This is a genomic window from Paeniglutamicibacter sulfureus, assembly GCF_030512175.1.
In the GTDB taxonomy this organism is placed as follows: Bacteria; Actinomycetota; Actinomycetes; order Actinomycetales; family Micrococcaceae; genus Paeniglutamicibacter; species Paeniglutamicibacter sulfureus.
Map to the genome: position 1 here is coordinate 1,777,938 of NZ_JAULBL010000002.1, position 113,143 is coordinate 1,891,080.

The following is a 113,143-nucleotide window of genomic DNA, read 5'->3' on the forward strand; positions in this document are numbered from 1 at the left end:
ACACGGTGCCTGAAACCGCCGAACCGGGTGCCCTGGGCGCCTAGGCGTCCGCCCCACGTTTTCTTGTTCCACCCAATTTCCTTCAACGCAGAAAGACATCCACCATGCTTCGTTCACTGTATTCAGGAATTTCCGGTCTTCGCGCCCACCAGACCATGCTTGACACCACCGGCAACAACATTGCCAACGTCAACACGTCGGGCTTCAAGTCTTCCTCCGTCCAGTTCCAGGACACCCTGTCCCAAATGACCCAGGGCGCCACCACCCCGGGCGAGAACGCCGGCGGACGCAACCCCGCCCAGGTCGGTCTCGGCGTGCAGGTCGCGGGCATCTCGACCAACTTCGGCCAGGGATCCGCCCAGAGCACCGGACGTTCCTCGGACATGATGATCGCCGGTGAAGGATTCTTCGCCACGCGCTCGGGGAATGCCACCTCGCTCACCCGCTCCGGTGCCTTCGAATTTGACGCCAACGGCAGGCTGACCAGCGCCGACGGCGGCATCGTGCAGGGCTGGATGGCCCAGGGCGGGCAGCTGGCCACTGGCGGCGCCCTGACCGACGTCGCCCTGCCGCGGGACCTGCTCGCACCGGGTGTCGGCACCAGCACCGCCGGACTCTCCGGCAACCTGCCCAAGGAAACCGCCACCGGCGAATCCATCGTGCAGGACAAGGAGATCTTCGCTGCGGACGGCACGAGCCGCACCATGACCATGACGTTCACGCGCACCGCGAACGGCTGGAATGTCGCGGGCAACGACGGCGCCGGGGCCACCGGCACCGCAACGCTGGCCCTCGCCAACGACGGAACCCTCAACGGCGGCACCATGAACCTCGGCGGCATCGCCGTGGACCTGTCCGCGGTTACCGGCTATGCAGGGCTCAAGACCGTGTCGATCGCCGAGCAGAACGGCCGCTCCGCCGGAACCCTCGAGTCCTACACGCTGGGCTCGGACGGCACGCTGACGGGAACCTTCTCCAACGGCGCGCAGCAGGCCATCGCGCAGATCGCCCTTGGCTCCGTGGCCAACCCCGGCGGCCTGCAGAAGACCGGAGGATCGGGCTACACCGTCACCGCCAACTCGGGCGCCATCGAATACGGCGTACCGGGGGACCCGGGCATGGGCACCATCTCCGGCGGCATGCTGGAAATGTCCAACGTTGACCTCTCCCAGGAATTCACCAACCTGATCGTTGCCCAGCGCGGCTTCCAGGCCAACGCCCGCATCATCACCACCAGCGACGAGGTTCTCCAGGAACTGGCCAACCTCAAGCGCTAACCCGCGTATGGGTGGTCCCGTTAGCTAAGGGGGCCACCCACGCAATCCACCATCGGCTTCTCCGTCTGACGCCGGGGCGGGTCAGAGTTGATCGGCGCATCAGTCCACGGTTGGTTCCATGGCAACTGCGGCCCCTTAGAGTCACCTTCATCTACGACAAAGTAGGATTACGCCATGAAAAAGACCACTGCAGGACTGGCCGCACTCGCCCTCACCGCCGCCGGAATCATCGGCACCACAACCGCTCTGGCCGCTGACGGCACCTGCCAGGTCTATTCGGGTGGCGGATGGCTCGTTGGGGCTTGCCCCGAACCGGCGGTGGTTCCCGTTGAGCGAATCGGCGGGGCGAACAAGTACGAGACCGCCGTGCTCATCTCGCAGATCAACGCCGAGCCGGGCGTCCCCGCCGTATACCTGGCCAACGCCGCCAGCATGGTTGACGCCCTGTCCATCTCGCCGTACACGGATGGGCCCATCCTGCTGGTGCCGGCCACCGGCGCCCTTCCAACCACGGTGGCAGATGAGCTCGCCCGCTTGAACCCGGGAAAGCTGGTGGTGCTCGGCGGGACGACCGCTGTCAGCAACGACATGCTCGGCCAGGCACAGCTCGCCGCAGCGAACTAATCAGATCCCGGCCTGCCGTAAACGGTAAGCCGGAGGGTAGGCGGGCGGCGTCGTTGGCTAACGGCGCCGCCCTTTCTGCCGAGAGTGCTCCTCTGAAAGGACGGGGTGCTTCAATGATCGTTGTAACCAGGCTCAACGCCACACGCTTTGCGATCAACGCCGACCTCATCGAGCGGATCCAGGAAAACCCCGACACCGTTGTGTTCATGGTCAACGGCGCGAAGTACGTGGTCACGGAGACCATGGAAGAAGTCATCGCCCTGGTGGCGGGACATCGTGCCCGGGTGGTTTCACTGGCGCGGAACTACGAGCCGCCGCAACCATCCGTTCCGCCCCTGACGCATCGATAAAGAGGACGCCCCCAAGTGGATCCAGCAACAATCATTGGCCTCCTGCTGGCCTTCGGCGCCATGTTCACCATGCTTTTCATGGAGGGCGCCAACGTCTCGTCGATTCTGCTGCCGGCCCCCATGATCATCGTGTTCCTCGGAACCATCGCCGTGGGCATCGCCAGCGGCACCATCAGTGACACGATCATTGCCTTCAAGTCCCTCCCCTCGGCTTTCCGGGGCAAGATCGCCCCGGTGGGGGAGCTGATCACCCGCCTGGTCGAATTGGCGGACCTTGCACGCAAGGAGGGTCTGCTGGCGCTGGAGTCCGAGGCCAGGGAAACCAAGGACCCGTTCCTGGGCCGGGCCCTGCAGTCCATGGCCGACGGCATGGACGGGGACGAGCTGCGCGACCAGCTCGAGGATGAGATCTCCACCCGCGAGCGCACCGATGCGATTGCGCACAAGTATTTTTCCACCCTGGGCGGTTATGCCCCCACCGTGGGCATCATCGGCACCGTGGTCTCGCTGACCCACGTGCTGGAAAACCTCTCCAAGCCCGACGAGCTCGGGCACATGATTGCCGCTGCCTTCGTGGCCACGCTGTGGGGACTGGTCTCGGCCAACTTCATCTGGCTTCCCATCGGCGCGCGGCTGCGCCGGCTTTCGGAACTCGAAATCGACAGCATGACCCTGGCCATGGAGGGCGTGCTGGCGATCCAAGGCGGCAGCCAGTCGATCCTGCTGGAAGAGAAGCTGAGGGCCATGGTCCCGTCGTACGCATTGGGCACGAAGAACGACAAGAAGAATGGCAAGAAGTCCAACTTCGGGGCCGCATCCGTGCTCGATGACTTCAAGGAAGCCGCGTGAGTGGCGGCCGCAGCAGTAGCCGGCGCGGGGGCCGGAAGGGCCGCAAGCCGGCAGAGTCCGGGCACGACGGTCCGGACGAGCGCTGGATGGCCTCCTACATGGACATGGTCACGGTGCTGATGTGCCTGTTTATCGTTCTTTTTGCGATGTCCACTGTCGACCAGGACAAGTACACGAAACTGAAGAATTCCCTTGCCACCGGCTTCGGCACCGAACAAAGCATCACCGCGGACACCGCTGAGGGCGTCGTGGTCCCGCCCGAGCTGGTGGGCACCGAGGGATTGCTGGCCAGCAGCCAGATTGACGGCCAGACCAAGGAAGCCCTGCTGGCCCTGGCCCAGGACGAACAGTCCGAACTGATTGAGCTCAAGGAACGCATCCAGAAGCGGCTGAAGGATTCCGGGCACGCCGGCGCGGCCGATTTCTCCATCGACAACCGGGGCCTCACCGTGCGCTTGGTCAGCGCGGAGACCTTCTTTGTGCCCAACAGTGCCGAGCTCACCGACAATGCCCGCGAGATCATCGACGCCATCGCCCCGGTGTTGGCCCCCACCAAGCGCTACTTCGAGGTGGAGGGATTCGCGGACGAGCGCCGCCCGGTCAAGCCGTACCCCACCAACTGGGAGCTCTCGGCTTCCCGAGCCACCGGAGTGCTGCGCTCGCTGGTCGAGGACGGTGGCGTGAAGGCCTCGCGGATTTCCTCGGTCGGCTACGGGGACGCCCGTCCGGTCCCAGGCAACAAGGACCTGTCGCTGAACCGCCGTGTCGACATCGTGGTGCTGTCCAACCAGCCCGAGTCGGTCAGAAGCCTGCTGAAGCAGAACCCGTAGTCACCTAGCGTGCCTGCGACAATGCCGGGTCGGAAGCCTTCCAAAGCGGTACGACCTTGGAAGAACCCTGCGCCGGCACGTTTCTCTCTTCTACTTCCCCTCATGGTGTCGTAGGGTGATGCCAAGGGAGCGGAATCGCGTCGCTTGGGGAATTCGCGCGGGGCTGCTCTGAGATCACTTTTGGGGAAGTGGCTGGTGGCCAATGCTGAGACACCGTGGAAACAAAGTGCATTCAGGTCAAATGGAAGAGCGTGTCCTGGCGCCATCCAGAAGGCCTCGGCGAACGACTCTGGCAGCCATGTTCATCGACGTCTTCCATCTGGACGATGAACCGCAGACCGTGCGAAGAACCGGGAATCAGGCCACCGGCATGGTGATGCTCGGCGGTGAATATGCCCGGACGCCAGGTCGCGCAGTGGTCTGCACCTGTATCCGGGCTGGCGACGTTCGCGTAATTTCCGTCCCAGATCCGGAGTGCAGGGGTCACGCCTAACTGCCGGGATATTTCATGCTGGCCAGCCCTACAGGAGCGCATTATTGGATAACGACGACCAGTTGCGTTGCGATTGGAAGGCACTCTCCCCGCAGCCCGTGCAGATGGTGCTGACGATCAGTCCGTATTACACATTGATGGTCCGCATTTACGAAGAGAAAACGTATGCGCCCAATCCGATTACGACGGCAATGAGTGCCGCAAGGCCGATGTTCTGCCATAACACCGGAATGCGTGGCCCCTGATCGTAATAACGACGATTTCCCAAAGTTAGCTCCCAAGCTGGTGATTGAAACTCCAACAGTATGTGAGCTGCGGTACACCGGATTGCCATTCACGTGGCTTTCACCTCGCGGTTCACCCTGTGCAGGCCACGTAGCGACATATGGTCCATCAGAACCCTTGGCGTGAGCCGCGCCCAGGCAACAATCTGCCGGGATTGTTCACTCGCGGCGCGGTCCAGCGGGGTCGCATGTCCGCAAGACCGGCGACACATTGCCTGCTACCCGGGAGGACTTCGTCCTGCCCGATAGGAGGGTTTCACTGCACTATCCGTCGCGATTGTTCAGTTCTCGTGCCCGCCAAAAGCCGTTGTGAAAACTCTGCTCTTGCTCTTGCCGTCACCGAACGATCAGGTAGGCAGCAATCCCAATAACCGCTAAAACCAAAATACCCAAACCAATGTTCTGCCACAGAAGCGGAATGCGTGGACCTTGGCTGTAATAACGACGCTTGCTCATGATCAGCCTCCAAGTCTTTGAAATGTGATTCCCGTACAGGACCCACAGTCCAAGCTACCTGCCGTTCCTGATAGCTCGCTCAGTTCGTCGCAACCCACGGCGGGCTTTGCCAAGCTCGCGAATCCGACTATCTGCCGTTTAGGTGAGGGTGTGCTGGTTGTTTGAGCGGAGAATCCGCCGCCAATCGGCGCCCGTCACTGTTCTGCGGGCACGCTCACTGCTCGTGACACGGGAAGCCGCGTGTACGCAATCCGTAAGCGGTGAGTCATATGGGCAGGGCCAATCGGTGCGGTCTTCCGCACGCTGTTAGGCCGTGATGACCTTGCCTGCGTTCGTGTTGACAGCCTGCTCGATACGTCCCAAGGCCCGAATCATCTCGAGGTGGTGATCCTTGAGTTCATTGACGGCCTCCGCCAGATCGACCTCAGGAAGATTCTTGAGATCCGCCACGCGTGAGTTCCAAGACTCCACGAGGGCGAACGCCTGCGGGGTCGTTTCTTGGACGATAAATCCCTCGTAAATGTTGGTCATTATGGACCTCTCCTCTTCGATGCGCTGGAATCCGCTACGTGAACACTGTTGAGCTTAGACTCTCGGCCGACTACGGCTCCACTTCATCCCTGGCCAACAACCCTACGTCGCCCGAAAGGCAGCCATGCCCGAATCCAAGGCGGTGACGCGGTGTTCGATGATATCCCCCGCGGCCAGTAGACCGGATCCAGCGCACTCAACAGAGCTCCCGGGTCAGCTGTTTCAACACCCGACTTCATCGAAATGGTTGGGCCGAGAATCTGCAAACGTGGGCGTGACAGGGGCGGTGACAAACCAGCCTGAGTCGATCGGTTATCGGCGAGCAGCGATCAGTTCGCGCAAAATCCCTAGTCAATCTGCTACTGACGATTCCAAGGAATCGCGGGACGAATATTTGCCCCAACCGACTAACCAACCAGCCACTGTCTGCCGATAGTGGTGCCAGTGACGATCTTGCCTGCGGGACGCCCCGATGCGGGTGGGCCCAATCCAACACCCCCTGACCCGGTCGCCGCCGTTGTCTATGACTTCCGCCGCCCCACCACCCTGGCCCGGGAACACGCGCGCGTGCTCGAACTTGCCTTCGAGACCTTTGCCCGTCAATGGGGCACCCAGCTGACGGCCAAGATCCGTGTCATGTCCCAGGTAACCCTCGAATCGGTCCAGATGCAGTCCTACGACGACTACGTCGCGGGCCTGCCGCCGGCCACCACCATGGTCCTTTGTGAGGCCGAGGGGCACGGCGCGCGCGCCGTCATCCAGTTCCCGGCCGCGGACGCGCTGAACTGGGTCTCGCACATGCTCGGCAGTCCCATCGCCACCGAGGTTCCCGAACGCAAGTACACGCGCATCGAGCAAACACTGGTGCGCGGCCTGATGGACGAGGCGCTCGAGGACCTGCACTACTCACTCGGTGCCCTGCTGCAGCAACAGCTCGCGGTGGTCGGAATCCACCACAATTCGCAGTTCGCGCAGGCCGCCACGAAGTCGGAGATCGTCATCGCCGCCTGGCTGCGGGTGCGCGTGGGGGAGCGCAGCACGCTGGCCTCGGTCGCGGTGCCGGCCGACATGCTGCTGCCGCAACTGGGGGAAACCAATCCGCGCACGCCGGTGGAGAACGCCGCCGAGCTGCTCACCGAGGCCATCGCCGGGGTCCCGGTGGACGTGGCCCTGGCACTCGGTCCCAGTTTCGTCACCCCCGGCACCATCCTGAATCTTGCCGTGGGAGATGTGCTGCCCCTGCCGCACCCCGTCCACCGGCCCTTCGAGCTGTCTGTTGACGGGCGCCGCCTGGGCACCGCCGCAGCCGGCACCCGCAGCGGCCGGATCGCCGCAGTCGTCGTTTCTACCGAGGAGAGCCTCTCTTGAGCCCCGAACCAACTTCCATCCCGGTCCTGCACTCGACAGCGCTGTATTCGGCGGCCGCCGAGGCACTGGCCGGCATGCTTCCCACAACCTCGCCGGTCACCGCCGTGCTGCACTCCGGCACCCGCGATGCCGCCATGCTGAAGGGATCCGGCGAGCTGGTGGCCGCCGGCTTCGTCGGCCAGCACTCCGCCGACGTGCTGCTCTCGGTGGCTGCCCCGATGCTGGGAGGAGCCCCGGGCGGACCCGGCTCGCTGGTGTCCGCAGCAGACATCCTGCGACCTGCGCTCGAAGCCGCCACCGGCGTGCTGGGAGCCGGCGTGCTCTCCACCGATTCGGCGGTGCACGCCGATGCGATGCTCGGGGACGCCGAGACCGTGTGCTTTGAACTGCACAGCGCCGGGAAGGAAATCGGCTTCTTTGCCATCCGCATCCGCAACAACGAACCCACGCAGCTGCCCGCAGGATCCGCCCTCGAGGGACGCGAAGACGTGGCAAGCCGACTGGGCCGCATCAACAACGTGGAAATGGCGTTGACCGTGGAAATCGGGCGCACACGCATGTCGGTGCGCGATGTGCTGGGCCTGGAACCCGGTGCCGTGGTGGAACTCGACCGCTCCGCCGGGGCTCCGGCGGACATCCTGCTCAACGGCAGGCTCATCGCACTGGGCGAAGTCGTGGTCATGGACCAGGACTACGGCGTGCGCATCACCCAGATCCTTGATGTGAACGAGGGCCTGGCGTAGTTTTGGAAAGTTTCTTCTTGGTGTTGCGGGTGATCGTCTCGCTCGCGGCGGTCTTCGGATTGTTGTTTTACCTGCGCAAGCGCGTGCTGACGCGCTTTGGTTCCCCGCGTGCCTCGCAGCTTTCCGTGGTTGAGCGCCAAGGCCTGGGCCCGAAGTCCTCCGTGGTGCTGCTTGACGTCCAGGGACGGCGCTACCTGCTGGGCGTGGCCGAGTCCTCGATCAGCGTGCTGGATTCCTTCGAGGCACCCGAGCCAGTGGAAACAGATGCCCTGGAACAGGTCAACGTTCAGCCCACCATGGCCGAGCGCTCGCGCGCCTTCGCAGCGAGCCTGAGCACCGTGCGGCAGGGCAGCGTGCCCGCCAACGAACCCGGCGCGGACGGGCCGGCTGTGAATGACCAAGGTACGCCGGCGGTGCTTTCATCCACGCCTTCGGGAGCGCTTGCCGGATCGATCCTGTCGCCTGACACCTGGCGCCGGGCCGTGGCCGCCGTCCGGACTGGCCGCGGCGCATGAGAGCGCTTCGCCCTTCCTTGCCCTCCCGCGCCCGGATGGCACTGCTGGCCGGGTTGCTGCTGGCGCTGCTGGTTGCCCTTTCCTGGTTCAATGCCTCCGCCGCCCTTGCCGCGCCCGTTGAGCCTGGTGCCCCGGGGGACAACGGCGGGCTGTCCGTGGAAATCAACGGACCCAACGGCACCCCCAGCTCCGCCATCGTCACCCTCATTGCCATCACCATGCTTTCGGTGGCCCCGGCCCTGCTGCTGATGATGAGCTCGTTCACCAAGATCTTCGTGGTCCTGGCCTTCACCCGCAACGCCCTGGCGCTGCCCACCATCCCGCCCAACCAGGTGCTCGCCGGCCTGGCGCTCTTCCTCTCCCTGTTCATCATGGCGCCTGTGCTCACCGCCATGAACGAGACAGGCGTCCAGCCCTACCTGGACGGGTCCATCGACCTCACCCAGGCCCTCGAGGTCGGGGTGGTGCCGCTGCGCGAATTCATGCTCGCCCACACCCGCGAGGCCGACATCGCGCTGATGACCCGCGCCGCGGAAATGCCCAACCCGGCCACGCCCGCCGACGTCCCGCTGACCACCCTGATCCCCGCCTTCATGATCTCCGAGCTGCGCGCAGCCTTCATCATCGGTTTTGTGATCTTCGTGCCCTTCCTGGTCATCGACCTGGTGGTCTCCTCCGCACTGATGTCCATGGGCATGATGATGCTCCCGCCGGTGATGATTTCCCTTCCCTTCAAGATCCTGCTCTTCGTCCTAGTGGACGGCTGGGGCCTGGTCATCACCGCGCTCATCGGGTCCTACAGGATCGGTGGTGGCTAATGGATCCCAACGCCGTCTTGGACATCGGGTTCTCCGGGCTGCTGGTGGCAGCAAAACTTTCCGCCCCGGTGCTCATCACCTCGCTGGTGGTGGGCTTCGCCATCTCCCTGTTCCAGTCAATGACGCAAATCCAGGAAATCACCCTCTCCTTCGTCCCCAAGGCCGCCGCCGTCGCCATCGCGCTGCTGGTCTGCGGGCACTGGATGATCTCCGAAATGGTGCTCTTCACCCACGAGCTCTTCGAGAAGATCCCGGCCCTGCTGGGAGGCGGCTAGGCATGCTGGCCACCGTGCCGCTGGCCTGGCTGGAGGTCATGATGCTCGCCGCGGTGCGCGTCACCGCGTTCCTGGTCATCGCCCCGCCGTTCTCGCACAACGCCATTCCGCTGCGGATCAAGGGCATGCTCGGCATCGGGCTGGCCCTGGCCGTCACCCCGCGACTGGGCGCGGGCTACGAATCCCTGGACACCGGCCCGTTCCTGGGCGCCATCGTCGCCGAACTGGTGGCCGGGGCGGCCATGGGCTTCATGGTCATGGTCGTGTTTTCCGCCATCCAGTCCGCGGGCAGCCTTATCGACCTCTTCGGCGGCTTCGCCATGGCCCAGGGCTTCGACCCCCAGTCCATGATCAACGGCGCCCAGTTCACCCGCTTCTTCCACTTCGCCGCCCTGGCCCTGCTGGTGGCCTCCGACGGCTATCAGCTGGTGCTCGCCGGACTCTTCCGTTCCTTTGCCGTCATCCCGCTGGGCGGCGGGATCGGGCTGCCGTACGTGGCCGAATCCCTGGTCGGCGCGGTGGGGGAGATGTTCGTGGCGGCCGTCCAGATCGCCGGCCCGCTGCTGGTGGTGCTGGTGCTTGCAGACATTGGCCTGGGCCTGCTGACGCGCGCCGCCCCGGCACTGAACGCCTTTGCCATGGGCTTCCCGCTGAAGATCATGCTGACCCTCGCACTGGTCGGCACCGTGTTCGTGGTGCTGCCCGCTCTGGTTTCCTCGCTGGTGCGGGCAGCCCTGTCCCTGCTTTCGGGGGTGTCGGGCCCATGAGCCAGGATTCGGGGGAACGCAGCGAGAAGGCCACCGCCCAGCGCATGAAGGAGGTGCACGAGAAGGGCAAGATGACCCGCTCGCAGGACCTTGCCGCGTGGCTGGGCATCGGGGCCGCTGCCCTGATGCTGCCCGGCGTGCTCGTGGCCGCCGAGACGGCCGGACGTGCCCAGCTGGAGGCGGTGCGCGGCATCATTGCGGCCCCCGATCCCGAGGCCGCCGTCGACGCGCTGGGCACCGGACTGGGTTCGCTGTCCGGCACGCTGCTGCCTCTCTTCGTGGTGGTGCTGGTGGTTGTTGTGGTCATCGCCGCGCTGCAGGGCGGGATCAACTTCAAGAAGTTCAAGCTGGATCCCGCCAACCTGAACCTGGTCACCGGCGTCCAGCGGGTCTTCGGGCTCCAGGCGCTCTGGCAGGGACTTAAGGCCCTGCTGAAGGTCGCCGTCATCGGCCTGGTGCTCTGGTTCGTCGTCGCCTCGCTCATGCCGCTGCTCCTGCAATCGGGCTCCCTGTCGCTGTCCTCGCTGCTGGCCGCCGGATCGGACGGCGCCTCCTCGCTGATCCGCGCCTCGGTCATCGCCGGGCTGGTGTTGGCTGCCATCGACGTGCTGGTGGTCATGCGCCGGAACCGCAAGCACACCCGGATGACGCGCAAGGAAGTCACCGACGAGAACAAGCGCACCGACGGGGACCCGCTGATCAAGTCCCAGCGAAGATCCCGGCAGATGGCCATGAGCCGCAACCGCATGATCGCGGCCATCGCCGACGCGGACGTGGTGGTTGTGAACCCGACCCACGTCGCCGTTGCGTTGCGCTACGAACCGGGCAAGTCAGCACCTCGCCTCGTGGCCAAGGGCGCGGGCAACATCGCCACACGCATCCGCGAGGAAGCTGCCGAGAAGTCAGTGCCCATGGTGCGCGACATTCCGTTGGCGCGTTCCCTGCACGAGGTGTGCGAGATCGGGGACGAGATCCCCGCCGATTCCTACAATGACGTGGCGCGTGTGCTGGCCTTCGTCATGGCGCTCAAGGCCCGCGGCAACGCCGCCGGCGTCCACACCGTGCCGGTGGCGGCGACAGCGAGCGCCAACCCCGGCCCCGGACGAAGGGCCGGCACCTGATGACGCCCGGCCCCTTCCGCCTTTCCAAGAATTCATCCCCGGCCACCACCAATCGCAGGCCAACCGCCCAGTCCCAAGGAGCAAGACCTCAATGAAATTTGCTTCACTCTCCAAGATCGCCGTGCCGCTGGGCGTGGTGGGCATCATCATGCTGCTGGTGGTCCCGGTCCCGGCCGCATTGCTGGACGTGCTGATCGCCGTGTCCATCCTGCTGGCCCTGGTGATCCTGCTGACCACCATGTTCGTCAAGCGTCCGCTGGACTTCTCGGTCTTCCCCTCGTTGCTGCTGGTCGCCACGCTGTTGCGCCTGGGCCTGAACGTCGCCTCCACCCGTCTGGTGTTGGGCAACGGGTACGCCGGGGAAGTCATTGCCGCCTTCGGCTCCATCGCGGTGGGCGGTTCGCTGATCATCGGCTGCGTGATCTTCCTGATCCTGATCGTCATCCAGTTCGTCGTGGTCACCAAGGGTGCCGAGCGCGTTGCCGAGGTCGGGGCCCGCTTCACCCTTGACGCCATGCCCGGCAAGCAAATGGCCATTGACGCGGATTTGAACGCCGGGCTGATCACCGACTCCCAGGCGCGCGAGCGCCGCGCCGAGGTCGCCGCGGAAGCCGACTTCTACGGCGCCATGGATGGTGCCTCCAAGTTCGTCAAGGGCGATGCGATCGCCGGGCTGATCATCATCATCATCAACCTCGTCGGCGGCATCGCCATCGGCATGCTGCAGCGCGGCATGGGCATTTCCGAGGCACTGAACACCTACGCACTGCTGACCATCGGTGACGGCCTGGCCACGCAGATCCCGGCCCTGCTCATGGCCGTGTCCACCGGCATGATCGTCACCCGCTCCAACGCCTCCTCGGACATGGGTTCCACCGCCTCTAAGCAGCTGGCCCAGTCGCGCACCGCGCTGCTAATTTCCGGCTCCGCGGCCATCGCCCTGGCCCTGGTGCCGGGGATGCCGAAGCTTCCCTTCATCCTCATCGGCGCCCTGCTGATCCTCACCGCCCAGCGCATCAAGTCCAACCTGGCCAAGTCCGAATCCCTGGCGGAAGTGGCGCGGCAAAACGAGGCCGCCGTGGTCCCCACCGAAACCACCGAGGACCTGATCGAGAAGATGCGGGTGCACGCCCTGGAGATCCAGCTGGCCCCGGACCTGGTGGACGTGGTCAACGGGGGAGGGGACGACCTGCTGGCCCGCGTCCGCGCCCTGCGCCGCCGCGTGGCGATGGAGATGGGCATTGTGCTGCCGCCGGTGCGCACCCGCGACTCGGTGGACCTGCCCCCTGCCACCTACACCATCAGGATCGCCGGGGTGGAGGCCGGGCGCGGCACCGCTCCGCGCGGGAAGGTGCTGGCCCTGGGCGAGCACCTGGATTCGCTGCCCGGTGCCTCGGTCGTGGAGCCGGTCTTCGGGTTGGCCGGCAAGTGGGTGCCGGCCGAGCTGCGGCACAATGCCGAGATGGCAGGGGCCACCACCATCGACCGGGTCTCGGTGATCGTCACCCACCTTTCCTCGATCGTCCAGGCGCAGGCAGCCCGGCTGCTGACCCGCGAGGACGTGCGGGTGCTCACCGACGCGGTGCGCGAAACCAACCCCTCGGCCGTGGAGGAATTGGTGCCTTCCCCGCTGTCCCTGGCCGAGGTCCAGCGCGTGCTGCAGGGCCTGCTGATCGAGTCCGTGCCCATCAACGACCTGGGACGCATTTACGAGGCCCTGGCCCTGCGCGCCAAGGCCAGCACCGATCCCGAAGGCCTCATCGAGGCGGCCCGCACGGCACTGGGCCCGGCCATCGCCGCCGGCTACCTGGAGGGCAACACGCTGCGCGTGGTCATGATCGATCCCGTCCTGGAACAGGGCATGCTCGAGGGGTTGCGCCCCTCCGAGGCAGGAAGCCAGATCATGCTGGATGCGGCCCGGTTGGAAGCGGTGCTGGCCTCGGTCAAGCAGATCGCCGGCGAGCTGGAAACCCGCGGGCTCTCCGCGGTGCTGGTCTGCGCCCCGGCGCTGCGCCCGGCGGTGCGCCGCCTGCTGGGCGCAGCCCCCGGTTCCATTCCGGTGCTCTCCTACCAGGAGGCCACCGCCGGCGGGGCAGAGATCGAGACCGTGGGGGTGGTGCGCGGTGCCGATGCGATTTCGGCTTGAGGGTGCCAGCCTGCCCGAGATCCACGAGCAGGCCATGGCCGAATACGGGCCCCATGCCCGCATCGTCTCCGCCGAACGCGTCACCATCGGCGGCATCGGCGGGTTCCTGGCCAAGTCGCACCTCGAGGCCATCATTGAGGTGCCTGACGAACACGCACCCGACGGTCACGTGCTGGAACCCGGGGACGAACCGGCGCCGCAGCGCGACCTCGAGCCCGCTCCCAAACCCCGGTCCCCGAAGCCCGGGTTGTCGAAACCAGGGTCATCGAAAGCATCCATTTCATCTCCACCCATTGCGGAACAGGTAGCCGGTAAGCCCACGTCCCCGGCACCACGTTCTCTCACTGCCCCCGCCTTGACGCCCGATTCCCCGGCCGTGGCCGGCGGCATCGACGGGTTGCTGGCGCGGGCGGACGAGGCCGAGCTGCGCCTGGCGCCGCAGGTGCCGGTGTTCGTGGACCGGGACAGGCTGACGCCGCTGCCCGGCCGCCCCGACTTCGACCGCCTGCTGGACAGCGAGGCCTTCGCCCTGGAACCGGCCACCGGCACCCGCGCCGCCGGCGGACCAACGCACCCGTCCGGTGCGCCGAAGACTCCGGCCGGGCAGGCTGCGGGGCCGGGGCCTGACATCGTTCCCTCTCCGCTGGCCGGACCCGGGGACCTGGTCGTGGTCATCGGACTCTGGGGAGATGCCGGGATGGCAGCCGGGGAACTCGACGAGGGCACTGCGCTGCGGCGCAACGCGGGGGAGCTGGCCCAGAAGTTCGACACCCATGCCTTGGCCCGCAGACCAATCCTTGACCGGCGCGGCATCCTGCGGGCGCGCGCCAACGCCGTGGCCGACGGCGTCCCGCTGCTGGTTTCCGTTGCCATCAATCCGCTGCTGGCCTTGCCAAAGCAATTGCAGCTGCTGGAGGTGCTGGCGCCGGACCAGCTCTGGGTGGCGGTGGATGCCGGGCGGAAGGCGGAGGACAGCGCCGCCTGGGTCAAGGCCGTCGCCAAGGCCTGCGGGATCTACGCGGTGGTCTCCCTGCATGCCGAGGAGACCCTGTCCCCGGAATCTGTCTGGGAGCTGGGGTTCCCGGTGCTCGAGGCCAGGGGCGCCGGCACGTAGGCACTGTCTGCACTCTCGGTCCGGCAGTCGAATCGTCCAGGATCCCCGACCCTGGACGTGGCGGGTCCCCGGGAAACAAGAATCCCGGGGACCCGCCGACGTTCCATCCTTGATTTTATTGGCCAGTCATTCTATTGACCTGCCGTCTTAGTCATCCCCGGATGCGGCGTTGTGCGGCTTGGGGGAGTCCGAGGCGAGGTCGTCGCGCTCCGTGGCCTCCTGTACTTGAGCCGGATCGGTCTCGTCGGTGAAGGGCTCGGTCTGGCGGAACTCCTCCCGGTGGCTGGGCTTGACGCCCTTGAGGCCGCCCTCGGCTTCCTGTTTCATCTGCTCGTCGAGCTCCGCACTGTGCTTATCGCTTCCACGTTCAGCCATGTGGATTCTCCTTTTCACTCGTGTCGTTCAGTCCGCGTTGGGCGCGTTCGGCTTCCTCCGAGGAGCCGGCCGGGACCGGGTCGGCGGCCGGTGGCACATCTGCCGGGTTGTAGTCCTCCAGTCCGGCTGCCACCCGCTCTTGCTGCTCGGCTGCCGCGAAGTCATCGTCATCCAAGCCCTCCGGGACCTTGGCATGGCCGCGTCGGGACGATGGCGGCAAGGCAGAGCTTTCCGGATCAATGACGTCATCAAGGCCGGAAGTTCCGTCCTCGGCGTTTTCGGGGTTCACGTTTGTCATGCGTTCTCCTCCAGTTGGGGGCGTCGGACCGGACATCACACGCCCCGGCCCACCGCCTTCGTCCGGCCAGTCTAAAACCGCGGCCCCAGGGGTGCATAGGCTTTTGCGGGTCGGCGGGCCACCGGTGTCCCATGCCGGTCGGCACGGCCGATCAACCGTGCCGACGGGAACGCGGGATTCGGCACGAATCCCTATTGCCCCGGGATCGCCGTGACCGCTAACCACGTATTTCACTTGTAGTTTCACAGAACGGCTGGTAATTATTTAGGGGGTAGCCCGTGGGGAGGTGTCTTTCGTATTCAGCATTCACCAAGGGCGGAGGAAGCGGACCATGAATCAAGGGACCGTCGTGGTCATTGAGGATGATGCCGACTTACGCAACCTCGTGGTGGCGGTGCTGCAACAAGCCGGGTTCGAGGTGAGGGCGGCGACGACGGGGCTCGAAGGCGTTGCACTGGTCCGGGAACAAAACCCCGTCGTCGTGACCGTGGATATTGGCCTGCCGGACATCGACGGCCATGAAGTGCTCCGCCGCATCCGCCAGGCCAGCGACTGCTATGTCATCATGTTGACGGGCAGGGATGATGAGGCGGACACACTGACCGCGTTGCAGGCCGGCGCCGATGATTACATGACGAAGCCGTTTCGCCCCCGGGAATTACGTGCCCGCGTGGCGGCGATGCTGCGACGTCCGCGTGCCGGCACCCAGGAGCCCGAGACACAAAGCCCGGCGGCGCATACCCCGGTGAGGAAGCGTTCAACACTTCACCACGGTGCGCTGGTCCTGGACAGCGAAGCGCGGACGGCACGCCTGTCCGACGCAGAGCTGTCACTGACCAGAAGCGAGTTCGACCTGCTGCAGGACCTCATGAGAAACATCGGCACGGTTCGGACGAAATCCGATTTGGTCCAGGTGGTTCGCGGTGAGACGCCACGCGGGGGCGGACGCGGATACGTCAGCGATGTCGATGAACGCGCCATCGAGGTGCATATCGGGAACCTGCGCCGAAAACTCGGCGGGAACGCCCGCCACCAGCCATGGCTCTTGACGGTGCGCGGAGTGGGATACCGGCTGGCGGCACCCCATCCGGACCAGGAATGATTCGCCCCTAGACCTGTTCCTTTTTCGGCTTGGGGTAATGCTCCTGCAATTCGAGCAGGGTCTGCCGACCGCAAACCTCGAGGCCAGGCAATAAGCCGACGGCTTCCGCTTCATCGCCGCGTTTGACCGCTTCCCCCAGTTCCCGCGCATCCCCAGCGAGGCGCACGGCTCCCGCCATGGCAGCGGCAGTCCTGATGCTGATCAAAGCGTCCAGCGCAGTATCCGGATCAAGCGGCTCCAGTGCCTGGGCCAACCGTTCATAACGCGATTTCCACAGATCCACGAAGTCGTGGACGAAGTCCACGACGATCGACGGGTCGTCGACTTGCTGCTCGAGCTCCCGGAGCACCGCAAAATCCACCAGGGGCTGGCCGTTGGGTGATGGCAAGGTGGACATTGGCGAGTCTTCTCTGGCGACCCCTGCCATGGTGTCGGTTAGGCCCATGAGCGGGGCGGTGGGCGGAGTGTGCATTGCCTTAGGATATCCGCTGGGACTGGGCAAGATAAGGGCAAATCCGGAGAACCGGGACAATCTGCGTGAATCCTGCGTTTGGCAACTGGCCAGGACGTCGTAAACGCCGTTAAAGACCGCCTGATCAGTGCTTGGAGCCAATGGCAGTTGGCCCGCGGGAGCGTTAGCGCGGCCTACTCTGGGTGACGATGTCATGAGGTTCCTTCCGTGGGGTCATTGACCGCTGAACGTTGCGATGGCATTGATCACCGCCGGTCCAAGGATGGCGATGAAGAGAACGGGAAAGATGAAGAACAGGAGCGGGAACAGGATCTTGACCGGCAACTTCATGGCCTTCTCCTCGGCACGTTGCCTCCGCTTCACGCGCATGACCTTGGCTTGTACCCGCAGGACCTGGCTGATGGCTATGCCGTAGGCATCGGCCTGGACGACGGCCTGGACAAAGCTGCGCAATTCGGGGACGTTGGTTCGCTGGGCCAGGGCTGAGTACGCCTCCCGGCGGGAACGGCCGACCTGCATGTCCTGCAGCGTACGGATCAATTCCTGCGCCAGGGGTCCCCGGCCGTTTTCACCGGCCCGCGACACGGCACCCTCGAATCCGAGGCCCGCCTCAACACTGATCAGCATCTGGTCGAGCGTATTGGGCAGTTCAAGCTGCAATTCCTGTTGCCGTTTCTGGCCGTTGCTGATCAACAGCAGGTCGGGGATGAAGTAGGCAGCGACGAAGACCCCAAGGCCCATGATCTTCATGATCGGGTGCGGATCCAGGCCGAAAAGGAACCCCAGGACCGCCCCGGCCAACCCGAGTGCGGGTTTAACCGCCAGGAGGCGGTCCAGTGGCATGGAGGTCGGGCGCCCGGCCAGGGAGAGGAGCTTGTCGAGTCGGCGAACATACGCCTCGGGGGTCAGGCGCCTGCCGATCCGCACCAGCAGGCCGGTATCGGGCCGGGCAGCGGTTTCCTCCGGGTCGTGGCCGCGGCGCAGGTTCTCCCTGCTGGCGGCCTGGCCCTTGCGGTCGACCGAGAAGAACGCGAGACCGAGGTAGAGCACGGCGAAGCCGACCAGCAACGCGCCGGCGGTGACGATAAGTGGCATTTTCCGGTCCTCAGAACTTCAAGTCGATGATCTTGCGCATCCACAGCCCGCCGACGGTCATGAGGACGACGGAGGCTCCCATCATGACCCAGCCCAGGGGCTGGGTGAACAGCGGGGTCATGTAGCCGGGGCTGATGACCATGAGCATGGCAATGATGCCCACGGGCATGGCCATTAGGATGTAGGCCGAGAACTTGCCCTCGGCGGCAAGGGACGCGATCTGTCCCTTGATTTCACTGCGTTCGCGGATGGTTTCATTGACCTGGTCCAGCACCGCGGCCAGGTTTCCGCCGACCTCGCGGTTGATTTGTACGGCCTGGGCGATCCAGCGGAAGTCCTCGCTCTGCATCCGGGTGGCGGTGTCGTTCAGCGAGGCCAGCAGGTCCCTGCCCAGGCTGGTTTCCGAGACGATGCGCCGCATCTCCTCGGACGTCGGGGCCGGGGACTCCAGGGCTGCCGCATCCATGGCGCGCAGGATGCTGTGCCCCGCACGCAGGCTGCCGGAGAGCAGTTGCAGGGTATCCACCAATTGCTCGCCGAATCCGTGGCGGCACTTGGCGGTGCGACGCTGCAGGTACAGGTGCCCTACCGCCGGGACCAGCAGGAAAAAGAGCACGCCTAGGCCGGGCCCGGCCAGCAGCATGCCCAGCACCATGGCGACGAGCGCGGCGGAGGCCATGAGCACCAGGAACTCGCTCTGGCGCAAACGCAGCCCGGCGCTTTCCAGCGCCTCGCTGCTGAAGAACCGCAGCTTACGCCGGGCGAGCAGGGTTTCGAGGAATCCGGTGGTTCCGCCGGCAAGCCGGGAAAGCCCGGTGGTGGGCGAGACGTCCACGGGGGCGCGGCGATCCACGGCAACCCGTGCCGGCCGAAAGACGATACCCAGTGCCAGGCCCAGGGCCAGCAGCACGAAGGCCAATCCAATCATGAGTTCCATCTCGCCCTCCTAGGCGTTGGCGACGGCGTGTTGCCGGCCGGCAAAGACGGCGGGCGAAACCTGGATGCCCATGTCCTGGAACCTGTCCATGAACGTGGGCCGGATGCCGGTGGGGATCGGCGTGCCGCGGAAGCGCCCGTCATCGTCAACGCCGGCGGCGAAGTCGAACACGAAGGCATCCTGCAGGGTGACGATCTCTCCCTCCATGCCCTGGACCTCGGTCACGTGCGTGATGCGCCGCGTGCCGTCGCGCAGCCGGGAGATCTGGATGATCAGGTGCACGGCGGAGGCGATCTGTTCGCGGATGGCGCGCAGCGGAAGGTCCATGCCTGCCATCAGGACCAGGGTTTCCAGTCGGGCGATGGCGTCGCGGGGCGAGTTCGAGTGCACCGTGGAGAGCGAGCCGTCGTGGCCGGTGTTCATGGCCTGGAGCATGTCCAGGGATTCGCCGCCGCGGACCTCGCCCACCACGATCCGGTCCGGGCGCATGCGCAGGGAGTTGCGCAGCAGTTCGCGGATGGTCACTTCGCCTTTTCCTTCCGTGTTGGGCGGGCGGCTTTCCAGGCGCACCACGTGGTCCTGCTGGATCTGGAGTTCGACGGCATCCTCGATGGTGACAATGCGATCGGTGTCTGGCAGGAAGGAGGACAGCACGTTGAGCAGCGTGGTCTTGCCCGTGCCGGTGCCTCCGGAGACGATGATGTTCAGTTTCGCCTTGACGCAGGCATTGAGCAGTTCCGCCATCGCCGGGGTCAGCGTCCCGAAGCGGATCAGGTCCTGCACCGTCAGCGGGATCTTGCTGAACTTTCGGATGGTCAGGGAGGAACCGCCCACCGCCAGCGGCGGAATGATCGCGTTGACGCGCGACCCGTCCTCCAGGCGGGCATCGACCAGCGGGGAGGACTCGTCGATGCGGCGGCCCACCTTGGCCACGATGCGCTCGATCACCTTGCGCAGGTGCTCCTCTGAGCTGAAGCGCGAGTCGCTGAGGACCAGCTTGCCCTTGCGCTCCACGTAGATCCTGTCCATGCGGTTGACCATGATCTCGGTGACGTCCTCGTCCTCCAGGTACTGCTGCAGCGGACCGTAGCCCAGCACGTCGTTGGCCACGTCGTTGATCAGGCGTGAGCGTTCGGCGGGGGAGAGCGGGACCTTCTCGGCGTCGATGACCTGGACCAGTTCCTCGCGGGCGCTGGCGCGCAGGTCCTCCTCGGTCAGGGTGGAATCGTTGAAGCGGCTTCCCATGCGTTCGAACAGTGCCTTGGCGGCACGCTGCTTCAGTCCTGCATAGGCATCCACCGGGTGGGAGATCGAGGCCTTCGCGCTCGCCGAACCCGCGGCCGGTGCCTGCACGGCCGGCTTGTAGATGTCAGCGGGCGCGGCCGGGTGCAGGACCGTCTTGGCTGCGGGCATGGGGACGGAAGCCGCCTTGGACACGGCGGTGTCCAGGCGTTGGGTTGCCGTCTGGCGGGCGCCGGCGGCACGGTTCAAGGGCGCAGCGTTCTCCGCGGCGCTGAGTCGCTCGGAGAGTTTCATCGCACGACCACCCGTCGGTGGAGCTTGCGGGCGGGTTGGGCCCGCCATTGCGGATCGAAGCGCCGGGCCAGGTGGGCGAATCCCTTGACCGCGCGGTCGGGCTTGGAATCCTGGAGCACCGGGATGCCGCGGTTCGTGGAGAATGCCACGGTCCGCGAGCGGGGGATGCTCACATCCACCGGGGCGCCGATCCAGGTCTCGATGTCGCCGATGGTCAGCCCCGTCTTGGGGTCGGCCATGTTCAGCACCACGTGGCGGGTTTCCGGGAGGATATCGAGCTTCTTGAGCACATCCAGCCCGGTGCGCAGTCCGCGCACGCTGGGCACGTCCATGCCGCTGACCCACACGGCGTCGGTGCAGCGTTCCATGGCGGTGAGGGCGAGCTCGGTGAGGCCGGGGGCGCTGTCCACGATGACGTACTGGAATTCCCCTGCCAGCTGGTCGAGCAGGCGCTCGATGTGCTCACTGGTGACGTGGTCGGCGTCGGCGGGGTTCTTCGAAGCGCACAGCGCGTAGAGCCCGGCGGGGTGGACGGTCAGGAAGGCCTTGAGGACCAGGGTGTCCTGGCTCGCCGAGAAGGAAACGGCGTCCATCACGGTGTGCTCGGGATCCAGCGACAGCGCGGAGGCGACGTCCCCGAATTGCAGGTCCAGGTCGACAATGACAACGCCCATGGGCGCGATCTTGCCCAGGCCCACGGCAAGGTTGGTGGCCACGGTGGTCTTGCCCACGCCCCCCTTGGGGGAGAACACGCCAATCACCTGGCCCTTTTTCTCCTGCGGTTCGGCGCTCGCCGGCTGGTGGTGGCGGCTGCGTGCCGAGTGCGCCTGGCAGGCGCGGTCCAGCACGGATGCGACCTGGGCGATGTCCGCCGAGGGCCCCAGGACGTCGCGGATGCCGGCGCGCATGGCCTGGACCACGAGTTCGGGGTCGTACTCGGCGGCGAGGACGACGCTGATTTCCGGGCACTGGACATCGAAGACGGTGGCCAGGCGGAGGGCCTCCTCGACGGGGATGCCGGGACCCAGGATCAGCACCTCGGGGGCCTGCTCCAGGGAGTCCAGCAATTGCCGGGGGTCGGTGGGCACGCTGGTGGTCAGGAAGGAGCGCACCTCACCGTGCAGGCCGCCTTCGACGGCGGCGCGGACGAGCTGGTCAAACTGGGCATCCGGGGAGATCAGGACGAAACGGCTCACGGGTACACCTCCGATAGGCGAACTGGCTGGGGACGGGATTCCTGTTTGGCATCCTTGGGTTCGTTGGTCAGCCAGATCCGGCCGAATTCGGCGGAGTGGATGAGCTTCGAGGCGTCGCGGTCATTGACCGCGACGGTGACGAGCATGGTGCCCGCGGGCATGGCCTGGGCGCCTTCGGCCGGTTCCACGGCGGCATCGGCGCGTTGGAGCCGGGTGACGAGCATCTTGTGGAAGACCCGGCCGGTGGCCGGGGAACCTGCATCGTCCTTGATCGCTCCCTTGTCGAAGGAGGCGAAGACCCCGACGGTGCTTCCGGCGGTGATGTTGCCGCCGACCATCCGCTGCGGCTCCAGGGCGAAGCTGACTTCCTGCAGGCCCTTGGGCACCGCGACGGTGCCGGGGACCTGTAGCGAGGCCGGATCGACGAGCCGGCTGGAGAGCAGCACCTCGCCGGGTGCCAGATCCGCGACCGTCACCTGGCCGGCGACTTCGTCCAGGGCGGCCATCGCCCCGGCGGGCACGGTGCCCGCGGGCCTGGCTTCGAGGGCCACGGATTCGCCAAGGTCGGCGACGGACGTTCCCTCGGGAACTGCCTGGCGAAGGACCAAGACGTTGGTGGGCATCAGTGCCGCCATGGCGCGCGCGTCGGCGTTTGCCGCGTAGGAGTAGACAAGGACGGCGCCGAGCAGCGCGAGGACGGCGGCGGCAACACCGCCCAAGAGTCGGGATTTCAAGAAAAGCTCCTAGTGGGTCATTCGGACGACGGTGGCACCATATTTGTTGACAGGTCCCAGGATGTGCCCCTCGTCGAGGGACACGTAGCGGACGAACTTGCCGATGATGCCGCGGCAGTCCCCTGTGCATGCCTGGGAACCGGCGTAGGCGGTGGTGTTGCGGAATACGGAGGGCAGCGAGGACCCACCGGTGAACTTCCAGCCGGCGACCTCGAAGGCAGCGAAGGTGGAAATCTTGTAGATGGCCCCGGAGCCGGTTCCGATGGCGAGGTTGAAGACCGGAAGCAGAACCGTGGGACGGCCGCCGGCAGTGATCTCGGCGGCCCAGCGGTTCAGGACAGCGTTGCAGTTGGGCGGTTCGCTGTTGCCAGGGGCGCTGCCGCCTTCCTGGACCAGCAGGTCGATGTAGCCGCCGCACTGTCCGGGGATCTGCGACAGCCAGCCGAAGCCGCCGGGGACCGGTGCCCCCGCGGGTCCGTAGTTGCAGCCCGGGTTGGCGTAGGACCCGCCGTGCAGCCCCAGGCGCTGGAGTCCGCCGTCGACGTGGCCTTCGACCTGGCAGACGGAGAATGCCGCAGGGAAAACGGTGGGACCGGCCACCGGGCTGCCCCATTGGGCTCCGGCACTGGCGCCGACTTCTGCCGAGTCAAAGCCCAGGATGCGGGCGAAGGACAGCGAGACCTTGTTGGCCTCGCCGCCTGCCTGTTGGGCTCCTGTGGTCACGGTGACAGTGCCCGCGCTCTTGTTCAGCTGGACGGACTGGATGTTGCTGAGCCCGTCGTTGGCGTTGGATTTCGCGTAGTTTGCAGCCAGCGGAGAGGCGGTGGCGCAGTTGGCGCTGGCCAGGCTACGGGCGCATTCCTGTGCAACGGCAAGCGCCGCGGCATCCGCGCCGTTTTGCAGCTGGGCCTTTTCCGCATAGAGCATTCCGACGTCCACCACGAGGGCGGTGAAGCCGAGCAGAACGACCAGCAGCAGGGCGGTCATGACGCTCACCGTTCCGCGTTCGGAATCCGGGGATTTCCTTAGCCTCCGCATCGCATGACCCCCTTGCCGGTGAGCGTGATGGGGGAGACGATGCCGGTGATCGTCGACAGGGGGTAGGTGATGGTGACGCTGGCCTGGGTGCCGGGCGTGCAGGCTGCGGGGGAGATGGCCACGTTTCCATCGGTGATCGAGGAAAACAGGGAGGTGGCGGCCATCTTGGTGGCCGAGCGCGCCTTGGCCGGATCATTGGAGATGGCCATGACCCGGACGCCCTCGCGGGCGGCCTGGGTCAGAGTGAGTTGGGCGTTGTAGGCATGCCCGAACTCGATGATGCCCATGACCAGCATGACCAGGACGGGAAGGACAATGGCGAATTCAACGGCAGCGGAACCGCGTTCGTTCTGCTGTGTCATGGCCTGGGCCTTCCGGGTTTGGGTGGATGAAACATGCTGTGGTGGCGGGGCGAAGACGCCCCGCCACCACGGAGCTTTTGTCGGGGTGAATCTAGACCTACGGGGTGACCTTGCCGAGCTCGGTGTTGACTTTCACGAATACGGAATTCAATTCCGGTCCCAAGAGCATGAGGGTAGCGATGATGGCGACGGCGATGACGCCGACCATGATGCCGTACTCAACGGCGGTGGCGCCGGTTTCGTCGCGCTGGAGGCGGTTCTTGATGCGGAAGCCGAGGGTCTGGAGGGTGGCGTAAACGTGCAGCATGGGGGAGCTCCTGAAATGAAGTGGTGTGTGGTTTGCGGGGTGCTCGGGACTTGCCTGGTGCACCGCGCTGAAAAAAACATAGCAAGGCATTTGGGGGTTAGGACGGGTCCTGTGGCTTTCCTCGGGGAAGCTTGTACCAACCCTTGGGAAGCTGCGTTTTTCCTGCGTCTAACCTGAACCAAACCGGCGTTTAGGCCAAAACATGGGGATGCGCGAGGGGGAAGTTTTGGGCCGACGGGGAACTGCGCCGAAACCCACGACCTTTATGGTTCAACCAGCGACAATGTTGGGTGCCGTGAGTCGGTTTTTCCATATGACTACTTGGCTCCGGGAGGATCCGACACCCACGGGTGGTGGCGCATCCACCAGCGCCGGCGGAGGATTCCCAACGAGGCTTGGCGGCTGGCAAAGTTTGGAGCGGGCATGATGCCGAGGCCACCGGCCAGCCCCTCACAGCAAAGGCACAGGCAGGTGCTATGTGGGAGGCTAGAACTCCCGCCCTAGACTGTGCCCATGAGCGTCGAAGACGCAGACTTGGGGTCGATCACATGCGACGTGCAGAATCCGTTCCACAGCGTTTCCACAACCATCCTCATCACCGCACCCGGCTGTGGTCCGTTGCGTTGTGCGTGGCACTGGCCGGCGGCGTTGCCGCATGTTCGAGCGAGCCTCGGCCGCCTGTGACGGTGGAGGCCCCGCCTGACCCTTCTTTCGTGCAGGAAGTGGTGGAACCCAGTGCGCTGATCCGGCACCTGGAGGCGTTCCAGGATGCGGCGGACGCGAATGGCGGCAACCGGGCCGACGCCACCGGGGGCTACGAGGCCTCGGCGGCGTACGTCGAGGAGCAGTTGCGTGCGGCGGGGTACGAGCCGCGGCGCCAGGAGTTCAGCTACGGCCTGCGACACCATCGACAACGTCGACATGGCCGTGCTGGAGCAGATGACCGAAACGCTCATGGGCGCGACGGTTTCGCTCGGCGGCATCGAGGACGGCCTGGCCAAGGGTGCGGCAACGCAGGAGGGCGCCGGCTGAGTCGCCGCGAAGCCTCATCCGAGGGAAGGTGTTCCACTTCCAAGGTAATGAGACATCGCAGAGTTAGGCGGCTGCTTCTTCGCCCTGCGAAAAAGTAGTCGACATGCTGACTCCCTCTATGGAGCGGATGATGAGTGCCACGCCCCTTCACCGTCGCGCCCTCGCTTGGTTCTGTCTGTCATACCGATACCGGACATGCCGATGGCCGGGAACGAATGGGCACCGCGCACCGGCCGTAAACGCAAGGTAGGGCAGGTTGCCAATCATCCCTGGCAACCTGCCCTACCTTGCGTTTACGGTGAAAACAAGGAACGTCAGTCGACCATGATGTCCATGCCCGGTCCGGTGCCAGTGCCGGTGACGAAGAATAGTGTTAATACCAATACCCACAGGACCCAGAAGACCGCGGTGAACGGCAGCATGCGGGCAATGATGGAACCGATGCCGGCCTCTGGTTCGTACTTGCGCAGGAAACCGAGGATGACAACCAAGTACGGGTTCAACGGGGTCAGTGCCTGTGTGGCCGAATCCCCCACGCGGAAGGCCGCTTGGACAAACCCGGCCTCGTAGCCAATGAGGGCAAACATCGGGATGAACACCGCGGCAATCAGCGTCCACAGGGACGACCCCGAGGAAATCAAGAGATTGAGGATCGAGACGGCCGCAATGAACGCAATGATCGCCCCGTAGCTGGTGAAGTTCACGTCCTTGAGCGTTTGTGCGCCGTTGACAGCCACCCAGGACGCCAGGCCGGACCAGGTGAACAGGGCCAGGAATTGGGCCAGGATAAAGGCGACCACAATGAAAGACACCGCGTCTTTTACTGCCTGTCCCATCATCTCCACGACCGACTGGATATTGGTTACCAGACGCAGGCGGGCGCCATAGACAATGGCCGGAGCCAGCAAGACGCAAAAAACGATGAAGATGACTGAGCTCAGCAACGGGGACTTGGGCAGGAACCCGCCGGCTTCATTGCGCAACGGGGCGCCGGCCGGAAGTGCCAGCGCCAGGAACAGGCCGACAACCACCAGCAGGGCAAGCCCTGCCCAGCGCAGGGCTGACTTTTCCGCGGCGGTGACATCCGGGCTGGCTTCTTCCGCAGCCGCGGCATTGACACCGACACCGGTACGGTTCAGTCGCGGCTCAAGCACCTTGTCGATGACCAGGCCGCCGGCCACCGTGAGCACGCCAGCCAACACGATGTTCAGGAACAAGTTTGAAACGGCCGTCACGGGCAGCACCAGGCCGGACACCGGGGCGGCAGCGGCATTGGAAATGCCGGCCAGCAAGGCATCGGTGGAAGTGATGAACGGGGTGCAGCTAAATGCGGCAATGCCAACTGCGTAGGAGCCGAGCAGGCCCGCAACCGGGTTGCGGCCCGCGGCACGGAACACCAGCGCGGCGATCGGCGGGATCACCAGGATCGAGGCGTCGGACATGATGTGCGCGCACAACGCCACCAAAGCTATGACGTAGGGCAGCGCCCACCCCGGGGCGCGGCCCAGGGTTGACTTCACCAACACCAGCAGCAGGCCAGTGCGTTCGGCAACGCCAACTGCCAGTAACAGGGTGACCACCACGCCAAGGGGCGGGAACCCGATGAAGTTCTCAACCGCGGTGGTCATCAGCCAGGTGATGCCTTCGCCGGTGAACAGCCCCTTGATGAGCGTCGGTGCCTCGGCGCCGGGCAGCGTGGTGCTCACGTTGAACCAGGACACCACCGTGGAAATGAGTCCGACGGCCAGGAAGAGGTACAGGAAGAGCGCGAAAGGCTCTGGCAGCTTGTTGCCTGCCCGCTCTATGCGGTCCAGGGTGGCGGCACCGAACTTCTTATTCTCCGTGACGGGCGCGGGTGCCTGTTTCTTGCGCATCAATGTGCTCATGCGCCTACTCCTGCGGGGACTGAGGCCCGGATGTCCTTGACCATCCGTCCTTTGGCAAAGACGATATCAATATTTTTGGGGTCGGCCAGCGCATGGATGGAATTCAACGGATCGACGTTTGTCAGCACCAAGTCGGCGTCCTTGCCCAGCTCGATGGAGCCGACTCGGTCCTCCAGCTGCAGCAGCTTTGCCGCATTCAGGGTTCCGGCCACGAGTGCATCCATCGGGGACATTCCGAAGTCGACTAGGTGTCCGAGCTCGGCGAGGTTGGTGCCGTGTTCGCAGACCCCGGCGTCGGTCCCCAATGCGACCTTGACACCGGCCGAGATGGCCTTCGAAACGCAGCCGTGGAGTTTTTCCTGCAGGCGAAGCTTCTTCTCCACCGCGTAGGAAGCGGCCCTGGCCGGATCCGGGGGGATGGTTCCGGTGCTCAGTGTGGGAACCAGGAAGCTGTCCTTTGCAAGCATCAGCTCGATGGCCTGGTCGTCGATTTCGTAGCCGTGCTCGATGCTCCGGACCCCCGCAACGAGTGCGTTGGAGATGGAGCGCGCCGACTGGGCGTGGGCTGCCACGGGCACGCCATGGCTCCCTGCTTCCTCGACGATGGCGCGCATCTCGGCAATGTTGAGGCCGTCGTGCCAAGGGGTGTCACGCGGGGACCACACGCCGCCGCTGGCCATGACCTTGATGACCTTGCCGCCCAGACGCATGACCTCACGCGTGTTGCGCAGGGCCTCGTCGACCCCGTCGGTCAGGAAACCGATGTCGCCGTTGGGGGAGATTGCCTCGCCCTGGTTGAAGCCGCAGCAGGTGCGGAAGTCCCCGTGGCCGCCGGTGGGTCCCAGCGCGCGGTAGGCAAAGATGATTTCGGGGCCTTCAATGAGCCCGCGTTCAATGGCAACTTCGGTTGCCATGTCAATGCCGCCCAGGTCGCGCACGGTGGTGACACCGGCATCGAGGGTGGCGCGCAGCAACGGGATGGCGGCATAGTAGCCATATCGCGGGGGCAGGTGCAACATGGCGGTTCCGCTGAGCTGGCCGGCAGGCATTGCCAGGTGGACGTGCGAGTCGATGAACCCAGGGAGCAGGAACTGACCGCGCCCGTCAATACGGCCCGCCTCGGTGTCCGTGAGCGGCGCCTCGGCGTCCGGTCCAACCCACTGGATCTTGCGCCCACGCAAGATGACGGTGTGCATCTGTGCCGGAGCGGCGCCCGTGCCATCAATCAGGGTGACGTGTTCAATCACCATTTGTCGCTGCTGCGGCAAGTTTCCTCCATGTGTGCTGTGTCATAAGTCGAACTAAACGCTAAGAGAAAGACCTGACTTTCTTCGAAGATGCAGGAAAATAGTTCAGTGACCAATAATTTGCAGGAAATCGACGGCCTGACCGAAAATGACCTTGAGCTCGTCAATGCGCTCCAGCTGGCGCCGCGCGCCAGCTGGAGCGATCTTTCTGTAATCCTCGGCGTGCATGCCACTACGTTGGCGAGGCGCTGGGAACACATCACCAATGCGGGCCTGGCGCGCATCTCGATAGCGCCTGGACCGGGCATGGCGGCACAGATGGAAATGGCTTTTATCGAGCTGACGTGCCGCAACAGCCAAGTCATCCAAGTTGCCGATGAATTATTCAAGGATCACCGGACCATGACGATCCAGTTCATTGCCGGATCCGCGCATCTTTTGGTTACGGTGGCTGCCCCCGGGCAGTCCCTGGCCGATTTCCTGCTCACCACCATTGGCTCCCTGGACGGGGTATTGCACTATTCGGTGCGAACCGTGACAGGCCAGCTAATGGATGCCAGCAATTGGCATTTTCGTGCGTTGCCGCCGGCCGCGATGCGCAAGCTGTGCCTGCTTGCGAGCAAACCGGATCCCCGCGAGGGTGGAGTTCGGGTCGCCATGGATGAGATCGACCAGGAAATCCTGCGTTCGCTGAGCATCAGCGGGCGCATGGGTTTCAAGGAAATCGCCCACCGTGCCGGGATCACCCCGCCCGCGGCGGCGCGTCGGGTCAACCGGCTCATCGAGGGAAACTACATCAACGTGCGCTGCGACATTGTGCGCCACTCACTTGGCCGCAATGTCAGCGCCGTGTTCTGGGGCTCGATGTCCCCCGACGACATCTTGCTCATCGATCGCAACATCGCGGCCGAGCTACCGGAAATCCGCATCATGGTGGCGGTGACCGGCGCCAACAACATCCACATGGTGGTGTGGCTGAACAACCCCTCGGAATCACTCGCCGTCGAACGCAAGATCCTGCGCGCGATTCCCGGGCTGACGATCGATGACCGGCGCATCGTCTTGCGGACCTTCAAATATAATGGTGCGCGCATCACCGAATCCGGACTTTTTGGCGAGGTGCTTCCCGTGGGGTTCTGAGGACCTTGCCCTGCCACGGCACACCGCGGGCCAAGAATAATCCGCAACCATCAGGTCGCACAAGAACCGAACGACGACCCCGCAAACGACTAGATGGATAAGTCCTGGTCGGTGCCGAGGACAGAACAGACCCCAGCCCATGTTTTGGGCTGGGGTCTGTTAATTGGTACGCCCAGCATGGGCATTTGCTTGGAAGCGTTTTCATGAAGTACGGACTTCGCCGGCAGAGTTCGAGCGCTTCGTCACCGAGGACCTCGGAGCGCACCTGATCAGGCCGGACCGCAGGGACGAAAGACCCAGGTTCGGACGATTCGGTGGTATCCGCCAATGGATCGAATCGGTCTTCGACACCCTCAAGGGCCAACTTGGCCTCGAGCAACACGGTGCAAGGACCCTCGGGGGGCTCTACGCCCGCGTGGCCTCAAAGCTCCTCGCCCTCTCGGCGGGCATCTGGCCCAACTGGAAAACCGGCGACCCCTTAGGACGAGCATCTGGAAAGCGTCCCTGGTTGCAGCACTGTCATGACTGAGCTTGCTTCGGGCCGAAGTGGGCGGGACGAAGGGGATCGCTACGTGAACCGGTGAGTGGGAGGGCCGGTGACGGGCACGGTGCGGCCGAGTCAACGGGGCAGTGCCGGCACTACTACCTCGCCGGTCGCCGTCGTATCGGGATTCAGCATTACGCCGACGCGCTTGGGGAACTTCACCGTGAGCGAGCTTTCGATGATCCGTGCGCGAGGGACGGCGGCGAGGAATTGGTCCTCGATGCCCAGGACCTCCGCCGCAGAGCGCATCCACATGACGAAGGTGAAATTGCTGGTGCCGGTGGTCGAGGCGCAGAGCCGCAGGCTGCGGAAGCCGCGCAGGACCGCGACGGCGCTGTCCCGCTCCTCCGGCGGGAGGCTGGCGAACCACTGGCAGCTGACCGGGTAGCCGGAGTAGTTCTGGGCGACGTCGCAGCGGAACAGGAGCGTGCCGCCGCCCAGCACGCGGTTCAGTTGCCGGCGGGCGGTGACCGGGTGCAGCCCGGTGGCCTCCGCAATTTCCATCGCCGTCGCCCTTCCGTTGCGGCTGAGGACCTGGACGATCGGCCAGTACGAAGACGGCGGGGGCCCGGCGTAGCTGCTAGCGCTGGGAGAGACGAGGGTGCGCAGACGGGCGCGCTGCGGCGCACTGAGCGCCTCCAGGTTCCAGCGGTCCGCGGTGGCGTGCATGGCCGTGCACATGGCGCTCCGGTACTTGACGATGCCGGGGATGCGGGCGATCTGGGGGAGGACACGGCCGGTCAGGTCCGCCCAGCTGGGCGTGGTGACGGTGAGGACGAGATCACGGTTGCTCGCCGATTCCTCCACGGAGAGCACCTCCGGAATGGCGCACAGGGCCGCCTCCACTTCGTCCCGGCGGCGCAGCTCGCAGTCGATCTCGACGAAGCTCAGGGTCATGTGGGCAGGATCGCCGAGCAGATGCGCGGTCACCCACGCCAAGCCCGCGGTCCGGAGCCGTTCCCAATGCGCCGCCAGCGTGGTTGGGTGCCTGCCCAGGACGTAGCCGGCATCCTGCCAGCTGATCCGCGGGGCCAACTGCAACACATTGATCAGGGCGCGGTCGTCTTCAGATAGGTCCATTAGCGTCTTTTCTGATCGATTTTTCGCCCTATTGGCGGAAAAGAGATTTATTTCTGCATTCTAGTCGATTATGAGTCACCTCACGCGACAATTATCAGAGCCGCTAAACACGAGGAGTTACCACCCATGTCAGTTATTGCCGACGCCCACGAGCTCAAGGACGACATCGTCCGTTTGCGCCACCGGCTGCACCAGGAACCTGAGATCGGGCTGGAGCTGCCCCGCACGCAGGAAAAGGTCCTCGAGGCGCTGGAGGGGCTGCCGTACGAGATCACACTTGGTCGTGAGACCACTTCGATCACCGCCGTGCTCCGCGGCACCGCCCCGGATTCCGGAGACCGCCCCGAAGCGGGCGGCGCGGGACGGCCGGTGGTGCTGCTGCGCGGCGACATGGACGGGCTACCGGTTCAGGAAGCCACCGGTGTGGACTACACCTCCCGCATCGAGGGCGCGATGCACGCCTGCGGCCACGACCTCCACACCGCGATGCTTGCCGGAGCCGCCACGCTTCTGGCCGAGCGCCGGCACCAACTCGCCGGCGACGTTGTCCTGATGTTTCAGCCGGGCGAGGAGGGGTTCGACGGTGCCGGAGTGATGCTGCGCGAGGGCGTGTTGGATGCCGCCGGACGCCGCCCGGACGCCGCTTACGGGCTGCATGTGATGTCCGCGATGGAACCGAACGGAATGCTCTTCACCAAGCCGGGCATCCTGATGTCGGCTTCGGATGGGCTCGTAGTCACGGTGCATGGGGCCGGCGGGCACGGCTCCGCGCCGCAAGCAGCCAAGGATCCGGTGACGGCCGTCTCCGAGATGGTCACCGCGTTGCAGGTGATGATCACCCGCCAGTTCAACATGTTCGATCCGGTGGTGCTCAGCGTGGGCCTGCTGCAGGCAGGGACCAAACGCAATGTGATCCCGGATTCGGCCCGTTTCGAGGCCACCATACGAACCTTCTCCGATTCGAGCCGCGAGAAGATGATGACGGCGGCGCCCCGGCTGCTCGAAGGCATCGCCGCCGCCCACGGGTTGGAAGTCGTGGTGGACTACCGGCCCGAATATCCAATGACCGTCACCGACGGCGCGGAGACGGAGATCACCGAACGGGTCATCAGCGAACTCTTCGACGGGTCGCGCTACGCCCGGCTCGCCCAGCCGATGAGTGGATCCGAGGACTTCTCACGGATCCTCGCTGAGGTGCCCGGCAGCTTCGTCTGCCTCTCCGCCGCGGACCCGGAGACCGATCACCGGACCGCCGCGTTCAACCACTCGCCGTTGGCCACCTTCGACGACAACGTACTCGCAGACGGAACCGCCCTCTATACCGAACTGGCGCTGAACCGTATCGCCCAACTTGCCGGCGCCCGCTGACCCAAGCGTCTTCTTCCTTCCCTCTTTCTTCAGTTCTTTCATCTCAGGAGCCCTTCCATGGACATACCCACGCAGACCGCCTTCGACGGCGGCACCCCGGCCCAGCCCTCGCCACCGGCTCGCCCGGTCAGCAGGCGCCGGACCGTCATCGGCACCGGCATCGGCAATGCCGTCGAATGGTACGACTGGATGATCTACGCGACCTTCGCCCCGTTCTTCGCCAGCCAACTCTTCAACAACCAAGACCCCGCTTCCGCCGTATTGTCCACGTTGGCGATCTTCGCCGTCGGCTTCCTCGCCCGGCCGCTAGGCGGCTTCGTCTTCGGCTGGCTGGGCGACCGGGTGGGACGGAAGTACTCCATGACGCTTGCGGTCGGCATGTCCTCACTGGGCTCCCTGCTGGTCGGCATTACCCCGACCTACGCCGCAGTCGGCGCATTCGCCTCGGTGATGCTGCTGGTCGCCCGGCTGATCCAGGGCCTGGCCCACGGCGGCGAGCTGCCCTCGTCCCAGACGTACCTCTCGGAAATGGCGCCACGCGAGCACCGCGGTTTCTGGTCCACCCTGATCTACGTCTCGGGAACCCTGGGCAACCTGGTCGGAACGATGTTGGGTGTGGTCCTGGTCATGGTGCTCAGCAAAGAGGACATGCTCGCCTGGGGCTGGCGCGTCCCCTTCCTGATCGGCGCGGCGCTGGGGCTGTACGCCCTGGTCATGCGGTCGCGAATGAAGGAGACGGACGTCTTTGAGCACGAGTCGGCGGCCGAAAAGCGCGAGCCGATGTGGCCGCAGATTGTCCGCCACCGCAAGCAGGCGATGCAGGTAATCGGCATGACCATCGGCGGAACCGTTGTCTATTACACCTGGGGTGTGCTGGCTCCCACCTACGCCTCGACCAGCCTGGGCATGGACCGCGGGGCAGCCCTGTGGGCCGGAGCCGCGGCCAACATCGTCTTCCTAGCAGCGCTCCTGCTGTGGGGGAAGGTCTCGGACAAGATCGGGCGCAAACCCGTGCTGTGGATCAGCATGGGCGGAGCGGCCCTGATGCACTTCCCCATGACCTGGCTGCTGCGGGATTCCCCGTGGCAACTGTTCGTGTCCATGTCCGTGATGCTGGTGTTTATCGCAGCCTCAGCGGCGATCCTTCCCGCGGTCTACTCCGAGATGTTCCCCACCAACATCCGCACCGTCGGCGTAGGCGTGCCGTACTCCATCGCCGTGGCGATCTTCGGCGGCACCGCCCCGTACCTGAACTCATGGCTCACCGGCAGCTTCGGTCCCATCGCCTTCGGCCTCTACGCCTTGGTGCTGCTGCTGATCAGTATCGCCGTGATCTTCACCATTCCCGAGACCAAGGGCAAAGACCTGCGCTGACCGATCTCCAACCCGACTGAAGAACTTGCCTCCCCTTGACCGCTCAAGGGGACGCCGGGGAACCGTGAATTTCATGTCCCCTGATTCGTCAGGTCAGTCGGTAGCACCTCATCCTTGAGCGGTCTCACTTACTTGATCAGGTGGCTTTATCACCTGTCGCGATTCTCGCAAGAAGACGATGCTGTGCGTTATGTAACTGCTGCTGGTCGTTGTAGGCAGCATGTGCCTGCTGGCTGACCGTGTAGTTTTAGGCATGAGAGCAGCCCTCCTGCCAGGTAGGACGTGGAAGACCCTGACCCTGATTTGGATTCCGGGTCAGGGTGTTCCACTTCCAAGGAACCGGGACTGCTACTTTGATGGCTTTAAGCACGGAAACCCGGATGTCCGTCTGCAATACAGACGGCCATCCGGGTTTTCAGGCAAATGTTTCCGAGGAGTGACGCTCGGGACTTTTAGAGTTCCGCGCAGTCGCGGCAGATCTTGACTCCATCGACTTCCTTGGCGGCCTGGCTGCGGTGCCTGACAACGAAGCATTCCCCGCAGACGAACTCATCCGCAGCCTGGGGGACAACTTCCACCACGAGCTCATCGAGCACGATCGCGCCCGGAAGCTCGGTGCCGTCGGAAAGGTCCGTTTCCTCCAATTCGGAATGGACACTTTTCGCCGTGGGCGCATCCATTTCCTGAACGGCCTTCAGGGTGCGTTCGGAAGCTTCTGCTACATCCGGGCGCGCTTCGTCGTAATCCTGTGCCATGGTTATTCCTCCCGATTGTTCAACACGTTTCCGAAATTGTAGATGCCGTGGGTAGCAGGGGCAAACCGAATTCCGTGCGACGTGAATACTGACGCTTTTGTGAAGCAAAAGCATTCAACCATCCATGGTGTTGGCCGCGTGCCCGAAGGATGAAACCGGGAGCCTTCCAGGAGAATTTTCCCGGACTGGTCCTGGTTAGTCTGTCGGTTCGCCCGCTTGCGCCTGGTCCAGATCGGCCTGGGCTTCCTCCGGGTCCGGTTCCTCGGGGAAGGTCTCCGAGTGCTCCTTGTCCTTCGCCGGCTCCGCTTGGTCTTCCCGACCTGCTTCGGGAATTTCAGGCTGCGTTACATCGTCCGGGTTCGAATCGGGGTTGGTGTTCTCTGTTTCAGCCATCAGGGGTTCTCCTTCGTGTGAAACCTGCAACGTTCGGCGCATGCGGGGCCTTCCCTCGATTCGGGAAGTCCATTGTTGCCGGCGTTCATGCTACCGGATCGCCTACGCCGTAGGTCGACTCTAACGATGCTGATCGAGGGGCGGAAGGAATTTGGTCGTTGCCGCGAACGTTCGGAAGCATGTCCGGTTCCAGGGTGACGGATCTGTTGCGGAGCCTCCGGCGCAATGTGGAGGCCGAATGCGCCGACACCTTGAGCTTCGTGCCTGCGTAGGGCATGCCTCCGGCAGCCCTGTGTCCCGCGGCGACCCAGATGCTCACTGCCCGTTCAAGAACCCAGACCGGAGCCCATAAGGCGGCACCGCCTCCAAACACCTGGGCCCCGCCGTCACGTCGCCGTCCGATCTCGGCGATCGCCCAGGCCGCGAATGGCCAGGCGAAAGCCAGGCCGGGTCGGCCCCGCACGGCACGGTAGATGCCGGCCAGTACGAGCGGGGCATAGCAAAGCTCCACGGCCAGGCGCAGGGGCTGGGCAAAGTCGTCATAGGCCTGGCGAACACGCTGTCCCGAAAAATGTTTGAAGGTGGGCGGCAGGCGGCGGACAAAGACATCGTTGGCACGGAATTCCCGGCCGCCGGCGGCATCGATGGTGCGCAGCAGTTCAAGGTTCTCGAAGAGGACGTGGGCGTCATATCCCCCTGCTGCCATCAGTACCGAACGGCGCAAGGCAAAGGTTCCCGGATAGTCGGCTCCAAAGGCCCGGTTGACCAGCGAACGGGCGGTGTCCAGCCGTGCGTGCCACGGCAGTGGCGCCAGGTAGTTCTGCGGTCGCACGATGTCCGCGCGCTGGAGCAGGTCCAAGACCTGCTCCAGCTGGATCCGTTCGTAGCGCACGTCATCGTCGGCAATGACCAGGAGTTCGTCGCGCGCGGCCTGCACTCCCGTGAGCACACCGGCGACCTTGCCGTTGGCCCCCGGCATGGGAACCGGTCGCAGGTGCACCACTGCCGAAGGAAAGCGTGCTGCGTGGTTTTCAAAAAGGTCGGGTTCGGATCCGTCCACCACAATCACCCGAACCCACTCGACGACTTGGCCAAGGTAATCGGCAAGGTCATCCAGGCCGGAGTCGGAGTGCCATTTCAGCGGCAGGATGTACGTTGCCTCCGGCAATGTCCCATATGCACTCTCGGTTCCCATGATTCTGTTGTCACCTATGTGATTGCTTGGGTTGGTTGCTTGGAATGCGCGCCCATGGATGCCTAGGCGCCGCAGGCCGTGAACGTCCTTGGGGTGCCACACCCCAAGGACGTTCACGGCCACGCATCTTGTCTGGAGTTGATACCGGGACCACCGTGCCGGGGCACGGAAACCCGCTCAGTCCTTCAGAAGTCCAAGCTTGACGTTTTTCGGCCGCTGCATCTCGCCGTGCTTGGCGCCCAGCACGATGACCGCGGCTGCGAAGCCGGGAATCGCCCACTGCAACTGGCGAAGCTGCTTTTGTGCCTTTGCCAATTCGGGAGAAGTTTCGGGACCGGGCTCGGTTGCACCGCGGGCCCCTTCATCTGCCAACTCGTCGACCTTCTTGCCCAGGACGGCAGCATAGAGGGTGACGGCTGCACCGGCCACGGTCACGCCGGTCTTGATCCATGTTGCCGACATGACGCCGTCCTGGGCTGCGTACCGACCCTTGTTTTCCCAGAGGATCGGACCCAGCGAGGCCAGATGGGCTGCAAATGCCGCGGTTTGGACCGGGGCCCATTTCTTCCAGCCCAAGCTGGAGAGCCGGGTCCTCTCCGTGGAGTCTTTCGATTGGGAAGTGGCACCGTTCAGACCCACAGCACCCATGAGGGAACCGCCGAACCAAGCGGCTGCGGACAAGTCATGGATTGAGCGGGCAAGCAAGTTTCCGGACATGGGGCATTCTGCCTTTCGTAGTAGCGGTTTGGATGCATTCCACGTTGCTTCACCCACACCGGCATGTAAAGGGATTTGCAAGGCGTCGACCGGTCTGGGTTCGGAAGGGGGGCAGCGCCTCCCCATTTGCTCGATCCTTGGTGGCGAACAATCGCGCTGCGGTGCGGGTCCAGAGCGAGGACCCGCGGCAAGAACCTGCCCCGTAGGGTGTCCGGGCAGTCAAAACCGGTGATGGGCGCCGGGTTATGATGGCAAGGTGCTGGTACTTACGCGGAAGGTCGGAGAACAGGTCCTGATTGGCGAGGACATCGTGGTGACTGTCCTGGATGTCAAAGGCGATTCGATCAAGATCGGCTTCGACGCGCCCCGCGGCATCAAGATCCAACGGGCCGAGATGATCGCCGCCGTGACCGAGGCCAACCAGCAGGCCGCCGCTGCCGCCACCGAGGACGCCGAAGCCCGGCTGAAGGCACTTTTCCCTGCTTCGCCCAAGCCCGCCGCACCCGATGCGCCGAGGGCGTAGGCACCAGCACGAATCACGGACCGGGGTAATCGGCACTTGCCCGTGTTTGATGCAGTGATACCGGCATTTCAGCGAGCCAGAGCGAGCCGCCGAATTATGGCGGGAGCGTCTCAAGAAGAACCCGTACGGCAGCGACGGCTTCCTCTTCCTACGGTCACGACCTGATCTCCGCGGATCTTGTAGGACGAGTTCTCCGGCATTTGGCATGCCCTGCTTGAACTGCTCGAAGAATTCTTTCAGAAGGGATCAGCCGAAAGGCTTTTTCCGGACCAGCCAGTAAGGGCGGCGAAGACCCTCCCCAATCGGGTGACGGGATCCGGGATCCAGGGTCCAGGGTTCGGCACCCCTTGGTCCCAAGATGGCCGAGGTATTGGGGAAATCCATTTTCCCGAATTGCCGCAATGTTAGGGTTGTGGTTCATCTCACTAGCACTATTCATTGGGGAAACTATGTCTCGCCGCTTTTTCGCGCCGCTTTTGGCGCTTGGCCTATCTGCAGGACTCGTCTTTGCTGGAACGCTGCCCTCCATCGCCGCACCGGTGGAACCGGTTGCGGCGGTGCAGGCTGCCAAGCCGGCACCGAACAAGGTCACGATCAGCAAGATCAAGACCGCCAAGGTGAACAAGAAAACGAAGAAGGCCACGGTCAAACCTGTCGTGAAGTCGACAGGCCAGGTCAAGGTCACCTCGTCGAAGATTACCGTGAAGCAGGGAAAAAAGACCCTCGCGAAGAACGTCTCCTCAGCCCAGCTGAAGGCAGGCAAATACACGGTCACCACCACCGCCAAGTACAAGACCTGGGCGAACAAGACGACCACGAAGGACGTCAAGAAGAGGACCCTCGTCTCGAACGGCAGCAAGCGCGTCAAGATGAACTGCAAGGTCGCTGGTATTGAACCTCAGTACTTTGAGGGGTTCCTCATTGATTTGTTGTTCCTGGAATGCACTGGCGCCTTCGACGGCGTATACAAGGCACGCGCCGGACACGTGTGGGACATTGATGACAACTGGCCGATTGCGGGCGACATGATCTGGGGAGAGTCCTTCCCGGAAGAACCGAACATCGGATCCGTGCTCGGGTTGCGTTTCACGACCAATGTGTACCCGCTGGAACGAGACCTCTACAAGACGACTGTGACCAAGCAGAAGACAACGACCAAGGTGTGGTCGAAGGAGCAGGCCAAGACCTTGAACCAGAGCCTGATCGTCAGCAAGTAGTAACGCTTCTTGATTGGGGGGCCGCCCGGTTGAACTGCCTGGGCGGCACCCTTTTCTTTTGGCCGTCAAAGGGTCAAAAGGCACGATCCCGCCCATGGAGCGACTGCCAGGGCTTTCTTAATCGGCAGCAACCGATGGTGCTGCACTCGAGGCCGCACTACCGCACCCACAATTCGGGACGGGAAATCATGAGGGGACCCCACAAGCCGACCATTCACTCCAACGGATAGTCTTCCGCGGCCCAGTTGTTGCGGTATCGGATTGGCTTACGGGTGTTGACCGTCGCGTTGTTTGACGATCTTCGCGTCACCGGGTTTGACGACGAGCCGCCCATGGAAATGCCCTGCCGAGGGGTTTCGGCAGGGCATTCGTTGTCTTGCTGACGGCGTGGTCGTCGTCGGTGCCGGGCTCCTATTCGCTGTTTTCGGTGATCGCGGATTGCGCCGCGGCCTGGTCGACGATGGTCTTGTTGCCGGCGTAGGTGGCGATCAACGCGGAGACGGCGAGGTTGTTCACCGCTCGCGGGTAACCCCGGGAGGCCTGGTGGATGGCGGTAACGGCATCCTCGGAGAACAGCGTGTCCGATCTGCCCGCAAAACCGAGATGCGCTTTGATATAGCTGGCTGTGTCGGCAAGGTTCATGCCGGTGAGGGTGAAACGGGTGCCGATGCGCTGGTCCAGCGCGGCCAGGACGGCCATCTTCAGGCGCCTGCGCAGCGTGGGTTGCCCAATGAGCAGCAATGCGAAGTGGGACCCGGTATCAAGGGCCGTGTTGGTGAGCATGCGCAGGGATTCCAGCTCGGTGTTGCTCAAAAGGTGCGCCTCGTCGATGACCACGACCGGCAGGCGGGAACGCTCGTCCAGCTCCCCGGCCAGCAGTGCCGCGGTTTGGGTGGCCAGTACCCCGGAATAGAAGGATGGCTGGCCGCCCAGGGCCGAAACGATGGTGGCATGGATGCCGCGCATGGTGATGGTCGGGTCCGGAAGATAGATGACCTGGTGGCGGGAGGCCTCGAGCCCGGCCAGTGCCGCGCGCACCGCGACGGTTTTCCCGGCACCGACCTCCCCGGTGATCACACCCATTTGGCGTTGGCCGATGCACCAGTGGATCCGGGCGATCGCCTCGCGGTGCCCGGGGTGCGGATGCAGCGCCTGGGGCGGGATGTCCGCGCTGAAGGGCATGCGGGAAAAACCGTAATGGCTTTGCAGTGACGTGATGCTCACGGCGTGTTCTCCTGGCGGTGGTGCGCTTTGGCGGTGTCGGTGTTTCTGGACGGGGTGGCGAGTTTCTCGAAGCTGATCGGAGCCCCGCTCATGGTGTGTTTGTGTTGGTCCTCGAGCAGGCGCAGGTAATCGATACCGGTGGAAACGTTTTGGGCTCCGGCGTCCCGGTCGGCGGCCGCATTCTTGGCCTTCGGGTGCACGTGCCGACGAATCTGAAGCAGGGTCGCGGTTCCGGCCGGGACTCCCAGGTGGGAGTGCACGGCGATGGGGGCGGCCAGGTCGAAGGGATCATAGATGAGTTCGACCCGGGTTCCTGCCAGCACCGGGTCCACCTGGTAGGTGTTGCCCAGCAGGGAGATCGTGGCAGTCTTGGTGACCTTACGTTTCTCGGACCAGAGGAATGCCTCACTGACCTGGTCCGGGGATTTGCGTACCGGGGTGCGTTTGACCCAGCTGGCATCCCAGCGCTCAAGCGGTGTTTGCCCGGTGGTGGAGTGGATGGTGCGGTGATAGAGAACCTGCACCCAGGAGGTGAAGAGCGCGTTCAGTTCTTGCAGGGTGGAGATCTCCGATCCCTGCCCGGTGCCCGGAAGCGAGGGCTGGTTGGTGACGGTGATTTCACCCAGGAATTGCTGGGTCACGGTATTGAAGAACCGCTCAATTTTGCCCCTTCCCTGCGGGCGGTAGGGGGCCGAATGAACCAACCTGATCCCCAGCTTCGCCGTGACCCGCTGAAGTGCCTTGTCAGCAAAGGCACTGCCGTTGTCGACATAGACCTGACGTGGTATTCCGTGGGTTTGCAGGGCCGGACGCAGCACCGCGGCCAGGCGGACGGTGTCCTCGGCGAAGGCCCACCGGGAGGCGACCACCATCCGGGAATGGTCATCGAGGAACGCGAACAAATAGGTTTTGCGTCCCTCGATCCGCGGCCCATGCAGGGCATCTCCCACCCAGATTTCGTTGGATTCCTCGGTTTCGAAGCGGCCGGTGGCGGCCCCGGGAACGCCGGTGGAAATGTCCAGGGACCGGAAGTGGCGCAGCAGCGTCGTTTCCGAGGGTGCATCGCCCAGCGTGGTGGCGATGATCCTTTTGATTTGGGCGGCAGTGCGGTGAGGCTTCTCCCGCTTCAAGGTCTCGGCCAGCAGCAGCACCCGGGGCTCGGTGATCGGGCCTTGGGCGCGTTGGGTTGGCTTCAACCCGTCAAAGCCGTCCTTCTTCCAGGCCTTGATCCAGCGATCGATACTTTCCCGGGAGAACCGCTTGGTGCCCCCGAAAGGCCAGGGATGGTATTGGATGGCCAGTGCGCGCACCATGACACCTCGGGCCTTGGCACCGAGCTGGTCATCGGCTGCTTCCCGGATGAGCTGGTAGCGGAACAGGGCGATCTGCTCGGCGCGTTCGCTGCGTTTCACCGGTCCTTTCACCGGAGCCGAGGACGGTGCCGGTGTTGCCGGTGGAGGGTCGGCTGCAACGAAGGTTTCCGGACGCTGTTCCGGGATCAGGGCAAGTGGCATCAAGGCGGTGTCCTTTCAGGGAAACGGTATTTATCGGCACCACCTGCACCGGGGCGCAGGTCATGCTTGTTGCCCACTTTCGCCCATCAACACCCCGCCCTATCAGGGCCAATTGGTGTTGCAAGCCTTTTCACCCACCAGGTGCCGCTGAACACCCACGGCCCGGCGCTGGCCAACGCGGCAGCATGCCAAGGAACCGCACTGGCTTCCGGGACCGCAAAACGCTCGCCCACCACCCGGGCATAGGCCAACAGAACCCCCAAGGCCTGGGCAAGAATTCCACGGGCGGACTGCGGCCAGAGCGACGCGGCATCCGACGCGTCCCGGAGCAGCAGAGACCGAAACCAAGAACACAGGGACGCGGCGGAAGAGCCGAAAGACCGCAGCCAACCACGCACCGTGCTCACCGGCCGGCCCACCCGATCCGCGATGGAGCGGTGGCCGAGCCCCTCGAGGGCCTTGGCTTCGATGGCTGCGGCGATCACCAAAGCCTCATCAGCCTTCCGTGCCGCCAGAACAACCGGCAACAGCACATGAGTCATCCGGCATCCGGTGCACCGGGCCCGCAACGGGCAAAACACCGACACGGACGGCCCCGCGGTTCCCATGCGGATCCGTCGTTCCCGTGCATGGCCCCACGGACGCAATGCCCCGGCGCATTCGGGGCATGAAAGGAGGCCGCCACGCAGATCAGATTCGACAGCGGCGGGCGCATAACTTACCGTGATCATTAGCGCGACTCTTTCGCGTTAGAACGACCCGGCGCAGCCTTCGAAATCTGGCGCTGGGTCGTTTGCCTTAAGTTTGGTTATCGTCAGCTTGCCGCCGCCAATAACCGAAGATCAAGACCTACAAGTCGAAACCTTGCATCGGCACCGAACTCGACGGCTCATCCCCAAACAACGCGACGCTCAACAACGGGCGTCCGATGGGGCATGTCCTTGCTTCACATTGAGGTTGGATGCCTGCCAGGGCCCAGGCTCTAGGCGCCGCGGCATCCTGGTGGGATGGGTTCGAACGGTACAAGGGCCCACTCGTGAACGAGCGGGCCCTTGTCTTCGGTGTGCCGATGGAGCAGGTCGGCCCCTACAGGAGAACCCAGGAGGTCTCCTGCAGGGGCCTGTTCTTCTTACGGCTCAGGCCGTAAGCACGGGCGGGCTGGTTTTGGCGGGCATTGCGGGGGTCGGGAGTGCGGCTTCGCTGGCCCGGGCTACGTCGGCCGGGACAGCTCCGTGGTCCAGGGCGGTGCGGACGATGGCTTTCAGGGCTTGGCTGCGTTCGCTCAGCACCACTCGGGCGGCGGCCACGTCTTCGGCCGCAGCCCGGATCAGATTCAGTTCGTGCACGTATTTTCCTGTCGTTGGTTGGACGGTTTGACTTCTGGGGGCGGCGGGGCGGCAGGTTTGTCCCGGGGGGCATGCTGGCCTGCCTGGGTCCCGCTCAGGTGGCTGGAATATTGTCCGGTGCCCCATTGACCCGGGGGTCGGGGGGCGATGGAGGTGTCCAGGAAGAATAGCCTCGTGAGATGGACTGAGGCGCCGGCAGCGTGTCGCATTCCTTGGCGGTGCTGCGGCGCTTGGGGGATCCGGTGAAGCGCACGTAGCGCATGGGCCGCCGTTGCGGATCACTTCGTCCCAGGAAGCGCTGCCTCCACAGCTCGGGGACCAGCGGGGCGTATTCGGTTTTCTCGTCCATCAGGGTTCGCAGGGCGAGGCAGAACGGCATGATGGCCAGGCGGCTGCGCCGTACGTCGTTAAGGACATGTAAGAGGAGTTCCTCGATGAGCTCTTCGGACCGGTAACGGCGCTTGAGCTGGGTGTAGTGCACCCACATTTCGTTCTCGCGCATGCCGTATTGCACGAATCCCGCCAAGTCACCGGACTCGTAGAGTTCGTAGCGGCATTGTTCCCGGTTGTTCTCGATCACGCGCATGGTGTCGGCCTCCTGTGGGGGGCCGAGGGTGCATGGGCCGGGTGGCATTGGGGGTCGAGCGCAGTGGCTCGTCGTCGGGACAGTTGCGTGGAAGGTGGTTTCCGGTATGGGCGATTCATGGCGTGCTCCTCAAAGGGAAATACCGTGGCTCGCTGCTGAACCGTTGTATCGGTGTATCTGGTGAAAAATCTGGGTTGTCTGCGATGTCTACGCTGTAGATATCTACTGTAGACCTTTGTTGTAGACGCTACATGTAGAGTATTAGGTATGGCAACCCGGTCAACCCCTGCAGAACCCCTGGCAGGGCCGCACACTACCCATGGAGTCCGATCACCGCATGCCCGAGAATCCGACCCGAGACGACGCCGTCCCGGACCACGAGCAGGGTCCGAACCAGATGCCTTCCGGGGCGCCGGCCCCCAAGCGGCGAGAGCGGCTGACGCGTGAGATAGTGCTTGCTGCGGCCCTGCGCCTGGTGGACGCCGAGGGCCTGGAAGCCCTGACCATGCGCCGACTGGGAAAGGTCCTTGATCGCGATGCGATGGCCCTCTACCGGTACGCACCCAACCGCGCCGCGTTGCTGGACGGCATCTCGGAAATGGTGCTCCAGGAACTGGTCATCGAACCCGTCGACGTCGACTGGCAGTCGCAGTTGCGCAAGGTCGCCCACGGGTTTCGGCACCTGGCGCTGGCCCACCCCCATGTGGTCCCGCTGTTGGTCACCCGGCCCCTATCCACCCCGCTGGGTCTGCGCCCACTGGGAACGCTGCGCCCGCTGGAGCAGATCCTGGCGCTGCTCATCCATGCCGGGTTCACGCCTGAAAGCGCCCTGCACATCTACCGGGCCTATTACGGATATATCTACGGCCACATCCTGAACGAACTCCAGGAACACATCGTCGACCCGGAGGAAAACGAGGCCATCCTGCGGCTGGGCCTGCACCGGCTTCCGCCCAAGGAGTTCCCCCAGCTGCGCAACCTTGCCTCCGTCCTGGCCGACTACGACGGTGCCGAGGAACTCGATCAAGGCATCACCATCCTCTTGGCCGGACTCGAGGAGCGACTCCGCCCCGGCACCGCTCCCTAACCAGGACGGCCCGCCGGAGGCCTTCCGCCACTGGGGGAGCTCCGAATCCCCTGACGGTTTCCCACGCGCGGGACCGCAAGCCTTCGCCTTGGCAGGCAACCTGCCTAGCATCGATGCATCGGTGCAGGGCCAACTGCGACTCCTTTTACTACGGCAACATCGCCCCGCAAATGGATGACTTCAACCAGAGCAGCCAGGAAGGGATCTGGGGTCGGCTGGAAAACGCGCTCTACGAGGACGTCGATGTCCAGGACCTACGCCAGCGTCTTTGCCGGCCCCGTCTCACGTCGCGATGACCGTGTGTACCGGGGCGTGCCACTGCCCTCGAAATACTGGAAGCTGCTGGTGTTCCGGGAACAAGGGGTAGTGAAGGCCCGGGCCTTCCTGCTGACCCAGGACCTCGACTCTCTGCGGGCCGTGCTGGCCCTGGACCAGTTCCGGGTCTACCAGGTATCCATGGGCGAACTTCAAGCGCGGACGCAGCTTCAATTCCCCGAGGTGGTGCAAGAAGCCGGGACTCTACCGGTTTTTCGGACGGCCGCCCGCCGGAAGCCGCTCGCGTACGCAGAGGACGGTACCTGGTAGCCCTTGCGCAAGGTATCAACCTGCGCCCGCTCAATATCCCCGTGCTCTATTCGCGACAGCCTGCTCTGAGTGATTTGGAGCCGGCCTGCCAGCTGGACCTGAGTCAAGTCGGAAGCTTCGCGCAATTCGCGTAGTCGGAACACAAAGACCTCCTTGAGGATGCGTGTCTTATGGACCGCTAACGCCCTGTCGGCGTGGCTCCTGGCCGACGCGGGCTCCGCTTGGTCTGGTACGCCCAAATCGCGATCTCGACTCGGTTGCGGGCACCGAGCTTCGTCATCAGGCTGGCGACGTGAGTTTTCACGGTGCTCAGGGTGATGTACAGCTCGCTCGCGATCTCGTTGTTGCCCAGCCCGCGGGCAACGGCCGCCAGCACCTGCTCCTCCCGTTCGGTGAGCGGTTCGACCGGTTGGGCAGGGGCAGCCGCCGGCGCCGCATCCGCGAACGCCTCGAGCAATCGCACCGTCACATTGGGGGCGATCAGCGCATCTCCGCTGGCGGCGGCACGCACCGCCTGCCCGAGCAAATCCGCACCGGCATCCTTCAGCAAGAAGCCCTTTGCCCCGGCCCGCAGGGCCGCATAGACGTACTCGTCGAGGTCGAATGTCGTGATGATGACAACTGCCATGGGATTCTCCACGCCCGGTCCGGCGATGGCACGCGTGGCCTCGATGCCGTCCTGTCGGGGCATCCGAATGTCGAACAGGCAGACATCCGGTTGAAGACGGCGAGCGAGCGCCACCGCCTCGATGCCATCGGACGCCTGCCCCACGACTTCAATGTCGGGCTGCGCATCGAGGATCATGCCGAGGCCGGTGCGCACCAACTCCTGGTCGTCGGCGATGAGCACGCGAATCGTCATGTGGTCCATCCAACACGAGGGAGCACTGCAGTCACAACCCAACCGCCGCCGGGCGCTCGGCCGGAGTGGCAGGTGCCCCCGAGCAATGAGGTGCGTTCCATCATTCCGGTGATGCCGTAGCCCGGCGTCGCGGCCGGCGCCGCCTCACCGTCGTTGGTCACCGTCAGCCGCACTCCACCCTCATCCACCTCGAGGACCACGTCGATGATGGAGACACCCCGGGCATGGCGGCGCGCGTTCGTCACCGACTCCTGCGCCAGCCGGAAGATGGCGGCGGCCACGGTCGGTGGGATGCTCTGAGTGTCACCGGTTATGCGAACATCGACGCGCGGACCGGCAGCCCCGGAGCCAGCAGGTGGCTCAGTGGTGGCGAGCTGCTCAACGTCGGCGATGGTCCGGCCAGGAGCCAGTTCAGGCTCCAATTCAGGCGCGTCGCCCTGACGCAGAACGCGCACCATCGAGCGCATCTCGGCAAGGGTCTTGGACGCTTCCGCCTCGATCACGCGGAGCGCATCCGTTGCCGCTTCCGGCTTTAGGGCCGCAGTCGCCAGCCCGGCCTGGGCGCGGATGGCGATCGCGGAGACGTGGTGGGCGACCGTGTCGTGCAAATCCCGGGCGAGCATTTCTCGTTCCAGCAACTTGGCGCGGTCGATCTCCCGCATCCTCGCCCGTGCCCTGTAGCGCAGTGCAATTCCGAGGGTGACCACGATGACGGTCAACCCGACCTCTCCGAGGATGTCGGCGAAAGGCGCACCGCCCAGGCCGGAAACCACGAGGTTGACGAGAAGGATGCCGGACCCCAGCAGCAGGTCTCGGCCTTTGCCCCATCGGAACAGTGCGTACGCCGGCACGATGACGTACACGCTCGTGTAGAGGATCGAGTTGTCCATCAGCAAGGTCGCTACTGCCACGGCGCCGTGCGCGATCGCGAGCATGGGCAGTGGCAGGGTCCGCCGCCACAACAGCGTGGGGGCCGATCCGATCACGATGATCGCCGCTAGCAGGGGTTGGGAGAGGTCGGTGCGGAGCGTAGCCTCCAGCAGTGCGACAAGCACGACCACCGATACCAGCGCCCAGTCCCGCCATACCCGCCGCGGGGGAGGGGGAACTGCGCCTGGCGCATTCCACACGGAGCGCAAGAGACCGGTCACTCCTTCATGATACTGGCGCATCAGCGGGGGCCTGGGAATGCGCGGGCCATCCGAGCACGCCGGCGAATCACGAACTCGGCGACTCCGGCGTTGAGAACCCAGGCTGCGCCCATGAGTAGCGCGTCGGTCAGGCTGCTGACCGGCCCAACGCCGAGGATCCAGAACGCGAACACGACGGCCTGGGTTCCAGCCGCGATGCCAAGCGCATAGGCGCGGGTCATCCAGGCGCCGTGAGCGCTGAAGTCCCGGCGCTTGAGCGCGATGATTCCAAGGAATATGCAAGCCGCCATGGCCGCACCAAAGGACAACCGAATGACCATAAGCAGTGCGCTGCCGCCATCCGGCGCTGCGTAGAAAGCTGTCATCCACAAACCGGACAGGGCAGCGAGCAGGCCGGCGGGAATCAGGATGCCGCCGGCGATGCGATGCCAGCCGCGCCGGCGGCGAAGCGACGGCACGAACTGGAACGCACCGAGCAGGCAATATACCGTGGCGCTGGCGATGTGGGTGATCACCGGAATCGGCGAGGCGAAGAATCGGGCATTGTCTGGGGTGATGACGCCGCCGCTGGTCAGCTCGGTGACCCGGAACATGCCGGCGATCACCGGTATGAGGCTGAGGAGAATCAGCCCGGCGGGTGCCAGCCACGGGGCTCTGTGGCGTTTGGGCGGCCAACCGTTTTGAGCGCGGCTGTTGGTGGTTTCAGTTGTCATGACTCGATACTCGCCCGTGAATCGGGGGAAGACATCGGCAGGACGGCCGAGGACCAAGCCATACTTTCGGTCGGTGCGATTCGGGCCTTTCCGCCGATGCGCGCTCTCACGTCGGCAGGGAAAGTTGAGTCAAGACAGCAACAACATCACCCCAAGGTTTTGCCACCGCACCGCACCGTCGAAACCGCACCATTCGAAAGGTACAAGACAATGCCATCCTCCGCCTCGTCAACGCTTCCGGTTTCCCAGCCCCAAGTTTCGCAGCCCCAAGCGGCAGCACCGCTCCCGGATCGGACCACCGGGCCCGGGCAACTGCCCACCTTCCGCCTGAACATGATGCGCGGCGGCTATCTCTTCATGGCAGTGGGCCTGATGATCGTTAAATTGCCGCTGCTGCTCCAAGCATCGTCGATGCCCGTCTTCGAAGGGGTGGTTCTCTGCATTCTGACTGCCATGTCCCTGCTGGCGTTCCTTGGCCTCCGCTATCCCCTCGGGATGCTGCCGATCCTGCTGTTCGAAACGATGTGGAAGGTTCTGTGGCTCGCAATCGTGGCCCTGCCCCACCTGATCGCAAACGACATGGATGCGGCAACGGCGACGATGCTCTTCAACGTTCTCTTCGTTGTGCCGATCCTTGCCGTGACCCCCTGGGGCTACGCCTGGAAGCGCTACTTAATGACACGCGGCGAACGATGGGTTCGAGGGGCGTAGGAAACGGAACAGCGGTGGGAAGTGAACGGCACTTTACGACAAGTGAGGCAGGGTTCCTCCAGGATGAAGGCGTCCTGCTCGTGGGGATGGCGCCATTGATCATGTCGGGGAGGCCAGAGTGGATTCCCCTCGACGCTGCCGGTTCCTTGGGACAACCGGCTGGAGGTTCGAGGGGAGCCCCGCTCTTCTCCGACTGCCCAGTAATTGCCCACGATTCCGATGTCCAGATCAAGGTTCGGCAAAGTGTCGACGTCGCAGCGCCACTTCGGGGACATCGGCGCAATCACGTCAGATGCGCCGAGGGCGTAAATGACCCCGTAATTAGCACTCGCCTTGACCGAGTGCTAATGGTTGCCTAGAGTCATTGGTGGCGCCTGTCGATCCCGGCAAGTGCTGAAAGCCTGAGGTAATTCACCAGCTGGCACCGCGACGACGGTTGGTACCACCCGAACGGCCCGTAAACCATTGGTAACTCACGCAAAGGAGAGACGATGTCCGTCTCCATTAAGCCTCTCGAGGACCGCATTGTCGTCCAGCCGCTCGAAGCAGAAACCACCACTGCTTCCGGTCTGGTCATCCCTGATTCCGCCAAGGAAAAGCCGCAGGAAGGCAAGGTCGTGGCAATCGGCCCCGGCCGTGTCGATGACAACGGCAACCGCGTCCCCGTTGACGTAGCCGAAGGCGACGTCGTGATCTACTCCAAGTACGGCGGAACCGAAGTCAAGGTCGGCGGCGACGAGTACCTGGTGCTCTCGGCCCGCGACGTCCTGGCCATCGTCGTAAAGTAGTTTTTCCTCGTAAAGCCCCGGCCCCTGGCCGGGGCTTTACGTAGCTTATAAGGAGCAAGACATGGCAAAGCAGCTAGCTTTTAACGAAGAGGCGCGACGCGCCCTCGAAGCGGGCATTGATAAGCTCGCAAACACCGTCAAGGTGACCCTCGGCCCGCGCGGCCGCAACGTGGTGCTGGCAAAGGCCTGGGGCGCACCGACGATCACCAACGATGGCGTGACCATCGCCCGTGAGATCGAGCTGGAAGACGCCTACGAGAACCTTGGCGCGCAGCTGGCCAAGGAAGTGGCCACCAAGACCAACGACGTTGCAGGCGACGGCACCACCACCGCCACCGTGCTCGCACAGGCCTTCGTCAAGGAGGGCCTGCGCAACGTTGCCGCGGGCGCCGCCCCGGGCGAAATCAAGCGCGGCATCGAAGTTGCCGTTGAGGCAGTTGCGCAGCGCCTGAAGGACAACGCCGTTCCGGTCGAGGGCAAGCAGGTCGCCAACGTCGCGGCAATCTCCGCACAGAACGAGGAAATCGGCGAGCTCTTGGCCAAGGCCTTCGAGACCGTTGGCACCGATGGCGTCATCACCATCGAGGAATCCTCCACGACCGCCACCGAGCTGGTTGTCACCGAGGGCATGCAGTTCGACAAGGGCTACCTGTCCCCGCAGTTCGTCACCGACCCGGAGCGCCAGGAGGCCGTCCTGGAGGACGCGCTGATCCTGGTCAACTCCGGCAAGATCTCCACGGTTGCAGAGTTCCTGCCGCTGCTGGAAAAGGTGCTGGCTGCAGGCAAGCCGCTGTTCATCATCGCCGAGGACATCGAGGGCGAAGCCCTCTCCACCCTCGTCGTGAACAAGATCCGCGGCACCCTGAACGCCGTGGCCGTCAAGGCCCCCGGCTTCGGCGACCGCCGCAAGGCCATGCTGCAGGACATTGCCATCCTCACCGGCGCACAGGTTGTCTCCCCGGACTTGGGGCTGCAGCTGGACCAGGTCGGCCTCGAGGTGCTGGGTACGGCTCGCCGCATCACCATCACCAAGGACTCGACCACCATCGTTGACGGTGCAGGCACGGTCGAGGACGTCAATGACCGCGTCTCGCAGCTGAAGGCCGAACTGACCCGCACCGATTCCGAGTGGGACCGCGAGAAGCTCAACGAGCGCCTCGCCAAGCTCTCGGGCGGCATCGGCGTGATCAAGGTCGGCGCAGCCACCGAGGTCGAGCTGAAGGAACGCAAGGCACGCATCGAAGATGCCGTCTCCTCCACCCGCGCCGCCCTCGAAGAGGGAATCGTTGCCGGCGGCGGCACCGCATTGGTTGACGCCCTTGCCGTGCTGGACACCGACCCCGCCGTGCTCGCCCTCACCGGCGACGCCGTTGCAGGTGTCGGCATTGCCCGCCGCGCCCTGGTCCAGCCGCTGCGCTGGATTGCCCAGAACGCCGGCTTCGACGGCTACGTCGTCACCGCCAAGGTTTCCGAATCACCGGCCAACGAGGGCTTCAACGCCCTGACCGGCGTGTACGAGAACCTGATCAACGCCGGCGTCATCGACCCGGTCAAGGTCACCCGTTCGGCGCTGCGCAACGCTGCATCGATCGCCGCCCTGGTGCTCACCACCGAAACCCTGGTCGCCGAAAAGCCGGCCGCGGATCCGGACTCGCACGCAGGACACAACCACTAACACGCAGCAAGCGTGGCAGTGCACCAGGCGCCGCCGGCAGCCAGGTTCCCGTTTCCCCCTTGGGGGCACGGAAGCCCGGAGGCCGTCGGCGCTTGGCGTTGTGCGCTGGACCGGTCGACACCGACGGGCCCGGTTAGTTCGAGGCGGAAAGGCGCACCGGTGCCGCCGCGTGCGGCTCGGCGATGAGGTACTCCTTCACGGCCTGGGCGGGAACCCGGTAGGACCGGCCGAAACGCACCGCCGGCAGTTCCCCTCCGTGCACCAGACGGTACACAGTCATTTTTGAGACGCGCATGGCCAAAGCGACCTCCGCGACAGTCAGGTAGTGGGCTTCCTCGAAACTTTCTAAGTCAACCATGTCATCCCCCATCAAAGTGTTGCTCATCCCCGGACGAACTGCTGATACGTCGCATACCTTCAACCAATGGTGCAACGTTGACCTCATCGTAGACTCAAGTTCCCTGGGGCACCAGAGAGACGGAAGGTCCGGAGGTTGCCATTCGGCAACGTTTTGGTCTTCCCGGAGGTATCGACGTGGCAACAGGGCGGGACCTCGATCCAGAAGGGCGGGCGGATACTGGGCCCGTCACGGTGTTTCCAATTCCCATGCCCTCGCGGCTCCCGGGCAAGGCCTTCCGTGCCGGCACCGCCGGGACGCGTATGGCCGCACCGGTCCTTGCCCGGGCCCATGAAATGGCCGCCTGCCCACCAACTGTCGGTGGGCAGGCGGCCACTTTTGTGTCAGGACGCGCCGGTCGTGAATGACCAGGATGTCGAGACCAGCGGATTGATGGCCGCGTCGCGGATCGCGGTCGTTCCGCCGGTCACCCGGACGGTGTAGCGGGTGTTGGCCGCCAGACTGGCAGCAGGGTTCAGGATCCACTGGTTGGTGGTTCCGTTGCGCGTCACCGTTGCCGACACCACCGCACCGGTGGTGGCGTTGCGAAGGTTCAGCGTTGTGGTTCCGACTCCCAACACCGCTTCACTGAAGGTGACGGTGATGTTGTTCGCCCTGCGGATGGCAGTGGCGTTGACTGCCGGGACCCTGGCAGACACCACGGGTGCGGGGCCGGTGGTGAAGGTCCAGCTGTGGGTGGCCAGCGGGGCGCCCTGCGCGTCGCGGATCGCTGTGGTGCCGCCGGTGAGGACCGCGGTGTATCTGGTGTCGGCGGCCAAGTTCGCGGTCGGGTTCAACGTGGCTACCCGCGTGGTCGCGTTGTAGGAGACTGCGGATGGGATGGCTGCCCCGGTCGCCGCGTTTTTGAGGGTGAAGGTTGTCGCTCCCACCCCGGTTACGGGTTCGCTGAACGTTGTGGAGACGTTGCCGGCGACGGCGACGGACTTTGCCCCCGAGGCCGGTGTGCGGACGGTGACCGTCGGGGCCGCGTTCGTGGTGAAGGTCCACGTGGTGGTGGGTAGTGCGATGCCCGCCAAGTCGCGGACTGCGCTCGCGCCCCCGGTGATCCGAGCGGTGTAGACGGTGTTGAGAGCGAGGTTGGCCGTCGGATTCAGCGTTGCCCTGCGCGTCGCCTGGTCGTAGGTGACGGCCGCAGGGATGGTGGTCCCAGCGGGGTTCTTCAGGGTGAACGTTGTGGCGGATACTCCCTGGACGAACTCGCTGAAGACCGCGGAGACATTAGAGGCCGTGTTGACGTTCGTAGCGTTGGTTCCCGGACCGCGGCTGGAAATGGCGGGAGCGACGGTGTCCGCAGGGCCGATCCGGACTGTGCGGGTCGCTACGGCACCGGTGTTGCCCGCGGCATCGCTGGCTCGCACCTCAAACACGTAGGTTCCGTTGACCTGTGCGTCGTAGGTCTTCGCCGCCGGGCAACCTGCTTCCCAGTCGGGGTTGCTCGGGAGCAACCGGCATTCGAGGGTCGACCGTGCCTCATTGACCGCCGTGTTCAGGGTCGGAGTGTTATCCAGTGTGGGGGTCGAGGGGAATGGCGCGACCACGGAGGAGACCGGTGCCACGGTGTCCACCGTCGCGGTGAGTGTAGGCGAGGTCAGGTACGGCGGCGCTGCGGGGTCGGTGGCAACCAGAGGGTTGGCGATCCGGGCCTGGAATTTATGCACGCCGTTGGCCAGCGCCGTCGGCACGCGCAAGGAGTAGTTGCCGCCGGTGGCGACACCGCTCACGGCCGGGACCGTGGCACCGTCGACCATAAGCTCCACGGTGGATCCGGCGGTGGCGGTTCCCGTGAGGGTGGGAAGGTTGGTGCGGGTGATGTTGTCGGTGGTTGATCTGCCCGTGTCGCTGGCCGCTGCCAGGTCGGGGGTGCTCGGCGCCCCGTCGTCCCCCTGGTAGAGCAGGCCCTGGACGGTAAAGGTGCTCACCGTCAACGTGTCGATGCCAGGCCCGCCGGCGTTGGGGCCGGTGACGGTCACGAAATTATTGCCCGAGGGCGCCCCGGTGACCGCGCGGGCGGTGTTGATGTCGCCCAGGGTTCCGGGTGCCGCACCGACCTGGCGCAGGAAGGTCGCGGTGCTGCCCGTGGTGTAGTCGCCCAGGAATGCCGCGCCCACCTGGCCCCAGTTGCACGGGGAGGCAAGGGACGGGGCGCAGGCGCCCGAATCCAGGGTGACCTTGATGCGCCCGCCGACCTTGGGGTCGGCTTCGGCGGTGAAGGTGTTCACCCCGTAGGGGTGCGTCACGGTGTATTGCTGGCCCGCGACGATGTTCTCGATGATGAAGCGCAGCCGGCCAAAGCCCATCTGGTCCCCGTCCTGGACGATCTCGTTGGCATGCGCTGCCTCCAGGGCGGCCTCGTAGAGGCGCAGGTTCCCGCCGCTGGCTTCCGCGGCGAACCAGAATGCCTCATCGGGGAAATTGTCCGGGTAGGACGCTGGAAGATCGGGATTCGGTGGTTCCATCAGGCAGCCGGTGCCGGCCGTGTAGCACAGCTGGAGTTTCGCGGTGCCGTCGGAGAACCAGGTCGGGAAGCCATTTTGTGGATCGACCGGTCCATTGCCTGCGGTGTTGGCGGATGCCGCGGTTCCTGCCAACGGAACCAGTGCCGCGGCGAGCATAGCCGCGGACGCCGCACCTGCCAACACCGAGGACCGGGTTATTTTGAGGTCGCGCTTTCCCGTCCTTATGGTGCGGGTCTTCTGAAACATGATGACTCCTACTGCAGGGTGTGCCCCCCACTGGGCCGGAGCGACACCCCCGCCGCCCCATGAGCCCCATTTGTAGTCGCTCCAGGTTGTAAAAAACCTAGGGCCCGGAATCGTGCGCGCTCGGGCTGCGGCGAACGACGTAGGGCCCGGAGGTTGCCACAGGGCGCAAGCTTTTCGCATGGTATGTCCGCGAACGTTGTTCCACGGTTGACCTATGGTTCGAAGCCAACGCAGGATCTGAGACGGCGCTGATCGGAGGCTGCATGGAAGGCCGCCCGAGACGGATTTCGGGGTGCAGCCGCGCCCGTGCAATCCGGAACGGAACTCGCTATGGAGCGGTGCACGCGGGGATGTTGTTTCCCCAGACAATTCCTCGCGTGTGCTCCCCGAAGAATGCCATAGGGTTTCCTCGTCGGCGACTTCGTCCGCGGTCGGCAACCCTGGGCCGGACGGAGCCGCAGGCGCGCGAAAAGCGCCCGCTCGGCCAACGGCACCAGAATGGCTTTGATGCTTGCATACCAGTTGATGCAACTAGTCACACCATGCGGCCAGTCAGGGAACCTCCTGTAACGAACCGATAACGAGGTTTGGTAACGTTGGATGCCCATGCCCAACGTTCCGGGCATGGGACGCTGTCGATTTTCCAGGATGTATTGATGTCGCTTTCCTTACCTGCGCAACGCGTGGCAGGGCGGAGTCCACGTGCGGCGAACACCGCATCCGTTTTCAGGCCCGAGCTCCAGGGCCTGCGGGCGCTGGCCGTGCTGCTGGTTATGGTCTACCACGTGTGGTTTGGCCGGGTGTCCGGCGGCGTGGATGTGTTTCTGCTGCTCTCCGCGTTCTTCCTCACCGGTGCCTTCATCCGCAAGGTCGAGGGAGGGCGTCCGCTGGCCCTGCTGGGGTATTGGCTCAATGTCTTCCGCCGGCTGTTGCCGGCAGCGGTCCTGGTCCTGCTGGCGACCATCGCGGCCAGCGTCGCATTGCTGCCCAAGGCGCGCTGGAACTCCATCATGGAGCAGATCACCGCCAGCCTCTTCTACGCCCAAAACTGGCAGCTGGCCCGCGACTCGGTTGACTACTACGCTGCCGAGCACGCCACCGCCAGCCCGCTGCAGCACTTTTGGTCGCTGTCCATCCAGGGGCAGATCTTCATCCTCTGGCCGCTGTTGCTGGCCGCGGGCCTGATCCTGTGGAAGAGGCTCGTCACCAGGATTCCTTCGTTGAGCTACCGGATGGCCATGGGCGCGCTCTTTGGCACCGTCTTCCTGCTGTCCCTGGCCTACTCGGTGTACACCACTTCCACGGCGCAATCGTGGGCCTACTTCGACACGGGTGCACGGCTCTGGGAATTCGCGCTGGGTTCGCTGGTGGCCATCTTCCTGCCGATGCTCCAAAGGCTCCCCGCCGCCCTGACCGTCCCGCTGGGCTGGCTGGGCCTGGCGGCAATCCTCAGCTGCGGCATGCTGCTGCAGGTCCAGCAACAGTTCCCCGGTTACCTGGCGCTGTGGCCCACGCTCGCCGCCGCGCTGGTCATCATGTCCCCGAACCACCGCTTGGGCGTGCAGCGGGTGCTCGCGGTGCCGGTCCTCGGCTGGCTCGGGAACGTCTCCTATGCGCTCTACCTATGGCACTGGCCGGTCATGGTCTTCTTCCTGGTTGAATCCGGAAGTGCGGAGATCTCCGTCGGTGCCGGGCTGGGCATCATGCTGGTTTCCCTGTTGCTGGCGTGGGCCACCACGCGCATCGTCGAGTCGCCCCTGCGCTCCTGGCAGTGGCTCTCGGCCAAGCGCCGGCGCGTGGGGCTGGGCATCGCGGTGCTGCTCTCGCTGGTGCTCGCCCCGCTGGGCGGCTGGGAACACCGCGTCTCCGCCGAGGAGCTGAGGGCGGCCTCCCAGGCACCGGTCGAGAATCCCGGCGCGGCCATCCTGGACCCCGGCTTCGGGCACGAACCCAGTTCGGAGGCCGTCATGGTCCCGTTGACCACCAAGCTGGATGAGGAATGGTCGAACTTCGGTGCCGAGTGCACCGGAGCGTGGGCACCCGAATCGCCGGCCATCGAGTACTGCCAGCAGGGCGGAAACCCGAAGGCGGAAAAGACCATCGTGTTGCTGGGGGATTCGCACGCGCAGCACTGGAGCGGCGCGGTGGATGCGATGGCGCAGAAGCTGGGGTGGCGCTGGGTCCTGCTGACCAAGCCGTCGTGCCGCTTCGGCGGGCCCTCGGAAACCCGCGGAGAGGAATGCGGGGAGTTCAACGCGGCAGCCGGTGACTACGCACTGGAGCACGACCCCGACGCCGTGATCACCCTCGGCTCCTTTACCGCGCTGGGCCCCGACCGGCACGGCCACAGCGCCGGGGAGCTGGAACGGGTGGTGCCGGACTACGAGGCCGGCATCCGACCGCTGCTCGAGGCCGGCATCCCGGTCGTGGCGCTGCGCGACACCCCGCGCTTCACCACTCCCGTGCCCGATTGCGTGGACCGGTTCGGGGCACAGGCGCAGCAGTGCAGCGCACCGGTTTCCGAACTCATGGCCGAGACCTCCCCGCTGGAGGAGCTGGCGGCCTCGGGCAGCCTGGGGGAGGGGTTCTCCACCATGGACATGACCGACCAGCTGTGCCCCGACGGGATCTGCCGCCCGGTCATCGGCAACGTGCTGGTCTACATGGACCAGTCGCACCTGACCAGCACCTTTGCCAGGACCACCGCCGTGGAATTCGAGAAGCGCTTCCTCGCTGCGCTCACCGATTCGCCCTGACGCGGTGGTTCCCGGGCACCGGCCGGAGGGTGTCGCCGGGGCCCGCTCCACGGCGTAACCAAAGTGCCGCGCAAGCGTGATATTTCGGCACTTTCCGGGCGTGCCCGCGCGGCGTAGCGTTGCCTCCAAGCGGCCCCGCGATCCAGCCCGGCCGTGACCGCTCGCGCACCATCGGAGTCACCGCCATGAAAACGGAAATGGCACCCCTGTCCCTGTCATTGGCCAATCCCGTGAGCCGCAGGGCGGTGCTTTCGGCGGCCGTGGCGGGCCTGGCCGGCGCCGCGCTTGGCCCCGGGCTGCTTGCCGCCCCCGCCGCCGCGGCGGTCATCCGCAACCACGTCTACACCGTCTCCTCCCGCAATACCGCCACCTCCGCGACCTACCCGCGCACCGAGTTCCGTGCCCTGTGGACCGCGAGCGTGGTGAACATCGACTGGCCCTCAAAATCCGGGCTGACCGTGGCCGCCCAGCAATCGGAATTGCGCTCGATCCTGAACCTGGCCGTGTCGCGGAACCTCAACGCGGTGTTCCTGCAGGTCCGCCCCGCCGCCGACCGGATGTGGAAGTCCACGCTGGGGGAGCCGTGGTCCAGGTACCTCACCGGTACTCAGGGCAAGGACCCGGGCTACGACCCGCTGGCCTACGCGATCTCGGAGGCGCACAAACGCGGGATTGCCCTGCACGCCTGGATCAACCCCTTCCGCGTGGGGATGGACACCTCGCTGAACTCCCTGGTGGCCAGCCACCCGGCGCGGTTGAACCCTTCCTGGTCCTTCGCCTACGGGCCCCGGCGCTACTACAATCCGGGCATCCCGGCGGTGCGCAACTACATCCGCAGCGTGGTCATCGACCTGGTCAAGCGCTACGACGTGGACGGGGTCCACTTCGACGACTACTTCTACCCGTACCCGGTCTCCGGCCAGTCGATTCCCGACTCCTCGACCTACGCCACCTACAAGGGCTCGTTCACCTCGATTTCCTCCTGGCGGCGCAACAACATCAACGTGTTCGTCCGCGACACCCACAACGCCATTCGGGCAGCCAAGCCCCGGGTCGTGTTCGGCATCAGCCCCTTTGGCATCTGGGCCAACAGGACCTCCAGCACCCTGGGCTCGGCCACCAGCGGGCTGGAAAGCTTCTATGCCCTCTACGCCGACACCCGGCGCTGGGTCAAGGACGGTTGGGTCGACTACATTGCCCCGCAGCTCTACTGGTACCAGGGCTACACCGTGGCCAACTACAACGTGCTGGTGGACTGGTGGGCCAAGCAGGTCGCCGGGACCAACGTCAAGCTGTACACCGGGGAGGCCGCGTACAAGGTCGGCGACCCGGCGACTGCCGCCTGGCGGGATCCCAACGAGTTGCGCGACCACCTCACCAAGTGCCGCCAGGTGCCTGCGGTGCGCGGACACGCGTACTACAACACCACCGCCTTCAGGGAGAACAAGCTCAACGCCATCGGGATACTCAAGGCCCGCCACTACGCGCGGCCCTCACTGCCGGTCCCGTACCCGCAGCTGAACGCCATCCGCCCCTACACCCCGGCCATTTCCAAGGCCGTGCGCGAGGGCACCGGCGTGCGGTTGAGCTGGACCTCCAGTTCCAGCGGCGAGCCCATCAAGTTCATCGCCATCTGGCGCTGGGAATCCACCGGCACCGTTGTTCCCTACATCCAGTCCACCGGCACCTACCTGCGCGCGGTGCGCCGCCGCACCGCCGCCGCCCAGTCCTGGCTGGACACCGGCGTGGTGCTCGGACACAGCTACTGGTACATGATCCAGTCGATCAGCCAGACCGGGATCGACTCCTCGCGCGCCACCGCGATCTTCATCAGGGTGTGACGGATCACCTTCCTGCCGCCCGGCCCGACCGGCGATGCCGGCGACCTGCCCGCACGGGGGCCGGGGTCGCTGGACGCCGGACAGGGATCGAGCCGAACTTAGTGGCACATAGTTAACGGGTGGTCTCCGGGATCGCCCTTCCCAGTGTCCAACCCGCGGCTATTTGAAATTTGCCCGCTTGCGCGTCAAGAACCTGTCGGCTCGCTTCAAGGCGAGCGCCCTGACAGGGTCGGCGACGTAGATGACGTGGCCCCCGGAATCGAGCGTCACCTTGATGTTGCGTCACTGTTGGGAGTCTCCAGGAGCTTGTAGCGATCGGATTCAACTTGCCGGGCCGTTCTGATCTTGCTCATCGTCACCTCCTCCCTCTACCTGAATTATCCCTCCGGTACTGTTTGGGTAGACAGATCTCACTCCCCACCGAGGTACCCATCCATCATGGAAAGCTCCACGGAACTCGACTGTTGGCATTGGTAGACATGGGATGGCGAAACGAAAACTTTCGGTCCACGCAGAAACCCCCTTTGACGCAGGTCAGTCCTCGGCACGGTACGACTTCGATCTGCTTTCCAAATAGCTGGTAGCTGATCCAAATATGCCCCTTGCGGGACGATGCGACTGTTCCAGCGCCGAAGAAGAACGATTGCGGGTTCCCTGCGGACGAGCGAGCGTGGCCCTATGTCGATTGGGTTTCCGATATATTCGACGCATCAACGCACCATGAATTGGAGTCGACATGCTACCTGCGGTCAACGCCTGGGCTTTCGCCCTCGCCGCATTCGCCCTCATCCTCATTCCCGGCCCGAGCGTGCTTTTTGTCATCGGCCGCTCGCTCTCCCTGGGTCGCAAGGGCGGCTTTCTCAGCGTGCTCGGGAACGCACTCGGGGCGCTTCCGGCCGTAGCACTGGTGTCACTCGGCGTCGGTGCCCTTGTCGCCGAATCCGTAGTCGTCTTCATCATCATCAAGTTCCTCGGAGCCGGCTACTTGATCTACCTGGGAGTGCAGGCGATCCGCCATCGCAATGAACACACCGAAACCGACACCTCACCACGGGCTCGACCGTCATCCTTCCGCCTCATCCGTGAGGGATTCTTGGTTGGAGTAACCAATCCCAAGACCATCGTGTTCTTCGTCGCTGTGCTCCCGCAGTTCGTCAGCTACGAAAATGGGGCCATCCCGCTGCAAATGGCGACCCTCGGGATGATCTTCTTTGCCATTGGCGTGGCCAGTGACAGCGTGTGGGCGCTTACGGCCGGCACGGCACGGGCGTGGTTCGCACGTAGCCCGAAACGCCTCTCACACATGGGTGCCGGTGGCGGCGTGGTGATGATCGGCCTTGGCGGTGCGATGGCGCTCACCGGCAGTAAGACCTAGTCACGCATCGAAGCAAACGGCCAAATCCGTGCACAATCCACCTCGGGCCCATTCACTCCATTCCAGCCGACACTCGCTTCACAACCTTCTGATGCCGTGACCCATTTCGAATGGGAAGACCTCACGATCGAGAATCCCGCTTAGCGTCCCCCATCGGGATGGCCACTGCTAAGCAGGCGATCAAGGGAAAAGACATCAACAGCCCAGACATCTGGGCGTCATCTCCATTTCAGCACTGATGGGGGACCATCGTGGCATGGGCCCGCCTATGCCCCTGGCTCGTGCCAGTATCGGCGGGAGCCGCAGCACGCCTCTAGATTGCGCCAGACGCTTCGGCAGTGGGCGACCAGCTACCGTTCCGGGGCGCAAACGTTGGCGGCGGGCCGTGTCGTTCGTTTCCTGGCTACGGAGCATGGACCTCGGACTCTGCAGCGCGCCGCAGCAGGGACAGGTCGCGGAGGCGGGCGCGAGGAAATGCCCGGACGGGGCCGATGACTCTGAGGCCCACGCGCTGGTTGACGGGGGGCGCGTTTTGGCCAAGCACCCGTGCGATCACTGCTTGGGACGATGCGCCGCCGATGTCGTGCAGTTCCACGACGGCGTCGTGTCCGAAGTATGAAACGGCGCGGACCGTGGCTTCCACGTGGCCGCTCCCGACGGGGGTGAGGTTGATTTGCTCGGGTCGGACCATCACCTGGACCTCTCCGTCTGGGGTCCCTTCCTGGACGGCCAGGGTGCCAAGCAGGCAGGAGACAGCCCCGGCGAAAGACGTGCCGTCGAGCAGGACGGCCTCGCCCAGGAAGCGGGCCACCTCCGCGTCGACGGGCTGCCGGTATACCTCCGCCGGCGGGCCGAACTGCCGGAAGCGGCCGGTGTCAAGGATTGCGATCTCGTCAGCGAAGGAGAGAGCCTCGCCTTGGTCGTGGGTCACCAGGACCGCGGTCGCGCCCGCCGCCCGCAGGGCCCGGGCGGTGGCCTCGCGGGTGGCTGCGCGAAGCCCGCTGTCCAAGGCGGAGAACGGCTCGTCGAGCAGGATCAGTCCCGGGCGCGGAGCCAGCGCGCGTGCCAGGGCCACGCGCTGCTGCTGGCCTCCGGAGAGCCGGTCCGGCTGGCGGTCCGCCATCGCGGAGGGCAAGCCGACAAGATCGAGCAACTCGAGCACGCGGTCCCGATGGCGACGACGCGGCCACGGCAAGCCGAAGGCGATGTTGCCGGCCACCGACAGGTGCGGAAACAGCCCGCCTTCCTGGCGCACGTAGCCGATCCCGCGCTGTTCGGGCGGAACCCACACCCCTGGTCCGGCAACCACCCGGCCCCCGACCGACACCTCGCCACCGCTGGATGGAAGGAAGCCGGCGATGATGCGCAGCAGCGTTGTCTTGCCGCTGCCGGACCCACCCAGCACGGCCATGGTCGTGCCCTCCGCCACGGTGAGGTCGACGGACTTGAGCACCGCGTCGAGGCCGTAGTCGGCCGAGACGGCACGGACCTTGAGTTCGGTCATTTCTCCTCCAGGATCTGCCGCCGCAGCAGCAGGGTCAGGGGCACGGACAGGGCAATCATCACGGCGGCATACGGGGCCGCGGCGGCGTAGTCGAGTTGGCTGGCCTCGCGCCAGAAGGCCAGGGCCAAGGTCTCGGTCCCGGTGGGGGCGAGCAGCAGCGTGGCCGTCAGTTCGGTGCTGACGGCCAGCGCCACCAGGACAAGGCCCGTCATCACGGAGGGCGCCATCAACGGCAGGACGACCCGGACCAGGGTGCCCGTGCCGCCGGTTCCGAGGGAGCGCGCGGCCTCGGAAAGCTCGGGCGGAGCCGCAGCCAGCCCTGAGCGCAGTGAGACCATGGCCCGGGGGACGAAGAGGATGGCGTACGCCAGAACCGTCAGGGTGACGGTCTGGTACAGCGGGCCCGCCCATGTCACGGCCAGGGTCACCAGCCCCAGTCCGACGACGATGCCGGGCAGTGAGCTGGCGACGAAGGTGACGCGCTCCAGGGCCACGGTCAGGCCGGAGTGGTGCCGGTTCAGCAGCCAGGCACCCGGCAGCGCGGCAGCGGTCGCTGCCACGGCGCCCAGGGTTGCCAGGCCCACCGTGCCAAGGGTGGCGTCCAGCAGGCCTGTATCGAGCAGGCCGGCCCATCCCTCGGAGGCGGCGAGCCATCGACCCACGCTGGCGACCGGGACCACCAAGGCCCCGGCGACGAGCGCCGCGAGCAACAGCATGGCCGGTGCGGTCCAGGCACCCAGGGCGTGGGGCACGGGAGGGCTCTGTGTCCCCGATCCCAGGCGCGCGACGCGGCGCCTGCCCCGGGCGATCAGCTCCAGCAACAGCGCCAGCAGGCACAGCCCGACCAGCACGGAGGCCAGCAGGCTCCCGGAGGTATCGCTGAAGCCCACCGCGTATTGCTGCATGATCGCCGTCGTGAATGTCGGGAACCGCATCATCTCCAGGACGCCATACTCCGCCAGCAGGTGCAGCGCCACCAGCAGGGCGCCGCCGCTGAGCGAGGGACGCAGCCGGGGCAGCACGGTGCGCATGACGGCGGCGGCCGGGGAGAGCCCGAGCGAGCGGGCGGCATCCTCGTCGGCCGGATCCAGGGCGCGCAACTGCGCAGCGACGGGCAGGAAGACGAATGGATAGTAGGCCAGGGTGGTCACCAGGGCCGACCCGGCGAAACCGGTCAGGCCCGGCGCGACGGTCACCCAGGCGTAGGCACTGACGAACGAGGGGACGGCCAGCGGCGCCAGCAGCAGGGTCCGCCACCAGGCGGCGCCGGGCAGGGCCGTGCGCTCCACGAGCCAGGCCGCGGCTGCCCCGAGCACGACGGCTGCCGGCACCGTGACGGCCACCAGCAATCCGGTGTTTGCCAGCAGGTTCCCGATGCGGGGCCGGAACAGGTATTCGGCCGCGCGGGCCGGTCCCTCCGCGAGTGCGGCGGGAAGGGCGATGAGCACCGGCAGCAGGGTGAGGGCCGCGACGAGGGTCGCGGCGGCCACCACGCCGCGCGTGCTAGAGGATCCCGACATCCGTCATCAAGGCGATCACTTGGTCGGAGTTGAGGGAGGAGACCTCAACGGCTGGGGCTTCCAATTCCTCCAGCGACGGGAGGGCCGGGTCCGAATTCGCCCCGGTGCCCACCGCGTACTCCATGGACCCGCTGTCGACGAGGGCCCGCTGGCCCTTGGGGCCGGTGACGTACTCGAGGAACCTCTGGGCCTGCTCGGGCATGTCGCTCGAGGCCAGTACCCCGCCGGCCGACAAGCTGACGAACGCGCCCGGGTCCTCACCGCCGAAGTAGTGCAACGCCGTGTTCGCGCTGCCCTGCCGGTCCCCGGCCTGGTCGCGGTACCAGTAGTAGTGGTACATGATCCCGACCGGGACCTGTCCGGCATTGACCGCCTTCATCGTGGCGATGTTGTTCTGGTACACCTCGGCGTTATCCGCCAGCGCCTGAAGCCAGGCGCGGGTCTCGGACTCGCCGCGTTCGGCGAGCATGCCCGCGGCGATGGCCTGGAAGTCGGCGCCGCCGGGGGCGGCGCCCCACTTGCCCGACCACTTCGGGTCGGCGAGCTCCATCATCGAGGACGGCAGGTCCTGTTCGCTGATGAGGTCCTTGTTGTAGACCAGCACGGTGGACCGGGCAGCGATCGGCGCCCAGAGCCGGGAGGACGGAGCGAGGCCGTCGCGGACCTGGTCCAGGGCGGTTGCGTCCACCGGCGCGAGAAGCCCCTCGCGTTCGACGAGGGTCATGGCCGGGGAATTCTCGGTGAGGAACACGTCGGCCGGAGAGGAGTTGCCCTCTTTCACGATCATGTGGCCCATGGAGGAGTCCTGGCCGTCGCGGACCTGGGTCGGGATGCCGGTCTCCTCGGTGAACTCCGCGGCAACGGCCTTGGTGACCTCGATGTGCTGGGCGGAGTAGATCTGCAGCGTGTCGGGCTGCGGGGCGTAGGCCTCCTCGCCGGCCTGGCCGCCGGAGCAGGCGGCCAGGGCCAGCGGCAGTGCGAGTGCAATGGCGAGCATGGGACGGCGTGTGTGGGTCATGGCGTTCTTTCATTCCATCGGTTGGGTGCGGGGACCAGGTCCTGCAGGCGCCGCATGGGGCGGTCGGCCAGGCGCCAGAGCAGGCATCCGACCCCCAGTGCGGCCACCGTCTCGACAACGTCGTTCTCGAAGGCGGAGAGCACCAGGAACTGGACCAGGTAAATGTACAGGGAGGCGGCGGCCAGCAGGCCGAGCAGGGGCAGCAGGAACGCGGGTACCCGCATCCGTGGAACCAGGATCAGGGCGGCGAGGCCGGCGACGACGACGGCATTGCGCAGGGGCTGGTCGGCAAAGAATGTTGCGCCGCCGATTACGCCCAGGGCCAGGGTCAGCCAGCGGCGCCGGCGGGTGTCGGCATGGGCCGCGGCCGCGCCCACGCCCACCAGCCACAGGGTCGTGGGCATGATCGATTGCGCCATCGAGTCCTCCGTCAGCGCCAGGACAACGACTCGGGGCACCAGGGCCGCGGCGGTGAACCAGGCGGCCACGCGCCAGGGGTCGGCCTTCCACGCACGGGCAAGGGCCGGAACGGAGATCACCGCGGTGAGCACCAGGAGGCTGGCGACGAGGGCGTCGATGAACCAGTACTCGTTGCGCGTGGATCCTTCGGTGGTGTCGCCGATCAGCCAGTGGCTGAGCAGGATGTTGGACCATCCGTAGCGTCCGGTGGTGAGCATGGCGAACAGCGCGATGAGCATCGTCGGGACGGCCACGCCGATCAGGATCCGTGCGGTGGCCCGCCACCTGTCGGCCACGCCGGGCGCGGAGAGTCCGAAGCGGACGGTGTTGTATCCCGCGATGGCCAGCAGCAGGTGTGCCCCGCCCATGACGTCGAACAGGTCCGCGTGGGAGCCGCAGATGGCCACGACGGCCAGCGCGCGCATCACGACGGAGGTCTCCACGGTGCGCCAGATCCGGGGCGGGCGGTTGCGCGTTCGGGCAAGGCCGGCGGCTCCCGGATCGGCGGGCGCGTTGCGCCGGTGGGCGGCCAGGTCCGCCAACTCGGACAGGGTTCGATGGTGCCAACCGCGGGGCAGCGGTCCGACGATGCCCTCGAGACGGAGGGAAGCCTGGACGTGGCTGAGCGAATCCCCGCCGTGCTGGACGAAGCTGCGGCCAAGGTCGACGGAGTCGGTGCCCAACACCTCCGAGACAACCTTCGCGACCTCGGCGGCCGCGCTCTTGGCCCCGGCAGGGGCCGTTGCCGCGGCGGCATGGCCGGCGGCGCCGGCGAGCACCAGTGCCGCGCAGCCGGGCCGGTCCAGCTTCCCGTTGGCCAGGCGCGGCAGCTCGGTGACCGCGACGGCTACTGCTGCGGCACCCAGGCCCGAGGCCTGCCCGGCGATCCGTCGGGCTTCGGCCGTGGTGGCATCGGGGGCTCCTGAGGGCCGGGGCTCGACGGCGACCAGCAGCCGGGTTCCGTCCCCGCCCACGCACGCCGTGTGACCTGCCGCATCCAGGGCATGCTCGACGGCGCCCACGTCAATGCGCACGCCCATGACCTTGACGAATCCGGAGCGCCGCCCGACAATCCTCAGCAGCCCGTCGGGCCCGATGCGCCCGAGGTCCCCGGTGCGCAGCTCGGTCAGCATCGGGCCAAGCGCCAGGTCGTCGGGGTGTTCGGCGTATCCCATCATGACGCCGGGGCCGCGCACGACGACTTCGCCGGCTCCGTCGACCGCCTCGGGCACGGTCGTGTCAAAATGCAGTGAGGTTCCGGAGACGGGCTTGCCCACGGCGTCGGGGTTGTCTGCGGCCAGGGCCGGATCCAGGACGCAGATGCGGGCGGTGGCTTCCGTCTGCCCGTACATCACCGACAGTCCCCACCCTTGCGCGCGGCCGAGGTCGGCGGTGCGCCGGACCCGGTCAGGGTGCATGCGGCCACCGGCCTGGGCCATCAGACGCAGCGAAGGGTGGCTCGCTTCGAGTACGCCGGTGGATTCCATGAGCTCGACCATGTGGGGGACCGCGGCCAGGTTGGTGACGCCGAGGCCGTCGATGGCGTCCCAGAGGGAGCCGTCGAGGACCGAACCCTCGTGCAGGACGACGGATGCGCCGGCGACCAGGTGCGAGTGGAGGACCGAGAGTCCAAAGCAGTAGTGCAGGGGGAGGCTGGTGATGGCCCGGTCGGTCTCGGTGAGGCGCAGTGCCTTGGCGATGGCGGAGGCATTGGCGGCCAGGTTTCGATGGGAGAGCCTGACGAGCTTGGGGGATCCGGTGCTGCCGGAGGTGCTCAGCAGCAACGCCAGGTCGGGGTGCAGCACGTGCAGCGGGGCGCCTGAGGCGAACTCGAACGGGTGCTCCGGGTCGCCGGTGGCTGTCACATCCGGCCGGTAACGCTCGAGCATCGCAGCCGTCCGGGGCTCGTCCGAGGTCACGAGAGCGACGTGGCCGGCCTCAAGCGTCGCGAGATAGGCGGCGACACTGTGCACCTCGGCGCGCAACGGCAGGTGCACCAGGCGCTTCCCGGTCGCGGCGTCCGGGAGATGGAGGACGAGCCGGTCCACGGCGGCGCGCAGCTCACCGTACGATATGGCTTTTCCGTCCGCGCTCAGCAGCGCGGTCAGTGGCGCCCGGGGGGAGCCGAAGGCGCGGTCCAGTAGTGAATCCTGGCCGGGGGTCGGGGCCGTGAGGTCTTGCACGGGAGTTTGCGTCACGAAAGCTAAGGTTAGCCTAAGGCAAGTAGACAAGAGAAGCATGAGGCAATTTATGGCGGAGGTATGGTGGTCCTCGCTCACTGCGGCCGGGCACGGGCACTTGGACATGCTTGACCCCACCGAACGCGCCCGGCTGGAGTCGTTGGAAAGGCCTGCTGACCGCGGCCGATTTCTGGTGGGGGCAGTGCTGCTCCGCGTAGCCGTCGCCTCCCATGCCGGCATTGCCCCGACCGACGTCTCCATCGACCGAACCTGCAATGAATGTGGCGCACCTCACGGCGCGCCCCGCGTCATGAACCCGGGGATGGCCGCGCCGTGGGTGTCCGTGTCGCATTCCGGGGTGCTCGTCGTCGTGGCGCTCAGCACCATGGGACCGGTCGGAGTGGACGTGCAGCGGATCGCAGATCTGAATGACCCGGCAGCCGCGGCAGGGTGGGTTCGGCGGGAGGCGCTGTTCAAGGCGCGGTCCGGTGGGCCCGCAGCCGGCGGTTCGGTGTGCGAGTTGCAGGCCCCGTTGGCGGGATACGCCGCCGCCGCGGCGCTTCCCGCCCGCGACGACCGTGACTTTGTTGTCCTGAGCTGGCCTTGACGGCATCGAGGCCCCCCAAGCGGTGGAGGACTTTCGGCACCGGCGCTGGCCCCAACGCATCAGGAGGAGCGGCACGACCATGCAGATGTCGATGGTCGCAGGCCTGGCCTTCCCGGGGGCGGCGCTCAGCGCTCTTTTCATGAAGGGAATGGACGAGGGACATCCGTCGCACCAAAGGTCCGTGGTTAGGGGGCAGGGTGTCGCGCGCAGCGGTCCGGGGGAGTTGCGTTCACCACACCTACCATGGGGGAATGTCGCTTGGGAGTGAAGCGTTCTAGGATGTAATCAATCCCCGCACCGGCGTGAAAGGTCCCCCGTGACTGAGTTCAATCCATTTGCCTTTGAAGGCCTCACCTACGATGACGTCTTGCTGCTTCCCGGCCCGACGGATGTGATCCCCTCGGAGGCTGACACCACCACGCGCCTGACCAAGCGGATCAACATCAACATCCCGCTGCTTTCCGCTGCCATGGACACCGTGACCGAGGCACCGATGGCCATCGCACTGGCCCGCCAGGGCGGCATCGGCATCATCCACCGCAACCTGTCGATCGATGACCAGGCCAACCAGGTGGACCAGGTCAAGCGCAGCGAATCGGGCATGATCACCAACCCCGTGACGGTGAACCCGGGCGCGACGCTGGCCGAATGGGACGACCTGTGCGCGCACTACCGCGTCTCGGGCCTGCCGGTGGTGGACGAGAACCGCAAGCTGCTGGGCATCATCACCAACCGCGACACCCGCTTTGTGCCGCGCGAAAACTACATGACCACCAAGGTCTATGAAGCCATGACGGCCATGCCGCTGATCACCGCCCGGGTCGGGGTGTCCCGCGAAGAGGTCATCGCGCTGCTGGGCAAGCACCGCATCGAGAAGCTTCCGCTGGTCGACAACGACGGCGTGCTGCAGGGATTGATCACCGTCAAGGACTTCGACAAGGCCGAGCAGTACCCGCTGGCCACCAAGGACGACGAGGGCCGCCTGCGCGTCGGCGCCGCCGTCGGCTTCTTCGGCGAGGGCTACGACCGTGCCATGAAGCTGGTCGAGGCCGGCGTCGACGTGCTGGTCGTGGACACCGCCAACGGACACACCCAGGGCGTGCTGGACATGATCGCCCGCCTGAAGAAGGACCCGGCGGCCGCACACGTGGACGTCATCGGCGGCCAGGCCGCGACCCGCGAGGGCGCCCAGGCACTGATCGACGCCGGCGCCGACGCCATCAAGGTCGGCGTGGGCCCGGGCTCCATCTGCACCACCCGCATCGTTGCAGGTGTCGGCGTCCCGCAGGTCACCGCCATCTACGAGGCCGCCAAGGCCGCCATTCCGGCAGGCGTCCCGGTCATCGCCGACGGCGGCCTGCAGCACTCCGGCGACATCGGCAAGGCACTGGTTGCCGGTGCCGACTCGGTGATGCTCGGATCCCTGCTGGCCGGCACCGCCGAGTCCCCGGGCGACCTGGTGTTCATGAACGGCAAGCAGTTCAAGGCCTACCGCGGCATGGGCTCACTTGGTGCCATGGAGACCCGCGGCAAGAACACCTCCTACTCCAAGGACCGCTACTTCCAGTCGGACGCGCCCTCCAACGAGAAGCTGATCCCCGAGGGCATCGAGGGACAGGTCCCGTACCGCGGCCCGCTCTCGGCCGTGGCCCACCAGCTGGTCGGCGGCCTGCGCCAGACCATGTTCTACGTTGGCGGACGCACCATCCCGGACCTGAAGGAACGCGGAAAGTTCGTGCGCATCACCGCTGCCGGGCTGAAGGAATCGCACCCGCACGACATCATGATGACCGTCGAGGCCCCGAACTACCGTTCGCGCTAGACACCGTCTGATTCGAAGGCCCCGGCCGCTGTCTCGCTCATCGCAAGACAGTGCCGGGGCCTTCTTCGTGCTCCTGCACGGTCGCGCCAACGACGTGGGAAAACCCACATCCTGCGATTCGCCCAAGCGTTCCCAAACAGTGGGCTAAGTGACACTGCAAAGCATTGGCGCGTGGCTGCCTGACATGAGTACACTTGACTACCGGCCCTGTCTCCCCCAAGTGCGGGGCCGTTTCGGAAGGAACTGGTTACCCCCAAGTTCCAGTTCCTTCCAAGGGAGATACGCCGCAGACCCCAAGCTACAGGCACTCCAGGCAGGGTTTCGCTGACAAGTCGGTGAAACCCTGCCCTTCCTTTTTGGGCCAGGGCCTTGGTGTGCTGCCGGAATCACCGGCCGACCGGCGGGTTCCCGGCCATCTCGTCATCGGGATGGGTTCCCTGTCCATGCTCGGTGGCCGGAGGGGAATCGCGTCGCGGTTCCGCATGCCGTGCGTGCAGTAAGACAAGGATGAAGATGCCCAGTACGGCACCGACGGTGTTGGCCACGATGTCCAGGAGCGAGGCGAAACGGTTGGGCAGCAGCAGTGCCTGGCCGAGCTCGATGAGGCAGGACGCGGCGAAGCCAGCGGCCAGCGGGTGCCACCATTTCCTGGTCCATGCCGCGGCGATGTAACCGAATGGAATGAAAAGCAGGATGTTGGCGCCGAATTCAAACTTGTTGTACCCGATGAACGAGGGCATGCCATGTGCGTGCAGCCACCCGATGACACTGCTCAGGCTTCCGCTGACTGGACGGTCCACCGGGGTCGGCCAAAAGGCGATCATCGCCAAGGCCAACAAATATGCGGCGGCGAGGATTACGGTGAAACGGAAGTGCGGCTTGGTCATGTGGCTTGGTCGGGCGGGGTGTTTGCGGGCGTGTAGGCGCCCGTACGAATTGCGGGAAGGCATCCCGGCAAGTCTACGGCAGGGCCGCGCGCCGGGGATTTTGCGGGGGACCGGCAAGCGGTCGTCGTGAGAAGGCCCCGGCACCCGGGATCGGATGAGTGCGGATCAGCAGCGCCGAAGCAATGACTTCTCGAACTCGGCGGCGTCCACCGGGCGGGCGTAGAGGAATCCCTGCGCCGTGGTGAAGCCCATGGACTTGAGCTTGTCGGATTGCTCCGCGGTCTCCACACCTTCAACGATGCACTTGAGATTGCAGGCGGCGATGAGGTCTGAGATGGCTTGCAGGAAGGATTCCTGTCGAGGGTCCACGGCAATGTCATCGATGAGCGACTTGTCGATCTTGGCGCCCCCCACCGGCAATTGCCGAAGGTAACTGATGGAGGAATAACCGGTGCCGAAGTCGTCGATGAAAACTTCGACACCCATTTTTTGCAAGGCCAGTAGCGTGTATCGGTGGAGGTTGTCTCCTGACATCAACCGGTCTTCGGTGATTTCCAATGACAGGACGGACGCCGGCAACCCATGGTGGCGCAGTGCATTGCGCACCACGTCGGCGAAGTGCAGGTCATGCAACTCACGGGAGGTGACGTTCAGGTGCACCTTGAACGCGGAGTCGACGAGTTTCTCGGTCCGCCATTTCTTGACGTCGCCCAAGGCCCTCTCCAGCAGGTATTCGGTGAGTTCCCCGATCATGCCCGATTCCTCGGCGGTTGGCAGGAACTGGTCGGGCCGAACAAGTCCATATCCGTCCCGCTGCCACCTCACCAGTGCCTCCGCACCCACGATGCGTTCATCGCGAATGCAAACCACCGCTTGGTAGGCCGGAAAGAACTGCTCGGTTCCCAGCGCCCGCCTCAGGTCGGCAAGCATCTCTGCCTTTTCCCGCCGTTCATAGAGCATGAACGACTCGAACTCCACGACTTTTTCGGTTCGGGAACGCTTGGCAACATACATCGCCGTATCCGCTTCCAGCACCAAACTATCAGCCGAATGGGCCGCCGTGGCCCTGACGATCCCGAGACTGGTGCCGGGGTTCAGGTGTATATCGTCAATGACCATGTCCTCGTTCATTGCGGCAACAATGCGTCGACCTACGCTCGTGGCGCTTTGTTCGGGCATGCGTATGAGAATGGCGAATTCGTCGCCCCCGAGGCGGGCCACGACGTCTTCGGTGCGGACGCAGTTGCGCAGTCTGTCGGCCAACTGGCACAGCACGTTGTCACCTACCGCATGACCGTAGGTGTCGTTGATGCTCTTGAATGCATCCAGATCCAGGAGCATAAGAATCGGGGCGGAATCGCTGCTGTCGAAGGTCTCCAGTGTCCTTTCGATTTCATTCATGAGCGCGGATCGGTTGGCCAGCTCCGTCAACGGGTCCGTAAAGGCAAGTTGCTCCATTTGGTCCCGAGCCGCCTCGAGTAGCCGAGTGCGTTCGGCGACGCGGCGATCGAGGGTGGAATACGTTGTTTCCAATTCGGAAGCCATGGCATTGATCCCCATGATGATGGCGTCGATTTCATCGCGCTTGCTGCTGGGGTTTAGCAAGGTCTTAAAGTCCATGTCAGCGATCCTGAGTATGGCGTCTACGATCTGGGGAATGCGGGGTTCAGCCCCATCCGGAGTCCGGGAATCACTCATGGTTCAACAAGAATGCCAGGGCATCCTGGCGATTCTCAACATAGGTAAACCGACGCGATGTGTCGATCTTGCGCATGAAGAACCGTGCAAGTACGCGATCTGCCGGCCCCGAGCCCTGAAAGACGCTTCGCACGCCTTTCGTCGTGGAATTGAAGATGCAGGAGACTTCTGGATCTATGGAGTCCAGACCACAAATATCGACGAGAAGGTACCTGACTCGCCGTTCGGCCTTGCCGATATCCTCCAGGAGCTCCAGGACCATGGGGACCGTGAGCTCGGTGCGGGGCTTGAAGTCGATTTCGAGCAGTTCGTTGCCATGAAACGTGAGCAACGCAGGCCCGCTCTCCATGGTCGGCATGGTGAGGACATCCGCGGACCCCGGTGTCCCCAAGATGCTGGCCGGCTCTTCTGGGCCACCGGGAATCATCCCGATCGCGGGAATTATGGTCATGGCTATTTCACCCCAATCCTCTTGCGGCGATCGTCACTTCCACGAAGGTCGCGATCCAGTCGGCGGTCGCCCTGGTACAGCAAGGTGGACCAGTCCGTGTTCTCCGGTGTCGCCACCGGATAGGACTCGGTGACAATCTTGGCCTTCTTGGGCGCGACATAAAGCCAATTGGCGACTCCCAAGACCATATCCACGATTGAGTTCTTGAAACCGATGTAGGCGCGAATGGCGTAAAGTGCCAACACGCTATTGAACGCAGCGAAGGCGAAATTGCCCCAGTTTCTTTCCTGGAAATCCCGCCACATGGTGAAGAGCGAAAAGAGGACGATCAAATAGGGGATGGCCACGTAGAGGCCGGGGGAAGCGGTCCGGTTCCTGACCTTCGGGGTCCTGACGAAGGGAATCTTTTCACCGGTAAATGCCTGCTCGGTGGACTTGAGGACTCCCGCCATGTTCACCGGAAGAAGGATCAGGTTGAAGCCGTAGATCCTGAAGATGTCACTGAATCGATGCCCACAGTCGCGCAGGTCGCTGCCCATGGCAATGAAGTACGGAAGTGCCGCCGCGAAAATAAGTGGGCTGAGCAAGCGTCCGTCGTAGGGGTAGGCCAGGAGGAAAACCAGACCGACGCTGGCCCACGCAATCGAGGCCATATAGTTGACGCGCAGCAGCACTTCGCGCAATTTGATCCGTTCGTTGCGGCGTTTGCGTTCACTGATCTGTAACCAGAATTTCGGAAGGATCAGGAGCCCGCCGTTGGCCCACCGCCGGCGCTGGACCACCAGCGAACCAAAGTCCGGAGGGGTTGCGCTGTAGCTGAGCCGTTCAGGATAATTGGACAAGGTCCATCCATGGGTACCGAGGTCGATGCTTGACTCGGTGTCTTCGATGACGGTGCGGTCCTGAATGTAGGTGTGGATTTCGTATCCGCCGACGGTGTGGGTCTGGCGAATGTCCAAAAGTGCCTGCTTGCGAATGATGGCATTGGCACCTACCCAGAATGTGGCGTTGTAGTGCGTCTTTCCCTGATGGAGGATGTGCTGGATATCTGTCGAAGCTCCCGCGAGACGTTCGATGCGGGTGGGCGCGCCGCGAAAAGACGAATACGGGGTCTGGGTTACCGCAACGCGTGAGTTTTCCTCCGATTCCAGGAAATACACCAGACGCAGGCAATAGTCCCGCAGCAACAACGAGTCGGCGTCGAGCGTGAGCAGGTAGTCGGAATCTGGAATGTCCAGGACTCGCGCGCTGTCCGGGAGCTCCTGGGCCGGATCGAGCGCTCGCAGCACCTCGACGTCCCCGCGCTGGTCAACGAGCCACTTTTGTCCCATGAGGGAGATGTAAGCGTTCAGGTTCATGGCCTTATTGACGGCCTGTGAAAGGTTGGCGTACTTTTTGCGTTCGAAGTAGTGCATGTGCACGGAAAAAATGCGCACCAAACGCAGGTGCAGTTCTTCAAGCCGATCGTTGCTTGGTGAATCATCCTGCGAGGCGGCAGCGTTCAAAGCCAGCGTGGTCAGACGGAGTTCGCGTGCCAGACCCATGATGACCGAGTCAACGAAGAACTCGTCCACGTGGTCCTCGACTTTTTCATTGGCCGCCATGGCCTCCAGCCAAGTGGAGGCGTCTTCGTAGGCAGCGATGGTGGTGGCAAGCATTTGCCCTGCCGTGGCGCCGACGTCACGTTGGCGTCCAAGCAAGGCGTGCGACGCAGCCGCGGCAATGCGCGCCGGTTCCAGAGCTTCCTGGATCCCTGCAGCCAAGGCGCGGGTTTCCTCCAGCTTTGCAAGGACTTCGAAATCCTTCGGATAGGGATTGTCGTCCACGAGCAAAACCACGTGCAGGTTCGTAAATTCCTGAAGCGCAGCCGACCAAAGGGTTTGCCGGACAACTGATGGCTCTTCGGCGTAGCTGGGAACCAACGTTGTGATCGACTTGTCGTAGGAACGAAAGTGCCGATCCAGCTCGCCACGGGGAACGCGGCGGTGCCTGGCGAAACGCAGAAGAGCGCCCTGTCTGGCAATCAGGTACATCAGTGCCGAAAAAGTCAGGAAGGTGACCACGGCAAGATACATGGCGGCCTCAAACCGGAAACGGAATCCCGCATCCGGATTGTCTGCCAGTTGCCTGACGATGGTGCTGATGACGTAGGCGGTCCAAGCCAAAATCGTCGTGACAATCGCTATCCGTCCCCACGCCATCTTGCGTCGGGAGGGCATCGGATGAACTATCGACAATGGTTCAGATCGCTTTTCGGCGCCCCATTGCCGCTTGCGCATCTCCAAAATGCCGTCCCGGCTGTCACTGTCGATGTTATTCAAAACTGTTTGCCCCCCAGCAAGTGAACTACTTCCAGGCTGTCTGATGACCCCTTATGCGTTTCCGGTCCTGAGCCTAACGCACGATTCCCGTGTGACTTGGCTAACTTGGGGGCTGGATTCGCACAAGGTTTGAACAAGATTTGCGCAAGAAGCCCAATTTGCCCGATCGATACAGTTAGCTTTACTTTGATGGGTTGCTCATCGCCAAAATAATCCTCGCTGTTAAATGAATTATGGCAGTGGGCTGAAGTTTGTAATGAATTGGGGTCGATGTGTCTAACCTTGCCGCTGGCAGGCGCCTGTCTTGGGTTCGAGTATTCGTTGTTGCCGGGGTGATCGCCGGACTGGTGATCACCGGACTATACCTATGGAACTCCACGCGCGATTCCGCCCGGGCCGCCGAATCGGGTCGCTGGTATGGCTCCTATGTTGATGCGACCTCCACGCCGTTCTATCCCTTTGCCGACAACATCTCTGAGGGAGAACGCGTCATCCTGGGCTTTGCCGTGGCGGACCCCAATGATTCATGCGCGAATTCGTGGGGTGGCTACTATTCCATTGAAAGCGCCAACGCTACGTTTGATTTGGACCGTAAGGTTGCCCGGGTCCGGGAACTCGGCGGTGAGATAGTGATATCCACCGGTGGACTGAACAATGACGAATTGGCCACGGCCTGCACCGACGAGGAAAAGATCATCGCAGGCTACGAGTCGTTCCTGCAGCGATATGACTCCACCACACTGGATTTGGACGTCGAGGGAAACGACCTCGAGGATTCGACGGCCTCCTTGCGGCGCGCATCGGCAGTGGCGGCACTCCAAGACCGCGCGGATAAAAGCGGGAAGCCGGTGGAAGTTTGGGTCACCCTTCCCGTGGATACCCGTGGCCTGACCCAATCCGGACTGGGGGAGGTCAAACGCCTCCTCGAGGGCGGAGTCGATCTGGCCGGGGTGAACCTCATGACCATGAACTTTGGCCAGACGCGTGCCCCGGGCCAAAGCATGGCAGCGGCATCGGAGCAGGGCGCGCGTTCCGCTCACTCCCAAATCAAGGCGGTCTACGCTGACTTGGGGCAGGTTGTGGGGGATCATACGCTTTGGGCGAAAATTGGCCTCACTCCTATGATCGGACAGAACGATCTTATAGGCGAAGTCTTTACCCTTGATGATGCTGTGGCGTTGAAGGAATTTGCGGCCGCAAGCGGCATCGGACGGCTGTCAATGTGGTCGGCTAACCGGGACATGGATTGCGGCCCGAACTTTCCGAACCTCCAGCGCGTCTCGAACAACTGCAGCGGGACCGCCCAGGAGACAGGGGCCTTTGCCCGCTTGCTCTCGGCCGACATGACCTCCCAGGCAGCTTCCGCGCCGGAAAACCTGGCGCCCGTCGAGGCCCCCATGGAAACGGCCATCGTCGATGACCCTGCGAAAAGTCCCTACCCGGTGTGGAATGCCGAAGCGGCCTATGCAAAATCGGACCGTATCGTATGGCGGGGCAATGTCTATGAGGCAAAATGGTGGACCGAAGGGGACGCGCCGGATCTTCCGGTGTCAGATGTCAGGGCCTCCGCGTGGACGCTGGTTGGCCCGGTGCTTCCCGGGGACAAGCCGGAAGCACCAGTAGTGGTCCCTTCCGGCACCTACCCGGCCTGGTCGGCCGAGGAAGTCTATGAGAAGGGTGATCGGATCTTGTTCGATGGCCGCATCTTCGAGGCCAAATGGTGGAACCAAACCAGCAGCCCGGACGCTGCCGTTCAGGGTGCAGTTGACTCGCCGTGGTCCGGATTCAGCAACGAACAGGTGAAGGAAATTCTCAAGGAGGCCAAGACACCGTAGGGGCGCCGTGGCTGCCGTTGCCCCGGTCCTCTTCAGCTCTCGGTTGAGCGCTCAATCCGGTCAGCGTTGGCGCGTTCTCGGTTGGACTCCTCATGGCGGCCCAGGGCATCGAGAACTTGTGACCAGAGACGGTGTACCGAGGCATCTTCGGGCGCCCCGCCGTTGTAGGCATCGGCCAGCGCCTTTTCCAGTAAATTCGAGGCCTCTTCCAGCCTCCCGTTGGCGAAATACCAGCGAGCGCGGGTGCCGGCCAAGCCGAGCAGTTCGACCGCAGTGCCGCCTATGATGTCGTATGCCAGTTGGGCGCGCGCAATGCAGTCATCGGTCTGCTGGTTGGCGACTCCGGCCTGCAATTGCACGTCGGCGCTCGCATTATTGAACCTGGCCCACAGATGGATGTCGTTGATTTTCTGCAGTCGATCGGCCGCTCGTCCGTGGTATTCAAATCCCTCCGCAAGGTGCCCCTTCGCGAACGCGAGGTTGCCAAGTGTCCAGAAGCCCTGGCCAGCCAACTTGGTGTCGTCAACATGCCGCAAGGTAGTCGAAAGCCGGTTGTGCACGTCCCACGCTTCGTCGATGTTCTCTGCTTCCACCAAGCACGCAATGATGCCTTGGTAGGCCTCGGCGCGGGCATCGTATCTGTCTTCGACCTCTTCCATCACGGCCAAGGCTTCGCGCGCCGTGGCCACGGCGCGTTCGTGGTGCGATTGGTTTCGCAGTGCCGCTGCGCACAGGATGAGTACCTGGGCCTTGAAGACCGGATCGCTTTGCACCTTGGGCAGGTCCAGGATCGTCTCGGCGGATTCCAGCGCTGCAGCGTACGCTCCGGTGAGGATCTGGCACTTCCCCAGTTCGTACCGGAATTCCGACTCCTTGCCCGGATCTCCCATGGCCGCGTAGAGGTTCGCGCATTCCCTTGCAGCTTCCAGGACTTGTTGTTGGTCTCCTGAATTCCGGATTTGGCGAAGGCGTGCCTCCGCTTTGGCAGCGCGGGCTTCTAGAGAAGGGTTGGACATGCCCCCATTATGCGGCATGGGAAGATGGCCGGAAAATAGGGATCCGGGCAGGGAACTGGCCCACCAGGGTTTTACCTATCGCGATTTGCCAAAATTGGTTGCTGCAAAACCCTGCCCAATAACCGCAGGTGAGCACTAGAATATTCGATTGGGGCTGCCAGCGCCATGAGGGCGCCGGCACTCCGGGCAAGCCCCAGATCACTCGCCCGAATAATCATTGAGATGGAGAACAGATGAAGAAGATCCTGGGTTCGGCCCTGGCCGCATTGTTCCTGGCTGGCGCGGTCGTTGCCGGCGGGACCGCGAATGTCCCACAACAGGACAACGCATCGGTGCAAAGCATTGGCATCGTCAAGACCCTGGGCGGAAACAACAACTGGCCGCTGGGGGACGACACCAATACGTCCGGCACCAGCAAAACAGCCGGAAACAACAACTGGCCGCTCTAGGCTCCACTTTTGGATAAAGAACCATGATGTCGGTTCACCGCATGTTGGGCGGGCCGGCAGGATTGGCGACCTTTACTGGACACCGTTGCGTGGACGATGGCTTATGCCTCTGCAACATGATCGCAACACCCGGTCGGGTTTTCCCGGTCGGGTGTTGTGCTATCCCGTCCGGCGGGACGATTCGTTCAGTCTCGTTTACATGCAGGGCGCGGTGGACAACCGTCTTCGGAAAGCAGTCAAACCGACGAAACTCGTAGAATCCTAGCGTCGCGGGGGCGTTTGACACGGACATTGTGTCTCGTTGGTTCCTCGCATGGCACCGACAGCCCTGAGTTCAGTGCGGGCAGTGAATCGTTTTCATCGATTCGGGAACTACTTGATCACCCGGGAGCCCGCCATAATCACTCCCTTGGGACAAATCCCGACCGTGACAAGGAAGCATTGGAGCGCTGGAAATATGCGCCCGATGCAGTATGGCATTATCATGACCAATTGCCCGTAAAAATCATCCGGTGCACCATGCGGGTCCCGCTTACACGTCGCGGCATGGTCGATCCATGGATCCCCCAGGCACGACACAGGCCACAGATGGAAGCCCCCCCAATGACACATTCCAGCACGGACGGTTTTGTCCAGCGCCATTTCCACGCCCGTTCCCTGCGAGTTAGGGTGATGCTTTCCCAAGCACCGCTCAGCCTGACGGTGATTTTGATGGTGATCCATGCCGGTACCGTTTTCCCGCAGATCTTTGGCAATCCCATCTTTGTCACTGGATTGTGGATGCACGCCGCCATCTTGGTCCTCTGCATTGTGGTCCCATGGGACAGGCTGCCGCAGCAGGCATTCCTGGTCATTCCCTATCTGGATTTTGTGGCTGTTGGCTTTACCCGCGAAGGCAGCCTGCCTTACGCAACGTCGGCTGGATTGCTGATGCTGTTTCCTGTCTTTTGGCTCTCGGCCTCGGGTCTGGCACGCAAGACGGCAGTCCTCAGCAGCCTGCTGGGAACCTTGATGATCATCTGGACCCCGATTCTTCTTGGCGGCATCCCGGCAACGGCGGGGCAACTGAGCAAGCCCCTGCTCTTCCCGTTCATGATGGCCGGCTTTTCCCTCGCCGTGGTGAGCATGACCGCGAGCCTGGACCGACAGCGTCTGGTCGTCCTCGCCATGGATGCCCAACTGCGTGCCGCTCTGGATGTCAGCCGGCAGCGCGAACGTCTGCTGTCCACGGTCTTGGACACGATCCCTGTGGGCTTGGTTGTGGTGGATGGCGAAGGCCAAAACCAGTTGATGAATTCCACCCAGCAGGCCTTCCACAAACTCGGGGTTCCTGACCACGTTGAGGATCCCGCGGAGAAAGACCTGTTGCTGTTCGGAACGGACAAAGTGACGCCCCTGTCGGACGAGGATCGTCCCGTGCGCCGCGCCGTCCTGGGTGAGTCCTTCACCGACTGTCACATCTGGGTCGGTTCGGAGGACCGGGCCCGCGCCTTTTCCACCACTGCCCGCACCATGAAGGACTCCGACGGCAACTACGATGGCGCTGTCATTGCCTTCCACGACATCACGGACATGCTTGCGGCGCTGGCCGCCAAGGATGACTTCGTGGCCAGGGTCTCCCATGAATTCAGAACGCCGTTGTCTTCCATCTTGGGCTATGCAAGCCTCATCATGGACGAGAGCGAAGACCATCCCTCCGGGATAAACAGTTCCCTGGCTGTCATCGAAAGGAACGCCGAGCGCCTGCTGGGTCTTGTCAATGACCTGTTGGCCACCAAATCCATGGTGTTCCGTCCCGCTCCCACCGACTTTGCCCAACTAGTGGCGCACAGCTTGACGGCAGCAGCTCCGGCGGCCAGCACCAATGCGGTCACCTTGCACAATGCGGTCGAAGGTCCCATGCCAGTCGTCGGTGACGCCGGAAGAATCGGACAGTTGCTGGACAACCTTGTCTCAAACGCCATCAAGTACTCTCCCGACGGCGGCACCGTAACCGTGAGGGCCTGGATCGAAGGGGAGGACCTGTTGTGTACGATCCAGGACACGGGGATGGGCATGAACAGCGCCGAGCAGGCAGAAGCATTCACCAGGTTCTTCCGCGCCGACCTGGCACTGCAACAGGGCATTCCCGGTCTCGGCCTGGGCCTGCTGATCACCAAGTCCATCGTGGAAATGCACGGCGGGACCATTGATTTGCATAGCGTAGCGGGGGCGGGAACCACCATACGCTTCACCCTGCCGGATTCCGTAAACACGCACGGCGTTCTCCAATCCCGCTGAGGTTCCCACGCGTGCTATATCGCACGGGGGGACGGGTGAGCGCGCCTCGTGGAACCCCAAGCTGATGGGCTGCAACGCCATGGTCTTCGCGGGCGTGAGCGGGACAGCATTTACCGGAAGAGCGACTGCGGGCGTCCGAGGCGTTTTCCGTCGACCAGGAAATCGGTGCGCTCGTTGTAGAAACAGACCAGCCCGGCCAGTGCGGCGGACTCGGGCAACGGCTTAGCGTAGCTCCATGCCACGTTCTTTCCCCCGCTTGCAGGTGCCCAGTAGTTGGCGGTTCCCTTGTACGGGCACATGCTCATGGTCTTGGTGGCCACCAGCGCGTCCCACCTCACCTCCTCGGGCTTCACGTAGTAGCGAGGCGGAAGGGATCCCTCAAAGAGCATGACCGGGTGGGCGGATTCGGCCAGCACCATGCCATCGAGTTCCACCCGCACATGCCTGCTGGAGGGAACGATGTCGACCCGGTGGAACGGGTCGCGCGGATGGGCATGGATCTCCTGGTCTTCCTCGCGCCAGTCGAAGGCCCAAAAGTCCAGGAGCACGGCGCCGTCCAAGTCGGGATCCGCAAGGCGAAAGGCTGCGGCATCCGCTGCATGCCCGGACACCCGGACATCCAGTGCGGTGCCCTCCGCGGTGTGCAGGGCAAAGGCGTCATCGGGGGTTAGTACCTTCGCATCCTCCGGAACGCGGGAGACCTCGGCAGCGGATTCGGTGAGCTCGGCCAGGACGTCGGATTCGGGTACGGCGTAGATCGGCACAATGCGCCGGGGTTCCCAGACGAGCAGTGCGTGCGTGGTGTCCACGACGGGTTGGCCACCGAGCGTCGCACGGACCCTCTTGGCTGACGGTTCGTACCGCAAGGCGGAGAACGACTGTTTGAACAGGTGTGAAATTCGAGTGGCCACGGCGCCAGTATGCGCCCGGTCCGGGGCGCGGTCAATGAACGGATGCGTTGGCAGGCCAAGGCCATGGCAGAGGGATGTTCGGGTGACATCGCCTCCGCCAGGTCCGCCACGGACAGGGAACAGGCGGACCTGGGGGAATTGCGGCTCAGTGCCTGGCTCCGAGGACCAGCCCGTCGATGTCCTCGAGCGAAACGGGTCCATAGTCCCGTGAGTCGATTGATCGCTCCCGGTTGTCGCCCATGACGAAAACGGTCCCGTCGGGAACGTCGGTGCGTGGGTAGTAGGTCCCGTCGATGGTGGCCAGGTCCACGAACGGCTCGTCCACCGGGGACGAATCGACATACAGCACCGCGTCCTGGACCTCGATCTGTTGCCCCCCGACGGCAACGACCCGCTTGATCAGGGGAGTTCCGTCCACCGGGGAGGCGAAGACCACCAGATCACCCGGATGCACGCCCGAGAGCTCCGGCCCCGGCTTGAAGACAAACACCAGGCTGCCGGCCTTCACCGTGGGTTCCATGCTGTCCGACCGGACCGCCACCGGCTCCAGGATCCAGAGCCGGCAGGCCAGGGCCACCAACACAAACACTGCGGCGGCGATGGCGGTGAACCTGACCCGGCGCCGCCGGCGGGCGGCGGGCGCGCCGGGGCGGTCCGTGATGGCCACGCTCAGTCATCTCCGGTTTCGGTGTCGAACTGGCACGGTGCGGCAAGGATCGGGTCATTGACATCCTCATCCATTTCGCCCAGGCCCACCCGGAATTGGAACATCATGGAATGGTCCTCGTGCGGGAGGTTGTGGCAATGCACCATGTATCGGCCCATGTGCGGTCCGAATTTCATGATGACCTTGACCTTCTCGTTTTCTCCGATGTACACCACGTCCTTCGGGCCCCGTTCCCAGGCCGCGGGCGGCTTGCCGTTGCGGCTGAGGATCTGGAAGTCGATGAGGTGGATGTGGACCGGATGGAACCAGCCGCCGGACTTGTTCTCGATTTCCCAGATCTCCACGGAGCCCAGTTTGGGATCCGCGCTGGCGAGCTTGAAGTTGCTGGCGATGACGTCCTCCCAGGTCACTCCGTTGATGGTCCATGGTTCGACCCCGTCGTCGCGCTGCACCCGGAAGTAGCGCTTTTCCTCCGCATCATCCTTGGTCAGTCCCATCACGTGGCTGTCCGCCAGCGTGGTGGGAATGAAGTTCCACTTCGGATCGAGCTTCATCTCCGTTTCGCTCGGGGGTGCGACGACATCAAAGGCCATGATCTTGTTCGTGTTGTCATAGTCCCGGTTGTTCGCATTGGACAGGTTCCGCAATTGGATGCGCTGCCCCGGCTTGTACTTGCTGAAGTCGATCAGCACCTCGTATCGCTCGGCCATCCCGTGGCGCCAATACTTGACGGCCTGGCTCCGCGGCATCAATCCGCCGTCGGTGGCCACCACGTGCATGGGGTCCCCGGTGCTCAGCGTTGGCCGATATGAGCGTGAGATGGATGCGTTGAGCACGCGGAAGCGATACACCCGCGGTTGGACCTTCATCACCGGCCAGGGCCTGCCGTTGACCAGGATCACGTCGCCCCACAGACCGGAATGGTCCCGGTCGTCGTAGGCCAGGGCGCCGTTGGCGGCGAACATGGCGTCGCTTATGATCAACGGCACGTCGAAGGCGCCTTGGGGCAACAGCTCCCGCTCCGTCGCGTCGTGCATGATGTACAGCGCGGCGAGGCCCGAATAGACGTTCTGCGCCGTGAAGTGGACACCGTGGTCGTGGTACCAGAGCGAGCGCGCGGCCTGGGAATTGGGATAGTAGTAATCCTTGTAGAACCCCGGCAGCGTCACGTCGCTGGCGTAGCCGTCAAATTGCGGCAATGACGCCGAACCGTGCAGGTGCGTGGAGGTCGCCAGCAGGTGGCCGAACGTCGGGTGGTTCTTCGGCATGTGGTTGCGCATGTGCACCACCGCGCGGGTGCCTTGGTCCAGCTCGATGGTGGGGCCGGGAAAGATGCCGTTGTAGCCGAGGATATTGGTGCTCTGGCGCGGGAGGATCTGCGCGACAGCCTGGCGCATGCTGATCCGGTAATGGTTCACCTTGGCACCGTCGACTCCGGTGGAGACGGATGATGGATGCAGGACCGGAGGCCTGGTGAACGCGGCCGCGTACGGTTTGGGCATGTCACCGGCGCGCAGCTGGCTCGCGGACTTGGCGGAGACGGTGGATATCGGCACCGTCACCAGACCCGCACCGATGATCCCCAGGCCCCCAAGGCCGCCTAGTTGGATCAATTCCCTTCTGGAAATGGACATTGCAATTACCCCAAGTTTCTTACTGGTGTTTCGTGAAAGTCAGGCGGTCAACCGCCTGAATGGTGTTCCTTCCCCAGCGAAAGGCGGCCACCGTCAGGGCCTTCGAGCACCAAGGCAACAGCCTTGTCCGGCAGTTCGAAGACCATGGTGGCCCGCACGGATTCACCTTCTTGGACAAAGGCTGCATCCGGAGAGGACCACAGCGGGACCGGTTGGCCCGATCCGAGTCCGTCGACGATGAATCTTGCCGGATCCAGCCGGGTACCGGCAGGGTCCAGGGCCGTGAACTGCATTTCGACGCGCACCCGGTGGGAGCCTTCCTGTGCATCTTGCTGCAGGGCCGCCACGGGGGAGGGCGGTTGCCATCCGTCCACCTCCAACGGGACAATGCCCGTGATCATGGCGATGCCCCCTGGAATCTCCGCCGGTGCACCCAATTGCACACTGGGAGCGGTCTTGGCCGTGCTGAGCGAGTAGCCAAGTCCGATGGCGAGCAAGCACAACAACCCGAGGGGGATGACCATGAGGTAGCGACGTGTGGCCGTTGCCGGCCTCAGCGTTCGAACCGCAACAGTACCCATGTCCACACATTGTCCAAAGTAACCTTGGGAAAACCTTGAGCACCTAGTCAGAAGCGGGATCGGTGGCCACGCCGCAGCAATCCAGCGACATGCCCTTGCGCGCCCGGCGGCCAATGGTGCAGCAATCCACCCGGTCTCCGGCATCCACTCGGGCAGGCGCTCCGGCGGCCTGTTCCGCCGGTGCCTGCATTGCGCCGTCGGGGCGGATCGCCCGCCGAAAATGACAATGGCCGGCAACCCTAAACAAACGCGCCGCATGTTGGTAGGTTCGGGTGAACATCACGGATGCAACACTCCGGTCTTGGGGACCGCGAACGGGGGGGCTTGGGGCGGCATGGTCTATTGGGGATGCAGTGGCCAATGGGGTGCGGGAACATGAACGGGGCCAGTCACTATGCGCTTCTGGGGGTTCTCTCCTCGGCGCCGCTGGCCGTGATCAAGGCAGCCCACCGCGCCCAAATGCGCGAACACCATCCCGACGCTTCCACCGGCAACGAGGAACTGGCCAAGGCCCTGAACGAGGCGCTCCGGGTATTGCAGGATGAGAAGCTGCGTGCCGCCTACGACGCGACCCTCGGCCTGGGCGTGGGAACCGCCGGCGGGATCCGCGGGGACCGGGCGGAAGCCGACCTGGGGCAGGACGGGCAGCGAGTCCGGGATGCCGGGTCGCAGAACCGGGCGCGTTCCGCCGCGGCCGAGGCGATCCGCCGGGAGCGCGAACGCGACAAGGCCAGGGCCCGCCGCGAAGCCTGCGCCCGGGCCAACGCGCGCTGGTTTGCCCACCAGGATCCCGCGCACCTGGCGGGCCTGGACGTCTTCGCGCGCAGCGAGATCAGGCTCTCCTCCATGCGCTGGCACCAGCGGGACTACCCGCCACTGCGGATCCGCGAGCCCGGGCGGCGGGGGCCGGGATGGGGGCGGATCGGTGCGTGGCTGCTGCTGGCCATCGTGATGCTGCTGGCCTGCGTGCCGGCGGCGATCGTCGCGCGGGGGAACCGGGCACCGGCGGCAACCGTCCTGCTGCTGGTGCTCCTGGTTCCGGTGCCGGCGCTGCTGGGTGCCTGGGCACGGGCCGGCGGTCTCGCAGGACCCTGGCCGAGCGTTCCCTACGTCCTGTTCCTCGCCTACGCCGGCGGACTGCTGGTCCCCGCGCTCGCCGGAGGACCCAATGTCAACCCCGTTCCGCTGGGCTGGTTGTGCGCCTACCTGGTGGGCGTCGAAACCTTTCGGGCGACGACCGCCCCGCCACGGCGCCCCCGGGCCAAGAGGCTGTTGGATCCGGAACAGGTGCGCCAGCGCACGGGCTGGGAGTTCGGCCCGTCCCCGGACACCGCGGAACTACTCACCGGCCAGTTGCTGGCGCACCTGGACCGGCTGCCCGGGAGCCGCACGATCCACCCGCTGGCATTCCCCGGGGACCCGAACCGGCAGGTGGGCCACGGCGTGCTCTGCGGCAACCGCCTGGCCCTACTCGAATCCATCCACTGCCCCGGAGGCCAATACTTTTGGTGGCAGGGCAGGCTGCTGGCACAACGCCCCGGCCGAGACCCGGCGGACATCGGGAACCGGTTCCCGCTGGCCGTGGCCGGATACCGCAGGCTGTTTCCCGAACTCCAGGTGCGCGGCTGGACGGTGTTCCACGCCAGCGACGGGGCGGCCATGCTCACCAACAACCAGGCCGCCGGCCAGCTCCCGCGGCTGGCCACCGCCCAGATGGCCCTGCGGGAAGTGGGGGACTGGCTGGCCGCAGGGGAGCCGAGCGTGGTTGACCGGCAGGCCCTCTCGGCCCTGGTGCTTGGCTTCGGCAGGGGCGAACGCCTGCTCCCGTAGTCCCGCCGCCTCCCGGCCCGCCGGGCACCGCGCCAATTGGGGTAGAGCCCACCGGTGACGCGGCGGTGCCCCGGGCCTATCATGGGAAAGACCCCCCCATGGGTACGCCAGGCCGCGAAGAAGCGGGCGGTGTGCGCCCCCATACGTCGCAAGGAGTCAGCGATGAGCGACACCGAGCAGTCCATCAGCCGCTACACCACGGGGAACCTGCGCGAGCGGCTGCATGCCGCACTGCGGGACTCGGGGCTGGAACCGGAGGTCCTGCAACCGGAGGAGCTCGGCGAAGCCGACCACCTGCACACCGGCGGCAGGGCCGCCACCGCGGCGGTGGCACAGGCGGCGGGCATCGGGCTGGGAACCCGGGTACTGGATGTGGGCAGCGGCATCGGCGGCCCCGCGCGCTACTTTGCGCACCTGGGTGCGGTGGTCACCGGCGTGGACGTCACCGAGGAATTCGTCGTCCTGGCCAGGGAGCTTGACGCCGCCTGCGCCATGGCCGGCTCCATCACCATGCTGGTTGCCCCGGGACACAAGACGGGCCTGCCCGTGGGCTCCTTCGACGCGGCAACCATGCTGCACGTGGGCATGAACGTGGCCGACAAGCCGGCGGTGTTCGCCGAGGTGCACCGCTTGCTGCGTCCCGGGGGAGTGTTCGGGGTCTACGACCTGATGGGCACCAACACCGTTGGCTACCCCATGCCGTGGGCCGACGCCGCATCGGCGTCCTATGTGGAAACCGAGGAGGGCTACCTCGACCACCTCCGCGCGGCCGGGTTCATCATCACCGAAAACACCGACCGCAGCGCCGCGGTGCTCAAGCACATGGCCGATGCCGACGCAGCCTCCAGGCGTTCCCCCTCGCCCCTGGCCGCCCCCATCCTGCTGGGCGCGGACCCGGCGGACAGGATGGGAAACCTGGTGGCGGCAGTAAAGTCCGGCGCCCTGGTGCCCCGGTTGATGGTTGCCGTGCGCCACGTCTAGGTGCCGAATCCGCAGCGGAGGTGCTGCTTTCCGCGCGGGCCGCGGTGCCGGGGTCCTGTCCACCCCACGTAGAATGTTTCACTGGCGCTGCCCACTGCGGCGTGCGGGAGAAACCCGCGCCTGCACGCACACGCAACACATAAGGAGCACACCGTGGCCCAACCGAAGAACCTGAAGAAGCTTGTCCGCACCCGCATGGACCGCACCGGTGAAAGCTACACCACCGCCCGCAAGGCGATCCTCGCCGCCAAGCCCACCCGCCCGGCCAGCGCCCAGGACGCCGCCGCCGCGGCCGCTGCAGCCGAGGAAGCGGAGCTGCCCGAGTACCCTGCCCCGGAAAACGTCGTCCAGTACGATGCGGGGCTCTGGCACCGCGTGCTCACCCAGGCCGGGGTCACCCACCCGCTCACCGGCGAGCCGATGAGCGAGGCGCTGCTGGCCGGGCTGGCCGGCGGCATCGGCTTCATGGCCTTCACCTTCGTCTACGAGGAAGTCACCACCGCCACCGTGGTAACCCGGGCGCATCCGGAGCCGTACACCGCCAACCTGCTGGCCCGCTGCGGGGCCGTGCTCAGCGAGCGAACCACCGGCAGCGCCCGGCTGGCCGCCGACTACCTGGACGCCGGGCTGGATGCCGGCCGCGCCGTGGTGGTGCGCGCCTCCGTTGCCGCCCTGCCCTGGATCGACGCCGACGTGGTGGAGGACTCCGACTCCATCGACCTGGTGGTCGTCGGCGAACACGGCGATGACCTGCTCATCGACGACGGCTCCGGCTCGCTGACCCCCATCAGTCCCGAAGACCTGGCCGTGGCCCGGTCCCGCCGCAAGAAGGACAAGCACTGGCAGGCCTGGGTGCCCGAGAGCACCGGCCCGGACGCCGCCACCCTGGCCGCCAATGTGCGCGAGGCCATTGCGCAAACCACCGGGCGCCTGCTGGGCACCAGCGAGCTGGAGGGAATCCCCGCGCACTTCGCCAAGAACTTCGGCGTGGCCGGGATGAACAACTGGGCGCAGAAGCTGCGCGACACCACCACCGCCAAGGGCTGGACGCGGATCTTCGAGGAGCCCGTCCGCCTGGAATCCGGGCTGTCCCAGGTCCTGGGCTTCCTCACCGACACCCGCTTTGGCGGACTCGGCGCGCTGCGCGGCCAGTACGCGGACTTCCTCACCGAGGCCGCCACGCTGCCCGGGCTCGCGCCGCTGGCCGCCCACGCTGCCGACTACGCGCACCTGGCCCAGGACTGGATCGTGTTCACCGACCTCATCGACCCGTCCATCGATCCCGCGGAGCGCTCGGGGCACTTCGCGACCCTGGCCGACCAGCTCGAGGTCATTGCCGCGGCAGAGGAACGCGCGGCCACCGCGCTGGCCACCACGCTGGGCACCCTGGGCCACTGAGGCGCACTCCCAGGACGGCGTCGCCCCCCCATCGGGGCACGTCACGCGGGCGGGGTCCGGGTGAGGCGGGAGCCGGCCCCCGCCGGCGGGCTGATAGGGTGGTGCGGTGACTTACGAGATTGAAATCGGGCGCTCCAAGCGCGCAGCCCAGGCGTACTCCCTTGACGATGTGGCGATTGTTCCCAACCGCCGCACCCGCGACCCGCAGGATGTCTCGGTGACCTGGCAGATCGACGCCTACAAATTCGAGACCCCGATCCTGGGTGCGCCCATGGACTCGGTGATGAGCCCCGCCACCGCCATCGCGCTGGGCAAGCTCGGCGGCCTGGGCGTGCTGAACCTCGAGGGGCTGTGGACCCGCTACGAGGATCCGGCCAAGGTGCTCGAGGAGATCGCCGCCCTTCAGTCCGCCAACGGCGGGCACTTCGACCCGGCCATCACCGCACGCCTGCAGGAGCTGTACGCAGCCCCCATCCAGCCCGAGCTGATCACCGCGCGCCTGGCGGAAATCCGCGACGCCGGGGTGACGGTGGCCGGCTCGCTGACCCCGCAGCGCACCCAGGAACACTACAAGACCGTCGTGGCCGCGGGCGTTGACGTGTTCGTCATCCGCGGCACCACCGTCTCGGCCGAGCACGTGTCCAAGAACCAGGAACCGCTGAACCTCAAGCAGTTCATCTACGAGCTCGACGTCCCGGTCATCGTCGGCGGAGCCGCCGGCTACACCCCGGCACTGCACCTGATGCGCACCGGCGCCGCCGGCGTGCTGGTGGGCTTTGGCGGAGGCGCCTCGGGCACCACCCGCCGCGCACTGGGCATCCACGCGCCGATGGCCACCGCCATCTCCGACGTCGCCGAGGCCCGCCGCGACTACCTGGACGAGTCCGGTGGACGCTACGTGCACGTGATCGCCGACGGCGGCCTGGGCACCAGCGGCGACATCGTCAAGGCCATCGCCATGGGCGCCGACGCCGTGATGCTCGGCACCGCCCTGGCCCGCGCGCAGGAAGCCCCGGGAGCCGGCTGGCACTGGGGAATGGAAGCCGCGCACGAGGACAGCCCGCGCGGAGACCGGGTCAAGGTCGGCACCGTTGGACCCATGGAGACGGTGCTCTTCGGCCCCTCGAGCCACACCAACGGCACCTCGAACATTGTCGGTGCGCTGCGCCGCTCGATGGCCACCACCGGGTATTCGGACCTCAAGGAATTCCAGCGCGTCGACATGGTGGTTTCCCCCTACGAGGCCGACTAGCGACACCGGCGATCCGCAACAGGCGCCAACCGCGCCAACGACGGCCGGGCACGATCCGCCGCTTCCACCAGGAAAGCGGGCGATCCGCGCCCGGTCGTTTCGCATCTGCCTGCGACCCCTGCCTGCGCCCTGCCCGCGACCCCTGCCGCAATCCCCGCCGCAATCCCCGCCGGGCATGCCTGACGGCTGCCCCCGTGTACGCTACAAATCCAGGGCACAGCGCCGGTTGCGCAGCCCCCTTCCCGCCCGTTGACCGCCACCTTCGAATCGATCCCCATGACTTCAACCCAGCCGACGCCGGAAGACGAGGCAACCCCCGAGCTGACCACCGGCGCCATGGTGGTCCTTGAACTGGCCACCCCCACCCGCGACGAGGCGGTTGCGGTCCTGGCCGAGCGGCTCCTTGCGGCCCGCCGGATCGCGGACCTGCCCGGCTTCCTCTCCGATGTCCACCGCCACGAGCACCAGCTGGCCACCGGCCTTCCCGGCGGCATCGGCCTGGCCCACGCCCGCAGTTCCTTCGTGGCGGCGCCCAGCATCTGCGTGGGCGTCATGGCCTACGGCCACGGCCTGGACTTCGGCGCCAAGGACGGAGCGGCGCACGTGGTGCTGCTGCTGGCCACCCCCGCGTCCAGCTATTCCGGGCACCTGTCGATGCTCGCCGCGCTGGCCCGCTCGCTGGCCAAGGAGTCGTTCCGCGAGTCCCTGCGCCGCGCCAACGACCCCGGGGTCATCGCCGAGCTGATCAACTCCACCGTCGACTTCTCCACCGTCTGATATGTCACGCGCGGTGTAATCCGCGCCACGTCGGCATCCCGCGATCCCTCCTTGGCCGGGCACCACCGAACCCCCGGTCGCCAGCGGAAACGCGCCGCCGGGCACCTCCCGCGGGCCGGTCGGCGCCGCCGGGAACGAGCGGTGCGCGCCAGGGGTTCCATTGGCTCTTCCACGTCGAATCGAAGTACGGTGGTACTGTGCTGAAAACTGCCCTTAAACCCCGTTGGATCCTGGCCTTGGTTGGCGCCCTCGTTGTTGCCACCGGCTTTGTCCTGCTGAGTCAATGGCAGTTCAACCGCTCGCAGACCGAGGCCCCGCCCCCGGTGACCACCACCGAACGCGTCGTTCCGCTCACCGGCCACCTGAAGCCCGCCACCGACCTGATGGCCCGCGAGGCAGACCAGATGGTCTCCGCCTCCGGCAGCTTCCTGCCCGGCACGCAGGTCCTGGTGAAGAACCGCATCGAGGATTCGCGCACCGGCTACTGGGTCGTCGCGGCCTTCAAGGTCGACGGAGCGCCGGCGGGCAACACCATCCCGGTGGTGCGCGGTTGGCAGCCCGACGACGCAACCCCCGCCGCCGCCCCGACAGGGACGCTGGAGATCACCGGCCGGCTGCTGCCCACCGAGGCGCCCATCGCCGAGGACGCGCGCGACGGCATCTTCCCCTCGCTGTCGGTGGCCCAGCTGATCAACGTCTGGGACGTGCCCTCCTACAGCGGCTTCGTCGTCGCCTCGACGGTGGCCGGGCCCGACGGCACCGACCTCTCCGCCGCCGCGACCGGCTTGGTCCAGGTCGACGTGGGCCCGCAGCCCCAGGAGCGCCAGATCAACTGGCTGAACATCTTCTACGGCATCGAGTGGGTGGTCTTCGCCGGCTTCGCGGTGTTCCTCTGGTACCGGCTGGTGGCCGACGACTACCGCCGCCAGCGGGAGGACATCGCCGATGCCGCCGCGCTTGCCGCGGGCCTGGACCCGGCGATCGTCTACCAGCGCCAGCTCGACCATGAGAACCCGGCGACGGCCTCCCCGGACCACGTCTCTCCGGAACATGTCGCCCCGGGCACTGCCTCCCCGGAGTCCACGTCCGAGAACCTCGCGTCAGCAAACCCCGCCCCCCAGAACCGCGAATCCCCAACCAGCGCTTCCCAACACAAGGACCAGTCGTGACCGAAGAAAACTCCGCCCCCAAGGTGCGCCGCTTTGCCGGCACCCCCTCCCAGATCCGCGGCGCCGCCACCTTCTACAAGGTGCTGGCCTACGCCACCGGCGTGATGCTGCTGCTGCTCTGCGCCGAAATGATCGTGAAGTACTTCTGGCACCTGGAGCTGTTCATCGGCGGCACCCTGCTCGACGGCGGCTCCAACGCCGTGGGCCTGGTCAACCGGGCCGACATCGCCGGCGGCGTCAATGTCTCGCTGGCCATCCTGATCATCCACGGCTGGATGTACGTCGTCTACTTGCTGGCCGACTTCCGCCTGTGGTCGCTGATGCGCTGGCCCTTCAGCCGCTTCATCACCATCGCCCTGGGCGGCGTCGTGCCGTTGCTCTCCTTCTTCATGGAGAAGAAGGTCCACGGCGAGGTGGAGACCGAGCTGGCCTCCCACCCGCAGGCCGCCAAGCGCTACTAAACCACGCGGCGCTGCGCCCAGCAGCACCCCCGCCGGCGCCAACCCGCCGGCGCCAACCCGCCGGCACGCCACCGCCAGAGGCGGTCTTTGCATGCGCAGCAGCGCATCCGCAAGGCCGCCCCTCGCGCATTCCCCACCCGTCCTCGTCGCCGACATCCATCAACCTCGGCGCCAGCAGGCCCGCCCACGTCGCCGTAATCCACTTCCCCGCACATTTGTCGGTGCCGGCAGCGGTCCGGGTCGTGGGTGGCGCACACTCTAGGGCATGAGGACTTCCGCCGCACCGATCCCCCCGAGGGGGCACGAGGGCACCAACATCGCGGTCAGCGACCTGGCCACCGCGGTGCTGGCGCTTCGGGCCGCCGCGCAAAGGGCCGGCGGGATGGGGCTCGACGCGGCCTCCAGCGCCATGGTGCTGGGCCTTCTCGAGCACGGCCGGCGCACCATCGGCTACGCCCTGCTTCAGGCGACGTTCCAGGCCGACGCGACCGGCATCCACCGGCTGGACCCGGAAACCGCCACGGCCATCGACGACCTGGCCGCCGATCCCCGGACCCTGGCCGACGGCAGCGCAGCGGCCCCGCCGGAGCGCTTCGTCCCCGGCATGGCCGTGCACCGCAACACCGCCGAGTACCTGCAGGCGCACCTGCACATCTCCGCGACCGAGGCCCGCAGTCGGCTGACCGGCGCCCGGCTGCTCATCGCCCCTGCCCCGGCATCGCCGATTCCCGCCGACGGGGACGAAGCCGCGCAACCCGGGCAGTCCGGCACCGGCACCGCGGGCGCGGCGCCGAGCTTCCCGGTGCTGGCCGGCACCGCGGCCGACGGCAGCGCGGACGTGGGGACCGTAGCCCAGCTGGCCGGCCGCCTCGAGTCACTGCGGCCGCGCATTGCCGCCCGACCCGACGCGGCGAACCTGAGCACCGCCATCGAGGAATCCCTGGCCCACGAGGCACGCACCGCACCTCCGCGCAGCTGCCACAAGGCGCTGTCGGACTGGACGGCCTACCTCCAGGAGAACGGCGCGCCGATCACCGACGAGGAGATCCGCGCCAAGCGCGGCATGGTCTATCGCGGTTTTCGCGAGGGCTGCGACGAGTACCTGTTGCGCTGCGACCCCATCGACTCCGAAACCCTCCTCGCCTTCGCCGAGGCCTGGAGCAACCCGCGCTCCGACAGGGTCCCGCCCGCCTCCGCTTCCACCGCCGGACCCCCTTCGGGTCCGGGCACAGCGTCCTCGGCCCCTTCGGTCCCCGCTCCGGCCCCGGAAAACGGACAGGGCTCACCGGCCTCCGGCAACAGCAAGGCCACCTCGGTCACCGGAGCCCCCGGAACCGCTGGCCTCCCGGCCCCGGAATGGGCCCTGGCCCCGGGCATCGACCCGGCCCTGGCGCCCCTGAGCGAACTGGCCTGCGGCGCGCCTGCTGCCGTCACCCCCGGGGCCTCGTCTTCGGAGGCGGCTCGCCGCACCTCCCCGCAGCTGCTGCTCGACGCCGTCCTCGCCGCGGTCTCCGGGGCCCTCTCAGGCTCCGCACCCCTGCAAAGCGGCGGGATGCCGGTGAAGATCGGTGTGCTGATCGGCTACCGCGCCCTGCTGGGCCAGTGCGAGGACGCAGGGATCACCGCCCACGGCCGCCCGATCTCCGCCGCCAACATCCGCCGCCTCGCCTGCAACGGCGACATTCTCCCCGCGGTGCTCGGCACCGACGGGGAGATCCTGGACCTGGGACGGGAGGCGCGCAGCTTCTCCCCGGCGCAGCGCAAGGCCATCGCCCTCCGCGACCGCGGCTGCGTCATCCCCGGCTGCCACCGTCCGGCCTCCACCTCCGAGGTCCACCACGTGGTGCCCTGGATGGAAGGCGGCCCGACCAGCGTCGACAACGGCGCAAGCCTGTGCCAACACCACCACCTCATGGTGCATGCCGGACTCATCACCCTGAAGATGATCAACGGGATTCCCTATGTCATCGCCCACGCCGGCCAACCCCGCGGCGACCCGGAACGAAACCTCTTCTGGCACCCGGAGCTGCGCACCGCCGGCTACACCCCGCCGCTGTTCTCCGACTGAGTTCTTCCCGACGGATCCACCCGCGGCAAATCCCCGCGGCAACGCCTGCCGCAAATCCGCGTCGCAACCTCCGCCGCAACCTCCGCGGCAAGCCCATCGACCCACGGGCCGATGGGCCGCGGAAAGGCTCCAAAGTGCCAACATGACGCGGCCGGGGCCACGCCCAAAGTAGTTTGCGTCACCCTCGGCCACTTCAAGATGCAAGCGGGCTCCCCGGGCGGCTAAGCTTAGGCGCGTGACCAACACACCCAGCACCCCAGAGCACCAGCCGGTTCTGGTCGTCGATTACGGGGCCCAGTACGCACAGCTGATTGCTCGGCGTGTACGCGAAGCCAACGTGTATTCGGAGATCGTCCCGCATACCTTCACCACCGAACAGATTCTCGCCAAGAACCCGGCGGCAATCATCCTCTCCGGAGGCCCCTCGAGCGTATACGCCGACGGTGCCCCGAGTGTCGGTGCCGACCTTTTTGAGGCAGGTGTGCCGGTCCTGGGCATCTGCTACGGCTTCCAGGCCATGGCCAACGCCCTCGGCGGCGTTGTCGCCGAGACCGGCTTGCGCGAATACGGTGCAACCGACGCCAGCTCCAGCGGAGCCGCACGCTCCATCCTGGCCGGCATCCCGGAAAACCAGAACGTCTGGATGAGCCACGGCGACTCTGTCTCCAAGGCCCCCGAGGGCTTCGAAGTCCTGGCCACCACGGCCGGCGCCCCCGTTGCCGCCTTCGCCAACGAGGCCAAGCGCCTCTACGGCGTGCAGTGGCACCCGGAGGTCAAGCACTCGGCCCACGGCCAGCAGGTGCTGGAGAACTTCCTGTACCACGGTGCCGGCCTTGACGGCTCGTGGACCGCTGCCAACATCCTGGACGAGCAGGTCGAAAAGATCCGCGCCCAGGTCGGCGACGGCCGGGCCATCTGCGGCCTGTCCGGCGGCGTTGACTCCGCCGTGGCCGCCGCACTGGTGCAGCGCGCCATCGGCGACCAGCTCACCTGCGTGTTCGTGAACCACGGACTGCTGCGCGAAGGCGAAGCCGAACAGGTCGAAATGGACTTCGTCGCCGCGACCGGTGCGAAGCTCTACATCGCCGACGAGCGCGAACGCTTCCTGACCGCCCTGGACGGCGTGACGGATCCGGAAACCAAGCGCAAGATCATCGGCCGCGAATTCATCCGCGCGTTCGAGGCAGCGGAAACCGCAATCCTCGCCGAGGCTGCCGACTCCGGCCAGCCGGTGAAGTTCCTGGTGCAGGGAACCCTGTACCCGGACGTCGTGGAATCAGGCGGCGGCGAAGGTGCCTCCAACATCAAGAGCCACCACAACGTGGGCGGGCTTCCCGAGGACCTGGACTTCGAGCTGGTCGAGCCGCTGCGCGCGCTCTTCAAGGACGAGGTCCGTGCCGTGGGCAAGCAGCTTGGCCTGCCGGCCGAGATCGTCATGCGCCAGCCGTTCCCCGGCCCGGGCCTGGGCATCCGCATCATCGGTGCGGTCAACGAGGAGCGCCTGGAACTGCTGCGCAAGGCCGACGCGATTGCCCGCGCCGAGCTCACCGCCGCCGGACTGGACGAGGAAGTCTGGCAGATGCCCGTCGTCCTGCTGGCCGACGTGCGCTCCGTGGGTGTGCAGGGCGACGGCCGCACCTACGGCCACCCGATCGTGCTGCGCCCGGTGTCCTCCGAGGACGCCATGACCGCAGACTGGTCGCGACTGCCCTACGACCTGCTGGCCCGGATCTCCAACCGGATCACCAACGAGGTCGACGGGGTCAACCGCGTAGTGCTGGACGTGACGTCCAAGCCACCGGGAACCATCGAATGGGAGTAAGCCCGACGGCGTAGACGCGCCGGCGGCAAAGTTCAGGGGGGAGCCTACGCGGGCTTCCCCCTGAACTGTTTACACGCGGAACTGTTTTCACGCGGAACTGTTCACGCGGAACTGTTTACACGCAGAACTGTTCACGCGGAACTGTTTTCCAAGGGGGGTATGCCGTCCGCGGCCCCCGGGATTCCGTCGGCGCACGGCCCTGCCGCCGCGGTCGCCGCGCACCGGCTGTTCAACCAGCGGACGCGCGGGGTTAACCCCGCCGGCGGCCCGGCGCGGCGCAATGTGGCCCCGCGGCCGAATAGACCGGCGCCGAACGTGTTTTGGTTCGTCATCGCGCGCCCGTTTTGGACTAGGTTGGTAAGGGCTGAATGTATCCACGTGGCAACTCGCCGCGCGGGTGCGGCAGCATTCAGGCAAGAGGTGAAGGGACGGAATGGTGGCAGAGCACCAGCAGCACACAGATGAATTGGTCTCCACGTGGGTTGACTCCCTGGGCCCAGGGGTGGGAACCGACACGTTGCTGCGGTTTGCCCCCTCGGTGTCCAACAGCATCGACATCACCCACGCGCATCCTTCGGGGCTTGCCCAGTTCCTGGCAGGACGACGCACCCGGCTCTCCACGCTGCTGCGCGACTCGGACCAGTACGATTCCGCCCGACGCACCGCCGACGCACTGCGCGGCAAGATCCGCGAGCTCTGGGACGAGCGCGGCATCGACGTCGGCTATCTCTCCGCCGGCCAGGCCAACTGGCGCGCCGTGCACGAGGGTCGCAGCGAGCAGTTCAACGCCCCCATCATGCTCGGGCGCATCGTGCTCTCGGTGCGCGATGACCAGGACGACTTCGAGATCCAGCTCATGGGCCGGGCCGAGTTCTCACCCGCGCTGCTGCGCTACCTGCGACGCCAGCACCGCCTGGACATCGACGTCGAGGCGATCAACGCCGCCGCCTACTCCATCGCCCGCTTCGACCCGACCCGCGCGATGGACGCGCTGCGCACCCAGGTCGCCGACGTCTCCGGCATGGTCATCGCCCACCGCTTGTTGATCTCCACCTTCGCCGACCTCGCGGACCCGGCGGACCCGGGCAGCATCGACATGCGGCACCCCGTGCTGGAAAAGCTTTTCGAGGCGGAGCTGAGCCGCGGCGAACGCGCCCCCGGCACCTCCTCCAGCTCCACGGCCAAGACGGGCCACACCCGCCCCGCCCGCAGCAGCGACGAGCGCAACCCCGCCGACGAGCTGCTGTTGCTGGATGCCGACGAGTCCCAGCAGGCGGTGCTGGACCTCGTCGAGGCGGGGGAGTCGGTGGCCGTCAGCGCCCCGGCCGGCAGCGGACAGACCCAGACGGCCCTGAACGCCGCCGGCGTGCTGGCTTCCGCGGGCAAGCGCGTGCTGGTGGTGGCCGAAAGGCGCTCCAGCGCCGAGGAATTCGTGGCCCGCTTCGCCGGGCTGGACCTGGCCGGAACCGCGCTGCTGCTGAGCCCCGAGGAGGACCCCGACGCGCTGCGCGACCTGCTGACCCGGGCGATCCTGCGCAACGAGCGCGCCATCGAACCACAGCTGGGCAAGCTGCACGCCTCGCTGCGCGAACACCGCCACGCCCTGCTTGACCACGTGCGTTCGCTGCATTCCACCCGCGCCCGCTGGGGCTGCTCGCCCTACCGGGCCATGCAGGAACTGGCCCGGCTCACGTCGCTGGACCCCGCGCCCGCCACCATGGTGCGGCTGAAGCGCTCGGTGCTCGACTCGATCACCAGCCGCACCGCCACCGCCGAGCAGCTCAAGCGCGCCGCGGAGCTCGGTGCCTTCGTCCGGGCCTCGGCCTCCAGCCCCTGGTACGGGGCGCGGCTGCGCAACAAGCGCGACACCGACACCGCCCTTGACCTGGTCACCGGGCTGCAGCGGGACCTGCCGATCCTGCGCGAGCACATGCTCAAGGTCGCCGCGCACTCCGAGATCCGCCTGGCCGACTCCTACAACAAGTGGGGCGAGCAACTGGACCTGCTGGTTGCCGTGCGCTCGTCGCTGGACAAGTTCGAGTCCGACATCTTCGACAAGTCGGTGGAGGACCTGATCTCCGCCACCGCCTCCTCCTCCTGGCGCCGGGAGCGCGGCATCGAGATGAGCTCGATGACCCGCTCGCGGCTGCGCAAGGTCGCCAAGGACTACGTGCGCCCCGGCGTGCACGTCTCGGACCTGCAGTCCGCGCTCGAGGCCGTCCAGGAACAGCACCTGGCCTGGCGCCACCACGCCACCTCCCAGCGCCACCCGATGGTTCCCGCCGGGCTGCTGGACGTCAACGCCGGCTACCAGGACGCCGGTTCGCGCCTCGACAAGTTGGCGACGCTGCTGCCCGAGGCCGTCGGCCGCTCCCTGCGCGACGAGCCGGTCACCACCTTGCAGGAACGCATGGACGAGCTGCTGGAGCACAAGGGCGAACTGGACCAGCTGCCCGAACGCACGCTGATCACCGAGCAGCTGGCCGAACACGGCCTGGGTGAGCTGATGGACGACTTCCGGTCGCGCAACGTCGCCCCCGATGCCGTCGCCGCGGAGCTGGACCTGGCCTGGTGGCAGTCGGCGCTGGAGGCCATGATCTCCGGCGACGACTTCCTGGCGATGAACGACGGGGACAAGCTGCGCCGCCTGGAGGCCGACTACCGGCTGGCCGACTCCGCGCACGTTTCCTCCGGCTCCTCGCGCCTGCGCTGGGCCCTGGCCAAGGCGTGGAAGGCCGCACTGGCCGACCACCGGGCGGCATCGCGCGAGCTGCGGGCCATGCTCAAGGACGGCGAGCCCTCCGTCGCCGACCTCGCCGCACTCGGGGACTCCCTGCTGAACTCGCTGTGCCCGGTCTGGGTTGGTTCCCCGCTGCTGATCCCCGCCACCGTGCCTGCAGGAATGGAATTCGACGCGGTCATCCTGCTGGATGCCGATTCGCTCTCGCTGCGCTCGGTGCTGGGCTCCATTTCGCGTTCCGGGCAGGTCATCGCGTTCGGCGACACCATGATGGGCGCCCCGAACCCGTTCGAGGTCTCGGTGGACCCCACGGCGCATACCCGCGTCGAGTCGGCCCCGATTTCCGCGATGGAATCCCTCCAGGAGGTGCTGCCGCTCATCCGGCTCTCCACCGCCTACCGCGGCATCGACGAGGGGCTCACCGAGTCCCTCTCGCACGACTTCTACGCCGGTTCGCTCTCCCGACTGCCCGCCGCCCGCTCGCTGGGGGCCGGCACCCCGGCGCTGAAGGCCGAGTACGTGCCGGACGGCACCGGGTCCCTGGGTGCCGACGGCGAATCCGTCGAGACCACCGTGGCGGAGGTGCAACGCGTCGTCGACCTGGTCTTCACGCACCTGGCCCGCCGCGGCGACACGACCCTGGCCGTCATCGCCGGCAACCGGCGGCACGCCGCCGCCATCGCCGAGGGCATCCGCGTGCAGCTGCCCAACCACCCCTGGGCGACGAAGTACTTCCGCGCCGCCAAGGAACGCTTCCTGGTCACCAGCGTCGACCGCCTGGCCGGGCTGCAGCGCGACGCCATCATCCTCTCGGCGGGCTACGGCCGCACCACCCACGGCAAGACGGTGCACGACTTCGGCGCCCTGTCGCAGCCCGGCGGCGACGAGCTGTTCGTCAACGCCGTCACCCGCGCCCGCGAGTCGATGGTGCTGGTCTCGGCGCTGCGTCCGCAGGACATGGATCTGGCGCGCATGCGCTTCGGCGCCTACCGCTTCCTGGAGCTCTTCGGCCGGGTGCTCGGCGGGGATTCGGGCATGTCCTCGACCGCCACGCCGCTGCAGGACCCGCTGGTCACCGACCTGATGTCCCGGCTGGCCGAGCGCGGGGCCATCGTCACCCAGCACTACCGCGGCGTGCTGGACATCGCCGCACACGCGCTTGATGTCACCGGCAACGGCGCGGCCGTGCCGCTGGCCGTGGTGTACGACGGCACCCAGGGCTACCGGGAACTCTCGGTGCGCGAGCGCAGCCGCCTGCGCCCGCAGCTTTTCGAGGCCCTGGGCTGGCGCTATGTGCCGCTGTGGACCATCGACGTGTTCTCCGACCCCGACAAGGTCGCCAACGAGCTCGCCGGATTCCTGGCGCTTGACGCAGCCACGGGCGACGACGCAGCCCCCGGCGGCTCCACCGGCCCATCGACCGCAGGTTCGCGGAATGCCGGACGCCGGGAGTCCGACCTGGCCGATGCGTAGCCATGTCCGATGAGCCCGAAGCGCCGCGGCGAAAGAAACCGCGGCGCTTCACCGCACCCCCGCAACAGGTCAGCGAGTCGGCACTGGTCGGCGTCTTTCAGCTGCCGCACGGAGCCGGACGCCCGGCGACGCTCCCGTCCACGGATGCCGGCACAGGAGTGGAGGCAGGGACAGAAGCTGGGACGGAAGCAGCGGCAGATGCAGGGGGCGCCGCCGATGCAGCGCCTGCCACCGCCGATGCAGCGCCTGCCACCGCCCCGACACCGGCGAAACCCGGCGACAAGCGGCCGGTCCTTGACCAGCAGGCTGCGGAGGACGATCCGCGGCGCTGGGGAGATGGGGACGACAACCTCGGCGACTGGCTAAAGTCCCAGCGTCCGCCACACTGGGACTGATCACCCGCACTTCCCGCCGGCCTCACGACCTTCCCGCCGACGGCCGGCCGCCATCCAAGCGGCCTACGGGTTGACCAGCACCACCGACACCTTGCCCCGTTGCGCCGCCGTGGAGAGCTGCTCGGCACTGCCGGCCCCGGCTCCCACCACGATCAAGCCACCCTGCCCGGACGCGGTGGAAACGCTCCACGGTTCCTGGCCGTCGGGCTGGACCTGCGCCTCGGTCCACAGGATCGGCACCGCCCGCGCCAGCACCCGCGACTCCAGCTTCGTCTCAAATCCATTGCCCTCGGTCAACACCACGTCGACGCGCTGCCCCGCGCGCACCAGGGACGCTGTTTGCTCGTCATCCAGGCGCAGCGGCACCGCGACGGATCCGGGTGCGAGTCCGGCCAGGAGCCCGGGCCCGATGACCATCGTGGGAATCACCGGCGTGCCGGCCAACAGCGGAATCGCCAGCCGGGAGCCGGCGGCCGGTGGCTGGTTTCCGTAGGTGCCCTCGGGTACCAACGAGCGCGGAACCGATTCGCGGCTCAGGTCCTCTGGCCGCAACAGGGAGCCGACGGGCAGGTCCCGGCCCGCGACCAGCACATCGATGCGTTCCTCCGTTGCGGGGGCGAGCACTGCCAGGGACACCGCCAGCGAGAGCATGGCGAGCGCCGCGGCAAGGTGCCTGCGGTACTTGGCGAACAATTCCCTGCCCGAGCGGCGGGGAGCCCGGGCAGACGGAAACCGGCGCGGTACTTCGGTACGGCGAAAAAGTGACATGCATTAAGCAACGCATGGGCCCCATCCAAACGGATGAGGCCCATGACGAGGTTGTTATGCCGCCGGGTCGCGACAATCCTGTGCGAGGAAGTGCATCCCGGTTCCACGGTTCCCCGGGACCCGGGAAAATACGGCTCGGGCGGCATTCGGCACCCAGGAGGACGGCGCCTAAGCGGAAGTCGATGCCGAGGCGGAAACCTTGCTCGGGCTGCTGCTGGCTGCCGGGGCGCTGGCGGCCGGGGTGCTGGAGCTCGTCGTCGAGCGCGAGTCGTTGCGGTAGAACCCGGAACCCTTGAACACCACGCCGACGCTGTTGAACTTCTTGCGCAACGCGCCCTGGCATTCGGGGCAGATGGTCAGTGCCTCGTCGCTGAAGGACTGGACAACCTCCATGGCATGGCCACAGTCCTTGCAGGCATAAACATAGGTAGGCATATTGATCCTTTCGCACGGGCGATGCGTGCCTGGCCGCGGGGCCGAAGCACCTGGCGGCGCGGCCGGTCACCCGGACAAGCGACTGTTGAAGAGGGGAATGCGGGCACCGGGGGCGCCCGCCTACACCAATTCTATCGCACGTCCCGGCGGCTACTTGGTGAGGTTACGCACTCCGGAGGGCAGCGCGACGGCATCGACGCGCTGGTCGAAGGGTTCGACGGGGAAATGGCCGGCCGGTACGAACTCGTGCTCGAAGGCGATGCTCAACAGCTTCGGGCGGCGCGCGGTGTCCGGCAGGGACTGGATGAACCGGTCGTAGTAGCCGCCACCCTGCCCCAGCCGGTCTCCGTTTTCATCCACTGCCTGCGCCGGGACCAGGATGACGTCGACCTCCGCCATCAGCTCGGGGCCGTGGCGTTCGCCCACCGGTTCATCGATGGGCCCGACGGCACTGCGGGCCATCGGGACCCCGGGGTACCAGCGGGACCACGACAGGCGCCGCAGAGGCTCGCAGATCGGGACGTAGATGGTGTAGCCGGCGGTGTGCAGTTCCACCAACAGGGAGGCGGTGGGCGGTTCGGAGCCGTAGGACAGGAAGAAGGTCAGCGTCCGCCGCGGCGCGTTGTGCACCAGCCACGGGATCAGGTGGCCGGCCAGCGACGCCATCTCCGATTCGCGCAGGGCAGGTCCCATGGCACGGCGGCGTGCGCGCAACAGGTTTCGGACTTCGTCCTTGGGGTTCATCTCGCTCACATTCCACAGTCTAGCGATCCGTGCGATGCGCGAGGCTGAAACCGCGCGACAGGGAAACCGCTTGATCCGGAAACCGGGCGACGCGGAAACAGGGCGACCCCGAAACAGGGCGACCCCGAAACCGGGCGACGCGGAAACCGGGCGACGCGGAAACAGGGGGGAGTGCGGGAGCACCCGGGGCAGCACCCGGCGAGGCCGGAACAACCCGAGCCACACCCCCCAGGCAACCCGCGGCGGCCCCGGCGGGTCGCCAAGGGCAAGATCCCGGCAGCACGCCGTCGATCGGCACGGTCGGCACGATCGGCACGGGTGGAATAGCTAAGATTGGTGCATGTCCGAATTTGATCGCCACTGGCCCGTCACCGTGCAGGGGCCGCGATTGCTGCTGCGCCCGCTGCGCCGCCGTGACAAGGCCGAATGGATGCATTTGCGCCGCAGCAACGACCGCTGGCTTGCCCCCTGGGACGCGACCCTGCCCGAGGGCACCGGGTACCCGGCGGACTTCGGACAGATGGTCGCCACGCAGAACCGCTCGGCGCGCCAAGGCCAGTGCCTGCCCTGGGTCATCGCCCTGCCCTCCATCCACACCAGGCGCGCCCCGATCGTCGGGCAACTGTCGGTCTCCTCGATCGTGTGGGGCGCGGCGCGCAGCGGTTCGATCGGATACTGGGTCGACGCGAAGCACGCCGGGGCCGGGATTGCGCCCGAAGCCGTCGCCATGGCGGTGGACCATTGCTTCACGGCCATGGGGCTGCACCGCATCGAAATCAACATCCGCCCGGAAAACGGCGCCAGCCTGCGCGTGGTCGAGAAGCTGGGCTTCCGCGACGAGGGCGTGCGCAAGGACTACCTGCACATCAACGGGCGGTGGGCCGACCACCGCAGCTTCGCGTTGACCGCAGCGGAAGTGCCGGAGGGCATGCTCAACCAATGGCTGGCCAGGACGCCGTAGCGAGGCGCCGTAGCGAGGGCGCCGGCAATGGCAAAATGTGGCGAAATCACAAATTAGTCCAGAGTATTGCCGGACACACCGGGTTGAATGCGGCACCATCCGCCGAAGCATGCTTAATGTGGTTGACGTGGACGTTTCACATTGACAACATTTTTGGGCGACGAAGCAGGACGCCGGGGGCAGTTGCAGTGAATGGAAGCACCACAATGGAGTAAATCGGCGGCTGTAAAGCGACGCCGTGGCAATCCGCAGGAGAAATCAGTCGCCAGCCGACGGAGGAGCAACATGGCACCGGTAGCATCCAACGCTTCAGTCGCGTCACCATCGACTGGGCAGCGACCCCTGCGGATTTTTTACGACCGGGTGGCCATCGCCCTGCTCGGCTGCCTCTCCGTGCTGGCCCTGCCCATCGGCGGCGTGCTGGCCCTGGCGGGCGTGTTCTCCGGATGGGTGCCGTTGGTTGCCCTGCTTCTGGCCTTTGCAAGCTTCTCAGCGCTGCGCGGCCTGGCCGTGCGGGACAGGCGCGCCAAGCTGCTCGCCCGGATGGAAACCACGCGGACCCGCGCCATGGAAACCGGCCGCGCCCCGAGCCCCGAACCGGCCCGCAAGACCGCCGTCGTCTTCGACGCCCAGCCGAACTCCAACAAGCGTGCCCCGCGCCTGACAGTTGAGGAATTGCGTGCCGAGGCACTGCGCATCGCCCACAAGGGTGCTGCGCTCCAGCGCCCCGAGGGCTGGGAGCCCACCGAGGTCCCGTTGCCGCAATACGTCGTGGCCAAAACCGTCCAGCGTCCTGCCCCTGCCCCGCTGCAGGCAGCTGCCGAGCTGAAGGCCTCCAGCACCGCGACGCTGCGTGCCCAGGAGGCCGCCGCCCGCCTGGCCGAAGCCGCCGGGACCGAAGGCGACGGCGCCGAAGACGTGCAGAAGATTCCCGCCATCCCGGCTGCCCCGCTGACCGAGCCGGTCCAGCCTGCCCGGCCCACCGGCACCTCCGATCCCGTCGGGAAGCCGGCTGCGGAAACCACTGCCGTCCGCGCACCGCGCGCCGAGGCCACCGACCGCATCAACCTCGACGACGTCATGCAGCGTCGCCGGGCCTGAGCCGCCACACACCCCCTTTGCACCGATGAGCGCCAGCGCACCGGGCCCGGCCGACGCGGCGCAACTTGCCGCGTTGGCCGCGGCCGTCCCCGAGCTGGTCCGCCAACTCGGCGGCAGCGTACCCATCGGCACCTGGGACCTTGAGGCCAACCGGTTGCGCATCCAGCATCGGCCCGGCGCCGGGATCAGCGCGATGTACCGCATGCCCGCGGGCACCGGATTCAACGAGCTGGGCGCCACCACCGAGAAGATCGCCGTCCCCGGCGTCGCAGCCACCACCATCGGCGCGGGCCCGCACACCCCCGGGATCACGGTCAGCGGTTGGATCCACCCCCGCGACCCCATGCTGCCCGACCTGGCCTCCGCCGCCGACCGGGTGCACGTGCAGCGGACCTGGGGCGAGGGAGAACGGCTCACGGGGCTGAAGACCGTCGCCTACCGGCCGCTGCGTCGCGCGGTGCTGCGCGCGACGTTCACCACGCTGGGACCGCTGCGCATTCCACGCACCGTCTTCCTGAAGGTGGGACGCGCCCGCGCAATCACCGGGCTGCGCCTGCGCCACGAACTGCTCGCAGGCACCGGCATCCCGGTCCCTGCCATGCTGGGCCCGCGCACCTCCGGGATCCTGGCACTGGAGGCCGGCCGCGGCGAATCGCTCGGGGCCGCCATCCGCCGGCACTCGGGAGCGGACCTTGACCCCAACGACTTCATCGGCCTGCTCGATGCGCTGCCGGCCGGCGTGATGCAGCTGGAGGCCAGGTCTGCCTGGAGCGATTCGATCCAGCGCTACCGCCAGGCGGCCACGCTGGCCCTCCCGCACCGGGCCGCGGAGCTGGAGACGCTCGCGGCGCGGATCGCTGCGCACCTTGCCGCCTCGGATCGCGGCGAATTGGTGCCGGCGCACGGGGACTACTACGACGCGAACATCCTGCTGGAAGCCGGATCGATCAGTGCGCTGCTTGACCTCGACTCGCTGGGGCCCGGGTACCGGGTCGATGACCTGGCCTGCCTGCTGGGGCACTTGGCGATCCTGCCGTCGCTGGGGGAGAAGAACCGGGAGGCCGGCCCGGCGCTGGAGCGCTTCGGCGCAGTCTTTGAACGCCACGTCGATCCCCGCGCGCTGTGGGCGAGGTCGGCCGGGGTGGCGCTGACGCTGATTGCCGGGTCCCGTGGGCTCGGTGCCGACACGTGGGAGCAGGTGGCCGAGGCCCGGCTGCGGACGGTGGAGGAGCTGGTGCGACGCGCCGACGCGTTCGCCTGAGAGGATCCGCACCATCTGGGTCCACGTTTGGGTCTACGTCTGGGTCCACATCCAGGTCCACAAGCGCCCGGGACCCGCACTCCGGGACTGCCCTCCGGAACACACGCCCGGGACTGCCCTCCGGAACACACGCCCGGAACTCCCACCCGGAACCCGCGCGCCGGAACCGCCGGCAGGGCACCGCCCTAGTTCGGAAGGTCCTCGGGGATCGGCCCGCCCAGTCCCTTGTGGTGGCCGAAGACCAGCGTCGTTTCGGTGTGACCCACGGACTCGTCGGTGGCCAGGTTGTCCAGCACCCAGTCGCGCAGCGCCTCGGTGGAACTCACGGCGATGTGCAGCAGGTAGTCGGTGGCCCCGGAGACATGGAACATGGAAAGGACCTCGGGCAGCCGCGGCATCTTGTCGGTGAACCTGTCGATCTGCACGCGATCGTGCACGCGCAGCTTCACCGAGATCAGCGCCTGCACGCTGCGCCCCACCGCCGGCAGGCTGACCTCCGCGTGGTAGCCGGTGAGCACCCCGCGCTCCACCAGGGCGCGGGTCCGCAACAGCGCCGTGGACGGTGCGATGCCCGTGCGCTGCGCCAGCAACGCGTTGCTGATGCGTGCGTCATTGACCAGTTCCTGAATAATCCGACGGTCAACGGCGTCAAGTTCAACCGGTTGTTGCGGAAAAGTTGAAGGTGCCATGCTGATATTCCATCACAGTTGTGCTCGATCGGGAGATTTGGACCCCGGGGAAAACCCCTGCACACCCTAAAATGGACTCATGACTACCCCCGAACCCCAGGTCCACCGCGGCTTTGACACCCGGCTTGCCGCCTACTGCGTGGTGATCCGCGAGGGAGAGATCCTGCTGGCGCTGTGGGACATGCGCGAGCGCGATGCCGGATTCGTGCCGCGCTGGACCCTGCCCGGCGGCGGCGTGGAACTGGGCGAGGACATCGATGCCGGGGCCGTGCGCGAGGTGGAGGAAGAGACCGGCTACACGGTGCGCATCGATGCGCTGCTCTCCGTGGACTCGGGCCTGATCCCGGCGCACCGGCGCTACAGCGGCACCGAGTACCCCATGCAGACGGTCGCGGTCATCTATGCGGCCACGGTGACCGGCGGGGAGCTACGGCACGAGGCCAACGGCACCACCAGCCAGGCGGCCTGGTTCCGGCTCGAAGACGTCCCCGGGCTGAACCGCGTGGACCGCGTGGACGCCGCCATCGAGCTACACATCGAACACCTGCGCAAGGAAAGCACCAGATGAGCGAAACGAACCACCCGCACCGCCTCCGCCGCGCCCGGGGGTTTGAAGCCCCGGGGCTTCGCGCACTCGGGCTCGGCGCCGCGCTGCTGGCCCTGGCCGGGTGCACCCCGGACGCCCAGGTGCCCATCTCGCAGGAGCAGACGGAGCGTGAACTGGTGCTCGTGCAGCGGCACGATGCCACTTCACAGGCCCTGGGCCACGCCTACAAGGACATGTTGGTCGACGCCGGGGTGTCGGCGCGCCTGGCGGAACCCGCTGCGGATCCGGTCGCGGAGGTCCTGGCCGGCCGGGCCGACGTTGCCGTGGCCGGATCCAGCGAGCTGCTCGCGGCCCTGGGCGAGGTCCCGGGCGCCAAGGACGATGGCGACGCGTCCGGGGCCCCGGAGTCCACGGAGTCCCCGGCTGCACCCGGCGACCTGGACGCAGCTGCCGTCAACACCCGATTGCACGCGCTGACTCCCGAGGGCTTCGCCGTGCTGGACACCGCCGAGGCCGAGCGCACAGGGACCCTGGTCGTCACCGCCGCCACCGGCGCGGGCGAAAAGCTGGCGACCGTCGACCAGCTTGGCCCGCTCTGCCCCGAGCTGGACTTCGGCATGACCCGCACGGTGCGGGCCACGCTTCTGCCGGCGCTTGGCCTGAAGGCATCGTGCACCCCCCGGGCGATCGTCGAGCTCACCGATGACCAGGCGCGCGGCGTCCTGCCGGTGATCAGCGATGCGGTCCAGGTGCAGGCGACGACGCTCGCGAATTCCGGGATCCAGGACAACGCCCTGGTGGTGCTGCAGGGTTCCGCCTCGCTCTTCGCCCCGGAAGCCCTGACCCCGGTGATCACCACCGAGGGGGTGGGCCAGGATGCGATCAAGGCCATCAACAAGCTCTCCGCCGCGCTGAAGCAGGAGGACCTTCAGGACATCAACCGCATGGTCTCCGGCCGCGACGCGCTGCACCCCAAGAAGGCCGCCGCCGACTGGCTGGCCGACGAATCGCTGGTCAGCGCCCCATGATGACGCTCGGGCTTCACACTCGGCCGCCCCGCGGGGTTGCCTTGCTCACAGTCCACGCCCGCTCCCGGCCCACAATGAGAAAGTAAGAGCATGCCAGAATTCAAGCAGTCCACGAAACTCCACAACGTCCTGTACGACATTCGCGGGCCGCTGCTGGAACACGCCCAGCGGATGGAGGCCGAGGGCCAGCGCATCCTCAAGCTGAACATCGGCAACCCGGCGCCCTTCGGCTTCGAGGCCCCGGACGCGATCCTGGTGGACATGATGCGCAACCTGCCCAACGCGCAGGGCTACTCGGACTCCCGCGGCATCTTCTCGGCCCGCACCGCCGTTTCGCAGTACTACCAGACCCGCGGCATCCAGACCATCGGCGTGGACGACATCTACCTGGGCAACGGCGTCTCCGAGCTGATCACGCTGAGCCTGAACGCGCTGCTGAACAACGGCGACGAGGTGCTGATCCCCGCCCCCGACTACCCGCTGTGGACCGCTTCGGTCTCGCTCGCCGGCGGCACCCCGGTGCACTACCTCAACGTCGAGGAGGAGGGCTGGCTGCCGGACCTGGAGGACATGGCCGCGAAGATCACCCCGCGCACCAAGGGCATCGTGCTGATCAACCCCAACAACCCCACCGGGGCGGTGTACCCGAAGGAAACCCTCGAGGGGGTCCTGGAGCTGGCGCGGCGGCACGGGCTCATCGTGTTCTCCGACGAGATCTACGAGAAGATCCTGTACGACGACGCGGTGCACATCAATACCGCCGCGTTGGCCGACGACGTGCTCATCCTGACCTTCTCCGGGCTGTCCAAGGCCTACCGGGTCTGCGGCTTCCGCGCCGGCTGGATGGCCATCTCCGGCCCCAAGCACCTGGCCAGCGACTACATCGAGGGCATCAACCTGCTCACCAACATGCGCCTGTGCGCCAACGTCCCGGCGCAGCACGCGATCCAGACGGCGCTGGGCGGGTACCAGTCCATCAACGACCTGATCCTGCCCGGCGGGCGGCTGAAGGAACAGCGCGACGTCGCATTCGACATGCTCAACGCGCTGCCCGGAGTCAGCTGCCAGCAGGCCAAGGGCGCGCTGTACCTCTTCCCGAAGCTGGACCGGGAAATGTACCCCATCCACAACGACGAGGCCTTCGCGCTGGAACTGCTCAAGCAGCAGAAGCTGCTGGTCTCCCACGGCACCGCGTTCAACTGGGTGGCCCCGGACCACTTCCGGCTGGTCACCCTGCCCTCGGTGCGCGACCTGCAGGACGCCATCGGCCGCATCGGCGAGTTCCTCGAGGACCTGCGCGAGGGCAAGGTCGGCGTCTAGGGAGTCGCCGACCCCCGCCTGCGCCGTCCCCGGCCTGCGCCGCCCCCTGCCTGTGCCGTCCCCGGCCTGTGCTGGCCACCCTGCCGCGCAGGTGACCGGGCGAGGACCCCGGCACCGGCCGGTTCCCGGCACGGCACCTGCTGCCGCGCGGGTGGCGACGCAGGTCATTGGCGCAGGTCATTGACGGGATGGCGCCACCCGGTGTCGTACGCTGAAAGCCCGGCCCCCCATCCCGAAAGCGGCACGCATGAGCAAGAAGACCAAGATCGCGGTTCCCTCCGTTCCCTTCGACGAACCCGCGCACCGGTTGTTCGCGGCCGGTGCGGATTTCCGGCTGGCCGATGTCGACCCGACCGCGAAGCCGGGCTACCTCGGCGACAAGAAGACCGGCGCCGTCGACCTGGCGGGCGTCGGCGCGGCGCTGGGCGACTTGCAGGAGCGGTTCTTCGCCGCCTCGCGGGCAGGTGCCCCGCACAAGATCCTGCTGGTGCTCCAGGGGATGGACACCTCGGGCAAGGGCGGGATCGTGCGCCACGTCGTGGGGACCGTCGATCCGCAGGGCGTCAGCCACCACGCCTTCAAGGCACCCACCGCCGCCGAGGCCAAGCGCGATTTCCTCTGGCGCATCGCGCGCCAGCTGCCCAAGAGCGGGTACATCGGGGTCTTTGACCGCTCGCACTACGAGGACGTGCTGATCCACAAGGTCAGGGAGCTTTCGCCGGCGGAGGAGATCGAGCGCCGCTACGGCGCCATCAACGACTTCGAGCAGAACCTGGCGGACAAGAACACCACGATCATCAAGGTCATGCTGCACATCTCCAAGGACGAGCAGCGCGCGCGCCTGTCCGAACGCCTGGAGCGCGAAGACAAGCACTGGAAGTTCAACCCCGGGGACATCGACGAGCGCGCGTACTGGGATGACTACATGGGCGCCTACGAGGCCGCCATCCAGCGCACTGACACCGCCGCGGCGCCGTGGTTCGTCGTCCCGGCGGACAGGAAATGGTACGCCCGGCTGGCGGTGGCCACGCTGTTGCGCGAGGCGTTGGAGGCCATCGACCCGCAGTGGCCGGCAGCAGACTTCGACGTCGACGAGCAGCGCCGCCGGCTGGCCGCTTCCTAGGCTGCCGCGTCGGGACCCTGCCGCGTCGGGACCTGCCAACCGGGGAAGTGCAGCAAAACCCACTGGGCGCACCCCGGCAACCTCACTCGGGGGAGTTCGCCCCGTTGTCCTTACGTGCGGCGTCCAGGCGCGCGGTGGCACCCTGCAGCCAGGCCTCGCAGCGTGCTGCCAGCGCCTCGCCGCGTTCCCACAGGGCCAGGGACTGTTCCAGGGTGGCGGCACCGGCCTCGAGCTGCGCGACGACGGCCACGAGTTCCTCGCGCGCCTGCTCGTAGCTCAGCGCGGCGATGTCGTTGGTTGCTGCTTCGGGGTTCATGGGGTGTTTCCTTCTTCCGGGGTGTGGCTGTGGGTGACGGTGGCGGCGAGCCGTCCGCGGGCCAGGCGCACCTGGACCTCGCTGCCGGTCGGGGCCTGCGCGGCGGAGCGGACAATGTCCCCTGATTCCAGTTGGATGACCGCATAGCCGCGGTCAAGGGTCTGCTGCGGGGACAGGGCGCGGACCTGGGCGCGCAGGTGCGCAATGGAATCGTGGCCGCGGGCCAGCGAGGCGCGCATGGCCAGGGTGCTGCGTTGGCCCAGCCGCACAACGTCCTCGCGCCGTCCCTGCACCATGGATTCCGGAGTGGACAGCACCGGGCGTGCCCGCAGCGAGGCGATGCGCTGGGTCTCGCGCTCCACGTTGGCGCGCACCGCGCGGTCCAGCCGGTTCCGGGCCTGGGCCAGGTTGGCCAGCTCCTCGGCGAGGTCGGGCACCACGCGCTTGGCGGCGTCGGTGGGGGTGGAGGCGCGCACGTCGGCCACGTCGTCAAGGATCGGACGGTCGGCCTCGTGCCCGATGGCGGAGATCACGGGGGTCGTGCAGGCGGCGACGGCGCGCACCAGGTCCTCGGAGCTGAAGGGCAGCAGGTCCTCCAGTGCGCCGCCGCCGCGGGCGATGATGATCACCTCGACGTCGGGGTTGGCGTCCAGCTCGCGCAGCGCGGCGGTGACCTCCGCGACGGCGTTGACGCCCTGGACGGCGGTGTTGCGGATGTCGAATTGGACGGCGGGCCAACGCAGCGTGGCATTGCGCACCACGTCCTTCTCCGCGTCCGAGTCGCGCCCGGTGACCAGCCCGATGCGGCCGGGCAGCAGCGGCAACGGCTGCTTGCGCGCGGGGTCGAAGAGGCCCTCGTCGAAGAGCGCGCGGCGCAGGCGCTCCAGGCGGGCCAGCAGGTCTCCGAGCCCCACGGGGCGCAGATCCGAGGCGTTGAGCGAGAGCCGGCCGGTCTTGGCGTAGAAACTGGGCTTCACCCGCGCCACCACGCGGGAGCCGACTTCCGGGGGCGTGTCCAGCGAGCGCATCACCGAGGCCCACACGGTCACCGAGAACGAGTAGTCGACATCCACGTCGCGCAGCGTCAGGTAGGCGTGGCCGTTGCGGACATTCGCCTCCAGCAGCTGGCCCTCCACCCACGATTCGGGGGAGTTCTCGATGTGCTGCTTGAGCTTTTCGCTCAGCACCCGCAGCGGCCAGGGGTTCTGCGGGGTGGTCGCCGCGGCGGTGCGCGGCAGCGAACCTTGTGCTTCTTGTGCTTGCTCCACGTGGGTGCGCGCCTTCCTTGGTGCTGGATTTCGAAACTACACCAACTCCCATTGATACCAGTAACGTGGGACAAAACGCTGCCGCCGGGCACACGCGCCCCCGCCCCGGCGCCGAACCAGCAGGAGCAACGTGAGAATCGCAACAGCCGCCCGCAACATCCTCGCCATCGTCCTGCTGATGCTCGCCGTGCTGCTGGGCGCCGGGTCGCTGCTCGGGTCCGCGGCCACCACCGTGGTTCACACCCCGGAACCGCTCCAGCGCATCCTGGGCCCGCTGGCCACCGACCCCCAGTTGCGTCGGGAGCTGCCCGAAGAACTCGGCGCCGCGTTGGAGGAGCGGATCACCGGGGGCGCCGCGGTGCCCCCGCAGTTGGCCGGCCCGCTGCACAACGCCGTCGCCACCGCCGGTGCAGCGATGCTCGACGACCCTGGATTCCCCGCCGCGTGGGAACAGACCATCGAAGAGGCCAGGGCCGACTTCACCGCCCGCATGGCCGAAGCGAAGGGCACCGAGCAGGTCACGCTGCGCCTTGACCTGGCCCCGCTGCTGGGCAGCGGCTGGGGCACGCTGCAAGCATCCCTCGAGGGCTCGGTGCTCGGCGCCCTGCTGCCCACCGAGGTCCCGATGCCGCCGGCGGTCCTGGAGACCGGCTGGCCCGACGCCCAACAGCTGCCAACCCCAACCCTGAACACCTGGCTGGCCGTGGCGCGCGGCTGGCCCTGGCTGTTGGCCGGGGCAGTGGTTGCGGCGGCGGCCGGGTTGCTGCTGGCCACCCGGGGCGGGCGGCCATGGGCGGTGTTCGCCGCCGGGTGCACGGCCCTGGCACTGGGCGGCGCGGCGCTCCTGTGGTTCGCCGTCCTCGGACCGGTCATCGCCCCGGCGCAGGGAGCCGGCGTGGAGAGCTTGGTCACCGGCAGGTTGCTGGGTGCACTGGAGGAAGAGGTCGGGAGATTCGCCGCGATCCTTGGCGGCGGCGGCATCGTGCTGGTGATCGCGGGAATCGGGTGGGCCACCGTGGCCGGCCTGGCCGCGCATCGGGCCCCGCGCCGCGGCTAGGCCGGTGGCTGAATCCACACCCCCGAATTTGCCCGCCCCAGTAGACTTGGACCCATGGCTACCAGTTCCACCGTTCAGGTCTCCCTTCCGATGCCCAAGATCCCGCGAACCCGTCGCACACCGGCCGACATCGCCGCCGCAGCACCGGTGGCGGGACAGCGCAATGTGCTCCTGGCTGCCCCGCGCGGCTACTGCGCCGGCGTCGACCGAGCCGTCATCGCGGTGGAAAAGGCGTTGGAGCACTACGGCGCGCCGGTCTACGTGCGCAAGCAGATCGTGCACAACCTGCACGTGGTCTCCACCCTTGAGGCGCGCGGCGCCATCTTCGTGGAGGAAAACGAGGAGGTGCCCGAGGGCGCACTGGTCGTCTTCTCCGCCCACGGCGTGTCCCCGGCAGTGGTGCAGTCCGCCGCGGACCGCAATTTGCGCACCATCGACGCCACCTGCCCGCTGGTCACCAAGGTCCACAAGGAGGCCGTCCGCTTCGCCAAGGACGACTAC

The 113,143-nt window shown here is 65.9% G+C and carries 106 protein-coding genes and 1 pseudogene (2 of these 107 only partly in view); 58 read left to right on the forward strand and 49 right to left on the reverse strand.

Translation table 11 applies throughout. The features are described from left to right. The 7 genes from Q2T94_RS14845 to Q2T94_RS14875 all read left to right on the forward strand — a co-directional run. Window positions 1-44, forward strand: the 3' end of a protein-coding gene (locus Q2T94_RS14845; RefSeq protein WP_217389484.1) for a flagellar hook assembly protein FlgD. The gene continues 463 nt to the left of window position 1, outside the view; 44 of the gene's 507 nt are visible here — the last part of the coding sequence; the start codon falls outside the window, past its left edge; its stop codon occupies window positions 42-44. 60 nt (window positions 45-104) lie between these two features. Next, a complete protein-coding gene (locus Q2T94_RS14850) occupies window positions 105-1,277 on the forward strand; it encodes a flagellar hook protein FlgE (protein ID WP_217389485.1) in 1,173 nt (390 codons plus the stop codon). Window positions 1,278-1,451: 174 nt separating this feature from the next. Beyond that, window positions 1,452-1,901 (forward strand): cell wall-binding repeat-containing protein, encoded by a 450-nt coding sequence (locus tag Q2T94_RS14855; protein ID WP_217389486.1) that lies wholly within the window; start codon window positions 1,452-1,454, stop codon window positions 1,899-1,901. A 113-nt stretch (window positions 1,902-2,014) separates the two neighbouring features. Next, window positions 2,015-2,251: a flagellar FlbD family protein gene (locus tag Q2T94_RS14860; RefSeq protein WP_217389487.1), complete on the forward strand. Its 237-nt coding sequence runs from the start codon at window positions 2,015-2,017 to the stop codon at window positions 2,249-2,251. Window positions 2,252-2,266: 15 nt separating this feature from the next. Beyond that, window positions 2,267-3,100 (forward strand): motility protein A, encoded by an 834-nt coding sequence (locus tag Q2T94_RS14865; RefSeq protein WP_217389488.1) that lies wholly within the window; start codon window positions 2,267-2,269, stop codon window positions 3,098-3,100. Then, complete coding sequence (locus Q2T94_RS14870; RefSeq protein WP_302265335.1) at window positions 3,097-3,930, forward strand: OmpA/MotB family protein; 834 nt, start codon at window positions 3,097-3,099, stop codon at window positions 3,928-3,930. Before Q2T94_RS14865 ends, Q2T94_RS14870 begins: the two co-directional genes overlap by 4 nt. A 537-nt stretch (window positions 3,931-4,467) precedes the next feature. Then, on the forward strand, window positions 4,468-4,668 hold the full coding sequence (locus tag Q2T94_RS14875) for a hypothetical protein (RefSeq protein WP_302265337.1): 201 nt from the start codon (window positions 4,468-4,470) through the stop codon (window positions 4,666-4,668). A gap of 801 nt (window positions 4,669-5,469) precedes the next feature. Here the strand turns inward: Q2T94_RS14875 and Q2T94_RS14880 are convergent. Then, window positions 5,470-5,694 (reverse strand): hypothetical protein, encoded by a 225-nt coding sequence (locus tag Q2T94_RS14880; protein ID WP_217389489.1) that lies wholly within the window; start codon window positions 5,692-5,694, stop codon window positions 5,470-5,472. 444 nt (window positions 5,695-6,138) lie between these two features. Here Q2T94_RS14880 and Q2T94_RS14885 point away from each other — a divergent pair, with 444 nt between their 5' ends. From Q2T94_RS14885 to Q2T94_RS14925, 9 genes are all read left to right on the forward strand, one after another. Beyond that, on the forward strand, window positions 6,139-7,062 hold the full coding sequence (locus Q2T94_RS14885; RefSeq protein WP_302265339.1) for a flagellar motor switch protein FliM: 924 nt from the start codon (window positions 6,139-6,141) through the stop codon (window positions 7,060-7,062). Further along, entirely contained in the window at window positions 7,059-7,805 is a 747-nt protein-coding gene (gene fliN, locus Q2T94_RS14890) for a flagellar motor switch protein FliN (protein ID WP_254456152.1), read from the forward strand. The genes Q2T94_RS14885 and fliN overlap by 4 nt, the downstream gene beginning before the upstream one ends. Before the next feature lie 20 nt (window positions 7,806-7,825). Beyond that, window positions 7,826-8,320 carry a flagellar biosynthetic protein FliO gene (gene fliO / locus Q2T94_RS14895; RefSeq protein WP_302266435.1) on the forward strand — a complete coding sequence of 165 codons (495 nt, stop codon included), beginning with the start codon at window positions 7,826-7,828 and terminating at the stop codon, window positions 8,318-8,320. Next, entirely contained in the window at window positions 8,317-9,138 is an 822-nt protein-coding gene (gene fliP, locus Q2T94_RS14900; protein WP_302265344.1) for a flagellar type III secretion system pore protein FliP, read from the forward strand. The genes fliO and fliP overlap by 4 nt, the downstream gene beginning before the upstream one ends. Next, window positions 9,138-9,413, forward strand: a complete 276-nt coding sequence (gene fliQ, locus Q2T94_RS14905) for a flagellar biosynthesis protein FliQ (protein WP_264271526.1) — start codon at window positions 9,138-9,140, stop codon at window positions 9,411-9,413. Before fliP ends, fliQ begins: the two co-directional genes overlap by 1 nt. Window positions 9,414-9,415: 2 nt before the next feature. Continuing rightward, complete coding sequence (locus Q2T94_RS14910; protein WP_302265347.1) at window positions 9,416-10,180, forward strand: flagellar biosynthetic protein FliR; 765 nt, start codon at window positions 9,416-9,418, stop codon at window positions 10,178-10,180. Beyond that, window positions 10,177-11,301 carry an EscU/YscU/HrcU family type III secretion system export apparatus switch protein gene (locus tag Q2T94_RS14915; protein WP_302265350.1) on the forward strand — a complete coding sequence of 375 codons (1,125 nt, stop codon included), beginning with the start codon at window positions 10,177-10,179 and terminating at the stop codon, window positions 11,299-11,301. The genes Q2T94_RS14910 and Q2T94_RS14915 overlap by 4 nt, the downstream gene beginning before the upstream one ends. A 91-nt stretch (window positions 11,302-11,392) precedes the next feature. Beyond that, the gene (locus tag Q2T94_RS14920) at window positions 11,393-13,447 is read left to right on the forward strand and encodes a flagellar biosynthesis protein FlhA (protein WP_302265353.1); all 2,055 of its coding nucleotides are present in this window, start codon (window positions 11,393-11,395) and stop codon (window positions 13,445-13,447) included. Beyond that, entirely contained in the window at window positions 13,431-14,561 is a 1,131-nt protein-coding gene (locus Q2T94_RS14925; protein ID WP_302265356.1) for a hypothetical protein, read from the forward strand. The genes Q2T94_RS14920 and Q2T94_RS14925 overlap by 17 nt, the downstream gene beginning before the upstream one ends. 147 nt (window positions 14,562-14,708) lie before the next feature. Here the strand turns inward: Q2T94_RS14925 and Q2T94_RS14930 are convergent, their stop codons facing one another. Both Q2T94_RS14930 and Q2T94_RS14935 read right to left on the reverse strand, forming a co-directional pair. Continuing rightward, a complete protein-coding gene (locus Q2T94_RS14930; protein ID WP_302265358.1) occupies window positions 14,709-14,936 on the reverse strand; it encodes a hypothetical protein in 228 nt (75 codons plus the stop codon). Then, complete coding sequence (locus Q2T94_RS14935; RefSeq protein WP_302265361.1) at window positions 14,929-15,234, reverse strand: hypothetical protein; 306 nt, start codon at window positions 15,232-15,234, stop codon at window positions 14,929-14,931. Before Q2T94_RS14935 ends, Q2T94_RS14930 begins: the two co-directional genes overlap by 8 nt. A gap of 331 nt (window positions 15,235-15,565) precedes the next feature. On the opposite strand from Q2T94_RS14935, the gene Q2T94_RS14940 reads away from it, so the two are divergent. Further along, entirely contained in the window at window positions 15,566-16,336 is a 771-nt protein-coding gene (locus Q2T94_RS14940; RefSeq protein WP_302265364.1) for a response regulator transcription factor, read from the forward strand. A gap of 7 nt (window positions 16,337-16,343) precedes the next feature. Here the strand turns inward: Q2T94_RS14940 and Q2T94_RS14945 are convergent, their stop codons facing one another. The 9 genes from Q2T94_RS14945 to Q2T94_RS14985 all read right to left on the reverse strand — a co-directional run bounded on the left by Q2T94_RS14945 (window position 16,344) and on the right by Q2T94_RS14985 (window position 24,013). After that, complete coding sequence (locus tag Q2T94_RS14945; protein WP_302265367.1) at window positions 16,344-16,733, reverse strand: Hpt domain-containing protein; 390 nt, start codon at window positions 16,731-16,733, stop codon at window positions 16,344-16,346. Between the two features lie 288 nt (window positions 16,734-17,021). Continuing rightward, a complete protein-coding gene (locus tag Q2T94_RS14950; protein WP_302265370.1) occupies window positions 17,022-17,903 on the reverse strand; it encodes a type II secretion system F family protein in 882 nt (293 codons plus the stop codon). A gap of 10 nt (window positions 17,904-17,913) precedes the next feature. After that, complete coding sequence (locus Q2T94_RS14955) at window positions 17,914-18,840, reverse strand: type II secretion system F family protein (protein ID WP_302265373.1); 927 nt, start codon at window positions 18,838-18,840, stop codon at window positions 17,914-17,916. Window positions 18,841-18,849: 9 nt separating this feature from the next. Then, complete coding sequence (locus Q2T94_RS14960; protein ID WP_302265375.1) at window positions 18,850-20,376, reverse strand: TadA family conjugal transfer-associated ATPase; 1,527 nt, start codon at window positions 20,374-20,376, stop codon at window positions 18,850-18,852. Further along, window positions 20,373-21,572 (reverse strand): CpaE/TadZ family protein, encoded by a 1,200-nt coding sequence (locus tag Q2T94_RS14965; protein WP_302265377.1) that lies wholly within the window; start codon window positions 21,570-21,572, stop codon window positions 20,373-20,375. The genes Q2T94_RS14960 and Q2T94_RS14965 overlap by 4 nt, the downstream gene beginning before the upstream one ends. Beyond that, window positions 21,569-22,306, reverse strand: a complete 738-nt coding sequence (gene cpaB / locus Q2T94_RS14970) for a Flp pilus assembly protein CpaB (RefSeq protein ID WP_302265380.1) — start codon at window positions 22,304-22,306, stop codon at window positions 21,569-21,571. The genes Q2T94_RS14965 and cpaB (Q2T94_RS14970) overlap by 4 nt, the downstream gene beginning before the upstream one ends. Window positions 22,307-22,315: 9 nt before the next feature. Next, window positions 22,316-23,302: a pilus assembly protein TadG-related protein gene (locus Q2T94_RS14975; RefSeq protein WP_367281547.1), complete on the reverse strand. Its 987-nt coding sequence runs from the start codon at window positions 23,300-23,302 to the stop codon at window positions 22,316-22,318. 29 nt (window positions 23,303-23,331) lie between these two features. Then, window positions 23,332-23,706, reverse strand: a complete 375-nt coding sequence (locus tag Q2T94_RS14980; protein ID WP_302265384.1) for a TadE/TadG family type IV pilus assembly protein — start codon at window positions 23,704-23,706, stop codon at window positions 23,332-23,334. Window positions 23,707-23,803: 97 nt separating this feature from the next. Next, on the reverse strand, window positions 23,804-24,013 hold the full coding sequence (locus Q2T94_RS14985; RefSeq protein ID WP_302265387.1) for a Flp family type IVb pilin: 210 nt from the start codon (window positions 24,011-24,013) through the stop codon (window positions 23,804-23,806). An 852-nt stretch (window positions 24,014-24,865) separates the two neighbouring features. On the opposite strand from Q2T94_RS14985, the gene Q2T94_RS14990 reads away from it, so the two are divergent. Further along, on the forward strand, window positions 24,866-25,045 hold the full coding sequence (locus Q2T94_RS14990; RefSeq protein WP_302265390.1) for a hypothetical protein: 180 nt from the start codon (window positions 24,866-24,868) through the stop codon (window positions 25,043-25,045). A gap of 314 nt (window positions 25,046-25,359) precedes the next feature. On the opposite strand, the gene Q2T94_RS14995 is transcribed toward Q2T94_RS14990, so the two are convergent. Together Q2T94_RS14995 and Q2T94_RS15000 are read right to left on the reverse strand one after the other, a co-directional pair. Next, on the reverse strand, window positions 25,360-26,931 hold the full coding sequence (locus Q2T94_RS14995; protein ID WP_302265392.1) for an AbgT family transporter: 1,572 nt from the start codon (window positions 26,929-26,931) through the stop codon (window positions 25,360-25,362). Then, a complete protein-coding gene (locus Q2T94_RS15000; RefSeq protein ID WP_264271699.1) occupies window positions 26,928-28,181 on the reverse strand; it encodes a metal-dependent hydrolase family protein in 1,254 nt (417 codons plus the stop codon). The genes Q2T94_RS14995 and Q2T94_RS15000 overlap by 4 nt, the downstream gene beginning before the upstream one ends. A gap of 105 nt (window positions 28,182-28,286) precedes the next feature. On the opposite strand from Q2T94_RS15000, the gene Q2T94_RS15005 reads away from it, so the two are divergent. Then, window positions 28,287-29,318 (forward strand): AsnC family transcriptional regulator, encoded by a 1,032-nt coding sequence (locus Q2T94_RS15005; protein ID WP_302265398.1) that lies wholly within the window; start codon window positions 28,287-28,289, stop codon window positions 29,316-29,318. A 226-nt stretch (window positions 29,319-29,544) separates the two neighbouring features. Then, window positions 29,545-29,847: pseudogene (locus Q2T94_RS15010) on the forward strand (IS982 family transposase); the annotation flags it as partial. A 90-nt stretch (window positions 29,848-29,937) separates the two neighbouring features. Here the strand turns inward: Q2T94_RS15010 and Q2T94_RS15015 are convergent. Next, window positions 29,938-30,942 (reverse strand): Lrp/AsnC family transcriptional regulator, encoded by a 1,005-nt coding sequence (locus tag Q2T94_RS15015; protein ID WP_264271697.1) that lies wholly within the window; start codon window positions 30,940-30,942, stop codon window positions 29,938-29,940. A gap of 126 nt (window positions 30,943-31,068) precedes the next feature. On the opposite strand from Q2T94_RS15015, the gene Q2T94_RS15020 reads away from it, so the two are divergent. Both Q2T94_RS15020 and Q2T94_RS15025 read left to right on the forward strand, forming a co-directional pair. Further along, window positions 31,069-32,310: a M20 metallopeptidase family protein gene (locus tag Q2T94_RS15020; protein ID WP_264271696.1), complete on the forward strand. Its 1,242-nt coding sequence runs from the start codon at window positions 31,069-31,071 to the stop codon at window positions 32,308-32,310. A 57-nt stretch (window positions 32,311-32,367) separates the two neighbouring features. Further along, window positions 32,368-33,684, forward strand: coding sequence for an MFS transporter (locus tag Q2T94_RS15025; RefSeq protein ID WP_264271695.1), 1,317 nt, complete (start codon window positions 32,368-32,370; stop codon window positions 33,682-33,684). 452 nt (window positions 33,685-34,136) lie between these two features. Here Q2T94_RS15025 and Q2T94_RS15030 read toward each other — a convergent pair whose 3' ends face one another. The 4 genes from Q2T94_RS15030 to Q2T94_RS15045 form a co-directional block, all read right to left on the reverse strand. Then, complete coding sequence (locus tag Q2T94_RS15030; RefSeq protein WP_264271694.1) at window positions 34,137-34,439, reverse strand: DUF4193 domain-containing protein; 303 nt, start codon at window positions 34,437-34,439, stop codon at window positions 34,137-34,139. 195 nt (window positions 34,440-34,634) lie between these two features. Then, window positions 34,635-34,832 (reverse strand): hypothetical protein, encoded by a 198-nt coding sequence (locus Q2T94_RS15035; protein WP_264271693.1) that lies wholly within the window; start codon window positions 34,830-34,832, stop codon window positions 34,635-34,637. A gap of 85 nt (window positions 34,833-34,917) precedes the next feature. Further along, window positions 34,918-36,027, reverse strand: a complete 1,110-nt coding sequence (locus Q2T94_RS15040) for a glycosyltransferase family 2 protein (RefSeq protein WP_302265403.1) — start codon at window positions 36,025-36,027, stop codon at window positions 34,918-34,920. 177 nt (window positions 36,028-36,204) lie between these two features. Continuing rightward, the gene (locus Q2T94_RS15045; protein ID WP_302265405.1) at window positions 36,205-36,744 is read right to left on the reverse strand and encodes a hypothetical protein; all 540 of its coding nucleotides are present in this window, start codon (window positions 36,742-36,744) and stop codon (window positions 36,205-36,207) included. A gap of 256 nt (window positions 36,745-37,000) precedes the next feature. Between Q2T94_RS15045 and csrA the strand changes: the two genes are divergently transcribed. Together csrA and Q2T94_RS15055 are read left to right on the forward strand one after the other, a co-directional pair. Further along, the gene (gene csrA, locus Q2T94_RS15050; protein WP_217391056.1) at window positions 37,001-37,267 is read left to right on the forward strand and encodes a carbon storage regulator CsrA; all 267 of its coding nucleotides are present in this window, start codon (window positions 37,001-37,003) and stop codon (window positions 37,265-37,267) included. A gap of 449 nt (window positions 37,268-37,716) precedes the next feature. Next, window positions 37,717-38,484, forward strand: coding sequence for a hypothetical protein (locus Q2T94_RS15055; protein ID WP_302265411.1), 768 nt, complete (start codon window positions 37,717-37,719; stop codon window positions 38,482-38,484). A gap of 411 nt (window positions 38,485-38,895) precedes the next feature. On the opposite strand, the gene Q2T94_RS15060 is transcribed toward Q2T94_RS15055, so the two are convergent. The 5 genes from Q2T94_RS15060 to Q2T94_RS15080 all read right to left on the reverse strand — a co-directional run bounded on the left by Q2T94_RS15060 (window position 38,896) and on the right by Q2T94_RS15080 (window position 43,154). Then, window positions 38,896-39,708 carry an ExeA family protein gene (locus Q2T94_RS15060; protein WP_302263215.1) on the reverse strand — a complete coding sequence of 271 codons (813 nt, stop codon included), beginning with the start codon at window positions 39,706-39,708 and terminating at the stop codon, window positions 38,896-38,898. Next, the gene (locus tag Q2T94_RS15065; protein ID WP_302263214.1) at window positions 39,705-41,222 is read right to left on the reverse strand and encodes a DDE-type integrase/transposase/recombinase; all 1,518 of its coding nucleotides are present in this window, start codon (window positions 41,220-41,222) and stop codon (window positions 39,705-39,707) included. The genes Q2T94_RS15060 and Q2T94_RS15065 overlap by 4 nt, the downstream gene beginning before the upstream one ends. Before the next feature lie 86 nt (window positions 41,223-41,308). Then, complete coding sequence (locus Q2T94_RS15070) at window positions 41,309-41,953, reverse strand: DUF6431 domain-containing protein (protein ID WP_302263213.1); 645 nt, start codon at window positions 41,951-41,953, stop codon at window positions 41,309-41,311. Between the two features lie 405 nt (window positions 41,954-42,358). Next, window positions 42,359-42,568 carry a hypothetical protein gene (locus Q2T94_RS15075; RefSeq protein WP_302265414.1) on the reverse strand — a complete coding sequence of 70 codons (210 nt, stop codon included), beginning with the start codon at window positions 42,566-42,568 and terminating at the stop codon, window positions 42,359-42,361. Window positions 42,569-42,662: 94 nt separating this feature from the next. Beyond that, window positions 42,663-43,154: an N-acetyltransferase gene (locus Q2T94_RS15080; RefSeq protein WP_302265416.1), complete on the reverse strand. Its 492-nt coding sequence runs from the start codon at window positions 43,152-43,154 to the stop codon at window positions 42,663-42,665. Between the two features lie 397 nt (window positions 43,155-43,551). Here Q2T94_RS15080 and Q2T94_RS15085 point away from each other — a divergent pair, with 397 nt between their 5' ends. The 3 genes from Q2T94_RS15085 to Q2T94_RS15090 all read left to right on the forward strand — a co-directional run bounded on the left by Q2T94_RS15085 (window position 43,552) and on the right by Q2T94_RS15090 (window position 44,826). Continuing rightward, window positions 43,552-44,241 (forward strand): TetR/AcrR family transcriptional regulator C-terminal domain-containing protein, encoded by a 690-nt coding sequence (locus tag Q2T94_RS15085; protein WP_302266436.1) that lies wholly within the window; start codon window positions 43,552-43,554, stop codon window positions 44,239-44,241. Window positions 44,242-44,354: 113 nt separating this feature from the next. After that, window positions 44,355-44,537: a DNA/RNA non-specific endonuclease gene (locus Q2T94_RS20585; RefSeq protein WP_367281548.1), complete on the forward strand. Its 183-nt coding sequence runs from the start codon at window positions 44,355-44,357 to the stop codon at window positions 44,535-44,537. Continuing rightward, complete coding sequence (locus Q2T94_RS15090) at window positions 44,485-44,826, forward strand: DNA/RNA non-specific endonuclease (RefSeq protein WP_367281549.1); 342 nt, start codon at window positions 44,485-44,487, stop codon at window positions 44,824-44,826. The genes Q2T94_RS20585 and Q2T94_RS15090 overlap by 53 nt, the downstream gene beginning before the upstream one ends. Here Q2T94_RS15090 and Q2T94_RS20590 read toward each other — a convergent pair. The 4 genes from Q2T94_RS20590 to Q2T94_RS15105 are packed head-to-tail and all read right to left on the reverse strand — an operon-like array spanning window position 44,727 to window position 47,552. Further along, window positions 44,727-44,969 carry a helix-turn-helix domain-containing protein gene (locus Q2T94_RS20590; protein WP_367281550.1) on the reverse strand — a complete coding sequence of 81 codons (243 nt, stop codon included), beginning with the start codon at window positions 44,967-44,969 and terminating at the stop codon, window positions 44,727-44,729. The genes Q2T94_RS15090 and Q2T94_RS20590 overlap by 100 nt on opposite strands. 35 nt (window positions 44,970-45,004) lie before the next feature. After that, window positions 45,005-45,688: a response regulator gene (locus Q2T94_RS15095; protein ID WP_302265418.1), complete on the reverse strand. Its 684-nt coding sequence runs from the start codon at window positions 45,686-45,688 to the stop codon at window positions 45,005-45,007. Further along, window positions 45,685-46,818, reverse strand: coding sequence for a sensor histidine kinase (locus tag Q2T94_RS15100; RefSeq protein WP_302266437.1), 1,134 nt, complete (start codon window positions 46,816-46,818; stop codon window positions 45,685-45,687). Before Q2T94_RS15100 ends, Q2T94_RS15095 begins: the two co-directional genes overlap by 4 nt. Before the next feature lie 41 nt (window positions 46,819-46,859). Then, entirely contained in the window at window positions 46,860-47,552 is a 693-nt protein-coding gene (locus tag Q2T94_RS15105) for a DUF2306 domain-containing protein (RefSeq protein WP_302265421.1), read from the reverse strand. Between Q2T94_RS15105 and Q2T94_RS15110 the strand changes: the two genes are divergently transcribed. From Q2T94_RS15110 to groL, 3 genes are all read left to right on the forward strand, one after another. Continuing rightward, a complete protein-coding gene (locus tag Q2T94_RS15110) occupies window positions 47,520-48,263 on the forward strand; it encodes a hypothetical protein (RefSeq protein ID WP_302265424.1) in 744 nt (247 codons plus the stop codon). The genes Q2T94_RS15105 and Q2T94_RS15110 overlap by 33 nt on opposite strands. Window positions 48,264-48,754: 491 nt before the next feature. Beyond that, on the forward strand, window positions 48,755-49,051 hold the full coding sequence (groES, locus tag Q2T94_RS15115; protein ID WP_217391057.1) for a co-chaperone GroES: 297 nt from the start codon (window positions 48,755-48,757) through the stop codon (window positions 49,049-49,051). A gap of 61 nt (window positions 49,052-49,112) precedes the next feature. Then, window positions 49,113-50,726 carry a chaperonin GroEL gene (gene groL, locus Q2T94_RS15120; protein ID WP_302265427.1) on the forward strand — a complete coding sequence of 538 codons (1,614 nt, stop codon included), beginning with the start codon at window positions 49,113-49,115 and terminating at the stop codon, window positions 50,724-50,726. A 133-nt stretch (window positions 50,727-50,859) separates the two neighbouring features. Here groL and Q2T94_RS15125 read toward each other — a convergent pair whose 3' ends face one another. Together Q2T94_RS15125 and Q2T94_RS15130 are read right to left on the reverse strand one after the other, a co-directional pair. Then, complete coding sequence (locus Q2T94_RS15125) at window positions 50,860-51,084, reverse strand: helix-turn-helix domain-containing protein (protein WP_302265429.1); 225 nt, start codon at window positions 51,082-51,084, stop codon at window positions 50,860-50,862. A gap of 383 nt (window positions 51,085-51,467) precedes the next feature. Beyond that, a complete protein-coding gene (locus Q2T94_RS15130) occupies window positions 51,468-53,846 on the reverse strand; it encodes an Ig-like domain-containing protein (RefSeq protein WP_302265431.1) in 2,379 nt (792 codons plus the stop codon). Window positions 53,847-54,502: 656 nt separating this feature from the next. Between Q2T94_RS15130 and Q2T94_RS15135 the strand changes: the two genes are divergently transcribed. The 3 genes from Q2T94_RS15135 (at window position 54,503) to Q2T94_RS15145 (ending at window position 59,818) form a co-directional block, all read left to right on the forward strand. Then, window positions 54,503-56,602, forward strand: a complete 2,100-nt coding sequence (locus Q2T94_RS15135) for an acyltransferase family protein (RefSeq protein WP_302265433.1) — start codon at window positions 54,503-54,505, stop codon at window positions 56,600-56,602. Window positions 56,603-56,787: 185 nt separating this feature from the next. Beyond that, complete coding sequence (locus Q2T94_RS15140; protein WP_302265436.1) at window positions 56,788-58,443, forward strand: glycoside hydrolase family 10-like protein; 1,656 nt, start codon at window positions 56,788-56,790, stop codon at window positions 58,441-58,443. A gap of 736 nt (window positions 58,444-59,179) precedes the next feature. After that, the gene (locus Q2T94_RS15145; protein WP_302265437.1) at window positions 59,180-59,818 is read left to right on the forward strand and encodes a LysE family translocator; all 639 of its coding nucleotides are present in this window, start codon (window positions 59,180-59,182) and stop codon (window positions 59,816-59,818) included. A gap of 403 nt (window positions 59,819-60,221) precedes the next feature. Here Q2T94_RS15145 and Q2T94_RS15150 read toward each other — a convergent pair whose 3' ends face one another. Genes Q2T94_RS15150 through Q2T94_RS15165 form a run of 4 tightly spaced genes read right to left on the reverse strand, consistent with a single transcriptional unit; the run spans window position 60,222 to window position 66,517 of the window. Beyond that, a complete protein-coding gene (locus Q2T94_RS15150; RefSeq protein WP_302265439.1) occupies window positions 60,222-61,322 on the reverse strand; it encodes an ABC transporter ATP-binding protein in 1,101 nt (366 codons plus the stop codon). Continuing rightward, complete coding sequence (locus Q2T94_RS15155; protein WP_302265441.1) at window positions 61,319-62,842, reverse strand: ABC transporter permease; 1,524 nt, start codon at window positions 62,840-62,842, stop codon at window positions 61,319-61,321. Before Q2T94_RS15155 ends, Q2T94_RS15150 begins: the two co-directional genes overlap by 4 nt. Continuing rightward, on the reverse strand, window positions 62,826-63,860 hold the full coding sequence (locus Q2T94_RS15160; protein ID WP_302265444.1) for an extracellular solute-binding protein: 1,035 nt from the start codon (window positions 63,858-63,860) through the stop codon (window positions 62,826-62,828). The genes Q2T94_RS15155 and Q2T94_RS15160 overlap by 17 nt, the downstream gene beginning before the upstream one ends. Next, entirely contained in the window at window positions 63,857-66,517 is a 2,661-nt protein-coding gene (locus tag Q2T94_RS15165) for a non-ribosomal peptide synthetase (protein WP_302265447.1), read from the reverse strand. The genes Q2T94_RS15160 and Q2T94_RS15165 overlap by 4 nt, the downstream gene beginning before the upstream one ends. 40 nt (window positions 66,518-66,557) lie before the next feature. On the opposite strand from Q2T94_RS15165, the gene Q2T94_RS15170 reads away from it, so the two are divergent. Together Q2T94_RS15170 and guaB are read left to right on the forward strand one after the other, a co-directional pair. Continuing rightward, on the forward strand, window positions 66,558-67,106 hold the full coding sequence (locus tag Q2T94_RS15170; RefSeq protein ID WP_302265450.1) for a 4'-phosphopantetheinyl transferase family protein: 549 nt from the start codon (window positions 66,558-66,560) through the stop codon (window positions 67,104-67,106). A gap of 316 nt (window positions 67,107-67,422) precedes the next feature. Then, window positions 67,423-68,928: an IMP dehydrogenase gene (gene guaB / locus Q2T94_RS15175; RefSeq protein WP_264271669.1), complete on the forward strand. Its 1,506-nt coding sequence runs from the start codon at window positions 67,423-67,425 to the stop codon at window positions 68,926-68,928. 386 nt (window positions 68,929-69,314) lie between these two features. Here the strand turns inward: guaB and Q2T94_RS15180 are convergent, their stop codons facing one another. The 4 genes from Q2T94_RS15180 to Q2T94_RS15195 all read right to left on the reverse strand — a co-directional run bounded on the left by Q2T94_RS15180 (window position 69,315) and on the right by Q2T94_RS15195 (window position 74,183). Next, window positions 69,315-69,815: a VanZ family protein gene (locus tag Q2T94_RS15180; protein WP_302265455.1), complete on the reverse strand. Its 501-nt coding sequence runs from the start codon at window positions 69,813-69,815 to the stop codon at window positions 69,315-69,317. A 165-nt stretch (window positions 69,816-69,980) separates the two neighbouring features. Beyond that, window positions 69,981-71,435: a putative bifunctional diguanylate cyclase/phosphodiesterase gene (locus tag Q2T94_RS15185; protein ID WP_302265457.1), complete on the reverse strand. Its 1,455-nt coding sequence runs from the start codon at window positions 71,433-71,435 to the stop codon at window positions 69,981-69,983. A 70-nt stretch (window positions 71,436-71,505) separates the two neighbouring features. Then, window positions 71,506-71,964 (reverse strand): hypothetical protein, encoded by a 459-nt coding sequence (locus tag Q2T94_RS15190; RefSeq protein ID WP_302265459.1) that lies wholly within the window; start codon window positions 71,962-71,964, stop codon window positions 71,506-71,508. 2 nt (window positions 71,965-71,966) lie between these two features. Continuing rightward, window positions 71,967-74,183 (reverse strand): glycosyltransferase family 2 protein, encoded by a 2,217-nt coding sequence (locus Q2T94_RS15195; protein ID WP_302265460.1) that lies wholly within the window; start codon window positions 74,181-74,183, stop codon window positions 71,967-71,969. A 434-nt stretch (window positions 74,184-74,617) separates the two neighbouring features. On the opposite strand from Q2T94_RS15195, the gene Q2T94_RS15200 reads away from it, so the two are divergent. Continuing rightward, entirely contained in the window at window positions 74,618-76,120 is a 1,503-nt protein-coding gene (locus tag Q2T94_RS15200; RefSeq protein WP_302265462.1) for a chitinase, read from the forward strand. A 32-nt stretch (window positions 76,121-76,152) separates the two neighbouring features. Here the strand turns inward: Q2T94_RS15200 and Q2T94_RS15205 are convergent, their stop codons facing one another. Beyond that, window positions 76,153-77,136, reverse strand: a complete 984-nt coding sequence (locus tag Q2T94_RS15205) for an ATP-binding protein (RefSeq protein WP_302265464.1) — start codon at window positions 77,134-77,136, stop codon at window positions 76,153-76,155. 233 nt (window positions 77,137-77,369) lie between these two features. On the opposite strand from Q2T94_RS15205, the gene Q2T94_RS15210 reads away from it, so the two are divergent. Next, window positions 77,370-77,585 carry a hypothetical protein gene (locus Q2T94_RS15210; RefSeq protein ID WP_302265466.1) on the forward strand — a complete coding sequence of 72 codons (216 nt, stop codon included), beginning with the start codon at window positions 77,370-77,372 and terminating at the stop codon, window positions 77,583-77,585. A gap of 279 nt (window positions 77,586-77,864) precedes the next feature. Then, the gene (locus Q2T94_RS15215) at window positions 77,865-79,865 is read left to right on the forward strand and encodes a sensor histidine kinase (RefSeq protein ID WP_302265469.1); all 2,001 of its coding nucleotides are present in this window, start codon (window positions 77,865-77,867) and stop codon (window positions 79,863-79,865) included. A gap of 110 nt (window positions 79,866-79,975) precedes the next feature. On the opposite strand, the gene Q2T94_RS15220 is transcribed toward Q2T94_RS15215, so the two are convergent. The 4 genes from Q2T94_RS15220 to Q2T94_RS15235 all read right to left on the reverse strand — a co-directional run bounded on the left by Q2T94_RS15220 (window position 79,976) and on the right by Q2T94_RS15235 (window position 83,658). Then, window positions 79,976-80,776 (reverse strand): DUF427 domain-containing protein, encoded by an 801-nt coding sequence (locus Q2T94_RS15220; protein WP_302265471.1) that lies wholly within the window; start codon window positions 80,774-80,776, stop codon window positions 79,976-79,978. 145 nt (window positions 80,777-80,921) lie between these two features. Then, entirely contained in the window at window positions 80,922-81,443 is a 522-nt protein-coding gene (gene lepB, locus Q2T94_RS15225) for a signal peptidase I (protein ID WP_264270884.1), read from the reverse strand. Between the two features lie 2 nt (window positions 81,444-81,445). Then, entirely contained in the window at window positions 81,446-83,077 is a 1,632-nt protein-coding gene (locus Q2T94_RS15230) for a multicopper oxidase family protein (protein ID WP_302265474.1), read from the reverse strand. 47 nt (window positions 83,078-83,124) lie between these two features. Then, window positions 83,125-83,658, reverse strand: a complete 534-nt coding sequence (locus Q2T94_RS15235) for a hypothetical protein (protein WP_302265477.1) — start codon at window positions 83,656-83,658, stop codon at window positions 83,125-83,127. A gap of 375 nt (window positions 83,659-84,033) precedes the next feature. Here Q2T94_RS15235 and Q2T94_RS15240 point away from each other — a divergent pair, with 375 nt between their 5' ends. The 11 genes from Q2T94_RS15240 (at window position 84,034) to Q2T94_RS15290 (ending at window position 100,024) form a co-directional block, all read left to right on the forward strand. Next, window positions 84,034-85,488 carry a J domain-containing protein gene (locus tag Q2T94_RS15240; RefSeq protein WP_302265480.1) on the forward strand — a complete coding sequence of 485 codons (1,455 nt, stop codon included), beginning with the start codon at window positions 84,034-84,036 and terminating at the stop codon, window positions 85,486-85,488. 162 nt (window positions 85,489-85,650) lie between these two features. Next, the gene (locus tag Q2T94_RS15245) at window positions 85,651-86,469 is read left to right on the forward strand and encodes a class I SAM-dependent methyltransferase (protein WP_302265483.1); all 819 of its coding nucleotides are present in this window, start codon (window positions 85,651-85,653) and stop codon (window positions 86,467-86,469) included. 153 nt (window positions 86,470-86,622) lie between these two features. Further along, window positions 86,623-87,867: a BtrH N-terminal domain-containing protein gene (locus tag Q2T94_RS15250; RefSeq protein ID WP_302265486.1), complete on the forward strand. Its 1,245-nt coding sequence runs from the start codon at window positions 86,623-86,625 to the stop codon at window positions 87,865-87,867. Window positions 87,868-87,973: 106 nt separating this feature from the next. Continuing rightward, window positions 87,974-89,119 (forward strand): GuaB3 family IMP dehydrogenase-related protein, encoded by a 1,146-nt coding sequence (locus tag Q2T94_RS15255; RefSeq protein WP_264270890.1) that lies wholly within the window; start codon window positions 87,974-87,976, stop codon window positions 89,117-89,119. Between the two features lie 276 nt (window positions 89,120-89,395). After that, the gene (locus Q2T94_RS15260; protein WP_302265489.1) at window positions 89,396-89,896 is read left to right on the forward strand and encodes a PTS sugar transporter subunit IIA; all 501 of its coding nucleotides are present in this window, start codon (window positions 89,396-89,398) and stop codon (window positions 89,894-89,896) included. Between the two features lie 236 nt (window positions 89,897-90,132). Continuing rightward, a complete protein-coding gene (locus tag Q2T94_RS15265; RefSeq protein WP_302265492.1) occupies window positions 90,133-91,065 on the forward strand; it encodes an SURF1 family protein in 933 nt (310 codons plus the stop codon). Continuing rightward, on the forward strand, window positions 91,062-91,526 hold the full coding sequence (locus Q2T94_RS15270) for a DUF3817 domain-containing protein (protein WP_264270893.1): 465 nt from the start codon (window positions 91,062-91,064) through the stop codon (window positions 91,524-91,526). The genes Q2T94_RS15265 and Q2T94_RS15270 overlap by 4 nt, the downstream gene beginning before the upstream one ends. A 265-nt stretch (window positions 91,527-91,791) precedes the next feature. Beyond that, the gene (locus Q2T94_RS15275) at window positions 91,792-93,594 is read left to right on the forward strand and encodes an HNH endonuclease signature motif containing protein (protein WP_302265495.1); all 1,803 of its coding nucleotides are present in this window, start codon (window positions 91,792-91,794) and stop codon (window positions 93,592-93,594) included. 235 nt (window positions 93,595-93,829) lie between these two features. After that, a complete protein-coding gene (guaA, locus tag Q2T94_RS15280) occupies window positions 93,830-95,416 on the forward strand; it encodes a glutamine-hydrolyzing GMP synthase (protein WP_264270895.1) in 1,587 nt (528 codons plus the stop codon). Window positions 95,417-95,849: 433 nt separating this feature from the next. Beyond that, window positions 95,850-99,629: a DNA helicase gene (locus Q2T94_RS15285; protein ID WP_302265498.1), complete on the forward strand. Its 3,780-nt coding sequence runs from the start codon at window positions 95,850-95,852 to the stop codon at window positions 99,627-99,629. Window positions 99,630-99,631: 2 nt separating this feature from the next. Further along, on the forward strand, window positions 99,632-100,024 hold the full coding sequence (locus Q2T94_RS15290; protein ID WP_264270897.1) for a hypothetical protein: 393 nt from the start codon (window positions 99,632-99,634) through the stop codon (window positions 100,022-100,024). A 63-nt stretch (window positions 100,025-100,087) separates the two neighbouring features. Here the strand turns inward: Q2T94_RS15290 and cpaB (Q2T94_RS15295) are convergent, their stop codons facing one another. The 3 genes from cpaB (Q2T94_RS15295) to Q2T94_RS15305 form a co-directional block, all read right to left on the reverse strand. Beyond that, window positions 100,088-100,792: a Flp pilus assembly protein CpaB gene (gene cpaB, locus Q2T94_RS15295; RefSeq protein ID WP_264270898.1), complete on the reverse strand. Its 705-nt coding sequence runs from the start codon at window positions 100,790-100,792 to the stop codon at window positions 100,088-100,090. Window positions 100,793-100,960: 168 nt separating this feature from the next. Next, the gene (locus Q2T94_RS15300; protein ID WP_302265500.1) at window positions 100,961-101,227 is read right to left on the reverse strand and encodes an FmdB family zinc ribbon protein; all 267 of its coding nucleotides are present in this window, start codon (window positions 101,225-101,227) and stop codon (window positions 100,961-100,963) included. A 150-nt stretch (window positions 101,228-101,377) separates the two neighbouring features. After that, on the reverse strand, window positions 101,378-101,971 hold the full coding sequence (locus tag Q2T94_RS15305) for a 5-formyltetrahydrofolate cyclo-ligase (protein ID WP_302266438.1): 594 nt from the start codon (window positions 101,969-101,971) through the stop codon (window positions 101,378-101,380). A 340-nt stretch (window positions 101,972-102,311) separates the two neighbouring features. Here Q2T94_RS15305 and Q2T94_RS15310 point away from each other — a divergent pair, with 340 nt between their 5' ends. The 3 genes from Q2T94_RS15310 (at window position 102,312) to Q2T94_RS15320 (ending at window position 105,294) form a co-directional block, all read left to right on the forward strand. Further along, complete coding sequence (locus tag Q2T94_RS15310; RefSeq protein ID WP_302265502.1) at window positions 102,312-102,932, forward strand: GNAT family N-acetyltransferase; 621 nt, start codon at window positions 102,312-102,314, stop codon at window positions 102,930-102,932. Window positions 102,933-103,217: 285 nt separating this feature from the next. Beyond that, complete coding sequence (locus Q2T94_RS15315) at window positions 103,218-104,033, forward strand: hypothetical protein (RefSeq protein ID WP_302265504.1); 816 nt, start codon at window positions 103,218-103,220, stop codon at window positions 104,031-104,033. Between the two features lie 25 nt (window positions 104,034-104,058). Then, entirely contained in the window at window positions 104,059-105,294 is a 1,236-nt protein-coding gene (locus Q2T94_RS15320) for a phosphotransferase (RefSeq protein WP_302265506.1), read from the forward strand. 185 nt (window positions 105,295-105,479) lie between these two features. Here the strand turns inward: Q2T94_RS15320 and Q2T94_RS15325 are convergent, their stop codons facing one another. Continuing rightward, window positions 105,480-105,983, reverse strand: coding sequence for an Lrp/AsnC family transcriptional regulator (locus tag Q2T94_RS15325; protein WP_264270903.1), 504 nt, complete (start codon window positions 105,981-105,983; stop codon window positions 105,480-105,482). A 79-nt stretch (window positions 105,984-106,062) separates the two neighbouring features. Between Q2T94_RS15325 and Q2T94_RS15330 the strand changes: the two genes are divergently transcribed. The 4 genes from Q2T94_RS15330 to Q2T94_RS15345 all read left to right on the forward strand — a co-directional run bounded on the left by Q2T94_RS15330 (window position 106,063) and on the right by Q2T94_RS15345 (window position 110,001). Further along, window positions 106,063-106,551: an NUDIX hydrolase gene (locus tag Q2T94_RS15330; RefSeq protein WP_302265507.1), complete on the forward strand. Its 489-nt coding sequence runs from the start codon at window positions 106,063-106,065 to the stop codon at window positions 106,549-106,551. Further along, on the forward strand, window positions 106,548-107,558 hold the full coding sequence (locus tag Q2T94_RS15335) for a glycine betaine ABC transporter substrate-binding protein (protein ID WP_302265509.1): 1,011 nt from the start codon (window positions 106,548-106,550) through the stop codon (window positions 107,556-107,558). The genes Q2T94_RS15330 and Q2T94_RS15335 overlap by 4 nt, the downstream gene beginning before the upstream one ends. A gap of 90 nt (window positions 107,559-107,648) precedes the next feature. Continuing rightward, window positions 107,649-108,878 carry a pyridoxal phosphate-dependent aminotransferase gene (locus Q2T94_RS15340; RefSeq protein ID WP_264270906.1) on the forward strand — a complete coding sequence of 410 codons (1,230 nt, stop codon included), beginning with the start codon at window positions 107,649-107,651 and terminating at the stop codon, window positions 108,876-108,878. A gap of 247 nt (window positions 108,879-109,125) precedes the next feature. Then, complete coding sequence (locus Q2T94_RS15345) at window positions 109,126-110,001, forward strand: PPK2 family polyphosphate kinase (protein ID WP_302265512.1); 876 nt, start codon at window positions 109,126-109,128, stop codon at window positions 109,999-110,001. An 82-nt stretch (window positions 110,002-110,083) separates the two neighbouring features. Here the strand turns inward: Q2T94_RS15345 and Q2T94_RS15350 are convergent, their stop codons facing one another. Together Q2T94_RS15350 and xseA are read right to left on the reverse strand one after the other, a co-directional pair. Further along, window positions 110,084-110,317 (reverse strand): exodeoxyribonuclease VII small subunit, encoded by a 234-nt coding sequence (locus tag Q2T94_RS15350; protein ID WP_302265513.1) that lies wholly within the window; start codon window positions 110,315-110,317, stop codon window positions 110,084-110,086. Beyond that, window positions 110,314-111,585, reverse strand: a complete 1,272-nt coding sequence (gene xseA / locus Q2T94_RS15355) for an exodeoxyribonuclease VII large subunit (RefSeq protein WP_302265515.1) — start codon at window positions 111,583-111,585, stop codon at window positions 110,314-110,316. The genes Q2T94_RS15350 and xseA overlap by 4 nt, the downstream gene beginning before the upstream one ends. Window positions 111,586-111,715: 130 nt before the next feature. On the opposite strand from xseA, the gene Q2T94_RS15360 reads away from it, so the two are divergent. Both Q2T94_RS15360 and Q2T94_RS15365 read left to right on the forward strand, forming a co-directional pair. After that, window positions 111,716-112,642 carry a hypothetical protein gene (locus Q2T94_RS15360; protein ID WP_302265517.1) on the forward strand — a complete coding sequence of 309 codons (927 nt, stop codon included), beginning with the start codon at window positions 111,716-111,718 and terminating at the stop codon, window positions 112,640-112,642. Window positions 112,643-112,696: 54 nt separating this feature from the next. Continuing rightward, window positions 112,697-113,143 carry the start of a 4-hydroxy-3-methylbut-2-enyl diphosphate reductase gene (locus Q2T94_RS15365; protein WP_264270911.1) on the forward strand. Its footprint extends 654 nt past the window's final position, so 447 of the gene's 1,101 nt are visible here — the first part of the coding sequence; the start codon lies at window positions 112,697-112,699; its stop codon lies off the right edge, out of view.

What these genes read in the sequence shown, in the direction of transcription:
- Q2T94_RS14850 (WP_217389485.1), top strand. Translation starts at nt 105, where the DNA reads ATGCTTCGTTCACTGTATTCAGGAATTTCCGGTCTTCGCGCCCACCAG.
- Q2T94_RS14855 (WP_217389486.1), top strand. Translation starts at nt 1,452, where the DNA reads ATGAAAAAGACCACTGCAGGACTGGCCGCACTCGCCCTCACCGCCGCC.
- Q2T94_RS14860 (WP_217389487.1), top strand. Translation starts at nt 2,015, where the DNA reads ATGATCGTTGTAACCAGGCTCAACGCCACACGCTTTGCGATCAACGCC.
- Q2T94_RS14880 (WP_217389489.1), bottom strand. Translation starts at nt 5,694, where the DNA reads ATGACCAACATTTACGAGGGATTTATCGTCCAAGAAACGACCCCGCAG.
- fliP (WP_302265344.1), top strand. Translation starts at nt 8,317, where the DNA reads ATGAGAGCGCTTCGCCCTTCCTTGCCCTCCCGCGCCCGGATGGCACTG.
- fliQ (WP_264271526.1), top strand. Translation starts at nt 9,138, where the DNA reads ATGGATCCCAACGCCGTCTTGGACATCGGGTTCTCCGGGCTGCTGGTG.
- Q2T94_RS14910 (WP_302265347.1), top strand. Translation starts at nt 9,416, where the DNA reads ATGCTGGCCACCGTGCCGCTGGCCTGGCTGGAGGTCATGATGCTCGCC.
- Q2T94_RS14915 (WP_302265350.1), top strand. Translation starts at nt 10,177, where the DNA reads ATGAGCCAGGATTCGGGGGAACGCAGCGAGAAGGCCACCGCCCAGCGC.
- Q2T94_RS14920 (WP_302265353.1), top strand. Translation starts at nt 11,393, where the DNA reads ATGAAATTTGCTTCACTCTCCAAGATCGCCGTGCCGCTGGGCGTGGTG.
- Q2T94_RS14925 (WP_302265356.1), top strand. Translation starts at nt 13,431, where the DNA reads ATGCGATTTCGGCTTGAGGGTGCCAGCCTGCCCGAGATCCACGAGCAG.
- Q2T94_RS14930 (WP_302265358.1), bottom strand. Translation starts at nt 14,936, where the DNA reads ATGGCTGAACGTGGAAGCGATAAGCACAGTGCGGAGCTCGACGAGCAG.
- Q2T94_RS14935 (WP_302265361.1), bottom strand. Translation starts at nt 15,234, where the DNA reads ATGACAAACGTGAACCCCGAAAACGCCGAGGACGGAACTTCCGGCCTT.
- Q2T94_RS14940 (WP_302265364.1), top strand. Translation starts at nt 15,566, where the DNA reads ATGAATCAAGGGACCGTCGTGGTCATTGAGGATGATGCCGACTTACGC.
- Q2T94_RS14945 (WP_302265367.1), bottom strand. Translation starts at nt 16,733, where the DNA reads ATGTCCACCTTGCCATCACCCAACGGCCAGCCCCTGGTGGATTTTGCG.
- Q2T94_RS14950 (WP_302265370.1), bottom strand. Translation starts at nt 17,903, where the DNA reads ATGCCACTTATCGTCACCGCCGGCGCGTTGCTGGTCGGCTTCGCCGTG.
- Q2T94_RS14955 (WP_302265373.1), bottom strand. Translation starts at nt 18,840, where the DNA reads ATGGAACTCATGATTGGATTGGCCTTCGTGCTGCTGGCCCTGGGCCTG.
- Q2T94_RS14960 (WP_302265375.1), bottom strand. Translation starts at nt 20,376, where the DNA reads ATGAAACTCTCCGAGCGACTCAGCGCCGCGGAGAACGCTGCGCCCTTG.
- Q2T94_RS14980 (WP_302265384.1), bottom strand. Translation starts at nt 23,706, where the DNA reads ATGACACAGCAGAACGAACGCGGTTCCGCTGCCGTTGAATTCGCCATT.
- Q2T94_RS14985 (WP_302265387.1), bottom strand. Translation starts at nt 24,013, where the DNA reads ATGCTGCACGTTTACGCCACCCTCCAGACCCTCGGCTTCCGCATCAAG.
- Q2T94_RS14995 (WP_302265392.1), bottom strand. Translation starts at nt 26,931, where the DNA reads ATGAGCACATTGATGCGCAAGAAACAGGCACCCGCGCCCGTCACGGAG.
- Q2T94_RS15000 (WP_264271699.1), bottom strand. Translation starts at nt 28,181, where the DNA reads ATGGTGATTGAACACGTCACCCTGATTGATGGCACGGGCGCCGCTCCG.
- Q2T94_RS15015 (WP_264271697.1), bottom strand. Translation starts at nt 30,942, where the DNA reads ATGGACCTATCTGAAGACGACCGCGCCCTGATCAATGTGTTGCAGTTG.
- Q2T94_RS15020 (WP_264271696.1), top strand. Translation starts at nt 31,069, where the DNA reads ATGTCAGTTATTGCCGACGCCCACGAGCTCAAGGACGACATCGTCCGT.
- Q2T94_RS15025 (WP_264271695.1), top strand. Translation starts at nt 32,368, where the DNA reads ATGGACATACCCACGCAGACCGCCTTCGACGGCGGCACCCCGGCCCAG.
- Q2T94_RS15030 (WP_264271694.1), bottom strand. Translation starts at nt 34,439, where the DNA reads ATGGCACAGGATTACGACGAAGCGCGCCCGGATGTAGCAGAAGCTTCC.
- Q2T94_RS15035 (WP_264271693.1), bottom strand. Translation starts at nt 34,832, where the DNA reads ATGGCTGAAACAGAGAACACCAACCCCGATTCGAACCCGGACGATGTA.
- Q2T94_RS15040 (WP_302265403.1), bottom strand. Translation starts at nt 36,027, where the DNA reads ATGGGAACCGAGAGTGCATATGGGACATTGCCGGAGGCAACGTACATC.
- Q2T94_RS15045 (WP_302265405.1), bottom strand. Translation starts at nt 36,744, where the DNA reads ATGTCCGGAAACTTGCTTGCCCGCTCAATCCATGACTTGTCCGCAGCC.
- Q2T94_RS15055 (WP_302265411.1), top strand. Translation starts at nt 37,717, where the DNA reads ATGTCTCGCCGCTTTTTCGCGCCGCTTTTGGCGCTTGGCCTATCTGCA.
- Q2T94_RS15065 (WP_302263214.1), bottom strand. Translation starts at nt 41,222, where the DNA reads ATGCCACTTGCCCTGATCCCGGAACAGCGTCCGGAAACCTTCGTTGCA.
- Q2T94_RS15070 (WP_302263213.1), bottom strand. Translation starts at nt 41,953, where the DNA reads ATGATCACGGTAAGTTATGCGCCCGCCGCTGTCGAATCTGATCTGCGT.
- Q2T94_RS15080 (WP_302265416.1), bottom strand. Translation starts at nt 43,154, where the DNA reads ATGCGCGTGATCGAGAACAACCGGGAACAATGCCGCTACGAACTCTAC.
- Q2T94_RS15085 (WP_302266436.1), top strand. Translation starts at nt 43,552, where the DNA reads ATGCCTTCCGGGGCGCCGGCCCCCAAGCGGCGAGAGCGGCTGACGCGT.
- Q2T94_RS20585 (WP_367281548.1), top strand. Translation starts at nt 44,355, where the DNA reads ATGCATCGGTGCAGGGCCAACTGCGACTCCTTTTACTACGGCAACATC.
- Q2T94_RS15090 (WP_367281549.1), top strand. Translation starts at nt 44,485, where the DNA reads ATGTCCAGGACCTACGCCAGCGTCTTTGCCGGCCCCGTCTCACGTCGC.
- Q2T94_RS15095 (WP_302265418.1), bottom strand. Translation starts at nt 45,688, where the DNA reads ATGACGATTCGCGTGCTCATCGCCGACGACCAGGAGTTGGTGCGCACC.
- Q2T94_RS15105 (WP_302265421.1), bottom strand. Translation starts at nt 47,552, where the DNA reads ATGACAACTGAAACCACCAACAGCCGCGCTCAAAACGGTTGGCCGCCC.
- groES (WP_217391057.1), top strand. Translation starts at nt 48,755, where the DNA reads ATGTCCGTCTCCATTAAGCCTCTCGAGGACCGCATTGTCGTCCAGCCG.
- groL (WP_302265427.1), top strand. Translation starts at nt 49,113, where the DNA reads ATGGCAAAGCAGCTAGCTTTTAACGAAGAGGCGCGACGCGCCCTCGAA.
- Q2T94_RS15125 (WP_302265429.1), bottom strand. Translation starts at nt 51,084, where the DNA reads ATGGTTGACTTAGAAAGTTTCGAGGAAGCCCACTACCTGACTGTCGCG.
- Q2T94_RS15130 (WP_302265431.1), bottom strand. Translation starts at nt 53,846, where the DNA reads ATGTTTCAGAAGACCCGCACCATAAGGACGGGAAAGCGCGACCTCAAA.
- Q2T94_RS15135 (WP_302265433.1), top strand. Translation starts at nt 54,503, where the DNA reads ATGTCGCTTTCCTTACCTGCGCAACGCGTGGCAGGGCGGAGTCCACGT.
- Q2T94_RS15140 (WP_302265436.1), top strand. Translation starts at nt 56,788, where the DNA reads ATGAAAACGGAAATGGCACCCCTGTCCCTGTCATTGGCCAATCCCGTG.
- Q2T94_RS15145 (WP_302265437.1), top strand. Translation starts at nt 59,180, where the DNA reads ATGCTACCTGCGGTCAACGCCTGGGCTTTCGCCCTCGCCGCATTCGCC.
- Q2T94_RS15150 (WP_302265439.1), bottom strand. Translation starts at nt 61,322, where the DNA reads ATGACCGAACTCAAGGTCCGTGCCGTCTCGGCCGACTACGGCCTCGAC.
- Q2T94_RS15155 (WP_302265441.1), bottom strand. Translation starts at nt 62,842, where the DNA reads ATGTCGGGATCCTCTAGCACGCGCGGCGTGGTGGCCGCCGCGACCCTC.
- Q2T94_RS15160 (WP_302265444.1), bottom strand. Translation starts at nt 63,860, where the DNA reads ATGACCCACACACGCCGTCCCATGCTCGCCATTGCACTCGCACTGCCG.
- Q2T94_RS15170 (WP_302265450.1), top strand. Translation starts at nt 66,558, where the DNA reads ATGAGGCAATTTATGGCGGAGGTATGGTGGTCCTCGCTCACTGCGGCC.
- Q2T94_RS15180 (WP_302265455.1), bottom strand. Translation starts at nt 69,815, where the DNA reads ATGACCAAGCCGCACTTCCGTTTCACCGTAATCCTCGCCGCCGCATAT.
- Q2T94_RS15185 (WP_302265457.1), bottom strand. Translation starts at nt 71,435, where the DNA reads ATGGACTTTAAGACCTTGCTAAACCCCAGCAGCAAGCGCGATGAAATC.
- Q2T94_RS15190 (WP_302265459.1), bottom strand. Translation starts at nt 71,964, where the DNA reads ATGACCATAATTCCCGCGATCGGGATGATTCCCGGTGGCCCAGAAGAG.
- Q2T94_RS15195 (WP_302265460.1), bottom strand. Translation starts at nt 74,183, where the DNA reads ATGCCCTCCCGACGCAAGATGGCGTGGGGACGGATAGCGATTGTCACG.
- Q2T94_RS15205 (WP_302265464.1), bottom strand. Translation starts at nt 77,136, where the DNA reads ATGTCCAACCCTTCTCTAGAAGCCCGCGCTGCCAAAGCGGAGGCACGC.
- Q2T94_RS15210 (WP_302265466.1), top strand. Translation starts at nt 77,370, where the DNA reads ATGAAGAAGATCCTGGGTTCGGCCCTGGCCGCATTGTTCCTGGCTGGC.
- Q2T94_RS15230 (WP_302265474.1), bottom strand. Translation starts at nt 83,077, where the DNA reads ATGTCCATTTCCAGAAGGGAATTGATCCAACTAGGCGGCCTTGGGGGC.
- Q2T94_RS15235 (WP_302265477.1), bottom strand. Translation starts at nt 83,658, where the DNA reads ATGGGTACTGTTGCGGTTCGAACGCTGAGGCCGGCAACGGCCACACGT.
- Q2T94_RS15240 (WP_302265480.1), top strand. Translation starts at nt 84,034, where the DNA reads ATGAACGGGGCCAGTCACTATGCGCTTCTGGGGGTTCTCTCCTCGGCG.
- Q2T94_RS15245 (WP_302265483.1), top strand. Translation starts at nt 85,651, where the DNA reads ATGAGCGACACCGAGCAGTCCATCAGCCGCTACACCACGGGGAACCTG.
- Q2T94_RS15260 (WP_302265489.1), top strand. Translation starts at nt 89,396, where the DNA reads ATGACTTCAACCCAGCCGACGCCGGAAGACGAGGCAACCCCCGAGCTG.
- Q2T94_RS15275 (WP_302265495.1), top strand. Translation starts at nt 91,792, where the DNA reads ATGAGGACTTCCGCCGCACCGATCCCCCCGAGGGGGCACGAGGGCACC.
- Q2T94_RS15285 (WP_302265498.1), top strand. Translation starts at nt 95,850, where the DNA reads ATGGTGGCAGAGCACCAGCAGCACACAGATGAATTGGTCTCCACGTGG.
- Q2T94_RS15290 (WP_264270897.1), top strand. Translation starts at nt 99,632, where the DNA reads ATGTCCGATGAGCCCGAAGCGCCGCGGCGAAAGAAACCGCGGCGCTTC.
- cpaB (WP_264270898.1), bottom strand. Translation starts at nt 100,792, where the DNA reads ATGTCACTTTTTCGCCGTACCGAAGTACCGCGCCGGTTTCCGTCTGCC.
- Q2T94_RS15300 (WP_302265500.1), bottom strand. Translation starts at nt 101,227, where the DNA reads ATGCCTACCTATGTTTATGCCTGCAAGGACTGTGGCCATGCCATGGAG.
- Q2T94_RS15305 (WP_302266438.1), bottom strand. Translation starts at nt 101,971, where the DNA reads ATGAACCCCAAGGACGAAGTCCGAAACCTGTTGCGCGCACGCCGCCGT.
- Q2T94_RS15310 (WP_302265502.1), top strand. Translation starts at nt 102,312, where the DNA reads ATGTCCGAATTTGATCGCCACTGGCCCGTCACCGTGCAGGGGCCGCGA.
- Q2T94_RS15315 (WP_302265504.1), top strand. Translation starts at nt 103,218, where the DNA reads ATGGCACCGGTAGCATCCAACGCTTCAGTCGCGTCACCATCGACTGGG.
- Q2T94_RS15320 (WP_302265506.1), top strand. Translation starts at nt 104,059, where the DNA reads ATGAGCGCCAGCGCACCGGGCCCGGCCGACGCGGCGCAACTTGCCGCG.
- Q2T94_RS15325 (WP_264270903.1), bottom strand. Translation starts at nt 105,983, where the DNA reads ATGGCACCTTCAACTTTTCCGCAACAACCGGTTGAACTTGACGCCGTT.
- Q2T94_RS15330 (WP_302265507.1), top strand. Translation starts at nt 106,063, where the DNA reads ATGACTACCCCCGAACCCCAGGTCCACCGCGGCTTTGACACCCGGCTT.
- Q2T94_RS15335 (WP_302265509.1), top strand. Translation starts at nt 106,548, where the DNA reads ATGAGCGAAACGAACCACCCGCACCGCCTCCGCCGCGCCCGGGGGTTT.
- Q2T94_RS15340 (WP_264270906.1), top strand. Translation starts at nt 107,649, where the DNA reads ATGCCAGAATTCAAGCAGTCCACGAAACTCCACAACGTCCTGTACGAC.
- Q2T94_RS15345 (WP_302265512.1), top strand. Translation starts at nt 109,126, where the DNA reads ATGAGCAAGAAGACCAAGATCGCGGTTCCCTCCGTTCCCTTCGACGAA.
- Q2T94_RS15350 (WP_302265513.1), bottom strand. Translation starts at nt 110,317, where the DNA reads ATGAACCCCGAAGCAGCAACCAACGACATCGCCGCGCTGAGCTACGAG.